Annotated in this window: 108 protein-coding genes and 4 pseudogenes (1 of these 112 cut by a window edge); 68 read left to right on the forward strand and 44 right to left on the reverse strand. The window is 65.1% G+C overall.

What is annotated here, in order from left to right; genetic code table 11:
- The 3 genes and pseudogenes from F753_RS0124710 to F753_RS30745 all read right to left on the reverse strand — a co-directional run.
- Positions 1-310, reverse strand: a pseudogene (locus tag F753_RS0124710) (hypothetical protein); the annotation flags it as partial.
- Positions 311-320: 10 nt separating this feature from the next.
- The gene (locus F753_RS30740; protein WP_023444484.1) at positions 321-830 is read right to left on the reverse strand and encodes an SMI1/KNR4 family protein; all 510 of its coding nucleotides are present in this window, start codon (positions 828-830) and stop codon (positions 321-323) included.
- Positions 827-1,858, reverse strand: coding sequence for a helix-turn-helix transcriptional regulator (locus F753_RS30745; RefSeq protein WP_023444485.1), 1,032 nt, complete (start codon positions 1,856-1,858; stop codon positions 827-829). The genes F753_RS30740 and F753_RS30745 overlap by 4 nt, the downstream gene beginning before the upstream one ends.
- Positions 1,859-2,311: 453 nt before the next feature.
- Here F753_RS30745 and F753_RS48935 point away from each other — a divergent pair.
- Positions 2,312-2,526, forward strand: a pseudogene (locus F753_RS48935) (translational GTPase TypA); the annotation flags it as partial.
- A gap of 463 nt (positions 2,527-2,989) precedes the next feature.
- On the forward strand, positions 2,990-4,627 hold the full coding sequence (locus tag F753_RS30750; protein ID WP_023444489.1) for a methyl-accepting chemotaxis protein: 1,638 nt from the start codon (positions 2,990-2,992) through the stop codon (positions 4,625-4,627).
- 73 nt (positions 4,628-4,700) lie between these two features.
- Here the strand turns inward: F753_RS30750 and F753_RS30755 are convergent, their stop codons facing one another.
- Positions 4,701-6,014 (reverse strand): 2-hydroxycarboxylate transporter family protein, encoded by a 1,314-nt coding sequence (locus F753_RS30755; protein ID WP_023444490.1) that lies wholly within the window; start codon positions 6,012-6,014, stop codon positions 4,701-4,703.
- Between the two features lie 249 nt (positions 6,015-6,263).
- On the opposite strand from F753_RS30755, the gene dcuS reads away from it, so the two are divergent.
- Both dcuS and F753_RS30765 read left to right on the forward strand, forming a co-directional pair.
- On the forward strand, positions 6,264-7,871 hold the full coding sequence (gene dcuS / locus F753_RS30760) for a DcuS/MalK family sensor histidine kinase (protein WP_041207162.1): 1,608 nt from the start codon (positions 6,264-6,266) through the stop codon (positions 7,869-7,871).
- Positions 7,868-8,593, forward strand: a complete 726-nt coding sequence (locus F753_RS30765; protein WP_031297343.1) for a response regulator — start codon at positions 7,868-7,870, stop codon at positions 8,591-8,593. The genes dcuS and F753_RS30765 overlap by 4 nt, the downstream gene beginning before the upstream one ends.
- Here F753_RS30765 and F753_RS30770 read toward each other — a convergent pair.
- The 5 genes from F753_RS30770 to F753_RS30790 form a co-directional block, all read right to left on the reverse strand.
- Positions 8,590-9,651: a serine hydrolase domain-containing protein gene (locus tag F753_RS30770; protein WP_245218623.1), complete on the reverse strand. Its 1,062-nt coding sequence runs from the start codon at positions 9,649-9,651 to the stop codon at positions 8,590-8,592. The two genes, F753_RS30765 and F753_RS30770, sit on opposite strands and share 4 nt — an antisense overlap.
- A gap of 79 nt (positions 9,652-9,730) precedes the next feature.
- A complete protein-coding gene (locus F753_RS30775) occupies positions 9,731-10,177 on the reverse strand; it encodes a DUF2147 domain-containing protein (protein WP_023444494.1) in 447 nt (148 codons plus the stop codon).
- 104 nt (positions 10,178-10,281) lie between these two features.
- Entirely contained in the window at positions 10,282-11,232 is a 951-nt protein-coding gene (locus F753_RS30780; protein WP_023444495.1) for an alpha/beta hydrolase, read from the reverse strand.
- The gene (locus F753_RS30785; RefSeq protein WP_023444496.1) at positions 11,229-11,546 is read right to left on the reverse strand and encodes a DUF2218 domain-containing protein; all 318 of its coding nucleotides are present in this window, start codon (positions 11,544-11,546) and stop codon (positions 11,229-11,231) included. The genes F753_RS30780 and F753_RS30785 overlap by 4 nt, the downstream gene beginning before the upstream one ends.
- A 54-nt stretch (positions 11,547-11,600) precedes the next feature.
- On the reverse strand, positions 11,601-13,739 hold the full coding sequence (locus tag F753_RS30790) for a TonB-dependent siderophore receptor (protein WP_023444497.1): 2,139 nt from the start codon (positions 13,737-13,739) through the stop codon (positions 11,601-11,603).
- Positions 13,740-13,911: 172 nt separating this feature from the next.
- Between F753_RS30790 and F753_RS30795 the strand changes: the two genes are divergently transcribed.
- The 6 genes and pseudogenes from F753_RS30795 to F753_RS30815 all read left to right on the forward strand — a co-directional run bounded on the left by F753_RS30795 (position 13,912) and on the right by F753_RS30815 (position 19,558).
- Entirely contained in the window at positions 13,912-14,880 is a 969-nt protein-coding gene (locus F753_RS30795; RefSeq protein ID WP_031297344.1) for a helix-turn-helix transcriptional regulator, read from the forward strand.
- A 111-nt stretch (positions 14,881-14,991) separates the two neighbouring features.
- Positions 14,992-15,315, forward strand: coding sequence for a hypothetical protein (locus tag F753_RS0124715; RefSeq protein ID WP_014821890.1), 324 nt, complete (start codon positions 14,992-14,994; stop codon positions 15,313-15,315).
- Between the two features lie 255 nt (positions 15,316-15,570).
- A pseudogene (locus tag F753_RS30800) lies at positions 15,571-16,337 on the forward strand (substrate-binding periplasmic protein).
- Positions 16,334-17,674, forward strand: coding sequence for a GGDEF domain-containing protein (locus F753_RS30805; RefSeq protein ID WP_023444501.1), 1,341 nt, complete (start codon positions 16,334-16,336; stop codon positions 17,672-17,674). The pseudogene F753_RS30800 and the gene F753_RS30805 overlap by 4 nt, the downstream one beginning before the upstream one ends.
- A gap of 15 nt (positions 17,675-17,689) precedes the next feature.
- On the forward strand, positions 17,690-18,421 hold the full coding sequence (locus tag F753_RS30810) for a substrate-binding periplasmic protein (protein WP_023444502.1): 732 nt from the start codon (positions 17,690-17,692) through the stop codon (positions 18,419-18,421).
- Positions 18,422-18,661: 240 nt separating this feature from the next.
- Complete coding sequence (locus F753_RS30815) at positions 18,662-19,558, forward strand: alpha/beta fold hydrolase (RefSeq protein WP_023444503.1); 897 nt, start codon at positions 18,662-18,664, stop codon at positions 19,556-19,558.
- A gap of 249 nt (positions 19,559-19,807) precedes the next feature.
- On the opposite strand, the gene F753_RS30820 is transcribed toward F753_RS30815, so the two are convergent.
- Entirely contained in the window at positions 19,808-20,200 is a 393-nt protein-coding gene (locus tag F753_RS30820) for a DUF4168 domain-containing protein (RefSeq protein ID WP_023444504.1), read from the reverse strand.
- Between the two features lie 150 nt (positions 20,201-20,350).
- Between F753_RS30820 and F753_RS30825 the strand changes: the two genes are divergently transcribed.
- From F753_RS30825 to F753_RS30850, 6 genes are all read left to right on the forward strand, one after another.
- The gene (locus tag F753_RS30825) at positions 20,351-21,832 is read left to right on the forward strand and encodes an ATP-binding protein (protein WP_023444505.1); all 1,482 of its coding nucleotides are present in this window, start codon (positions 20,351-20,353) and stop codon (positions 21,830-21,832) included.
- Positions 21,825-23,213 (forward strand): sigma-54-dependent transcriptional regulator, encoded by a 1,389-nt coding sequence (locus F753_RS30830; protein WP_023444506.1) that lies wholly within the window; start codon positions 21,825-21,827, stop codon positions 23,211-23,213. Before F753_RS30825 ends, F753_RS30830 begins: the two co-directional genes overlap by 8 nt.
- Positions 23,214-23,276: 63 nt before the next feature.
- The gene (locus F753_RS30835; RefSeq protein WP_023444507.1) at positions 23,277-23,735 is read left to right on the forward strand and encodes a YehS family protein; all 459 of its coding nucleotides are present in this window, start codon (positions 23,277-23,279) and stop codon (positions 23,733-23,735) included.
- Positions 23,736-23,887: 152 nt separating this feature from the next.
- Positions 23,888-25,156, forward strand: coding sequence for a PQQ-dependent sugar dehydrogenase (locus tag F753_RS30840; RefSeq protein ID WP_023444508.1), 1,269 nt, complete (start codon positions 23,888-23,890; stop codon positions 25,154-25,156).
- A gap of 54 nt (positions 25,157-25,210) precedes the next feature.
- Complete coding sequence (locus tag F753_RS30845) at positions 25,211-25,549, forward strand: c-type cytochrome (RefSeq protein WP_023444509.1); 339 nt, start codon at positions 25,211-25,213, stop codon at positions 25,547-25,549.
- 67 nt (positions 25,550-25,616) lie between these two features.
- A complete protein-coding gene (locus tag F753_RS30850; protein WP_023444510.1) occupies positions 25,617-26,291 on the forward strand; it encodes a DUF1028 domain-containing protein in 675 nt (224 codons plus the stop codon).
- Between the two features lie 16 nt (positions 26,292-26,307).
- Here F753_RS30850 and F753_RS30855 read toward each other — a convergent pair whose 3' ends face one another.
- The 3 genes from F753_RS30855 to F753_RS30865 all read right to left on the reverse strand — a co-directional run bounded on the left by F753_RS30855 (position 26,308) and on the right by F753_RS30865 (position 30,359).
- Entirely contained in the window at positions 26,308-26,787 is a 480-nt protein-coding gene (locus F753_RS30855; RefSeq protein WP_023444511.1) for a BCAM0308 family protein, read from the reverse strand.
- 127 nt (positions 26,788-26,914) lie between these two features.
- Positions 26,915-29,287 carry a putative bifunctional diguanylate cyclase/phosphodiesterase gene (locus F753_RS30860; RefSeq protein ID WP_023444512.1) on the reverse strand — a complete coding sequence of 791 codons (2,373 nt, stop codon included), beginning with the start codon at positions 29,285-29,287 and terminating at the stop codon, positions 26,915-26,917.
- Positions 29,274-30,359, reverse strand: coding sequence for an ABC transporter substrate-binding protein (locus F753_RS30865; RefSeq protein ID WP_023444513.1), 1,086 nt, complete (start codon positions 30,357-30,359; stop codon positions 29,274-29,276). The genes F753_RS30860 and F753_RS30865 overlap by 14 nt, the downstream gene beginning before the upstream one ends.
- 262 nt (positions 30,360-30,621) lie before the next feature.
- Between F753_RS30865 and F753_RS49810 the strand changes: the two genes are divergently transcribed.
- The 10 genes from F753_RS49810 to F753_RS30915 all read left to right on the forward strand — a co-directional run bounded on the left by F753_RS49810 (position 30,622) and on the right by F753_RS30915 (position 38,867).
- Positions 30,622-31,290 carry a phosphoribosyltransferase gene (locus F753_RS49810; RefSeq protein ID WP_023444514.1) on the forward strand — a complete coding sequence of 223 codons (669 nt, stop codon included), beginning with the start codon at positions 30,622-30,624 and terminating at the stop codon, positions 31,288-31,290.
- A complete protein-coding gene (locus tag F753_RS49815) occupies positions 31,287-31,940 on the forward strand; it encodes a dienelactone hydrolase family protein (RefSeq protein ID WP_023444515.1) in 654 nt (217 codons plus the stop codon). The genes F753_RS49810 and F753_RS49815 overlap by 4 nt, the downstream gene beginning before the upstream one ends.
- A gap of 159 nt (positions 31,941-32,099) precedes the next feature.
- Positions 32,100-32,591, forward strand: coding sequence for a Na+/H+ antiporter subunit E (locus F753_RS30880; RefSeq protein WP_023444516.1), 492 nt, complete (start codon positions 32,100-32,102; stop codon positions 32,589-32,591).
- Complete coding sequence (locus F753_RS30885) at positions 32,591-32,842, forward strand: monovalent cation/H+ antiporter complex subunit F (RefSeq protein WP_003302945.1); 252 nt, start codon at positions 32,591-32,593, stop codon at positions 32,840-32,842. Before F753_RS30880 ends, F753_RS30885 begins: the two co-directional genes overlap by 1 nt.
- The gene (locus F753_RS30890) at positions 32,835-33,128 is read left to right on the forward strand and encodes a cation:proton antiporter (RefSeq protein ID WP_014821872.1); all 294 of its coding nucleotides are present in this window, start codon (positions 32,835-32,837) and stop codon (positions 33,126-33,128) included. Before F753_RS30885 ends, F753_RS30890 begins: the two co-directional genes overlap by 8 nt.
- Positions 33,121-34,029 carry a hydrogenase subunit MbhD domain-containing protein gene (locus tag F753_RS30895; RefSeq protein WP_023444517.1) on the forward strand — a complete coding sequence of 303 codons (909 nt, stop codon included), beginning with the start codon at positions 33,121-33,123 and terminating at the stop codon, positions 34,027-34,029. The genes F753_RS30890 and F753_RS30895 overlap by 8 nt, the downstream gene beginning before the upstream one ends.
- Positions 34,026-34,307 carry an NADH-quinone oxidoreductase subunit K gene (locus F753_RS30900; RefSeq protein ID WP_023444518.1) on the forward strand — a complete coding sequence of 94 codons (282 nt, stop codon included), beginning with the start codon at positions 34,026-34,028 and terminating at the stop codon, positions 34,305-34,307. The genes F753_RS30895 and F753_RS30900 overlap by 4 nt, the downstream gene beginning before the upstream one ends.
- Positions 34,304-35,728, forward strand: a complete 1,425-nt coding sequence (locus F753_RS30905) for a complex I subunit 5 family protein (protein ID WP_023444519.1) — start codon at positions 34,304-34,306, stop codon at positions 35,726-35,728. Before F753_RS30900 ends, F753_RS30905 begins: the two co-directional genes overlap by 4 nt.
- Entirely contained in the window at positions 35,725-37,221 is a 1,497-nt protein-coding gene (locus F753_RS30910) for a complex I subunit 5 family protein (RefSeq protein WP_023444520.1), read from the forward strand. Before F753_RS30905 ends, F753_RS30910 begins: the two co-directional genes overlap by 4 nt.
- Entirely contained in the window at positions 37,218-38,867 is a 1,650-nt protein-coding gene (locus F753_RS30915) for a complex I subunit 5 family protein (RefSeq protein WP_023444521.1), read from the forward strand. The genes F753_RS30910 and F753_RS30915 overlap by 4 nt, the downstream gene beginning before the upstream one ends.
- A 9-nt stretch (positions 38,868-38,876) precedes the next feature.
- Here F753_RS30915 and F753_RS49925 read toward each other — a convergent pair.
- Positions 38,877-39,206: pseudogene (locus F753_RS49925) on the reverse strand (ester cyclase); the annotation flags it as partial.
- 99 nt (positions 39,207-39,305) lie between these two features.
- Here F753_RS49925 and tnpA point away from each other — a divergent pair.
- The 3 genes from tnpA to tnpC all read left to right on the forward strand — a co-directional run bounded on the left by tnpA (position 39,306) and on the right by tnpC (position 41,543).
- Positions 39,306-39,623: an IS66-like element accessory protein TnpA gene (tnpA, locus tag F753_RS49495; RefSeq protein ID WP_021702849.1), complete on the forward strand. Its 318-nt coding sequence runs from the start codon at positions 39,306-39,308 to the stop codon at positions 39,621-39,623.
- The gene (gene tnpB, locus F753_RS49930) at positions 39,620-39,955 is read left to right on the forward strand and encodes an IS66 family insertion sequence element accessory protein TnpB (protein ID WP_023444523.1); all 336 of its coding nucleotides are present in this window, start codon (positions 39,620-39,622) and stop codon (positions 39,953-39,955) included. The genes tnpA and tnpB overlap by 4 nt, the downstream gene beginning before the upstream one ends.
- 61 nt (positions 39,956-40,016) lie before the next feature.
- The gene (gene tnpC / locus F753_RS30935; protein ID WP_021702851.1) at positions 40,017-41,543 is read left to right on the forward strand and encodes an IS66 family transposase; all 1,527 of its coding nucleotides are present in this window, start codon (positions 40,017-40,019) and stop codon (positions 41,541-41,543) included.
- Positions 41,544-41,707: 164 nt separating this feature from the next.
- Here tnpC and F753_RS30940 read toward each other — a convergent pair whose 3' ends face one another.
- From F753_RS30940 to F753_RS30970, 7 genes are all read right to left on the reverse strand, one after another.
- Positions 41,708-43,105, reverse strand: a complete 1,398-nt coding sequence (locus tag F753_RS30940) for an ATP-binding protein (protein WP_023444524.1) — start codon at positions 43,103-43,105, stop codon at positions 41,708-41,710.
- A complete protein-coding gene (locus tag F753_RS30945) occupies positions 43,102-43,779 on the reverse strand; it encodes a response regulator (RefSeq protein ID WP_014821866.1) in 678 nt (225 codons plus the stop codon). Before F753_RS30945 ends, F753_RS30940 begins: the two co-directional genes overlap by 4 nt.
- A gap of 74 nt (positions 43,780-43,853) precedes the next feature.
- Positions 43,854-44,459 carry an outer membrane beta-barrel protein gene (locus tag F753_RS30950; RefSeq protein WP_014821865.1) on the reverse strand — a complete coding sequence of 202 codons (606 nt, stop codon included), beginning with the start codon at positions 44,457-44,459 and terminating at the stop codon, positions 43,854-43,856.
- A gap of 134 nt (positions 44,460-44,593) precedes the next feature.
- Positions 44,594-44,989, reverse strand: a complete 396-nt coding sequence (locus F753_RS30955) for a hypothetical protein (protein WP_014821864.1) — start codon at positions 44,987-44,989, stop codon at positions 44,594-44,596.
- Positions 44,990-45,036: 47 nt separating this feature from the next.
- Positions 45,037-45,918: a hypothetical protein gene (locus tag F753_RS30960; RefSeq protein WP_014821863.1), complete on the reverse strand. Its 882-nt coding sequence runs from the start codon at positions 45,916-45,918 to the stop codon at positions 45,037-45,039.
- Between the two features lie 15 nt (positions 45,919-45,933).
- Positions 45,934-46,419 carry a curli production assembly protein CsgB gene (locus tag F753_RS30965; RefSeq protein ID WP_023444525.1) on the reverse strand — a complete coding sequence of 162 codons (486 nt, stop codon included), beginning with the start codon at positions 46,417-46,419 and terminating at the stop codon, positions 45,934-45,936.
- A 199-nt stretch (positions 46,420-46,618) separates the two neighbouring features.
- Complete coding sequence (locus tag F753_RS30970) at positions 46,619-47,203, reverse strand: helix-turn-helix transcriptional regulator (protein WP_014821861.1); 585 nt, start codon at positions 47,201-47,203, stop codon at positions 46,619-46,621.
- A gap of 262 nt (positions 47,204-47,465) precedes the next feature.
- On the opposite strand from F753_RS30970, the gene F753_RS30975 reads away from it, so the two are divergent.
- The 4 genes from F753_RS30975 (at position 47,466) to F753_RS30990 (ending at position 51,228) form a co-directional block, all read left to right on the forward strand.
- Entirely contained in the window at positions 47,466-49,181 is a 1,716-nt protein-coding gene (locus F753_RS30975; RefSeq protein WP_023444526.1) for an OPT family oligopeptide transporter, read from the forward strand.
- A 70-nt stretch (positions 49,182-49,251) separates the two neighbouring features.
- On the forward strand, positions 49,252-50,325 hold the full coding sequence (locus F753_RS30980; RefSeq protein ID WP_023444527.1) for an AI-2E family transporter: 1,074 nt from the start codon (positions 49,252-49,254) through the stop codon (positions 50,323-50,325).
- Between the two features lie 116 nt (positions 50,326-50,441).
- Entirely contained in the window at positions 50,442-50,783 is a 342-nt protein-coding gene (locus F753_RS30985; protein ID WP_023444528.1) for a hypothetical protein, read from the forward strand.
- Positions 50,784-50,934: 151 nt separating this feature from the next.
- A complete protein-coding gene (locus F753_RS30990; RefSeq protein WP_023444529.1) occupies positions 50,935-51,228 on the forward strand; it encodes a hypothetical protein in 294 nt (97 codons plus the stop codon).
- 85 nt (positions 51,229-51,313) lie between these two features.
- Here F753_RS30990 and serA read toward each other — a convergent pair whose 3' ends face one another.
- Positions 51,314-52,543 carry a phosphoglycerate dehydrogenase gene (gene serA / locus F753_RS30995; RefSeq protein ID WP_031297347.1) on the reverse strand — a complete coding sequence of 410 codons (1,230 nt, stop codon included), beginning with the start codon at positions 52,541-52,543 and terminating at the stop codon, positions 51,314-51,316.
- Between the two features lie 199 nt (positions 52,544-52,742).
- Between serA and F753_RS31000 the strand changes: the two genes are divergently transcribed.
- From F753_RS31000 to F753_RS31015, 4 genes are all read left to right on the forward strand, one after another.
- Entirely contained in the window at positions 52,743-54,137 is a 1,395-nt protein-coding gene (locus tag F753_RS31000; protein WP_023444531.1) for an FAD-binding oxidoreductase, read from the forward strand.
- A gap of 27 nt (positions 54,138-54,164) precedes the next feature.
- Positions 54,165-54,830, forward strand: coding sequence for a fumarylacetoacetate hydrolase family protein (locus F753_RS31005; RefSeq protein WP_023444532.1), 666 nt, complete (start codon positions 54,165-54,167; stop codon positions 54,828-54,830).
- Positions 54,831-54,925: 95 nt separating this feature from the next.
- Positions 54,926-55,822 (forward strand): SdiA-regulated domain-containing protein, encoded by an 897-nt coding sequence (locus tag F753_RS31010; protein ID WP_023444533.1) that lies wholly within the window; start codon positions 54,926-54,928, stop codon positions 55,820-55,822.
- A gap of 72 nt (positions 55,823-55,894) precedes the next feature.
- Entirely contained in the window at positions 55,895-56,791 is an 897-nt protein-coding gene (locus F753_RS31015; RefSeq protein ID WP_031297348.1) for an SdiA-regulated domain-containing protein, read from the forward strand.
- Between the two features lie 35 nt (positions 56,792-56,826).
- On the opposite strand, the gene F753_RS31020 is transcribed toward F753_RS31015, so the two are convergent.
- Together F753_RS31020 and rpiA are read right to left on the reverse strand one after the other, a co-directional pair.
- Positions 56,827-57,171: a YegP family protein gene (locus F753_RS31020; protein ID WP_023444535.1), complete on the reverse strand. Its 345-nt coding sequence runs from the start codon at positions 57,169-57,171 to the stop codon at positions 56,827-56,829.
- Positions 57,172-57,270: 99 nt separating this feature from the next.
- Positions 57,271-57,942: a ribose-5-phosphate isomerase RpiA gene (gene rpiA, locus F753_RS31025; protein WP_014821851.1), complete on the reverse strand. Its 672-nt coding sequence runs from the start codon at positions 57,940-57,942 to the stop codon at positions 57,271-57,273.
- Positions 57,943-58,100: 158 nt separating this feature from the next.
- On the opposite strand from rpiA, the gene ilvA reads away from it, so the two are divergent.
- A complete protein-coding gene (ilvA, locus tag F753_RS31030; protein ID WP_023444536.1) occupies positions 58,101-59,615 on the forward strand; it encodes a threonine ammonia-lyase, biosynthetic in 1,515 nt (504 codons plus the stop codon).
- 20 nt (positions 59,616-59,635) lie between these two features.
- Positions 59,636-60,064 carry a DUF2269 family protein gene (locus tag F753_RS31035; RefSeq protein ID WP_023444537.1) on the forward strand — a complete coding sequence of 143 codons (429 nt, stop codon included), beginning with the start codon at positions 59,636-59,638 and terminating at the stop codon, positions 60,062-60,064.
- 33 nt (positions 60,065-60,097) lie between these two features.
- On the opposite strand, the gene F753_RS31040 is transcribed toward F753_RS31035, so the two are convergent.
- Positions 60,098-60,751, reverse strand: a complete 654-nt coding sequence (locus F753_RS31040; RefSeq protein ID WP_023444538.1) for a histidinol-phosphatase — start codon at positions 60,749-60,751, stop codon at positions 60,098-60,100.
- A gap of 183 nt (positions 60,752-60,934) precedes the next feature.
- Here F753_RS31040 and F753_RS31045 point away from each other — a divergent pair, with 183 nt between their 5' ends.
- Positions 60,935-61,414: an RNA pyrophosphohydrolase gene (locus F753_RS31045; protein ID WP_014821847.1), complete on the forward strand. Its 480-nt coding sequence runs from the start codon at positions 60,935-60,937 to the stop codon at positions 61,412-61,414.
- Positions 61,415-61,438: 24 nt separating this feature from the next.
- On the forward strand, positions 61,439-63,712 hold the full coding sequence (gene ptsP, locus F753_RS31050) for a phosphoenolpyruvate--protein phosphotransferase (RefSeq protein WP_014821846.1): 2,274 nt from the start codon (positions 61,439-61,441) through the stop codon (positions 63,710-63,712).
- A 19-nt stretch (positions 63,713-63,731) separates the two neighbouring features.
- Here ptsP and F753_RS31055 read toward each other — a convergent pair whose 3' ends face one another.
- On the reverse strand, positions 63,732-64,487 hold the full coding sequence (locus F753_RS31055; RefSeq protein ID WP_023444540.1) for an NRDE family protein: 756 nt from the start codon (positions 64,485-64,487) through the stop codon (positions 63,732-63,734).
- A gap of 145 nt (positions 64,488-64,632) precedes the next feature.
- Between F753_RS31055 and F753_RS31060 the strand changes: the two genes are divergently transcribed.
- From F753_RS31060 to F753_RS31075, 4 genes are all read left to right on the forward strand, one after another.
- Positions 64,633-65,415, forward strand: a complete 783-nt coding sequence (locus F753_RS31060) for a sulfite exporter TauE/SafE family protein (protein ID WP_023444541.1) — start codon at positions 64,633-64,635, stop codon at positions 65,413-65,415.
- 10 nt (positions 65,416-65,425) lie between these two features.
- Positions 65,426-66,226 carry a prolipoprotein diacylglyceryl transferase gene (gene lgt / locus F753_RS31065; protein WP_023444542.1) on the forward strand — a complete coding sequence of 267 codons (801 nt, stop codon included), beginning with the start codon at positions 65,426-65,428 and terminating at the stop codon, positions 66,224-66,226.
- Positions 66,227-66,331: 105 nt separating this feature from the next.
- Positions 66,332-67,126, forward strand: a complete 795-nt coding sequence (locus tag F753_RS31070; protein WP_014821842.1) for a thymidylate synthase — start codon at positions 66,332-66,334, stop codon at positions 67,124-67,126.
- An 87-nt stretch (positions 67,127-67,213) separates the two neighbouring features.
- Positions 67,214-67,987: a ParA family protein gene (locus F753_RS31075; RefSeq protein ID WP_014821841.1), complete on the forward strand. Its 774-nt coding sequence runs from the start codon at positions 67,214-67,216 to the stop codon at positions 67,985-67,987.
- 12 nt (positions 67,988-67,999) lie between these two features.
- Here F753_RS31075 and F753_RS31080 read toward each other — a convergent pair whose 3' ends face one another.
- The 6 genes from F753_RS31080 to F753_RS31105 form a co-directional block, all read right to left on the reverse strand.
- A complete protein-coding gene (locus F753_RS31080) occupies positions 68,000-68,986 on the reverse strand; it encodes a branched-chain amino acid ABC transporter permease (protein ID WP_023444543.1) in 987 nt (328 codons plus the stop codon).
- Positions 68,986-69,873, reverse strand: coding sequence for a branched-chain amino acid ABC transporter permease (locus F753_RS31085; protein ID WP_023444544.1), 888 nt, complete (start codon positions 69,871-69,873; stop codon positions 68,986-68,988). The genes F753_RS31080 and F753_RS31085 overlap by 1 nt, the downstream gene beginning before the upstream one ends.
- Complete coding sequence (locus F753_RS31090; RefSeq protein ID WP_023444545.1) at positions 69,873-70,577, reverse strand: ABC transporter ATP-binding protein; 705 nt, start codon at positions 70,575-70,577, stop codon at positions 69,873-69,875. The genes F753_RS31085 and F753_RS31090 overlap by 1 nt, the downstream gene beginning before the upstream one ends.
- Entirely contained in the window at positions 70,570-71,376 is an 807-nt protein-coding gene (locus tag F753_RS31095; protein WP_031297349.1) for an ABC transporter ATP-binding protein, read from the reverse strand. The genes F753_RS31090 and F753_RS31095 overlap by 8 nt, the downstream gene beginning before the upstream one ends.
- A 2-nt stretch (positions 71,377-71,378) precedes the next feature.
- Positions 71,379-72,584 carry an ABC transporter substrate-binding protein gene (locus F753_RS31100; protein WP_023444547.1) on the reverse strand — a complete coding sequence of 402 codons (1,206 nt, stop codon included), beginning with the start codon at positions 72,582-72,584 and terminating at the stop codon, positions 71,379-71,381.
- Positions 72,585-72,978: 394 nt separating this feature from the next.
- The gene (locus F753_RS31105) at positions 72,979-73,791 is read right to left on the reverse strand and encodes a universal stress protein (RefSeq protein WP_023444548.1); all 813 of its coding nucleotides are present in this window, start codon (positions 73,789-73,791) and stop codon (positions 72,979-72,981) included.
- A 179-nt stretch (positions 73,792-73,970) separates the two neighbouring features.
- Here F753_RS31105 and F753_RS31110 point away from each other — a divergent pair, with 179 nt between their 5' ends.
- Both F753_RS31110 and F753_RS31115 read left to right on the forward strand, forming a co-directional pair.
- The gene (locus tag F753_RS31110; RefSeq protein WP_023444549.1) at positions 73,971-74,879 is read left to right on the forward strand and encodes a response regulator; all 909 of its coding nucleotides are present in this window, start codon (positions 73,971-73,973) and stop codon (positions 74,877-74,879) included.
- Between the two features lie 144 nt (positions 74,880-75,023).
- Positions 75,024-75,920 carry a peptidoglycan DD-metalloendopeptidase family protein gene (locus F753_RS31115; protein WP_023444550.1) on the forward strand — a complete coding sequence of 299 codons (897 nt, stop codon included), beginning with the start codon at positions 75,024-75,026 and terminating at the stop codon, positions 75,918-75,920.
- Positions 75,921-75,972: 52 nt separating this feature from the next.
- Here the strand turns inward: F753_RS31115 and F753_RS31120 are convergent, their stop codons facing one another.
- The 7 genes from F753_RS31120 to glcC form a co-directional block, all read right to left on the reverse strand.
- Positions 75,973-76,734, reverse strand: coding sequence for an outer membrane beta-barrel protein (locus F753_RS31120; protein WP_023444551.1), 762 nt, complete (start codon positions 76,732-76,734; stop codon positions 75,973-75,975).
- 191 nt (positions 76,735-76,925) lie between these two features.
- A complete protein-coding gene (locus tag F753_RS31125) occupies positions 76,926-78,269 on the reverse strand; it encodes a hemolysin family protein (protein ID WP_023444552.1) in 1,344 nt (447 codons plus the stop codon).
- A gap of 98 nt (positions 78,270-78,367) precedes the next feature.
- Positions 78,368-79,669, reverse strand: coding sequence for a phosphate regulon sensor histidine kinase PhoR (gene phoR, locus F753_RS31130; protein WP_023444553.1), 1,302 nt, complete (start codon positions 79,667-79,669; stop codon positions 78,368-78,370).
- Between the two features lie 68 nt (positions 79,670-79,737).
- Positions 79,738-80,427, reverse strand: a complete 690-nt coding sequence (gene phoB, locus F753_RS31135; RefSeq protein ID WP_023444554.1) for a phosphate regulon transcriptional regulator PhoB — start codon at positions 80,425-80,427, stop codon at positions 79,738-79,740.
- A gap of 120 nt (positions 80,428-80,547) precedes the next feature.
- Complete coding sequence (ubiA, locus tag F753_RS31140) at positions 80,548-81,441, reverse strand: 4-hydroxybenzoate octaprenyltransferase (protein ID WP_023444555.1); 894 nt, start codon at positions 81,439-81,441, stop codon at positions 80,548-80,550.
- 43 nt (positions 81,442-81,484) lie between these two features.
- Entirely contained in the window at positions 81,485-82,024 is a 540-nt protein-coding gene (locus tag F753_RS31145; protein WP_003297912.1) for a chorismate--pyruvate lyase family protein, read from the reverse strand.
- Between the two features lie 114 nt (positions 82,025-82,138).
- Positions 82,139-82,912, reverse strand: coding sequence for a transcriptional regulator GlcC (gene glcC / locus F753_RS31150; protein WP_003297910.1), 774 nt, complete (start codon positions 82,910-82,912; stop codon positions 82,139-82,141).
- Positions 82,913-83,149: 237 nt separating this feature from the next.
- Here glcC and glcD point away from each other — a divergent pair, with 237 nt between their 5' ends.
- The 11 genes from glcD to F753_RS31205 all read left to right on the forward strand — a co-directional run bounded on the left by glcD (position 83,150) and on the right by F753_RS31205 (position 95,370).
- Positions 83,150-84,649, forward strand: a complete 1,500-nt coding sequence (glcD, locus tag F753_RS31155; protein ID WP_003297908.1) for a glycolate oxidase subunit GlcD — start codon at positions 83,150-83,152, stop codon at positions 84,647-84,649.
- On the forward strand, positions 84,649-85,710 hold the full coding sequence (gene glcE / locus F753_RS31160) for a glycolate oxidase subunit GlcE (protein ID WP_023444556.1): 1,062 nt from the start codon (positions 84,649-84,651) through the stop codon (positions 85,708-85,710). Before glcD ends, glcE begins: the two co-directional genes overlap by 1 nt.
- Positions 85,711-85,716: 6 nt before the next feature.
- A complete protein-coding gene (gene glcF / locus F753_RS31165) occupies positions 85,717-86,934 on the forward strand; it encodes a glycolate oxidase subunit GlcF (protein WP_023444557.1) in 1,218 nt (405 codons plus the stop codon).
- 73 nt (positions 86,935-87,007) lie between these two features.
- The gene (locus F753_RS31170; RefSeq protein WP_023444558.1) at positions 87,008-87,412 is read left to right on the forward strand and encodes a heme-binding protein; all 405 of its coding nucleotides are present in this window, start codon (positions 87,008-87,010) and stop codon (positions 87,410-87,412) included.
- A 20-nt stretch (positions 87,413-87,432) separates the two neighbouring features.
- The gene (locus F753_RS31175) at positions 87,433-89,613 is read left to right on the forward strand and encodes a malate synthase G (RefSeq protein ID WP_023444559.1); all 2,181 of its coding nucleotides are present in this window, start codon (positions 87,433-87,435) and stop codon (positions 89,611-89,613) included.
- A 215-nt stretch (positions 89,614-89,828) separates the two neighbouring features.
- The gene (locus F753_RS31180; RefSeq protein WP_023444560.1) at positions 89,829-91,532 is read left to right on the forward strand and encodes an L-lactate permease; all 1,704 of its coding nucleotides are present in this window, start codon (positions 89,829-89,831) and stop codon (positions 91,530-91,532) included.
- A 114-nt stretch (positions 91,533-91,646) separates the two neighbouring features.
- On the forward strand, positions 91,647-91,814 hold the full coding sequence (gene rd, locus F753_RS31185) for a rubredoxin (RefSeq protein WP_003283319.1): 168 nt from the start codon (positions 91,647-91,649) through the stop codon (positions 91,812-91,814).
- Between the two features lie 36 nt (positions 91,815-91,850).
- Entirely contained in the window at positions 91,851-93,035 is a 1,185-nt protein-coding gene (locus F753_RS31190; RefSeq protein ID WP_023444561.1) for an NAD(P)/FAD-dependent oxidoreductase, read from the forward strand.
- A 149-nt stretch (positions 93,036-93,184) separates the two neighbouring features.
- Complete coding sequence (locus tag F753_RS31195) at positions 93,185-93,457, forward strand: HU family DNA-binding protein (protein WP_003283322.1); 273 nt, start codon at positions 93,185-93,187, stop codon at positions 93,455-93,457.
- Between the two features lie 142 nt (positions 93,458-93,599).
- The gene (locus tag F753_RS31200) at positions 93,600-93,974 is read left to right on the forward strand and encodes an SCP2 sterol-binding domain-containing protein (protein WP_023444562.1); all 375 of its coding nucleotides are present in this window, start codon (positions 93,600-93,602) and stop codon (positions 93,972-93,974) included.
- Positions 93,975-94,203: 229 nt separating this feature from the next.
- A complete protein-coding gene (locus tag F753_RS31205; protein ID WP_023444563.1) occupies positions 94,204-95,370 on the forward strand; it encodes a Fic family protein in 1,167 nt (388 codons plus the stop codon).
- Positions 95,371-95,424: 54 nt separating this feature from the next.
- On the opposite strand, the gene F753_RS31210 is transcribed toward F753_RS31205, so the two are convergent.
- A complete protein-coding gene (locus tag F753_RS31210) occupies positions 95,425-96,333 on the reverse strand; it encodes a LysR family transcriptional regulator (protein WP_023444564.1) in 909 nt (302 codons plus the stop codon).
- 173 nt (positions 96,334-96,506) lie between these two features.
- Here F753_RS31210 and F753_RS31215 point away from each other — a divergent pair, with 173 nt between their 5' ends.
- Positions 96,507-97,688: an acyl-CoA dehydrogenase gene (locus F753_RS31215; RefSeq protein ID WP_023444565.1), complete on the forward strand. Its 1,182-nt coding sequence runs from the start codon at positions 96,507-96,509 to the stop codon at positions 97,686-97,688.
- Between the two features lie 131 nt (positions 97,689-97,819).
- Positions 97,820-99,043, forward strand: coding sequence for a CaiB/BaiF CoA transferase family protein (locus F753_RS31220; RefSeq protein WP_023444566.1), 1,224 nt, complete (start codon positions 97,820-97,822; stop codon positions 99,041-99,043).
- Position 99,044: 1 nt separating this feature from the next.
- Here the strand turns inward: F753_RS31220 and F753_RS31225 are convergent, their stop codons facing one another.
- Positions 99,045-100,058 carry a zinc-binding alcohol dehydrogenase family protein gene (locus tag F753_RS31225; protein ID WP_023444567.1) on the reverse strand — a complete coding sequence of 338 codons (1,014 nt, stop codon included), beginning with the start codon at positions 100,056-100,058 and terminating at the stop codon, positions 99,045-99,047.
- Positions 100,059-100,160: 102 nt separating this feature from the next.
- Between F753_RS31225 and F753_RS31230 the strand changes: the two genes are divergently transcribed.
- The 4 genes from F753_RS31230 (at position 100,161) to F753_RS31245 (ending at position 103,172) form a co-directional block, all read left to right on the forward strand.
- Entirely contained in the window at positions 100,161-101,081 is a 921-nt protein-coding gene (locus F753_RS31230) for a LysR family transcriptional regulator (protein WP_023444568.1), read from the forward strand.
- 106 nt (positions 101,082-101,187) lie between these two features.
- On the forward strand, positions 101,188-101,796 hold the full coding sequence (locus tag F753_RS31235; protein WP_031297351.1) for a LemA family protein: 609 nt from the start codon (positions 101,188-101,190) through the stop codon (positions 101,794-101,796).
- Positions 101,793-102,536 carry a TPM domain-containing protein gene (locus tag F753_RS31240; protein WP_023444569.1) on the forward strand — a complete coding sequence of 248 codons (744 nt, stop codon included), beginning with the start codon at positions 101,793-101,795 and terminating at the stop codon, positions 102,534-102,536. Before F753_RS31235 ends, F753_RS31240 begins: the two co-directional genes overlap by 4 nt.
- 18 nt (positions 102,537-102,554) lie before the next feature.
- Positions 102,555-103,172: a TPM domain-containing protein gene (locus F753_RS31245; RefSeq protein ID WP_023444570.1), complete on the forward strand. Its 618-nt coding sequence runs from the start codon at positions 102,555-102,557 to the stop codon at positions 103,170-103,172.
- A gap of 37 nt (positions 103,173-103,209) precedes the next feature.
- On the opposite strand, the gene F753_RS31250 is transcribed toward F753_RS31245, so the two are convergent.
- Positions 103,210-104,487 (reverse strand): tetratricopeptide repeat protein, encoded by a 1,278-nt coding sequence (locus tag F753_RS31250; protein WP_023444571.1) that lies wholly within the window; start codon positions 104,485-104,487, stop codon positions 103,210-103,212.
- A 111-nt stretch (positions 104,488-104,598) separates the two neighbouring features.
- Here F753_RS31250 and F753_RS31255 point away from each other — a divergent pair, with 111 nt between their 5' ends.
- Entirely contained in the window at positions 104,599-105,675 is a 1,077-nt protein-coding gene (locus F753_RS31255) for a GlxA family transcriptional regulator (RefSeq protein ID WP_023444572.1), read from the forward strand.
- A 44-nt stretch (positions 105,676-105,719) separates the two neighbouring features.
- Here F753_RS31255 and F753_RS31260 read toward each other — a convergent pair whose 3' ends face one another.
- Positions 105,720-107,693 carry an AAA family ATPase gene (locus F753_RS31260; protein ID WP_031297352.1) on the reverse strand — a complete coding sequence of 658 codons (1,974 nt, stop codon included), beginning with the start codon at positions 107,691-107,693 and terminating at the stop codon, positions 105,720-105,722.
- Between the two features lie 481 nt (positions 107,694-108,174).
- Between F753_RS31260 and F753_RS31265 the strand changes: the two genes are divergently transcribed.
- From F753_RS31265 to F753_RS31275, 3 genes are all read left to right on the forward strand, one after another.
- The gene (locus F753_RS31265) at positions 108,175-108,933 is read left to right on the forward strand and encodes a substrate-binding periplasmic protein (RefSeq protein WP_023444574.1); all 759 of its coding nucleotides are present in this window, start codon (positions 108,175-108,177) and stop codon (positions 108,931-108,933) included.
- A gap of 333 nt (positions 108,934-109,266) precedes the next feature.
- Entirely contained in the window at positions 109,267-109,728 is a 462-nt protein-coding gene (locus F753_RS31270; protein WP_023444575.1) for a FecR domain-containing protein, read from the forward strand.
- A gap of 14 nt (positions 109,729-109,742) precedes the next feature.
- Positions 109,743-110,309, forward strand: coding sequence for an OmpA family protein (locus F753_RS31275; protein WP_031297354.1), 567 nt, complete (start codon positions 109,743-109,745; stop codon positions 110,307-110,309).
- 44 nt (positions 110,310-110,353) lie between these two features.
- Here the strand turns inward: F753_RS31275 and F753_RS31280 are convergent, their stop codons facing one another.
- On the reverse strand, positions 110,354-110,689 hold the 3' portion of the coding sequence (locus F753_RS31280) for a RidA family protein (protein WP_014821809.1). The gene runs 45 nt beyond the window's last position; the window shows 336 of its 381 coding nt (coding positions 46-381); the start codon falls outside the window, past its right edge — the gene reads right to left on this strand; its stop codon occupies positions 110,354-110,356.

The following is a 110,689-nucleotide window of genomic DNA, read 5'->3' on the forward strand; positions in this document are numbered from 1 at the left end:
GGTTTTCCCCCCCTGCCGTATCGGCGTTTTCCTGCGTCTTGATCTCGTACTCCGCGCGTACCTGCTTGTCGTACTTCTTGCGCGAGTGTTCGTGGAGTTTCTTGTCGGAGTCGGTAGCGACGTAGTCGTCGTCTTCGCGCGCGAAGTTATGAAGCGTGGTGACGTTCCCGCCGTTGCGGTCGACGTCCTTGAACATGGCGGTGGACAGGCCGAACGTGCCGATGACTTGGGAAAGTACCTGCTGCTGGCAGTCGTCGAACAGCTTCTGCAGGCGCTGCTCGCGCGTCATCGTGGTGAGCGTAGGTTCCATGGGAGTTATCTCAGGCGGTCTTGCGCATGATGAAATTACCGAACCAGTCGGCGAAGGAGGGTGCGAGTAGCGTGCGCTGGGGCATGTCGTGAAGTACCTCGATCACCTGCCCGTAATGGCCCTGATCGGCCGGAGCGAGGTCCAGGCACAGATAATCGCCGCCGCCGTCGGAGGCGAAGGGCAGCCATGCCTTGTCCCACCAGGACGCTCTGATGCCGGTATCGGATTCGGGGGTACGCGCGGCGAAGTCACCACCTTCCAGCAGGGCCGTCCAGGCGGACCAGCTCAGCGTGATCTGCCGGCTCGAGAGGAATTCGTAGTCGTCGAACAGCCAGCCGGCCTGCCCACGCTGGCCATCATGGACTTTCAGGCAGGCGGTGAAGTCAGCGGGCAAGGGCTTGCCCAGCAGCTGTTCCAGAGCCGCTATGGCGGTGTCGTCAGCCGGAGGGTTGAGGTCTGCCTGGCGAGCCGGGTCATATGTGGCCAGCCAGGCTTCCAGGTGTTGCCAGAGCTCGTTCATGGTGTTGCCTTGAGGGTCGGCGCCGTCGCTTCGTAGCGACGACGCATCAGTTCCAGTTTGGAGCGGATCTGTGTTTGCCATACCGTCGGTTCGTGAACCTGGATGTTGTCGTTCAGCCCGAAGATCCACCAGAGCGTTTCCTGATCCTGCGGGACCCGAGCGCGCAGGCGCTGCCAGTCGCCCTCGGCAAGTGGTTCCAGGCTCTGGTCGGTGCTCAGCAGGGTTTCCTTGAGGAGCCAGGCGATCTGTGGTGACACGTCCGCTACCAGTTCCACATCGTCTATCAGGGGCGAGGCATTGAGGCCGTTTCGGATGTAATGGTCGACAACGAGGGGCTCGCTGCAATCGGCGGCGACCTCCAGGCATTCAGCCTGCTGAATGCGATGCATCGCGAACTGGCTAAGGTCGCCATAGCCGTCGACGGTGCCTATCAGGTAGCTGATGGAGTGACGGGAAACCAGGCCAGCGGGGTGCAGCAGCAGCTCCTTGCGCTCGGCCTTGCTCCGGCTGAGGTAGGAGACCCTGAGCCGCCGGCGCTCCAGCAGGGCGGTCGACACTTCTCGCCAGACAGCGGCATGCACCTGGGCGGGCAGCAGGGCCTTGTCGTTGGGATGGGCACGCACACGGCGCGCCCAGTGTGCGAGATCGTTCTGGCCGAGGTCTTCCAAGTAATTGCGTGCCTTGTTGAACTGCGGACCCAACAGATTGATGACCGACTGCGGCAGCAAGCTCTTCAGATGACTTTCGGCCAGGACGAGCGCGAGTGCCGTCGACGGCTCCATGTCTCTGAGGTCGAGCGGGGTGTCCTTGGTGTGACTCCAGCGATAACGGCCACTACTTTCATCACTGATCAGCGAGAAGGGGATGGAGAGTCGATTCAGGTCCCGCTGGACGGTGCGCAGATCCACCGAGAATCCACGCTCGTGCAGTTTTTCCAGCAGCGTGGGAGAGGAAACATATCTTGGGTATTCGGGAATCAGGCGCAACAAAGTGAACAACCTGAGTAGCGTATCCTCCGCTTCGGACATGGGTTACTACCTTACATATTTCCTGTAACTGCCAGATACGTGACGCCACGAATATAGCCAGCTTATCCTGCTTGATGGCTACTCGCCATGATTCGTTTCAGCCGATGGTTTCCGCATTCCGCTGGCTTCATCTGGCGGACCACTTGTCCTTCTCCTTGAGCTGACGAAATTCGTCATGAAACGCATAGGCTTTGCGGAGAACTACAACGAGACCGATCATGGCATGAATGTTTTTCATGCTGGATTCCTCTGCTGGGTTTATGGCTGGTTGCGAGCCGAGCGGGTATTGGCAAGTGACAGCTGGCGCGTAGCCGTCATCTCTGACGGCGGGAGCCGGAATCAAGCATGGCGCAGCCGCACGACAGTTCATGTCGTGTTCGCGGGTTCCGTTGTTTGTCGGGCGGGGCGATGGGCTTAACGCGTCGGCGACGTGTGGCGAATATTGCGATCATTCAGGCCCGTTTCGTGACCCAGAAGGCTTTCAAGCCCGGCTTGGTTCGATCGTCGTGGTGAACAAAATCTACCGTCTGGGCGCGCGACCTGACTGGGCCATATGCCAGATCTTCGACCTGTTCGACAACCTCGTCGCCACCGACGAGCCTCGACTTCCCGATCGTCTACGCCAGCCTCCGAACGGCATCGCCGGCATGGATCACGACAACATGGATGCTCATTGCTGACGACGAGGCTGGTTGAAGTGACGCCGAAGTCGATCCGCCTGCGCAAGAAGTACCTCAACGAGAACGACCGCAAGCGCTTCGAGCGTAGCAAGGTCTGACACCGTTGCGAGACCACAGAAAGGCGCCTTCGGGCGCCTTTTTGCTGTCTGGCGATTGCCGGGCCCGGTGCTCCGGTGTGGTGATCGGGACAGTTGTCACACTGGCCGGTGGGCGATTTCAGAAAAATTGTACAAGACCTCTGCAAGCAGTGTATTTGAGCCTGCGATATTTCACTGCGAACACTGGAGCGCTCTTATTCCGCCGCTTTCGGCCGGCAGTTCGTCGATAAAACTTGTACAAGTAATGTCATGGTGACATTATGTTGTACAAGTTTTGCCCCGCTCTGAGTATCGCTCGGAGCATCAACGACTGACTGAATGGCTGCCTCGCAGTCTGGCTAGAGGAGTGTTCGATGAACAAGCAGATGTCGGTATCCATGCGCCTGGGCCTGGGGTTTCTGGTGATCCTGGCGCTTATGGTGGCGGTTGCCGTGGTCAGTGCGCTCAAAGTCGACGTCATCGACCGCAGCATGAGCCAGATCAGCTCGCAGGCCGGCCTGAAGCAACGCTATGCGATCAACTTCCGCGGCAGCGTGCACGATCGTGCGATTGCCGTGCGGGACGCCGTCAGTGCGGCCGATCCGGCGTTCGCCCGTGAGCAGGTGGCGGAGATCGAGCGGCTGGCGCAGCTGTACACCGATTCGGCGCAGCCGATGAAGGCGATGCTTGCGCAGCCCTCCGCCGATGCCGTGGAAAAGCAGCTGATGCTGCAGATCGAGACCATCGAGGCGAAGACCAACGCGCTGACCCAGCAGGTGGTCGAACTGCGCTTCAGCGAGGGCTCGGGGCGCGCCTACGAATTCCTCCTGGAAAACGTCGCCGGGGCCTATAGCGAGTGGCTGCGGCTGATCAATGCGTTCATCGATCACCAGGAAGCGAGCATCAATCAGGACGTGACCGTGGTCCGCGAAACCGCCAGCGGCTTCCTCGCGCTCATCGTCGCGGTGACCGGTGTGGCGGTTCTGCTGGGTGTGGCCATCGCCGTGGTGATCATTCGCAAGCTGCGTTCGACCCTCGGTGCCGAGCCCGACGAGGTGGCGCGCGTGATCGGCAACCTGGCCAATGGCGATCTGGGTCAGCTGATCGTCACGCCATACCCAGACAGCGTCATGGGTGCGACGGCGAAGATGGCCAGCCGGCTGACCTCGATCATCGCCGAGGTGCGCGCGGCCGCCGATGGCGTCGGCGTCGCCTCGGGTGAATTGCGTACCTCATCGGCGAACAGCAATCAGCAGATCCAGCACCAGTCGGCCGAGGCTGAGCAGGTCGCCACGGCGATCAACCAGATGGCCACGACGGTGAACGAGGTGGCGAGCTTCGCCGCCCGTGCCGCGGCTGCGGCGAAGAGCGCCGACGAGCAGGTCGAGACCGGTACGCGGATCGTCGGCGAGACGGCCATCTCCATCCATAACCTGGCCAAGGTGCTGGAGAGCGCGACCGAAACCGTCAACCAGGTCTCGGCGCAAAGCGGCGACATCGAGAAGATCCTGCAGGTCATCACCGCTATCGCCGAGCAGACCAACCTGCTCGCGCTCAACGCCGCCATCGAGGCGGCCCGTGCCGGCGAGCATGGCCGTGGTTTCGCGGTGGTAGCCGACGAGGTGCGCTCGCTGGCCAATCGCACGCAGCTGTCGTCCAGCGAGATCAGCGAGATGATCGCCTCGCTGCAGGCCGGCGCTGGCAGGGCGGTGGAGGTAATGCAGTCGAGCAAGCTGCTGGCTCAGCAGACCGTCGAGCAGACGCTGCAGGCGGAAAATGCGCTGACCAAGATTCGTCAGGAAGTGGGCTCGATCAACGAGATGAACGCGCAGATCGCGACGGCTTCCGAGGAGCAGAGCGCGGTGGCGGAAGAGGTCAACCAGAGCGTCACGCGCATCCACGACTCGACTGTCGCCAGTTCCGCTGCATCGAATCAGGTGGCGTCCTCCAGCCAGGACCTGACCATGCTGGCCGAGGAGCTGAATCGGCGGGTCAACTACTTCCGCGGTTGACGCAGCCCGTTCGCCGAACAAAAAAAGCCCCGACCGCAAGGCCGGGGCTTTTTCATTCCAGGATCACCGTCGCTCAGGTAAAGAACAGCGGCACCACCACGCTGGAGATCAGCAGGATCAGCGCGCCGCCCAGGCGCGAGGATATCTGTGCGAAGGGCATCAGCGACATGCGACGCGCGGCGGACAATACCGCGACATCACCGGTGCCGCCCATGTTGGCCATGCACAGCCCGGCGGTGATCGCCGATTCGATCGGGTAGAAGCCCACCAGTTTGCCTACCAGGCCCGCGCCGAATGCCGCACCGGCGACCACGGCGAAAACGATCAGCACATAGGTCAGCGAGATGGCGTCGATCACCTGACCGAGGTCGGTGAAGGCCACGCCGATGCCGAACAGCAGGGCGAAGGTCCAGTTGCGCGCGACGAAGCGGAACCACTGGGAGGCGGCGTCGTTGATCGACTCGGGCACCAGATTGGTCACCTTGAGCAGCGCCACCAGCACGATCATCAGGGCGTAGGGATGCAGCGGCACGAACTCGCCGAGAATCTGCCCAGCGACGAAGAAGCTCAGCGCCGCGACCAGACCGACGCCCAGCGCCGGCAGGGTGATAGCCCCTTCCTTCTCGTTGACGTCCACGCCGGGCATCATCTGGCCGTTGCCGGTCAGCGATGGATAGCGGTTGCCGAGGCCATTGAGCAGCCCGGCGATGATGATCGCGAAGACGTTGTCCAGCGCCAGGGCCGGCACCAGGATCGAGATGTAGTAGCTGGCCGGCTGGCCGAGCAGCTGCTCGTAGATCTGGCTCATCGGTACCGCGCCGGCGCCCATGCCGCCGCCCATGATGGGCATGGCGATGACCACCACCGCATCCTGCGGCGAGAAACCCAGCAGCGCGCCCACGGCCATGGCGAACAGCGCGGCGAACAGCACCGAGCAGAGCAGCGGCAACGCGTAGCGCGAGCCGACCTTGACCAGCACCTTGGCGTCCATGCCGAGGATGCTGCCAGTGATCAGCGCGGCGATATAGAAGTCGAGAAAGCCGCCGCCCTTCATGAAGCTGGCGACGTCATCGGCCACGGCTGCCGGCAGCCAGCCGAAATAGACCATCGCCGCGGCGCCGAACAGCGCCAGGATCGCGCCGCCGCCGAGGTAGGTCTTGATGATCGGTAGTCGGTCACCGGCGAAGCCAAGCAGCTCGCCGAGCAGCATCATCACCAGCAGCGCGCCGATCATGCCGCTGGGCAGCGTGTCGGTAGCGATGGCGGCGGCCATGACGAGCAAGGCGATGGCGAACAGAGGCAACGGCAGGTTGAAGATGCGTTGGGACAGCAGGGGAATGTTCGGGCTGCCTTCAGGCACGGCAGCGCTCAGCGTGGTCCGATTCATTGTTGTACTCCTTCGAACGTGGCGGCCAGGCGGCGCACGTACGGGTGATGTTTGCGAATGCGCGGTCGGACAACCACGCCGGGGCTACCTTAAGCAGAGATGCTTCGCGGCCAATGTTTGGCGAAGTTAAAAAACCATTACGAAACTAAAAAAAGTGGAGCCGAGCTTGACCCTGGAGCACAGGGCTGGCTCGATCCGGCCCTCTAGCGCGACGCGTCGAGCGTCCGCTCATGCACTGGAGTGATGGCTGTGCGCTTGCGCCTGAATACGCTGATCTCGCTGCTGGTCGCCGTCATGGTGGTGCTGGCGCTGGCGCTCGCCCTCTGGCTGTTCAACGTGCAGCTGCAGGACACCCTCGAAGAGGGGCAGGCTTCGCGGGTGACCAACCTGGCGCAGAGCGTGGCCGCACGCGCCGACGTGCAGCGAGCGCTGGCCAGCCCGGATGTCGACTTCAGTCCCGGTAATCCGCTGCAACGGGACATCGATGGCCTGCGCCAGCGCCTGGGCGTGGACTTCATCGTGGTGATGAACCCGCGCGCCCTGCGCCTGACGCACCCGGAGCCGGCCCGCGTCGGCCAGGCCTTTCGTGGTGACGACGAAGGTCCGGCGCTGGCCGGCGAGACCTATGCCTCGCGTGCCGATGGCAGCCTGGGGCGCAGTATTCGCGGCTTTGCGCCGGTGCTGAACGACGAGGGAGCGGTGCTCGGTGCCGTCTCGGTGGGGGTCACCCTGGCTTCGCTCGGCGAACTGCTCAAGGCTCATCAGCGCGGCGTGGTGCTCGGTGTACTGGCGCTGATGCTGGTCACCGCCCTCGGTGCGCACCTGCTGGCACGCTATATCAAGCGCGTGCTGCTGGGGCTGGAACCCTACGAGATCACTTGGCTGGTGGAGGAGCGTCAGGCGATGCTGGCCTCGGTGCGCGAAGGGGTGCTGGCGGTCGACGACCAGGCGCGCATTACCCTGGTCAATCCCGCCGCCGAGCGCCTGCTGGCCAGCACGGGCCTCGGCAAACCACCGTTGGGCCAGCCGATCGCCGAGTACCTGCCCAACAGTGGCCTGCCCGAGGTGCTGGCCAGCGCAACCGAGCAGCGGGACCGTGAATTCAGCCTCAACGGTCGGGCGATCCTCGCCAATCGTGCGCCGATCCGTCATCAGGGCCGGGTGATCGGTGCCATCGCGACCTTCCGCGACAAGAGCGAAGTCAACGCGCTGGCCGAGCAGCTGACCGGTGTCAGCCGCTATGCCGAAGCGCTGCGGGCGGCGACCCACGAATTCAAGAACAAGCTGCACGTGCTGCTCGGGCTGGCACAGATGGGTGATCTGGATGCCCTGCGCGCCTATCTGCGCGACCTCGCCGATCACCAGCTGGCGCCGGCGACGTCCCTGGTCGAGGGGATCGGTGAGCCGGTGCTGGCGGGCTTTCTGCTCGGCAAGCAGAGCGAGGCCCGCGAGCGCGGCATCCTCTTTCAGGTGGATGTCGAGCACCCGGTGCCTGCCGCCGCGCCCGAGCAGATCCATGGCCTGGTGACCATCCTCGGCAACCTGCTGGAAAACGCCTTCGAAGCGGTGGCCGAAGAGGACGAGCGACGGGTCAACCTGACGCTGGACTACGACGAAGCGCTGCTCTCGCTGCACGTGCAGGACAGCGGTGGCGGAATCGAAGCCGCAGTGCGCGAGCAGATCTTCCAGCGCGGCGTATCCACCAAGGGCGAGCGACGTGGCATCGGCCTGGCCGCGGTGCAGGAGCAGGTCGAGGCCTGGGGCGGTAGCCTGGCGGTGTATTCCGAGGCCGGTCGTGGCAGCCTGTTCGAGGTTGAATTGCCCTATCGGAGCGCCGCGGGAGACGTCGAATCATGAAAGCAGTCATGCGCGTGCTGATCGTCGAGGACGACCCGATGGTCATGCGCCTGAACGTCGATTACCTGGCCCGGCTCGAGGGCGTCGAGCTGGTCGGCCAGTGCGAGAGCGTGCCGGCCGCGCTCGTATTGCTGGAGCGCGAGGCGGTGGACCTGCTGCTGCTCGACGTCTACCTGCGCAATCGCTCCGGGCTGGAGGTGCTGCGCCATCTGCGCGCGCAGGACCGCAACACCGATGCCGTGCTGATCACCGCCGCTTCGGAGATCGAGACCGTGCGCGCGGCGCAACGCCTCGGCGCGCGGGATTACCTGGTCAAGCCGTTCAGTTTCGAGCGCTTCCGCGATGCGGTCGAGGCCTGCCGCCGTGCCCGCGAGGCGCTGTCCCGCCTGCCGGATCAGCTCGGTCAGGGCGATATCGACCGCCTGTTCAGCCAAGCGCCCGCCACCGACCTGCGCCGCCCCGGCGACCTGCCCAAGGGGCTGACACCTGCATCGCTGGCGCAGGTGGCGCAGGCGATCCTGGCGCTGGACGAGGACAGCTTCACCAGCGAAACCCTGCTGCCCGCCACCGGCATGTCGCGCGTCTCGGTGCGCAAATACCTCAAGCACCTGAACGACATGCAGCTATTGGAGGAGTCCTTTCACTACGGGCAAATCGGCCGGCCCTCGTTTCGCTATCGCTGCCTGGACCGCGCCGCGTTGCTGCGGCTGGTGCAGGGCTAGGGACGCGTGCCCGCTGCAGAGGACGGCCCGTGCAGCGCGCCGATGATCTCGCCAAGCAGCCGGTGCAGCGCGTCGCGATGCCCCATGGCACCGCTGGAGGGCTGCTGGGTGTTGGAGGTCATCACCACCGTCATCTCGAGGCCCGGCACCACGTAGACCATCTGTCCGCCATAACCCCAGCCATAGCGCACCGCCTCTCCGCCCAGCTCGGTGATGAACCAGCCATAGCCGTAGCCGTGCCCGGTGTAGCGCGAGCGGGTGCGGGGTGTCCAGGACGCTTCTATCCAGTCCTGCGACAGCAATCGCTCGCCGGATGCGCTGAGCCCACCGCGGCGGTAGAGCTCGCCGAAGGCCAGCAGCGAGCGTGGCGTCATCGCCATCTCGTTGCCGCCCAGGTAGATGCCCTGCGGGTCGCGCGTCCAGGCGCTGATGGCGAAGCCGTCGAGTGGCGCCAGCCACTGTCGCGCCAGCTGCAATGTGGATTTGCCGGTGCGGCGCGTAAGGATTGCCGAGAGCAGATGGCTGGAGCCCGTCGAATAGATCATCGCCGTGCCGGGGTCGGCCTCGAACGGTCGTGCCAGTGCCGCACGAACCCAGTTGCGACTCGCCACCCAGGCGCCATAGTTGCGCCCGGAGGTCGATCCGAGCCCGGCCTGCATGCTCAGCAGATTGCCAACCGTCACCTGCTGCAGACGTGGATCGGGCTTGCTCGGCAGGTCGCTTTTCAGCAGACCGGCGATGGGTTGTTCGACGCTCTCGATGACGCCCTTGTCGATAGCGATGCCGACCAGTGCGGAAATCACCGATTTGGACGCGGATTTGATGTTGCTCGGCGTGGTCGTGCGATGCCCGCGGTAACCGCGCTCGGCAAGGATCTCGCCACGCTGGGCGATGATCAGGGTGTGCAGCTGCTCCAGGCGCTCGGCCTGCTCGAGTACGGCGGTCAGCCGGGTATCGGCGACTGCCAGGGGGCAGAGAAGAAACAGCATCGCCAGGCAGAGTGCGCGGCGAGGGCGGGGGCTCGATGGGTGCAGGAGGCGCAGGGCAAGTGAGTGCATGCAGGGTTCGACCCTGGCCTGGCGCCACCGTGCAGTCCGGGAGCCGGGCGGCGGTCCGGCTCTCGGATGCCGAGCGAGGTTACTGGCGAATCCAGGTCTGCGTACGGCCCAGCGCCTCGATGCCGATGTAGCCGCGGACCTCCAGCTTGTCGCCGCCTTCGACCAGCCTGGCCTTTGCGCGGTAGGTTTTGCCCTTGGCCGGGTCGAGGATGGTGCCGTCGCTCCAGGCCTGTTCGCCGTCCGGCTTGAGGTCCCAGAGAATGGTCATGCCGGTGATGGGCTGATCCTTGCGCTCGCCGTCGCATTCGCTGCAGACCGGGTTCGGTCCGTGATCCGATTTCAGGATTTCGGCGACCTCGCCGCTCAGCGTGCCGTCAGCGGCCTGCTGGATTTCGACGATGGACTTGGGCTTGCCGGTTTCGTCGTCGATGGTCTGCCAGCGGCCGGCAGGCGATTCGGCGGCAAAAGCCAGTGAAGAGAGCGAGAGTGGCAGGGCCAGCAGCAGGGCATTGAAAAGAGGACGCATGGTGTCTCCAGTGATGGAAAAGGCAGCGCCGACTCTAGCACCGGGCATTTGCCTGCACTTGCCCTGGCCGGCTGACCGGTCGGTTCTCGTCGCTTTCGTCATCCTCAGTCGTCCTGATCGCGGGATGGCTGGCGCCCGATCGCGGCCGCCAACGCCAGTGCCACGACCGAGCTGTGTGCGGCGTTGGTGCCGTGGTTGGCTCCCGGAAACAGCTGGAATTCGCTGTGCAGGCCGTGGCTGGACAGCCGCTGGAGACGGTCGACCAGATCCCGGGCATTGCCGACCATGCGCCGCTCGGCCATATGGCGCTGGCGCGGGTCGTCCATGGCGGCATCCGCCGCCGGCTGTTCGGCACCGCCAGCGGTGACCAGCAGGCGCGCATCGACGGGCTGGCCTGCGAGACGCCGTTCGAACGCTTCGAGCGTGCGTTCGACATAGCCCTTGTACCACCAGATCGACGGACTGGCGGCCACATAGCCCTGAAATGCCTGCGGCTTGGTGAGCAGAGTGTAGAGGGTGAACAGGCCGCCGTAGGAATGGCCGAACAGGGTCTGCCGTCGGGCGTCGACCGGGTAGCGCTGGGCGATTAGCGGTTTGAGTTCGTCCTCGATAAAGGCCAGAAAGTCATCGGCACCGCCCGATAGCGGCGGTTCGCGGCCCGGCAGGCGCTGGCGATCCTCGGCTTTGGGCGTGTAATCCTCGGCACGCGCCTTGAAGTCGTACAGGGCCTCGCCGGGGTAGCCGATGCCAACCACCAGTACCGAATCGCGAAGATTAGGGTCGGGCCGATCCTCCAGCGCCTGGGCCTGGATCGCCAGCCCCGGAAACAGGGCGTTGCCATCCAGCACATAGAGCACCGGATAGCCATCCGGCGGGGGCGCGTGTCGCGGCGCAGAGACGAAGATGCGGTAGTCCTTGCCAGTGCGTTGCGAATGCAGGTCACGCTGGCTGCTGTGCGGTAGCTGAACTGGCTGCCAGCCGGCTTCTTCCCCGGCGTGTGCCTGTACGGCGGCAAGTCCCAGACTGGCGAGCACGGCGAGCAGGGCGCCTTTCATGGCTCGACCTGCCTGCGGCTTGGCGGTAGCGGCCCGTCCAGCCAGTTCACCTTCAGTGCTTCCTCGCCGGAAAAGCGGTGGAGGTGGTCGTCGATGACGAAGCGCAGGCGCTTTTCCGCCTCGCCGGCCTCGGCCTGGCAGTCGATCAGCAGTCGCTCGTCATCGGCGAGCATCCGGCACTGGCCGAAGGCGAATTCGACCTGTGCCTGACGTTCATCCAGCTGGACTTCGGCCTTGTGCGCGAAGTGTTTGCACAGCCGCATCATGTTGCGTGACGCGCGGGGTGTCGCCACCTGGGCGTGAAACTGGGGCATGGTGATCTCCGGAAGTCAGCCGCCGACGCCTACGGGCGCAGGCGGCCAGGTGGATCAGAACTCGTAGCGGGCGCCCACCGTGAAACTGCGCGACGGGCCGTAGAAGTTGAAGGTGCCGACGCTGCCAACCCGCGAAACGTATTTGCGGTCGAGCAGGTTGTTCACGTCGAATGTGCCGGTCAGCTTGTCGGTGATCGGGTAGGACAGCTTGGCATCCACCACTGCATATCCCGGTGCGCTGAGGCGCGGGCTGCCGGCGCGTTCGATGTAGTAGTCGCTCATCGCGGTCACGCCACCACCGATCCCCAGGCCGCGCAGGGCACCGCCGGGCAGGGTGTACTTGGTCCACAGCGAGGCCTGGTGCTGGGGCATCAGCGCGAAGAGCGCGTTGTCGTCACCGGCCAGGTTCTCGGTTTTCATGTAGGTGTAGCCGGCCAGCACTTCCCAGTCGGAGGTCAGGTTGCCGCTGATTTCCAGTTCGCCACCTCGGATGCGGGTCTTGCCGGTGGCCTCGTAGACGCCGCTGATCGGCGCGCCGCTGTCATCGATGGCGCCGGCCGCGCGGTTCTCGTCGGTGAGCTGGAAGGCGGTGATGCGCGCGTTCAGGTCGCCGCCGAAATAGCTGCCCTTGATGCCGACCTCGTACTGCTCGCCTTCGCGCGGGTCGATGATGCGGCCGTCGGCACCGGCCTCGCTCTGCGGCTTGAAGACCTGCGAGTAGCTGGCGTAGAGGGAGTGCTGGTCATCCAGATCGAACACCAGGCCGCCGTAGGGCGTGACATAGCCGGACTCGCGCACATCCTGCGTGGCGCTGCTGTTCTCGCCTTCGAAGCTGCTGACCCGCGCACCACCGATCAGCGCCAGGCGCTGGATCGGGCGGAAGGTCAGCTTGGCGTAGAGGCCGGCTTCGCGCTCGTCGGTTTCGGTCGGTGTGCCGAAGGTGACGTTCGGCTTGCTGGTGTCGCCCGGCTGGTAGCTGGCGACGTCGATGGCGCCGAGATTGCCGCGGGCGTCCGCGTACTCGGTCTCGTAGCGTTTGAAATCGCTGCCGATGACGAACTCGCTGACCTGCCCGAGCAGCTCGAACGGCTGGCTGTAGTTGGCATCGACGGCGAGGGTGTCCTGCTCCAGATCGCGGGCGGTGTAGGCCAGGCTGGTCGCGCCACTGTTGACGTTGCGCGCGGTGAAGGCATAGAGGTAATCGGTCGCGCGCCTGGAGCCGCGCACCGCCACGCGACCGTAGCCGCCATTGTCGAAGCGATGGGTCAGCTCGGCGACGACGTCGGTGCCGCGGCTGTCGAAATCCCCCCAGTCGGCGCCCAGGTAGGTCGAGCGGCTGAAGTCTTCCAGGCTGCCGTCGATGGCGGCCGGATAGCCGTTGTGCGGGAGGATGTCCTTGGTCTGGTGGATCAGCCCGAAAGACATGACGGTGGCGTCGGACAGGTCGATGTCCAGTGCGCCATAGAAGCTCTCGCTGGTGTTGGCGTTGTAGTCGACCTCGCCGTTGGTTTCGGCGCGGGAGATGACCGTACGGCCGCGCACGCGCCCCTGCTCGTCGAGCGGGCCGGACAGGTCGGCTTCCAGGTAATTGGTGTCCCAGCTGCCGTAGCGTCCGGTCAGGCTGCCCTGGAACTCGCGAGTCGGGCGCTTGCGCACCATGTTGACGATGCCGCCCATCTCGCTGGTGCTGTTGAACAGCCCGGACGGCCCGCGCATGACCTCGACCCGATCGAACGGCGACAGCGACGGCAGCGTACCGTTGATGCTTGCCATCGGCGCGGGCAGGCCATCGATGTTGAATTCGTCGTACTCGTAGCCGCGCGCATAGATCGACGAGCGCCCGCTGTCGTTGCTCAGGGTGCGCAGGCCGGTTGAGTACTTGGCCAGGTCATCCAGGTTCACGAACTGGCGGTCGCGGATGTAATCGCTGGTGTACACGCTGATCGACTGCGGAATGTCGCGCAGTTCGGCCGGCGTCTTGGTGCCGACGGTGGCGGCCGGCACGGTGTAGCCGCCGCTTTGCTCCGAAGACGGCATGTCGTACAGGCGGTTGCCTTCGACGGTGATGCTCTCCAGCTGCACCGGTTCGGCCTGAGCGGCGACACTCTGCGCCAGGGCGCTCAACGGAAACGGGGCGAGCAGGCCGGCGAGCAGCAATGGTCTGAGGCTTGAGGTGCGGAGAATTCTGTCCATGGGCGGCTCCTGTCGCAGCGGCGGCGACGTGTTGGCAAACGTTCGCGCTACTTAATGATAATGATTTGCATCAAAAGATGTCGGCGCGTAGTCTGCCACCCAGCCGCTTCGCGAACCTTTGCGGGGCCGAACATTTGCTTTGCAATCCCGTCAGTTCGAGGCGCAGCGCCGCATGAATCAAGCCGATCACATCATTCGTGGCGATGAGTTGCCGGCCATGAGCAGGCCGGGGCTGCGCCTGCCCAACGAGGATGACGACCGCCTGCTCTACGGCCGGGTGAAGTGGGCGCAGCTGCGGGATGGCCTGTCGCTGCACTGGTCCGATTGCGAAGAGCTGCAGGATTTCGTCACCGAAAACGTGGTTGGTCCGCGGGTATCGTTCGTGCTCTTTCTGCAGGGCCAGAGCCGGGTCAGCTATGGCGATCTGTCGCTGACGCTCGGTCAGTCGGCGTCGCAGCGAGCCCCCGAGGGCGTGGCGGTTTCGATGAACGAGCCCGTGCTGTTCCGCCGCCAGGCGCGCCGCGGCAGTCATATCCGCAAGCTGGTGGTGAGCCTGACGCCGGACTGGTTCGAAGGGCGCGGGGAGGGTGTCGGCTCGAGCGATGGCGCGATCCGCCGCTTCATGGATAGCCACCTGACGCCGCGCATCTGGAAGCCATCGGCGCGGCTGCTGACCCTGGCCGAGCAGATGCTCAACCCGCCCGGCTACGACACGCTGCTTCAGGGCCTGTACCTGGAAAGCCGCGCACTGGACATCGCCTGCGAAGCACTGATCAGCCTGGGTGATGGCTCGGCGTCGGCGGAACAGAGCCTGCGCCCGCAGGAGTACCGCCGTCTGCAACGCCTCCTCGCGCTCCTCGACAGCGGTGAGGCCGACGACTGGACGCTGGAGCACATCGCCCGGGACGTGGGTGTCAATGCCACCACGCTGCAGCGGCAGTTTCGCCTGTTCAAGGGCATGACCGTGTTCGAGTACCAGCGTGCCCGCCGGCTGCAACTGGCGCGGGAGGCATTGGAGCGTGAAGGTGCCAGCGTCAACGAGGCCGCCTGGCGCGCCGGCTACAACAGTCCGGCCAACTTCGCCACGGCGTTCAAACGCCAGTTCGGCATCAGCCCGCGGCAGGTGCGGGCGCGGCTTTGAATGCTCGGAAGGTGTGCCGTAAGACTTTTGCCCGCGGCCACATCTCGCGGCTGCTTGTTAAGCCGCCACCGCCGCGCCATGCTCGCCACCGGTATTCAAAGGAGCGATTCGATGAAACAGGGATTGTTGGCTACGGTGCTGCTGGCTGTGTTGGCGACACAGGCGCAGGCCGGTTTCCAGAAAGACAGGGAGGCGTTCGACAGGCGCCAGGCCGAGCTCGACCAGCGTTGCGAGTCGGCCCGGGAGGCGAAGCTGGCGCCGCTGCGCGAAGCGGCGTTTCAGGACTGCATGAGAACGACCCGCAACAGTCGCGCCGAGACCGAATGTCGGCGCAAGACCGCCGGTGAAAACGGCAACCGGGCCGGCGGTGCGCCTCGCTTCTATGACTTGCCTGCCTGCGTAGAGGCGTTCGAGCACAAGCGACAGCGGCCCTGAGCGGGAACCGCGGGCGTGACGCGTAACGCGTGATATAGCCCGGCTGACGGTTGAACAAGCTGGCCCGGCGATCTACGCCATGTGAGCGGCGCCTCCTCCCCCACATTCCCGCCCCCACCGGGCTCGCCATACGTCGGAGAGCTGTGGACGGGCACGCCCATCTGCTCAAGTGTGATGGGCTGGCGCCGAGAAAGGGGGTATCTGATTGATTCTAGTGGCCTGCCCCCGATGCCGGCATCCCTCCGAGGACACTGCATGCGTTCGTCCTGGCTCCGCGATCTGAGCGTCGCCCTTGTCCTGCTAGTGTCCGGGGTCTGTAGCGCGCTCACCTATGCCCATGCAATCACCGCGGTCACCGAAGAGCTGCCGCCCTACAACATGACCGTCGATGGCGAGCTGACCGGCATGGGCACCGAGGTGGTGAAGGCGGTGCTGGAGGAGGCCAGCGAGGACGTGCGCATCCGTTCCATGCCCTGGGCCCGTGCCTATGACATCGCCTTGAACAACGAGAACGTGCTGATCTATTCCATCGCTCGCACGCCGCAGCGCGAACCGTTGTTCAAGTGGGTCGGGGTGATCGCGCCGACCCGCTGGTTCCTGTTCTCGCTGCCCGGCACCAAGTTCGATCTGAAAACCCTGGACGATGCCCGGCAATACCAGATCGCCACGGTCAAGGCGATGTCGGCGAGCAGTACCTGATCGACAAGGGCTTCGCCGTCGGCCGCAACCTGCAGTCGAGCAACAAGTACGAGCACAACTACCAGAAGCTCAAGGCGGGGCGGGTGGATCTGTGGATATCCAACGAGCTCAACGCCCATTACCTGGTGCGCCAGGCCAGTGGTGATCCGAACGAGGCGGCGGTGCCGCAGCTGAGCCTGGACGACCTTGGCGGTGCGGATGGCCTGTGCATGGCGTTCAGTCGCGACACGCCGGATGAAGTCGTTGAGCGCTTCCGCCAGGCGCTGGCTCGCGTGCGGGCCGATGGGCGCTACGACGCGATTGTCGCGAAATGGCTGAAATGAACGACGACTCAACCACCACGATCAGCGAGCCGGTGCCGCGGCCGGTGGGTTCGCTCGGCCGCCGGCTGGTGCTGGCCACACTCGGTTTCTGCCTGCTGTTCACCCTCGCCACCGTCGGGCTGCGGACCTGGACCGCCTGGCAGAACAACCTGGCGGAGATGAACGCCGAGTTGGCGCTGATCGATCAGGTGTTCCGCAGCACCCTGTCCAAGGCGATCTGGGAAATGGACAGTGATTCCCTGCATTCGCAGCTCGACAGCGTGGTGCAGGCCGCGCCCATCGGCCGCGTCGAGCTGCGGATCATCCGCGCCGGCCGCGAGCCGGAACTGGTTCAGCGGCAACGCGGTGAGCAGCCGGCCAAGCACCGCGCGCCGCGCCTGCAGCATCAGTTGAGCTACGAACCCTACGCCGGCGCCAGTGAGACGGTGGGCGAGCTGGTGCTCGAAGGCAATGAAGAACTGCTCTGGGAGCGCATGCTTGCTGAGGTCTACGACATCGTCATCACCCAGGTCATCCAGTCGCTGTTGCTGGCCGGGCTGATCATGTGGATGTTCAACCGCACGGTCACCCTGCATGTGCGGCGCATTGCCCGTCACCTGACGCGGCTGACGCCGGACAATCTCGATCGCAGCCTGCGCCTTGATCGTTCACCGAAGCGGCACGACGAGCTGAGCCTGCTGGAAGGCGGCGTCAACAGCCTGCAGGCGAAGCTCTCGGCCTATCTCGAGCGCCAGCACCAGGATGAACTGGCCCTGGCCGCGCACCGGGACCGCCTTGCCGAGCTGGTCGAGGAGCGCACGGCCGAACTGCGCGCCGCCAATGTGCAACTGGAAGAGCTGTCGCGCAGCGATCCGCTTACCGGACTGGCCAACCGGCGCCAGTTCGACGAGATCAAGGAAGTCGAATTCCGCCGTGCCCTGCGTCAGGACCAGCCGTTGGCGGTGCTGATGTGCGACGTGGATTTCTTCAAGCGCTACAACGACCACTACGGTCACGCCCAGGGCGACCAGTGCCTGCGAATGGTCGCCGACACGTTGCAGTCCGTATTCGCCCGCGCCGGCGAGGTGGTCGCGCGGCTTGGCGGCGAGGAATTCGTCGTGCTGCTGCCCAGCGTCGATGCCGAGGCCGCGCGGCGGGCGGCGGTGCGCCTGCAGCAACGCCTGGCCGAGCGCGAGTTGCCCCACGAGGCTTCCGCCGTTTCACCCTACGTGACCTTCAGCATCGGCCTGGCCGTGCTCGATCCGGACACCATGGACCAATTCGACCAACTGCTGCACCGCGCGGACGAGGCCCTCTACCGGGCCAAGACCCACGGGCGCAACGGCATTTCCGCCTGATCGCATGAGGACTGCATGATGCATCCGTTTGCCTGGACCGCTTTCTTCCTTGCGTTGCTCGGCACCACCACGGCCTACGCCGGTCCGCTGCGCGTGGTGACCGAAGACACCGCCTACAGCTACCTGGAGAACGGCAAGGTAGCCGGCACGGCGAGCCGGGTCGTCGAGGCCACCCTGCAGCGCGCCGGCCTCAACGACTACCAGGTCAGTCTCTACCCGTGGGCGCGGGCGTATGACATGGCCCTGCGCGAGCCCGGCGTACTGATCTACCTAATCGCACGCACCTCCGAACGCGAAGCGCTGTTCCGCTGGGTCGGCGAGATCATGCGCATCGACTACCACTTCTACAAACTCAGCGGGCGGGGCGATATCCGGGTGCCGGACCTGGAGGCGGCCAAGGCCTACCGGATCGGCGTCATGCGCGACGACGTCCGGCACCAGTACCTGCAGGCCAACGGCTTCAGCAAGATCGTGGTGAGTGCGCACAACAGCGACAACTTCAAGCGCCTGGTCAACGGCCAGGTCGACCTGGTGCCGATGCCCGAGCACGACATGCTCGCACTGTGCGCCGAGGCCGGCGTCGACCCGGCCACGGTCGAGAAGGTCTTCAGCCCGCACACCTCGACGCAGCTCTACATGGCCTACAGCCGCCAGACCGACGACGACACCGTGCTGCGCACCCAGGCCGCCTTCGAGCACCTGCAGGCCGAAGGCGAGGTGGCGCGGATCATGGCGGGGCAGCCGTGAACTGACCTGATGACGCGGTCTGGCGGTAACCGTTCCAGGCGGCCGAGAGGGGCTCGGCGAACCTTGGTTCCGTCGCAGTAACGGTGTTTTCCGCGTATGCAGAACCATTGATTCGCCCCCCTTTTCCTCCCAGCAGCGCCCAGCTGACTCGCGGGGCCACCAAGCTGGCCGGCACAGCAAGTCGTCATTCCACGCCACCCCGCTAGACTGGCTTCGTCTCCATGAAAACAAGAAGAACGAATGAGTAGCACCGACGGCATACCTCTGGATACCTGGCGCGCCAGCGCTCGCGAGTTCGATTTTCGCGGCAAGCGCATCCGCTACTGGACGGCCGGCGAAGGTGAGCCGCTGCTGCTGATCCATGGATTTCCCACTGCCAGCTGGGACTGGCACAAGGTCTGGCAGCCACTTGCGGTGCGCTATCGGCTGATTGCCTGCGACATGCTCGGCTTCGGCTATTCGGCCAAGCCGCGCGGGCACGCTTACAGCCTGATCGAGCAGGCCGATCTGCAGCAGGCACTACTGGCGGAGCTGGGTATCGACGGCGCGATTCATGTGCTGGCGCATGACTATGGCGACAGCGTCGCTCAGGAGCTGCTGGCGCGGCATTGCGAAGGGCGCATCGCGCTGACCAGCTGCGTGTTCCTTAATGGCGGGCTGTTCCCGGAAACCCATCATCCGGTACGGGTGCAGAAACTGCTGCTCGGGCCGTTCGGCTTCCTGCTGGGCAGGCTGTTCTCGCGGCGTACGCTCGGGGCGACCTTCGGCAGGGTGTTCGGTGCGCAGACGCAGCCGAGCGACACCGAGCTGGACGATTACTGGCGGCTGATCGCGGAGAGCGACGGACCGGCGGTGATGCACCGGCTGATCCGCTACATGCCCGAGCGGGTCAGACAACGCGAGCGCTGGGTCACGGCCATGCAGCGCTGCAATGTTCCGTTGCGGGTGGTCGACGGTGCGGCCGATCCCATCTCTGGTGCACACATGGTGGCGCGCTACCGCGAGCTGATGCCGACGCCCGACACCGTGCTGCTGGAGGGCATCGGTCACTACCCACAGGTCGAGGCGCCGCAGCGGGTGCTCGAACACTACTTCGACTTTCGTGCGCGCCTTGCCTCTGTAGACCGCGGCTGTTGAGCCGGCGGCACGCTAGCCTGTTCGGTGGTGCATCCGCGTGGGAGTGGCTCCAAGGGCTATAGGCCTTGCTGAATGAGGACCTGGGGAGGTCGCCCGGCCGGTTATTCCCGTCAGATACCGTTTGAATCCAGCAACTTCAGGGTTCCGGCATCCAGACGCAAGAAGCCCCGCTGGCATCAGCCAAACGGGGCTTTCTCGTTACCCTGCGCGAGCTGCCTCAGGCAGCGCCGCGCGGTGTCGGTGATGTAATCACTGCTGCATCATCGCGATCACACGGTTACGCAGTTCCGGGTCGGTCTGCACGGCTTCGTTGATGGCGTTATATTCGTCGATGCTGATGTCCTTTTCCTCGATCACGCCGAGCATTTTCTCGTTGGCCTGCTGCTGAAGCTCACGGGCCTTGTCGGCGTCTTCGGTCTTTTGCAGCTTGCCGGTGAATTCCTCGCGGATCTCCATGATCTCGCCAAGTGATTCGGCGAAGTTCTCCAGTTTCTTTTCACTGAACTGCTGCGCCTGTGCGCCGGCGGCTGGCTGGGCGGTGGGTGCCGGGTTGGCTGATTGCGCCGATGCAAGGGGGGCGGCCAGGCCGAGGAACAGCGAGAAGATTCCGGCGAAGGCGAGACGAGCGTTGTGCTGGGTCATGTTCATTCCTGCTTCGGTTAAAGACGTATTCGTCATTGCAGCAGCTGTGCCAGTTTTGGGCCGGTGTGTCTAATTGCTTGTTATTAAAATGGTTTTGCTTTTCGTCGGGGCAGGGTGGACCGGCAAATAGGGCGTCTGTAGTGTGCCCATATGACACATGTATCAATCTGGCAGCGACCCTCCAGCCTGCGCGGCGCACTCCTGCTCAAGGTTGTCGTGCCGCTGATGGCGATCATGTTCGGCTTCAGTTCGGTGGTGCTGTGGACGGTCGAGCGCAACAGCGAGCGACGCTTGCAGGCGGAGGTCGAGCTGGTGGCGCGGGCGGTACGTCTGCCGCTCAGTGCCAGCCTGGAGAAGAATCATGAGCGCACCCTGCAGCAGGTTCTCGAATCGGTGCTCGGCGTCGGCCGCGTCTATGGCGCCTATGTCTACGATCGCGACGGCAAGCTCGCGGCCTATGCCGGCGCGGTGGAGCCGGATCAGGACGAGTCGGCGATTCAGCAGCTCACCGCGGGCGGCGAGCTGACCGGCACCTATCAGCGCATCAATGGCCGCCCGGTTTATTCCTATTTCGTCCCGCTGGAGGAAAGTGGCGGGCAGATCAACGGCCTGTTGCAGGTAACGCGGCGCTGGGGCGATTTCGAGCAGGACATTCGCCGTCTACGCCTGATTGCGGCCGGGATGGGCGGCTTGCTGGCCGGGGTGGCGCTGGTGGTGATCCTGCTCGGCCATCGCTCAGCAGTGGGCAAGCATCTGCAACAGTTGGCGCGAAGCATGGCGCGGGTCGCGGCCGGTGAGCGCGAGCATCGTGCACCGCATAGCGGACCGCAGGAGATCGTCGTGCTGTCCGGCGCGTTGAATCAGATGCTCGACAGCATTTCCGCCGCCGAACGGCAGGTGGCCGAGCAGCAGGCCCGCGAAGAGCAGCTGCAGGCACGCCTGCGCCAGAGTCAGCAACTGGCGGCGGTCGGTCGGTTGGCGGCCGGGGTGGCGCACGAGCTGGGCAGCCCGCTCAGCGTGATCGATGGCAAGGCGCAGCGCGTGTTGCGCGACGACGAGCTGGGCGAAAGCCACCGCCGCGCGCTGTTGCAGATCCGCCAGCAGGTGGCGCGACTCAGTGCCATCGTCCGTCAGCTGCTGGATTTCGGTCGTGCCGCCGGTTCGCCCCCGCGCAAGGTTCCCGCCGAGGTGCTGGCGCATTCGGCAGCCGCGGCGGTGGCCGATGAGCTGGCCGCGCTGCAGGTTCGCCTGGAGCTGCAGGCGCCGGGGCAGACGCTTTGTTGCCGTGTCGACCCGCCGCGTTTCGAGCAGGCGCTGACCAATCTGCTACGCAATGCCGCCCAGGCCAGCCCTGGCGGATTGGTGCGCCTGCGCTGGTGGCGCGATGCTGCCGAACTGCTGTTGCAGGTCGAGGACGATGGCCCGGGCATTGCCGAGTCGAACCGCGCGGCGCTGTTCGAGCCGTTCTTCACCACCAAGCCGGTGGGTGAAGGCTGCGGGCTGGGACTGGCAGTGGCCCATGGCGTGGTCAGCGAGTGTGGCGGACGTATCGAACTGGTCGACGGCGGCCTGCCGGGCGCGGCCTTCCGTATCGCATTGCCATTGATCGACGAGGAGGTCGAGCATGACTGAAGTGACGCAGGAGCGAGTGCTGCTGGTCGAGGACGACGACAGCCTGCGCCAGCTGCTGGTCGAGGAGCTGGAAGACCGCGGCCTGCAGGTGCGTGCGCTGGCCAGTGCGGAGGAGGCGGTCGGCTCGCTGGAAAGCTGGGAGCCGGCGCTGGTGGTCAGCGATTTGCGCCTGCCCGGTGCCGATGGCATGGCGCTGTTGCGACGGGTCAGGACGATGCAGGCGGCGCCGGCATTCCTGGTGATCACCGCGTTCGCCAGCATTCAGCAGGCGGTAGCGGCGCTCAAGGAAGGCGCCGACGAGTTCCTTACCAAGCCGCTGGACCTCGAGCACTTCGGCCTGGCGGTGGCCCGCGCGCTGGAGACGCGACGCCTGCGCGACGAGGTGCGGCGCTTCCAGCAGCTGCTCAGCGACGACCGCTTCCACGGCATGCTCGGCCGTAGCCGGGTGATGCGCGGCTTGTTCGACCAGATCCGCCAGCTTGCCCGCGCCGAGGGGCCGGTGCTGGTGATCGGCGAGAGCGGCACCGGCAAGGAGCTGGTTGCCCGCGCCGTGCATGCGGAAAGCGAACGTGCCAGAGGGCCATTCCTTGCGATCAACTGCGCCGGGCTGCCGGCCGAATTGCTGGAAAGCGAATTCTTCGGCCATGTCTCTGGCGCCTTCACCGGCGCCAACCGCGCGCACAAGGGACTTTTCCAGCAGGCCGACGGCGGCACGCTGTTTCTCGACGAGATCGGCGAGATGCCGCTGCCGCTGCAGGCCAAGCTCCTGCGCGTGCTGCAGGAGGGCACGATCCGCCCGGTGGGTGCCGAGCGCGAGCTGAGCGTTGATGTGCGCATCATCGCGGCGAGCAACCGCCCGCTGGAAACCGAGGCCGGCCGTGAGGCCTTCCGCGAGGACCTGTTCTTCCGTCTGGAGACCTTCATCCTGCAGGTGCCGCCGCTGCGGGATCGCGAGGAGGACCTCGAACTGCTGGCTGCCGGCTTCGTCGCCCACTTTGCCGCGCGCAGCGGGCGGCCGGTGCGCGGCATCGCGCCGGCGGCACTGGCGCAGCTGCGACGCTATCCGTTCCCGGGCAACGTGCGCGAACTGCAGAACGCCATCGAGCGTGCGGTGACCTTCTGCCACGGGCGCAGCATCGAGCTGGAACACCTGCCCAGCCGCATCGCCGACTATCGTGATGACAAGGCGCGCAGTGCCGGCGCCGAACTGCTCACTCAGCTCAGCGATGGCCCGCTGCTACCAACTCTGGAGGAGCTGGAGCTGCGTTATATCGAGCATGTGCTAAAGCTGGTGGACGGCAACAAGCGCCGCGCCGCGGCCCTGCTCGGCATCGGTCGGCGCACGTTGTACCGTCGCCTCGGCGAGCGTGAAGACGGTTGATCGGACTCGCCGCAGGGCGCCCGAAAGCGCACACTGCCGGCCTTTTCTCAGTGAGGAGCGAACATGCTCAATAACGACGTCCTGCGCAGCCTGCGCTACACCCTCAAGGCCAGTGATGCACAGATGGCTGAAATTGCCGCCCTGGGTGGCTGCACGGTTGACGAGGCCGAGGTTCGCGCCTGGCTCAGCCGCGAGGACGAGGACGGCTATCAGGAATGCCCCGACGAGGCGATGGCGCGTTTTCTCGACGGGCTGATCTACTTCAAGCGCGGCAAGGACGAAAGCCGTCCGGCACCGCCGCTGGAGCTGCCGGTCAGCAACAACCAGACCCTGAAAAAGCTGCGGGTGGCCTTCGAACTGCGCGACGAAGACCTGCAGGCGATCCTGCATGCCGCCGACCTGCAGCTGTCGAAATCCGAACTCGGCGCACTGTTCCGCAAGCCCGGCCACAGCAACTACCGCGCCTGCGGCGATCAGCTGCTGCGCAATTTCCTCAAGGGCCTTTCGCTGCGCCAGGGTTGATCCACACCGCACGGCACCTCAAGTGGTAAATGGCCAGGCGGCCGCTACGCTGAAGCAGGCAGCTAGCCGCATGCCCGGTGCGCAGCTCGTCGCCGGGAACGCCATAACAACAAGATGACCGCCCCACGCGGCGGTGCCCTGAGGTGCGTGCCATGAAGATTCCCTGCCTGACCCTGAGCGCCTTGCTCGCGATGAGCTGTGCCGCTGCGATTGCGGCACCGACCAGTGATGAAGCACTGGAGCGCATGCGCTCGATGAAGACCACCGGCCAGTCGCTTGACATGAAGACCATCCCCCAGGATGGACCCACCGCCGACGCCATCCGCGACAACCTCAAGCGCATCAAGCTGCCGGAGGGTTTTCGCATTGATCTCTACGCCATAGTTCCGGATGCCCGTCATATGGCGGTTGGGCCTTCCAGCGGGGTCGTGTTCGTCGGCACCCGCAAGACCGATCTGTGGACGGTCACCGACCGCACCAAGAACCGCACGGCCGATGAAGTGAAGCGCTTCGCTCCGGCGATTTCCTTCACCCAGCCCGGCCCCTGCTTCAGCCCGGACGGCTTCCTCTTCGTCGCCGAGCACAACCGCGTGCTGGTGTTCCCGGCCGCTGAATTCTTCTATGAGGGGCCGGACGTGGCGGCGGACATCGTGGTCCCGACCGGCGAGCTGATCCCCAAGGACGAGGAGAGCTACAACCACGGCGCGCGGGTCTGTGCCGTGGGCCCGGACAACAAGCTCACCATCTCCCTCGGCCAGCCGCACAACGTGCCACCCAAGGACAAGCTCGACCTGTACGCCAAGCACGGCATCGGCGGCATCGTGCGCATGGAGCGCGACGGCAGCAAGCGCGAGGTCTATGCCACCGGTGTGCGCAACTCCGTGGGCATCACCTATAACCCGACCAGCACGGAGCTGTGGTTTACCGACAACCAGGTCGACGGCATGGGCGACGATACGCCGCCGGGCGAAATCAACCATGCGCCAAGGGCAGGCATGCGCTTCGGCATGCCCTGGTATGGCGGTGGTCAGGTGCGCACCAACGAATATGCCGACGAGACCCCGCCGGATGGCCTGACCCCGCCGGTGGTGGAAACTACCGCCCACGCCGCCGACATGGGCCTCATGTTCTATACCGGCAAGCAGTTTCCCGAGCAGTACCGCGGCGGGCTGTTCAGCGCCCAGCGCGGCAGCTGGAACCGCACCGTGCCGGCTGGTGCGCGGGTGATGTTCACGCCGTTCGAGGCCGATGGCAGCGGTCCGTCCGGCGATACGGTGCCCTTCGCCGAAGGCTGGCTGGATGAGGAAACCGGCGAGTACTACGGCCGCATCGTCGATGTCGCGCAGCTCAAGGACGGCTCGCTGCTGGTCAGCGACGACACCGCCGGGGCCATCTACCGCATCTCCTACCAGGGCAACTGAGCCGCTGCGCCGGGCTGCCGTTCGCGGTAGCCGGCGCCATTCGAGGATTTCTGCATGTCGATGGATCTCAAGCGGTGGCTGTCCCTGGTGCTGGCATTGCTGGTGGGCAGCGCCTGCCTTCCGGCGCTGGCGGCCGATCTGACCGCTGCCAAGGCCAAGGCCAAGATGTGCGCCGCGTGCCACGGCATCGATGGCATCGCCACGGTCGCCGATGCACCGAACCTGGCCGGCAACGGCGAGCTGTACCTGGCGCGCCAGCTGCAGGCCTTCCGCTCCGGTGAGCGCAAGCATCCGCAGATGAGCGTCATCGCCTCCGGACTGAGCGACGAGGATATCGCCGCGGTCACGGCCTGGTATTCGGCGATCAAGGTCAGTGTCGAATTGCCGGAGTGAGCCGCCCGCTCTGAACATTTGCCGCTCGGCCCGGGCCTAAGCCCTGACGAATCCAGAGAGCACACCCATGACCTTTTCCATCATCGCCCGCTGCCCGCGCACCGGTCAGTTCGGCGTGGCCGCGGCCACGGCGATGCCCGCGGTGGGCAAGTTGTTGACCCACGCGGCGGCCCATGTCGGGGCGGTGGCGACCCAGGCACAGATCAATCCGTACCTCGGTATTGATGGCCTGCGCTTCCTGCGCCAGTTCAGCCCGGCGGCGGAGGTGCTGGAGCGGCTGCAGCGCACCGACCCCTGTATGGAGCTGCGCCAGTGCGCGGTGATCGACAGCAAGGGCCGCACGGCCTGCTGGACCGGGGAGAAGTGCCTGCCCTGGGCCGGCTCGATCGCCGGCGAGCAGTTCTGTGTGCAGGGTAACCGGCTCAAGGGGCGCGAGGTGCTGGAGGCCGCCTGCGAAGCCTATGAGCGCAGCGCACACCTGCCGCTGGTGGAGCGTTTGATGGAGGCGATCGCCGCCGGCGATGCCCAGGGCGGCGATCGCCATGGCGAGTCATCGGCAACGGTGTATGTGGTCGATAACGAGGAATACCCGCTGTGGGATATCCGTGTCGACCATCATCCCGACCCGTTCGCCGAGCTGCGCCGGCTGCACGATGTGTTCGTGCGCGACGTGGTGCCGGAAATCCTCGCCATGTCGACGCGCGCCAATCCTGCCGGGGCAGCCGGCGAGGAGACCATCTGAACTGCGGTCTGCTGGCTCAGTCGCGCTGCCAGAGCACGTCGACGTAATACTCTTCACCGTCGTAGTGGATCTTCAGATCGCCGTCGTAGGCGGCCTCCAGCGCGTGGCCAATGCGCCGCGCCAGGTGCAGGCCGGTGGTTGTCACGCGCAACCCGTCGGGCTCGTCGCTGATGGCCATCAGGCGCTCGAGCGGGTGCTCGGCCTTTTCCTTTTCCTCGGTGTTGCGGATCAGCCCGCTGAGCTCGTCGGCGTGCGCTTTGACGAAGGCGCCGCGCAGCCTGATGGTGCCGGCCGATACGTCTTCGGCGATGCGCTGGCAGGCCGGGCAGATCGCTTCCTCTGCGTTGCTCGCATCGATCAGGCCGTGCCAGCTCCAGCGTCCGGCCTGGTAGGCGGCGCCGCATTGTGGGCAGAGGGTGTCGCTGCGCTGATGCCAGGCCTTGAGGTAGGGGTCATGGTGTTCGGGTTGCAGAAGCTTGTCGCGCGTTTTGTCCATGGCGAAGGCCTCAATGATTGGGAGGGTGCCTTTGCAGCGTAGATCAGGCTGCAGGGCTCTTCCGCCTGCTGGCACGCGACGATTGCCGGTTGCGATGATCGGTCGCGCAAGTGCACACGCGGCGCGCTCAAAAGGGTTGCGCTTCGACGCGCTGCGTCAGCTGTTCCAGACGCAGCGCGCCCTGGGCGCGGTTGCGTACCGCCATCCAGTCCTCCAGTGCCGCCAGCGAGCGCGGCGGCGAGATCAGGTAGCCCTGGAACAGGTCGCAGCCGGCCTGCAGCAGTGCCGACTGCTTTTCCATGTTGTCGACGCCCTCGGCATTCACGCGCTTGCCCTGGGCGTGGCAGAAGGCGATGAGGGCGCTCAGGCTCTGCTGCATCTCCGGGCGGGTCAGCCGGGTGATAATCGCCATGTCCAGCTTGATGGTGTCGGCGGGGTACTCGAGCAGCTGCTGGATCGAGGTATAGCCGACGCCGAAATCGTCGATGGCCACGCGAAAGCCTGCGCGGCGAATCGCCTGGACCACTTCCATGGTGTTCTTGCACAGCTCGGCGGCGTAGGTTTCGGTCAGCTCGATCTCGATCCTGCCCGGCTCGACGCCGTGATGGGCGGCGCGCTCGACCAGATAGCGGCAGATGCGGTCGTCGTTGAGCTGCGCGGAGGACACGTTGATCGCCAGCAGCACGCCTTCGCCGAACAGCTGCACCAGCTTCGGGTACTCCGCCAGGGCATGATCGATGACCCAGCTGTCGATCTTCCGGAACAGCCCGGCGCGTTCGGCGATGGGGATGAACTCGCCGGGCGAAACCGTCCCGAGGATTGGTGAATGCCAGCGCAGCAGCACTTCGCAACTGACCACTGCGCCTTCGCGATCCAGCGCCGGCATGTAGACCAGCCGCAGCTGGTCGTCGCCGTCGAGCTCGCGCAGCTGGTCTTCGATCAGGCGGATTCGCTCGTTGCGTCGCTCCAGCTCGCCGCTGAAGGCCACCGCGGTGTTCTTGCCCTCGGCCTTGGCCTGGTACATGGCGGTGTCGGCGCGGGTGAGCAGCTGGGTGATCGAGTCCGCATCTTCCGGGTAGCAGGCGGTGCCGATGCTGACGCTGACCGGATACAGGCGATCCTCCAGACGAAACCCGCCGCGGCAGAGGCCGAGCAGCGCGTCGCACAATTGCTGGAGGCCGCCGTCGCCGGTTTCGCTCAGCAGCAGGATGGCGAACTCGTCGCCGGACAGGCGCGCCAGGGCCGTTTCCGTCTGCGGGTAGTCGGTGCGATGACGTTCGAGCACGCCGCGGGCACGCTGGGCGAAGATTCGCAGCAGAGCGTCGCCGGCATCGTGGCCGTGCTGGTCGTTGACCTGCTTGAAGTTGTCCAGATCGAGAAACAGCAGCGCCAGCCGCTTGTGCTTGCGCATGCACTGCTCGTACATGGCATTGGCCAGCACGCCGAAGTGCGCCCGGTTGCTGACCTGGGTCAGGCTGTCCTCCCAGGATATTTCGCGGATGCGTTGCAGCGCCTCGGTGTTGCGGTCGTGCAGGGTCTTCATGTTCACCGTCAGCCGGCCGATCTCGCCGCCATCGGTCGGCTCGTCGAGCGCGTCGCGCTTGCACAGCAGCAGGTCGGTGAGCTGGTCGTCCAGCTGGCTGATGGGGCCGGTAATGGAACGGCGGATCAGCCACAGCAGCAGGCCGATGGAGATCAGGCAAATAAGCGCGCCGCCGGCGATGAAGGCGAGCCCCAGGGTCTGCAGGCGCTCGGCGGTGTAGTGCGACGCCGGTGTCAGCCGAGCATGCAGCGAACGCGACAGCGAAACCCCGGCGGACAACCCGGCGACCGCCGGCAACGGCTCGTCGGAGATTTCGACAGGCGCACCGTATTCGCTTTCCAGGCTGCGCTTGAGCTTGAGGAAGCGCTCCGGGCGCACCGCCAGCTGAATGGCGAAGGCCTCGGCGCGCTGGCTTGGCAGTGGCCGGCTGCTGGAGGCCGGCAGGATGAAGTCGGTGTTCATCAGCAGCGGGTCGTCATTGGCCTGCTCGACGTAGAGGGTGTTGCCGGATGCCGAAGACCGTCTGGCTTCGCTGACGATACGCTGCTGGCTCGCATTCATCGAGGCGAATGGCGACAGGCTGCTTTCGAAGTAGTAGGCCGGCCTGCCATCGGGCTGCACGACGGCGAGGGAAACGAAGGTCAGCTCGGTATTGGATAGCGAGCGGATGCTCTGCTGGATGCGCAGCCCGAGGGTGTCGTTGCGAAAGTCGGTGTCCGACTCGCGCAGGAACAGCAGCAGCGCCTCGCTATCCATGATCGAGTAGAGCACGCTGCGATTGAACGCCTCATAGTCCAGGTAGGCGGAGGTCAGCGCCGAGAGCTGCTGCTCCAGGCGCGCCTGCTCCAGCCCCAGCAGCGAGGCGCGCTGGGTCAGGTAGGCGGTGGTCGAGGCAACCAGCTGGATGATCAGAATGACCGGAAAGATCACCAGCAGCGTGCGTTTACCTAGCGTCATGGGCGTTGATCAGTGCACTGATGATGCGCCGCCGCGTCTGCGTGCCCTCCAGCGGTCGCGTCTCGTAGACCTGGCTTCTCTCCAGTACCGCTTCCGCCGGGTAGATGGTCGAATCCGCGCGGATATCCGCCGGCAGCAGTGCCCGCGCCGCAGCGTTCGGTGTGGCGACGCCCAGATCGGCGGCATTCAGGGCGGCGATTTCCGGCTGCTGGAGGAAGTCGAGGAAGCGCCGCGCCAGCGCCTTCTTCGCGGTGCCGGTCGGTATCGACAGGCAATCGACCCAGAGCAGCGTGCCCTCTTCGGGCACTACGTAGCGCCAGGGCTCGCCGTCGACCCCTTCGACTTCGTTGAGCACCTGCTGGTCGCCGCTGTAGGCCAGGGCCATGTCGGCCTGGTCGAGGTAGCGCTGGCTGCGCAGTGAAGTGATCACGTACTCGTAGGTCAGCACGGCGCTGGACTGGGCCATGAGCAGATCGAAGGCGGCCTTGAGTTCGTCGTTGTTCGAGGTGTTGATCGAATGGTTCTGCAGGATCAGCGGACTGGCGAGGATGTCCTCGTGGTCCTCCATCATGATGATGTGTGGCTCGTCGGCGCGAGCCGGTTGCAGCAGGTCCTTCCAGGATCGTGGCGCGCTTTCCAGGCGGTCGCTGCGATAGGCGATGCCGAGCGTGCCCCACAGGTAGGGCACGCCGTAGCGCCCGCAGCTGTTGCGCCAGCGTTGCGGGACATGACGCAGCGTCGGCAGCTGCTTGTCGTCGATCGGGTCCAGCAGGCCGCGGGCGCCAAAGCGCGAGGCGCTGATCAGCTCCGTCAGGGCGATATCGATCTGATGCTCGGGCTTGGCGAGGACTTCGTCGCGCTTGTCGCCGCTATCGAAGTAGATCTGCCTGATCTCGACCCCGGTTTCGGCTTGCCAGCGTTCGATCACCGCTTCGCTGAGGTATTCCTCCCAGGTTAGCAGCGTCAGGTGTTCGGCCGCGTGCACGGGAGTTGAGGGAAACAGCAGGCTGACCGTCATCAGCAGGGTGCTGCGCATACGCCATGGCGCCGGTTTGTTGTTCTTCTCGGTCATTGATCATCCATCCCAGGCATTTGGCCGCCGTGGCAGTGGCAGCGCATTCGACGGGTCTACCCAAGTTATCGGCAACCGATGATGGCACTTTAATGGCGTCATAGAGTCGGCGGCAATGAATTTGTAACCTTGTCCGCGTCCGTTCCGATCGGTGGCCCTCGAAGCCGGTCAGCCAGACGGGTTGTTCGTCGCAGATGGCGTACCGGCACTCGATTCTTGAGCCAGACTCCAATACAGCCCGTGCCAAACCGAGGAGCCTGCCATGACCTTCAAGATCCCCTTCTACGATCGAGTCCAGGCAGGTGAGGCGCTGGCCGAGCGCCTGGTGCAGGATGCCGACTGGCGCGACGCCCTGGTCCTGGCGCTACCGCGCGGCGGTGTGCCGGTGGCATTCGAGGTGGCACAGCGGCTGGGCCTCGAGCTTGACATTCTGGTTGTGCGCAAACTCGGCACGCCGGGCAATCGCGAACTGGCCATGGGCGCCATCGCCAGCGGCGGCGTGCGTGTGATGAACGACGATATCGTGCAGTACATCCACGTCTCCAGGGCCGAGATCGCCGGCACCATCGCCCAGGAAACCCATGAGTTGCAGCGGCGCGAGCAGGCCTATCGCGGTGAACGACCGCCGCCGCTCATCGCCGGGCGTGCCGTGATCCTGGTGGACGACGGGCTGGCGACCGGCGCGACCATGCGCGCCGCGGTGCAGGCGGTGCGCCACCTGGGCGCGACGTGCATCACCGTTGCGGTGCCGGTGGCGGCTGCGCAGAGCATCGCGCAGCTGGAAAAACTGGCGGATCGCGTCGTTTGCCTGCATGTACCCCATGACCTGTATGCCATCGGTCGCTGGTACGAGCATTTCGAGCAGACCCCCGACCGCCAGGTGGTGGAGCTGCTACAGCGCGCGTGGACCCAGGGAGGGCAGGCGGCATGACCGCGCTTGCGGCGACACCCATGCGCTTCACGCTCGGCAAGGCACGCCTGCATGGCGAGCTGTGCCTGCCGCCCGCGGCCACCGGCCTGGTGGTGTTCGTCCACGGCAGCGGCAGCAGCCGGCACAGCCCGCGCAACCGCAGCGTGGCGCATTGCTTCAACGAAATGGGACTGGCGACCCTGCTCTTCGATCTGCTCACCAAGCACGAGCAGCCCATCGACGAGATCACCCGGCAGCTGCGCTTCGACATCCCGCTGCTCAGCCAGCGCCTCAGCGGCGTGGTCGACCAGCTGAGCAGCGATGCGCGCTTGCACGATCTGCGCATCGGCCTGTTCGGCAGCAGCACCGGCGCCGCCGCGGCGCTGACCACCGCCGCCTCGCGGCCGGCGGACATCGCCGCGGTGGTTTCCCGTGGCGGCCGGGTCGACCTGGCGGATCTATCGCTGGCGCGGGTCAAGGCGGCTTCGCTGTTCCTCGTCGGCAGCGGCGACCTCGAGGTGCTGGAACTCAACCGTGCCGCTGCTGCCCGTCTGCAGTGCGTGCATCAGCTGGTGGTGGTACCGGGGGCGACGCACCTGTTCGAGGAGCACGGCACGCTGGAGGAGGTGGCGCGGCTGGCCGGCGACTGGTTCCTGAGACACCTGTGCTGATCCTGCCGCGGGCCGCAGCTGGGAGAAACAGGCGGTGCAGCGCCGCTGGCCAGGCCGAACGGCAATCTGCTGATACAAGGCTCTTCGCGGTGTTTGGTGGACAGCGGCGAACTCTTGGCCTCGACTTGTAACAAAGATCGGAATGCCAAGGAGGTTGTGATGACACAGGCCGCATGGCGTCGCGGGGCCACCGACGCACTCTTCTGGTCACTGCTCTATACCGCACTCTGGGCGCTGTTCGCTGCCGGACAGGGCTGGGTGCTGGGTGTGCCGACGATCACCCTGGCCGTCGCGCTGAGCCTCTGGCTCGGCCTGCGCCCGATGGCCATGCGCCTGGCGGCGCTGCCGGCGTTTCTCGGCTTCTTTCTCAAGCACATGCTGCTCGGTGGCTGGGATGTGGCGCGGCGTGCGCTGCAGCCAGGCTGTCCGCTGCAGCCGGCGTGGCATCCCTATCCGCTCACCATCCAGTCGCCGCGGGTGCGCCTGTTGCTCTCGGCGATGGTCGGGCTGTTGCCCGGGACCCTGGCGTCGCGAGTCGATGCCGACGAGATGCGTGTGCACGTGCTGGATGAGCGCCTGCCCTGGCAAGCCACCGTGGCCGGACTGGAACTGCGCCTGGAGCGGCTGCTGGGCGCGGAGGGGCGGCCTTGATGGCAGTGTTCTGCGCACTTCTGCTGCTGACCCTGATCATCGGCCTGTGGCGCGTACTGCTCGGTCCGCGACGGGTCGACCGGCTGCTTGCCGTGCAGCTGTTCGGCACCACCGGCACGGCGCTGCTGCTGGTGCTGGCGCAGTGGCAGGGCGCGCCGGCACTGCGCGATGCGGCGCTGGTGCTGGCGCTGCTGGCGGCGATGATCAGCGCCGCGCTGGTACAGCTGCTGCGACGTAGCCGCCATGAGTGAACTGCTCGACTTCTTCAGCTGGCTGCTGCTGGCCGGTGGGCTGGGGTTCTTCGCCGCCGGGAGCATCGGTCTGCTGCGCTTTCCCGATACCCTGAGTCGCCTGCACGCGCTGACCAAGGCCGACACCCTCGGCCTCGGCCTGGTGGTCGCCGGCCTTTCGCTGCGCGCCGGCGGGGTGCTGGAAGTCGCGCAGATGCTGCTGATCTGGCTGCTGGTGCTGGCCTCCGGCGCCACCGCCTGTCAGCTGCTGGCACGTCAATCCGACGAGGAGGACGGCGATGACTGACTGGCTGCTGGATGCGGTCCTCGGCCTGTTGCTGCTCGGTCTGGCCGGTGGCGCGCTGCATGTGCGCCAGCTGTATGCCGGCGTGTTGCTGTTCATTGCTTTCGGGCTAGTGCTGGCGCTGGTCTGGGCGCGGCTGGGCGCGGCCGACCTGGCGCTGGCCGAGGCCGCCATCGGCGCCGGGCTGACCGGTGTGCTGCTGTTCGCCGCGCTGGCGCGTCAGCCACGGGCCGGCAGCGAGCCGCAGCTGTCGCGCCGCCGGCGTCTGGCCGCGGTGGCGGTGGTGCTGCCGCTCCTGTTGATGGTGTTGCCGCAGCTAGCGCCGCTGGCCGAACTGCAACCGAGCGTGCCGACGCAGATCGATGCCGCGCTGGCGCAGAGCGGCGTCGAGCATCCGGTCACGGCGGTGCTGCTCAATTTCCGCGCCTGGGACACCTTGCTCGAGCTGGCCGTCCTGCTCCTGGCCCTGCTCGGTGCACGGCAGCTCGGATCGCTGCAGCCGCAGCTGAGCGAGCCCTGGCCTATGCTGCGCGCCTGGGGCCGAACACTCGCGCCGCTGCTGGTGCTGGCCGGCGGCTATGTGCTCTGGCGTGGTGCCGCCTCGCCCGGCGGTGCCTTCCAGGCCGGCGCGCTGCTGGCCTCCGGCATCGTCCTGCTGCGTCTGGCTGGTGCGTTGCCGGCGTTGCGCTGGGGCTTCTGGCCGCTGCGTCTGCTGGTGCTGGTCGGCCTGCTGCTTTTCGTCGCGGTGGCGGCAGCCTGCGCCTGGTTTGGCGATGGCTGGCTGCAGTACCCGACCGGCTGGGCCAAGCCGCTGATCGTCGTCATCGAGGCCGCGGCGACGCTGTCCATCGCCGCGAGCCTGAGCCTGCTGGTGATCGGCGACGACCCGGAGCCGCAGTCATGAGCGTCACGCTGTTCTGGATCGCCGTCGGCTTCGCCCTCTGGCTGCTCGGCCTGCACGGGTTGCTCACATTGCGCCATGCGCTGCGACGGATCATCGCCATCAACCTGATGGGCAGCGGCGTGTTTCTGGTGATGATCGCCCTGGCGGCGCGTCACGACCCGAGCGATCCGCTGCTGGTGGCGCTGGTGGTTACCGGGCTGGTGGTGGCGGTGAGTGCGACCGCGCTGGCGTTGCGCCTGAGCAGTGCGCTGGCCGCGTCGAAGGAGCACGAGCGATGAACGCCGCCCTGGTCAGCCTGCTGCTGCCCCTGGCCGGCGCCTTGCTGCTGATCCTGCTGCGCCCGGCACGCAGCGGCCGCTGGGTGATCGCGCTGAGCCTGGGCGCGCTCCTGGCGGCGATCATGGCGCTGCAGGTGGTGCTCGATCATGGCGAGCGCAGCCTGCTGGTCGGTGGCTGGGAGGCGGGGCTGGCGATCCGTTTCCGCCTGACCCCACTGGCCGCGCTGCTGCTGGTGTTCACGTCCGGGCTGCACCTGCTGGTGGCGCTGTACGCGGCGCGCATCGCCCATGCCGCCGGGAATCAGGATTACTGGCCATTGTCCTGCCTGCTGCACGCGGCACTGGCCGCGCTGTGGCTGTCGGCGGACCTGTTCAACCTCTACGTGACGCTGGAGTTGCTCAGCCTGGCCGCGGTGGCGCTGGTGTCGCTGGCCGGGCGCAAGGCCTGGAAGCCGGCGCTGAACTACCTGCTGCTGTCGCTGGCCGGCTCGCTGGCCTACCTGCTCGGTGTGGCGCTGATCTACGGGCGCTACGGCGTGCTCGACCTGGCCGTGCTGGCGCAACTGACTGAGGCTGATGGCGTTACCCATCTGGCGCTGCTGCTGATGACTCTCGGGCTGATGCTCAAGGCCGCGCTGTGGCCGCTGCACCTGTGGTTGCCGCCGGCCCACGCTGCGGCACCGACTGCGGTCAGCGCGCTGCTCTCGGCGCTGGTGGTCAAGGGGCCGCTGTACATCCTCTGGCTGATCTGGAGCGAGATTGCCCCGGCTGAATTCGGCCGCGACGCCGGCCTGCTGTTCGGCGCCGCCGGTGTGCTGGCGCTGGTCGGCGGCGGCTGGTCGGCGCTGCGCGCGCCGCGACTGAAGACGCTGGTGGCCTACTCGACGGTCGCCCAGCTGGGCTACGCGCTGCTGGCGCTGGGGCTGTTGCTGCATCTGGACGAACCGCGCCTGCATGCGGCCCTGTGGCTGTTCGTGCTGGCCCACGGGTTGGCCAAGGTCTCGATGTTCCTCGCGGCCGGCGAATTGCAGAGCATTCTCGGCAGCAAACGGGTGAGCGGCATGAAAGGCGCGAGTCAGAACGTGCCGATCGCCCTGGCGGCGTTCGCCGTGGCCGGCGGCAGCCTGATCGGTTTGCCGCCCAGTGGCGGTTTCCTGGCCAAGTGGCTGTTGTTGCAGCCGCTGTTCGAACGGCCGCAGCACTGGCCCTGGGCCTTGGGCGCATTGCTCGGCACGCTGATGTCGGCGGCCTACGTGTTTCGCGTCGTCGCCCATGGATTCGACCGTGCCCGGCCGAATCCACCGAGCATTCATGCCGACCGTCTGGCGCAGTGGCTGGCGTTGCTGCCGGCGCTGCTGGTCTGGGGGCTCGCGCTTATCAGCGAGCCGCTGCTGCTCTGGCTGGGAGGGCTCGGGCGATGAGCTGGCATGCGTTTCTGCCACTGGGCATCGTGCTCAGCTCGCTGCTGCCGGGCCTGGTGATCTTCGGCCTGCGCGAGGACCGGCAGCGCCTGCGCGTGACCCTCAACCTGCTCGGCGTGACGCTCAAGCTGGTGCTGGTCGGCAGCATGCTCTATGGCGTCAGCCAGGGCAGCGAGTACCGTTTCAGCGTGCCGCTGTTGCCGGGCGTGCCGTTGGTACTGCAAGCCGATGCGCTGGCCCTGCTGTTCGTCGCGCTGTCGTCGCTGCTGTGGGCGGTGACGACGATCTATGCCATCGGCTATCTGGAAAACTCGCCGCTGCGCTCGCGCTTCTTCGGCTACTTCAGCCTCTGCGTAAGCGCCACGGTGGGCCTGGCGCTGGCCGGCAATCTGGTCAGCTTCCTGCTGTTCTATGAACTGCTGACCCTCGCCACCTTCCCGCTGGTGGTGCATCGCGGCACGCCGGAGTCGCTGGCCGCGGGGCGTGTCTATCTGGCCTACACCGTCGGTGGCGGGTCGCTGGTGCTGATGGGCGTGGCCTTGCTGCACAGCCTGGCCGGTACGCCGGATTTCCAGGCCGCCGGCTACCTGCTGGACGCGGTCGGCGAGCATGATGTCGGGCTGCGCGTAGCCTTCGCCCTGCTGATTCTCGGCCTCGGCGTGAAGGCCGCGCTGATTCCGCTGCACGGCTGGCTGCCGCAGGCGATGGTCGCCCCGGCGCCGGTCAGTGCCTTGCTGCACGCGGTGGCGGTGGTCAAGGCCGGGGCCTTCGGCATCGTGCGGGTGGTCTACGACGTCTTCGGCGCCGAGGCGCTGACGCAACTGGATCTCACCACGCCGCTGCTCTGGCTGGCGGCGGCGACCATTCTCTATGGCTCGCTGCGCGCCCTGCAGCAGCAGGAGCTGAAGAAACGCCTGGCCTACTCGACCATCAGCCAGGTGTCCTACGTGACCCTCGGCGTCGCGCTGCTCGGGCCGATCGCGGCGGTCGGCGGCCTGGTGCATCTGGTCCATCAGGGGCTGATGAAGGTCACGCTGTTCTATTGCGCGGGCAATTTCGCCGAGACGCTGGGCATTCACCGTATCCGCGAGATGGACGGCGTCGGCCGGCGCATGCCCTGGACCATGACCGCGTTCTCCATCGGCGCACTGGGCATGATCGGCATTCCGCCGATTGCCGGCTTCATCAGCAAATGGACGCTCGGCCTCGGCGCGCTGGAGGTCGGTCAGGACTGGGTGCTGCTGGTGTTGCTCGGTTCGGCGCTGCTGAACGCCGCCTACTTCCTGCCGCTGCTGTGGCGGGGCTGGTTCGCCGAGCCGGCGGACTGGCACCAGAACCGCTGGGCCGATGAGCGTTTCGAAACCCACTGGATGCTGTTGCTGCCGCCGCTGCTCACGGCGCTGCTGTCGCTGCTGGTCGGCCTGCTGGCGGCCACCGCGCTCAGCCCGCTGGGCTGGAGCCAGTTGATCGTCGAGCGGGAGTTCGCCATATGAACGCCTGGCTCTGGTTGCTGGTGCCTTTCGCACCGTTGCTCGGCGGCGTTCTGCTGTTGTGGCTGCGCGACCGCAGCTTGCCGTGGCTGTGGATGGCCTGTGCGCCGGCGCTGCTGGCGGCGCTGCAAACGCCGCCAGCGTTGGAGTTGCCGTGGCTCTGGGAGGGCGTGCGCTGGGGTGCCAGCGATATGCTGACCCGCACCTGGCTGGGCTTTACTGCCGTGCTCTGGAGTTGTGCGGCGATCTTTGCCAACAGCAGCCTGGCCACCGATCGGAAGCGGCTGCGCTTCTGGGCGTTCTGGCAACTGGCGCTGGCCGGCAACCTGCTGCTGATCATCGCCACCGACGCATTGAGCTTCTACCTTGGCTTCAGCGCCATGAGCCTCGCGGCCTACGGGTTGATCGTGCAGCGCGGTGGACCGGGACCGCGGCGGGCCGGACGGCTCTATCTGCAACTGGCGATCTGCGGCGAGATGCTGCTGCTCGCCGGGCTGCTGCTGCGCAGCCACAGCACCGAACAGGCCTTCGACTTCGCCACCTGGCAGGCGCAGCCGATCGACCACCTGACCCTGGCCCTGCTGGTGCTCGGGCTCGGCCTGAAGGCCGGTTTCTGGCCGCTGCACGTCTGGCTGCCGCTGGCCCATCCGCAGGCACCGGCGCCAGCCAGCGCGGTACTTTCCGGGGCGATGCTCAAGGCCGGCATTCTCGGGATCTGGCGCTGCCTGCCGGAGAGCGATCCGACGCTGGCGGCCTGGAGCACGCCGCTGCTGATCGCCGGCCTGTTCGGCGCGCTCTATGCGGCTGCGCTGGGGCTGTGCGCGGCCAAGTCCAAGGCGGTGCTGGCCTGGTCCTCGGTGAGCCAGATGGGCTGGATGCTGATGATCCTGGCACTGGCCTGGAGCCCGGAGGCGCCGTCTGCGGCGCTGCTGACGGTGCTGGTGCTGTTCGGCGTGCATCACGGGCTGGCCAAGGGCGCGCTGTTCCTTGCCGCCGGGATGGTCCACGAAGGGCGGCTGTCGCGTCCGGGCTGGGTGCTGCTGATGCTGCCGGCGCTGGCGATCATGGGCGCGCCGTTCACCAGCGGCGCGGCAGTGAAGTACCTGCTGAAGGAGGCCTGGCATGAAAGCGCCTTCGTCGCCTGGTTGCCCTGGCTGACCCTGGCCAGCTTCGCCACCGCGTTGCTGCTCTGGCGCGCGCTCTGGCTGATGTGGCGCGATCAGCCGCACGCCAGCACACGCGCGCCACTCGGCCAGTGGTTGCCGTGGGCGCTGCTCAGCATGGCGTCGCTATTTGTGCCCTGGTTCTGGCCGACCATGCGCGAAGCGCTGCTGGCTGGGGTGTATCCCGCGGGCCTGTGGTCGGCACTCTGGCCGCTGCTGGCAGCTCTGGGTCTGACGCTGCTGGCGCTGCGCCGTGGCTGGAGGGTGCCGTCGCGGCTGGCGCAGTTGCCCAATCCGGCAATTTGGGCGTCGCTGTACCTCACCCGCCTGCTGCGCCAGCCGCCACTGCCCGTACCCGGGGTGCAGCTTGAGCGGAACCGCTGGCGGGCGCGCGAACGGCGCTGGAATCGGCAGTGGGAACGCGGCGTCCTGACCCTAAGCGCCTGGCTGCTGGTGGCGCTGTTGTGGCTGGGCTGGCTGTGGTGAGCGATGGGATCAGGGCAGGGCTTTCTCTGCGTAGGGCCGGGTATCCAGGCCCAGCTGGGCGCGGAAGCTCTCCATGTCGAACATCGTGCAGATCTCCTGCACCTGCTGCGTCGGGGTGATGCTCCAGAAGGCCATGGCGGAAATGCTGAGCACCTTGTCGCTGGGCGGATAGCCGAACGCCGGCTGCTCGATGGTGCCGATCAGCGTGCTCCAGGTGACCACCCGGTTGCCTTCGGCGATGCATTCCTCGACCACCACTTCCAGTTCCGGCATGGCGTGGCGGATCTGCCGGACCATGTCGAGAAACTCGGCGCTGGCGAGCGGCCGGCCGATGAAGGGTAAGCGTCCGGCCAAGTCACCTTCCGAACCCCAGCATTAAGGGCGATGGTGTCCGCGTATTTTTAAGCGGACGCGATAGCCCTTATCGCCGGTATTGCCATGCGCCAACGAAGCTCTTACCCCCAACCGTTCAAGGCCCAGGTTGTTCAGGAGTGCCTGCAACCCGGTGCGACCGTCTCCAGCGTGGCCATCCGCCACGGTATCAACGCCAACGTCATTCGCAAGTGGCTACCGCTTTATCGAGATCAACTGCCTGCGGCGTTGCCGGCGTTCGTTCCATTGAGGGCTACGCCGAAACGGTCGGCTGAAGCATCGGTGATTATCGAGCTAGCGCTTGGCGAGCAATCGATCACGGTGAAATGGCCGGCCTCCGATCCTGATGGATGCGCCCGCTTTGTCCGTGGGCTCGCCCCGTGATTCGCATCGATACCATCTGGCTCGCCCCCGAGCCGATGGACATGCGGGCTGGCACTGAAACCGCGTTGGCTCGCGTGGTGGCGGTGTTCGGTGCGGCGAAGCCGCACTGCGCCTATCTCTTCGCCAACCGCCGCGCCAACCGGATGAAAGTCCTGGTGCACGACGGTGTCGGTATCTGGCTGGCCGCGCGGCGCTTGAACCAGGGCAAGTTCCACTGGCCTGGCATCCGGCACGGCTCGGAAGTCGAACTCGACGCCGAGCAACTTCAGGCGTTGGTACTGGGGCTGCCCTGGCAGCGGGTCGGTGCCGGCGGCACGATCACAGTGTTGTAGCATCGGCCATTAGTCCATCGGGGTATCTGCGCTGACCGCCTGCTCTGGCACAATCAGCGGCATGACTTCCTCGCCCAATCTCGCCCAATTGACGCCTGAGCAGCTGCGTGCACTGGCCGCGCAGTTGCTCACGCAGGTCGACGCGATGGGCAAAAAGATCCACCGCGATCAAACCATTATCGAACAGCTCACCCACGAAATTGCCTGGTTCAAACGGCACAAGTTTGCCAAGCGCAGCGAGCAGCTGAGCCCTGACCAGGGCAGCCTGCTGGATGACCTGCTCGACACTGACATCGCCGCCATCGAGGCGGAGTTGAAAGCCGTCAATCCCCCGGTTGCGCCAGCCGAGCCCCGCCAACAACCCAAGCGTACAGCGCTGCCCGCGCAATTTCCGCGCACCGTGATCCATCACGAGCCGCAGAACACTCAGTGCGCCTGCGGCTGCCAGCTGCAACGCATCGGCGAAGACGTCAGCGAAAAGCTGGATTACACACCGGGTGTGTTCACGGTCGAGCAGCATGTGCGTGGCAAATGGGCCTGTCGCCAGTGCGAAACGCTGATCCAGGCACCCGTGCCGGCCCAGGTGATCGACAAGGGTATCCCCACCGCCGGCCTCTTGGCTCACGTGATGGTGGCCAAATTCGCCGACCACCTGCCGCTGTACCGGCAAGAGAAAATCTTTGGCCGGGCTGGCCTGGCCATCGCGCGCTCGACACTGGCGCAGTGGGTCGGGCAAACCGGTGTGCAGCTTCAGCCGCTGGTCGATGCGCTGCGCGAAACCGTGTTGACCCAGCGCGTGATCCACGCCGATGAAACCCCGGTGCAAATGCTCGCCCCAGGCGAGAAGAAAACCCATCGGGCTTACGTCTGGGCCTACAGCACCACCCCCTTTGCTGATCTCAGGGCGGTGGTGTACGACTTCAGCCCCAGTCGTGCGGGCGAACATGCGCGCACTTTTCTGGGTCAGTGGAATGGCAAGCTGGTCTGCGACGACTTCGCCGGCTACAAGGCCAGCTTCGAGCAGGGCATCACCGAAATCGGCTGCATGGCTCACGCCCGCCGCAAGTTCTTCGATCTTCACGCGGCGAACAAAAGCCAGTTGGCCGAACAGGCACTGCACTCAATAGCCGGCCTGTACGAAATCGAGCGGCAAGCGCGCGACCTGAGCGATGAGGAGCGCTGGCGAATGCGGCAGGAAAAAACGGCTCCCATCCTCGCCACGCTGCATGCCTGGATGCTCGCCCAGCGCGACCTCGTGCCCGAGGGCTCGGCCATCGCCAAAGCCCTGGATTACAGCCTCAAACGTTGGGCTGCACTGACTCGCTACGTCGAGGATGGTGCCGTGCCCATCGACAACAATTGGGTCGAGAACCAGATCCGGCCATGGGCGCTGGGTCGCTCAAACTGGTTGTTCGCCGGATCACTGCGCAGCGGTAAACGGGCAGCAGCGATCATGAGTCTGATCCAGTCGGCGCGGATGAATGGGCATGATCCGTATGCCTATCTCAAGGACGTGCTGACACGACTGCCAACGCAGCGGGCGAGTGAGATCGAGCAACTGCTGCCGCATCAGTGGGTACCCACCTGAGTCACGCAAGGTGACTTGAGCGGACGCTTACGATGAAGGAGCTCTTGTAGAGAAAATCCTTGCTGTGCAGGTGCTCGGCCAGCGCCAGGCGCCCTCCAATGGGCTGCAGATAGCTCGGCAGCGAACTCTAGCAGCGGCCAGGGCCGTGCGGGAGTGCCGTTCGGTCAGTCGGCCTGCAGCCGGATGCGGAAAGCCGCGCCACCGAGCGCCGACTCGCCGAGACTGAGCTCGCCACCGTAGCTGTCGAGAATGTCCTTGACCACCGCTAGGCCAATGCCCTGGCCGGGGTGCTGGCCGTCGAGGCGCTCGCCGCGGCGGATGATGCGCTCGCGCTGGCCGACCGGCACACCCGGGCCGTCGTCCTCGACGCCGAGCAGCAGATCGCCTTCGTGATGGCTGGCGCTGATGCGCACCTGCTGCAGGCACAGGCGGTAGGCGTTCTCCAGCAGATTGCCGAGCAGCTCCATCAGCGCGCCCTGTTCCATCGGCACCAGGCAGGGCTCGACGAGCTGCATCTCGATCTGCACGTGTTTGTCGCGGTAGACCTTGTCCAGCGTGCTGCAGAGGCTGATCAGCAATGGCTTCAGTTCGACCCGGTGTCGCACCAGGCCGCTCTTGCCGAGGCTGGCGCGCTGCAGCTGGTAGCCGATCTGCTGGCTCATGCGTTCGATCTGCGCCTGCATCACCTGCGCCTGCTCGCGGCTCTGCGTCTGCGCGGCGAGGGTTTCGCCGACGCCCTGCAGCACGCTGAGCGGCGTCTTCAGGCTGTGCGCCAGATCGCCCAGGGAGTTGCGGTACTGCTCGCGCTGGCGCCGCTCGCTGTCCAGCAGGCGGTTGAGCGAGCGGGTCAGGCGCAGCAGCTCCCGGGGGTGGTCGTCGCTCAGGTGCTGGCGCTGGCCTCCTTCGACCTGATCGAGCTCGGCGCTGACGCGTTTCAGCGTGCGAAAGCCCCAGGTCAGGCCGAGCCATAGCAGGATCAGCAACACCAGCAGGCCGCTGCCGAGCCACAGGTAGAGCTGCCGGCGAAACTCGTCGAACAGGCTCAGGTATTCGCTGGTGGGCTGCATGGTGACGAAACTGAAGGCGTTGTCGCGGCTGCCGGCCAACTGCAGTTCGACGTCGTAGACGAAGTACTCAAGTCCCGCCGCATCGCGGGTGCGCAGAAATTCGCTGGTGCGGCCCTCGTAACGCGGGCGGTAGTCGATGCGCTCGTCGGCGGCCGAGCGTGAATGCCAGACCAGGTCGCCGCGGCGGTCGTAGATGAAACCGAGCAACTGCGCGTCGGGCAGGTTGAATTCTTCGTCCGGCATCCGCTCGGGCATCAGCAACCGGCCGTCTTCGACATGGGCGGCAGTGATCAGGGTGCTGGCATCGGCGGCCAGGCGTTGCTCGATGACGCGTTCGAAGGTCAGGCTGAAGGCGCCCTGCAGCGCCGGCAGCAGGGCCAGCATGAACAGCGCGGCGAGGCCTGTGGCGCCGAGCATCAGCCGCAGGCGCAGCGACATGGCACCTCTCAGTGGGTGGCGCACGCGCGCTTGCAGGCGGCGCCAGCGTCGATTCATCGGCAGCGCTCGGTGAAGAGGTAGCCTAGGCCGCGCACGGTTTCGATGGGCTTCATCGCGCACTGCGCCTCCAGCTTGCGCCGCAGCCGGCCGACCAGCACTTCGATCACGTTCGGATCGCGCTCCTCGTCACCGCTGTAGAGCTGCTCCATCAGGCGCTCCTTGGCCACCACCTGCTGCTGATGACGCATCAGGTATTCGAGGATGCGGTATTCGTAGGCGGTCAGCGCCAACGGCGCGCCATTGGCCGTGGCCTGCTTTCGATTGAGGTCGAGCAGCAGCGGGCCGGCTTCGATGGTGGCCTGGGTGAAGCCGCTGGAACGGCGCAGCAGAGCGTTCAACCGGGCTTCCAGTTCCTCGAACTGGAACGGCTTGACCACGTAGTCGTCGGCGCCTGCGGCCAGGCCTTCGACCTTGTCCTGCCAGTTGCCGCGCGCGGTAAGGATGAGAATGGGGAAGCTCTTGCCGCGGCTGCGCAGCTGGCGGATCAGGTCCAGCCCGCTGATGCCCGGCAGGCCGAGATCGATGACGGCCAGGTCATGGTTGAATTCGTGGGTCTGAAACAGCGCTTCCTCGGCGTTGGGCACGGCGTCGACGACATGCCCGCTTTCGCCGAGTCGGGTCTGCAAGTGGTGGCGCAGCAGCGCCTCGTCTTCCACCACCAGCACTTTCATTGGCTTGCTCCCCGTGCAAAAACGGCCAGGTTCTCGCCCTGGCCGTCGTTCAACGTTCTGTCAGCGTAACGCCATCAGAAGTGATAGTTCAGACCCAGATAGGCCTGCTTGCTGCTGTGCAGGTCGATCGAGCCGAGCTTGCCGACGCCGCGCTCGGATACTTCGGTACCGGCGTTGCTGCGCAGGTAGCGGTAGCCCGCTTCCACCGAAGTGTTGTCGCCGAGCTTCTGCAGGATACCGGCCTGCAGGCCGACCAGGTAACCGATGTCGCTGTCACGGCTGTAGCCCCTGGACTCGTTCTCCAGCTTGGTCAGGCCGGCGCTGGCGCCGCCGAACAGGCGGGTGGTGTCACCCAGTGGGAGAAACAGGTCGTAGCTGCCGAGAAGGTTCTGCTGACGCAGCTTGAAGGTGCTGCCGTAATCGTCCGAGACGTTCTCGTAGGTCATGTAGTAACGACCCTCGTCGGTCATCTGGCCGGCGCGAACACCCCAGGTGCCGCTGTTCCTGATGGTGTCATCGAAACGGTTCTCGCCACCCATGCTCTGCTTCAGGGCGCTGGAACGATCGGTATTGACGGTGGTTTTGCCCCAGGTGAGACCGGCGAAGTTCTCCGCGGCGTGGGCGCCGAAGCTGAGGATGCCGAGGGACGTGGCCAGGGCCAGGGTGCTGAGTTTTTTCATCGGTGACTCCTTTTCAGGCAGCGGGATACTGACGGCCCCTAGCCTGAACGGGTGTCACTGAACCCTGCCTGAACCCCAGCTGAACCTGCGCTGAACGAGCGCCACCTGGTGCGCCGTCGGTCCGCTTTCGGCCTTCACGCGATCTGTTCCGGCTCGCTTTCGTCGTCCACATCGGCGTCGTCGTCCGGGTAGCTGCGCAGGATCGGCGGCTGCTCGGCATCGTCGATCCACCACTGCAGCTCGGCCTCGACACGGGTGTCGTCAGCGATGCCGAGGCGGTTGTTCAGCGGGCATTGCTGCGTCGGGGTGGCGATCAGCGTGCCGCTCTGCGCGGTCTGGGCATTGCCGGCCCTGCCACTGGAGCGCACCTTCAGACGAAAGCGGACCTGCTGCCCGCTGCCCTTGAAGCACAGGGCGAGCGAAAGCCGGCTTTGCTCGGCCGGTTGCAGCTCGAAACTGACGGCTACCGGTGCATCGGCAGGGGCGGGGGTGGCTGCGAGCAGCCAGGTGGTGAGGGTCATGGTCAGCATCCGTTCTGTTTCCGTTGAAGCCCGTCCGTGGCTGGAGGGTGGTTGCGCTACTGCTGGACGATGGTGGCGCTGTTGCCGGTGCCGCTCTGGTGGATCGTCGCGACGCCGGGCAGGCGGGTGAAGTCATTGGCCGGCAGGCTCTGGCGGATCATCGCCTCGTTGGCGCTGCCCAGTTGGGTGATGGTGGCCTGATGACCGTAGTTGCCCTGTTCGATGCTCGCCAGGTTGTCGTTGCCGTTCTGGATCACCGTGGCCTGGTTGGACATGAAGCTCTGGGCGATGTCGACGCTGTTACCGCTGCCGGTCGACGAGCCACTGATGCGGCCGCCGAAGCCGTTCTGGTCGACCGTCAGCCGGTTGCTGTCGCCGCTCTGGGTGAAGTCGAGTTCGTTGTGGTAGTCGTTCTGCTGAATCTCGGCGATGTTGTAGGTGCCGGCCTGGGCGATGTTCATGCGATTGCCGTCGCCCTGGTAGATGTCGGCCAGGTTGCCCAGACCGTCCTGGGACACGTTCATCCGCGACCCTTCGAAGTAGCCCTGCTGGTCGAAGGTCAGCACGTTGTCGTCGCCGCGCTGCTCGATCTGTGCCGTGACGAAGGCGGTCTGGCTGCCGGTGATCTGGTTGCCGTTGCCGATGCTGCTGGCATCGACCGTGCTGGTACGTCCGGTCTGTTCGATGGTGGCGACATTGGCGTTACCGATCTGCTGCAGGTTGGCGACCTTGAAGTAGGCCTCGCCGATCTGCGTGATGCTGGCGGTGTTGAGGTTGCCGATCTGGCTGACATCCATGGTGCTGGACTCGACCAGGCCGGTCTGTTGCAGCTCGGCGACATTGTCCGTGCCGACCTGCTCCAGTTCGATGCTGTTCTGCGCCATGGCCTGAGTGGCGGCGAGGGTGAGCAGGGTGGCAATTGCCGTAGGCTTGAACATGAACTCTCCTGATCGCTAGCGACCCTGCACGATATTGATCTGCTGGCCGACGCCGTATTGCGTCACCGCGCTGCGCAGGCCCTGGCCGGTCTGCTCGATGCGCGCATCGTTATAGGCGCCGTACTGGCTAATGCTGGCCTGGTTGTCGCTGCCGGTCTGGCGGATTTCGGCGTAGTTGCCCTGGCCGACCTGCTCGATGACCGCCATCAGGTTATCGCCGTGCTGCAGAATGAAGGCTTCCTGGTCGCCGCCCTGCTGCAGCATCTGCGCGCTCAACGCCTGGCCGTTCTGAGTCAGCTCGGCGAGATTGCCCTGGCCCAGCTGCTGGATGTAGGCGGCCTTGGCGTCGGTCAGCTGAACCGCAAGCTGGGAGGTGGTGCTGGTGCCGAGGGGCGATAGATCGCCGTTGTCCATCAGGTCGGCGGCCATCAGCGGCGCGCAGGCCAAGCAGGCAACCAGGGCAGACAGTGATGTGGCGCGGGGCAGGGCGTAACGGGCCATTGGCATGTACCGGATGACAGTGGTCGCGATTCTTGAACGCGGCGGACGCCCTTGAACATCCATCGGATGATGTAAAAGGCGTAGCACGAGCAATTCGCTCGGGATTAATGCCTGGCACGGGCGTGACGCTTTCGCACCGTGCCAGAGCGTCTCAGTGACCTGCCGTTCCGCTAGGCCGCCCGTCGCTGCGGGACGCTACTCAAGCGCTACAGGACTTGTCCCAGTCGAGATGACTGCGCAGCAGGTACGCCGCCTCGGCCCGATTGGAGGCGCCGATCTTGCGCAACAGATTGTGGATATGACTCTTGATCGTGTGCGGGCTGAGGCACAGCTGCTCGGCGATTTCCGCATTCGACAGCCCCTTGCCGGCGAGGCTCAGGATCTCGCGCTCGCGCAGCGTCAAACTGGACTTGGTTTCAGCGAGCTGGCGCATGCGCCGCCACTGGCCCAGCAGCCTCTCGGTGAGGACCCTTGGCAGCCAGTCGCCACCCTTGAGCAGCACGCGGATGCCCTCGAGCAGGTGCTCGCGGGTGGCGTGGCTGTAGAACACTCCGCGAATCACCGGGTGTCTTTCGACCAGCTGCTCGGCCTGCTCGGGGACGATATTCACCAGCGCCACCGGTATGTGCTCGTCGAGCTGGTCGATCAGGCTGGATATCTGTTCGGCTTCGCTATGGCCGGCGTCGACCAGAAACAGGTCGGCTCCGCGATTGTCCGGTGATTGCAGTCCGGTCAGCGCAACTTCGACTTGCGCCTGTTCGCCTAGAAAGTGGCGAAAGAACAACCCAAGCAGTTCATTGCCGGTTAACAGCGTGACAGTTGGGGAGGATGTGTCCCGTGTAAGCTCCGCGTCCATGTTCGGTACCTAGTCAGTCGGGCGTGATTGATTAAAAAGTTACTAAACGACCAGCACCTTGCAGCGAAGTTCAGCCGAGAGATGGCGAACGGGCATTATCCAGCCAGCACGTGCACAACTCCGCCAGGGCGAACGCGAGGTATCGAAAAGGGCGCGCGTTTTTGCACCGGGCGGCTGCTAAGGTAGGGGAATGATCGCGACCACCTCTGCCGTTTCGTCTCGTGAACTGACCCTGCGTGCCTTGCTCACCGGTCTGCTGCTGGGTGCGCTGCTGGCACCGTCGAATGTCTACTCGGGCCTCAAGATCGGCTGGTCGTTCAATATGTCGATCATCGCGCTGCTGATCGGCTTCGCGTTCTGGCAGAGCATTGCCGTCGCGTTCGGCCGCCCGCGCTGGTCGCTGCTGGAAAGCAACATCAACCAGACCACCGCCTCGTCCTGCGCCTCGATCATCTCCGGCGGGCTGGTGGCACCGATTCCCGCCTATACCCTGCTCACCGGTCAGCAGCTGGACAGCCTGCCGCTGATGGCCTGGGTGTTCTCGGTGAGCTTTCTCGGGGTCTGGGTGGCCTGGTACCTGCGACCCTCGCTGATCGTCGAGTCGGGGCTGCGCTTTCCCGAGGGCATGGCGACCCTGGCGACGTTGCAGCAGATCTACAGTCATGGCGCCGAGGCCGGGCGCCGGCTCTGGGTACTGGGCGGTGCCGCCGTGCTGGCCGCGGGGAGCAAACTGGTCGATACCTTTTTCTGGACGCTGCCGCGCTGGGCACCTTCGGCGCAGCTGGAACGCCTGACGTTCAGCTTCGAACCCTCGCTGCTGTTGCTCGGCTTCGGCGGCATCATCGGGTTGCGCGTCGGCCTGTCGCTGCTGCTCGGCGCCGTACTGGCCTGGGGCCTGATCGCGCCCTGGCTGCTGGCCGAGGGACTGGTGCGCTTGCCGGCCGCAGCCCAGGGGCCGCAGTTCGCCGCGCTGATCGAATGGCTGTTGTGGCCGGGCGTGAGCCTGATGGTCTGCGCGACGCTGACCTCGCTGGGCCTGCGCCTGCTGCGCTCACGCTCGCCAACGACACTCCGGCGGCCGGCGCTGCGGCGCCCGCACGGCTGGCCAGCGGCCGGTTTTGCGCTGTCGGTAGGACTGGTGCTGGGGCTGCAGGTCAGCCTGTTCGGCATCGACCCCTGGCTGGCAGCGCTGTCGATTCCGCTGGCGTTGCTGCTGGCGATGGTTGCCGCGCGGGTGGTCGGCGCGACCGGGATTCCGCCGATCGGCGCCATCGGCCAGCTGTCGCAGCTGAGCTTCGGCGTGTTCGCCCCGGGCCAGGTGCCGGTCAATCTGATGAGCGCCAACACCGCCGGTGGCGCGGCGGGGCAGTGCACCGATCTGCTCAACGACTTCAAGGTCGGGCATGCCATCGGCGCTGCGCCGGGGCGTCAGGCGCTGGCGCAGTGCTTCGGCATTCTGCTCGGCAGCGTGGTCGGCGTACTGGCCTATCAGCTGCTGATTCCCGATCCACAGAGCATGCTGATCACACCCGAATGGCCGGCTCCGGCGGTTGCCACCTGGAAAGCAGTGGCCGAAGCCTTGACCGGCGGCCTGGGCGCGCTCGCTGCCGACATTCGCTGGGCGATGCTCGCTGGTGCGCTCTGCGGGGTGCTGCTCGGGACGCTGGAAGGGCTGCTGCCCGAACGCCGGCTGCGCTGGTTGCCGAGCTCCGCGGCGCTCGGCCTGGCATTCATCATTCCGGCGTCGATTTCGCTGATGATGACCTTAGGTGCCGTGCTCGCCTGGGCCTTCGCGTCACGCTGGCGCAGCCTCGGCGAGCGCTTCGTGATCGTCGCCGCGGCCGGCTTGGTGGCCGGCGAGAGCATGGCTGGCGTCGGCGCCTCGCTCTGGCAGCTGCTGCGCTGATTGGCGGCAACAGCTGAATTAATGCGCGGCGCGGTCTGTCCTACCTCTTGTACTCATCAGGGGGAGCGCCATGTCCACGACGACACCGCAGAACGATGCCAAGACGGTCGCCAATCGCACGATTGTGCAGGCCGCGGTGCTGGCCGTCGTGGTGCTGATGAGCATCGTCGCCTGGTTGGCGTTCGATTTCATCCTGCTGCTGTTCGCCTCGATTCTCTTCGGTGTGCTGATCCATGGCGTGAGCCGCTGGCTCTGCAGCAAGACGGCGCTGTCCTACAAGCTGTCCATGGCGGTGTTCTTCGTGCTCTTGCTGCTCGGTCTGGGCGGCGGCGGCTGGCTGGTCGCGCCGAGTATCGCCGAGCAGGCCGATGCGCTCTCCGATTCGCTACCCGAGGCCGTCGAGCGCCTGCGTGAGCGCGCCGAGCAGCTGCCCTGGGCGAATGAACTGCTGCAGCAGCGCGAACGCCTGGAGGACTCGCTGCCCGACGGCTCTAGCGCGTTCAGCGTGGTCACCAAGGTGATGGGCTCGATCGTCGGTGCGCTGAGCAGCTTCGCCATTGCCTTCGCCATCGGCATCTGCCTCGCCATCAATCCGCAGATATACGTGCGCGGGCTGCTGAAGCTGATTCCGCTGGGCTATCGGCCGCGCGCAGCGGAGGTGCTCGACGAAAGCGGCTCGACATTGCGGGCCTGGCTGCTGGCCAAGCTGCTGGAAATGCTGCTGATCGGCGTGCTGACCACGCTCGGTCTGTGGTTGCTGGGCATCGAGCTGGCGCTGGTGCTCGGCCTGATCGCCGGGTTGCTGTCGTTCATTCCCAACATCGGTCCGGTGCTGGCGGTGATACCGGCGCTCCTGCTGGCATCGCTGGAGGGCGGGCGCACGGTGCTCTACGTCGCCGCGCTCTATCTGTTCATCCAGGCCTTGGAAAGTTATGTGTTCACGCCGTGGATGCAGCAGCGCATCGTCTCGGTTCCGCCGGCGCTGACCATCGCCGTGCAACTTCTGTTCGGCCTGCTGGCCGGTACCCTGGGTCTGCTGCTGGCGACGCCACTGGCAGCTGTCGGCATGGTGCTGGTGCGCATGCTCTACGTTGAGGATCTGCTCGGCGATCGGCCGCAGGCGACCGACGGTCCGAGCGACTAGCCGCTCTGGCAGGGCGCTCCACAGGGCTGTCACGTTTTGTAAAGGCTGACGACGAAACCCCTGGCGCGTCCCGCTGCCGGATTACATGAACCCCCTGAAATATGCAGGAGTCAATCATGAACATGCACAAGATTGCGGCATTCACCCTGGCGGGACTGCTTTCCAGCGCGGCATTCGCGGCCAACACCGGCACTGGTACCGATGCCGGCGCCGATACCGGCCACCGCGACTCGATGGGGCACAGCACCGAGCAGCCCGGGACCATGGGCGGTACTGGCGCTGACTCCGGAATGGATTCGACCTCCGATACCGGCAAGATGCCGGACGAGACCGAGCGCCCGGCGACCACACACGGTAGCGATCACGGCACCGGCGTCGATGCTGGCGGCGATGGTGCGGCTGGTAAGCAGGGTACGACCGGTACAGGCGGCGAGGGCGGCGAACGCGGCGCCTACTGATCCATGGCTTGCATCTGAACGGCCCGGCAGGCTCAGCTTGCCGGGCCGTTCTGCGTTCAGCCTGACCGCTCGGCCGTTGCCGGCAGCCGTGCGGAAACCTTGTCGGCGCCGGCGTGCCGAACCTGCAAGAGCAATGATCGGGAGGTGCACAATGACCATGTTGCGCTTGAGCATTCTGCTGGTGTCACTGCTGGGCGCGGCGAGCGCCCTGGCCGAGAATACCGGGCCGACCAATCCGGAAAAGGCCCGTCAGCATCCGCTGGACAGCCGCGAGCCGCGGCCGCAGTCGGACCGGCAGTCGGACGAGATGGAACAGATCGAAGCACCGAGGCTGCAGCCGCGCCAGGCGCCGATCGAGACCGACGTGCCGCCAACGCCCGAGCCGCTTGACGAGCAGCCGGGGACGGATGTCGATGCCGCGGGTAATCGGGTGCTGCGCAGCTAGTGGAGAACGCCGGCGTTCGTCGCTGCGCATGAACGAAAAAGGGAGGCCGAAGCCTCCCTTTGTTCAATGCTGCCGGGTCAATCCATCAGAACAGCACGCGGCTGCGGATGGTGCCGTTGACGTGCTGCAGCTTTTCCAACGCCAGGTCGGAGTATTCCTTGTCCACGTCGATGACGACATAGCCGACCTTCTCGTTGGTCTGCAGGAACTGGCCGCAGATGTTGATGCCGTTGTCGGCGAAGACCTTGTTGATCTCGCTCATCACGCCCGGAATGTTCTGGTGGATGTGCAGCAGACGGTGCTTGCCCGGGTGCGACGGCAGCGCCACTTCCGGGAAGTTGACCGAAGACACCGAGGTGCCGTTGTCGCTGTACTTGACCAGCTTCTCGGCCACTTCCAGGCCGATGTTGGCCTGCGCTTCGGCCGTCGAACCACCGATGTGCGGGGTCAGGATCACGCGGTCCAGGCCACGCAGCGGGCTTTCGAATTCCTCGTCGTTGGACTTCGGCTCGACCGGGAATACGTCGATGGCGGCGCCGATCAGGTGCTCGTCCTTGATCGCGGCGGCCAGGTGATCCAGCTCGACTACGGTGCCGCGGGCGGCGTTGATCAGGATGGCGCCTTTCTTCATGGCGCGGATTTCCTTCTCGCCGATCATCCACTGGGTGGACGGCAGCTCCGGAACGTGCAGCGAGACGATGTCGCACATGTCCAGCAGCTCGTACAGCGAGCCGATCTGGGTGGCATTGCCCAGCGGCAGCTTGGTCACCACGTCATAGAAGAAGACCTGCATGCCCAGCGCTTCGGCCAGTACCGACAGCTGCGTGCCGATGGAGCCGTAGCCGATGATGCCGAGCTTCTTGCCGCGGATCTCGAAGGAGTTGGCTGCCGACTTGATCCAGCCGCCGCGATGGCAGGAAGCGTTCTTCTCGGGGATGCCGCGCAGCAGCAGGATGGCTTCGGCCAGCACCAGTTCGGCCACGGAACGGGTGTTGGAATAGGGCGCGTTGAACACCGCGATGCCGCGCTCGCGGGCGGCGTTGAGGTCGACCTGGTTGGTGCCGATGCAGAAGCAGCCGACGGCGATCAGCTTCTTGGCGCAGTCGAAGACTTCTTCGGTGAGCTGGGTACGCGAGCGGATGCCGATGAAATGGGCGTCGGCGATCTTTTCCTTCAGCTCATCGCCGGACAGCGCGGTCTTGAGGTACTCGATGTTGGTGTAGCCGGCCGCCTTCAGGGTATCGACAGCGTTCTGGTGCACGCCTTCGAGAAGAAGGAACTTGATCTTGCTCTTGTCGAGAGAGGTCTGGCTCATCTGCATTAAAACCTTAAGGCCGAAGGATAGGACTGAAGTGTCCAGCGAAGGCTGGCCGACCCGGCAATGCCGGTGCCGGGAGTCTGCCGAGGCACGTTTCAAAGGGGTGCGTATGCTAGCATACGAGCCCCTCGAAACACCCCCACCCCTGTGCTGAAGCGTGCTCAGGGTGACCATGAATCGTATGAGAGTTCCCGTGATGACCGACCCCGCCCTGATCGATGAGCTGAAAACCCTGGTCGAGCCCGGCAAAGTGCTGACCGACGCCGATTCGCTGAATGCCTACGGCAAGGACTGGACCAAGCATTTCGCTCCGGCGCCCTCGGCCATCGTCTTTCCCAAGAGCATCGAGCAGGTGCAGGCCATCGTGCGCTGGGCCAACGGCCACAAGGTCGCGCTGGTGCCGTCGGGCGGTCGCACCGGGCTCTCCGCCGCCGCCGTGGCGGCCAATGGCGAGGTGGTGGTGTCTTTCGACTACATGAACCAGATTCTCGAATTCAACGAGATGGATCGCACCGCCGTCTGCCAGCCCGGCGTGGTCACCGCGCAGCTGCAGCAGTTCGCCGAGGACAAGGGGCTGTATTACCCGGTGGACTTCGCCTCCGCCGGCTCCAGCCAGATTGGCGGCAACATTGGCACCAACGCCGGTGGCATCAAGGTGATCCGCTACGGCATGACCCGCAACTGGGTCGCCGGCATGAAGGTGGTAACCGGCAAGGGCGACCTGCTGGAGCTGAACAAGGACCTGATCAAGAACGCCACCGGCTACGACCTGCGCCAGCTGTTCATCGGCGCCGAGGGCACCCTGGGCTTCGTCGTCGAGGCGACCATGCGCCTGGAGCGTCAACCGACCAACCTCACCGCGCTGGTGCTGGGCACCCCGGATTTCGACTCGATCATGCCGGTGCTGCACGCCTTCCAGGACAAGCTGGATCTGACCGCCTTCGAGTTCTTCTCCGACAAGGCGCTGGCCAAGGTGCTGGCGCGTGGCGACGTGCCGGCCCCGTTCGAAACCGACTGCCCGTTCTACGCGCTGCTGGAATTCGAGGCCACCACCGACGAGCGCGCCGACCAGGCACTGGCGACCTTCGAGCATTGCGTCGAGCAGGGCTGGGTGCTCGACGGCGTGATGAGCCAGAGCGAGCAGCAGCTGCAGAACCTGTGGAAGCTGCGCGAGTACATCTCCGAGACCATCAGTCACTGGACACCGTACAAGAACGACATCTCGGTCACCGTCGGCAAGGTGCCGGCCTTCCTCAAGGAAATCGATGCGATCGTCGGCGAACACTACCCGGATTTCGAGATCGTCTGGTTCGGCCATATCGGTGACGGCAACCTGCATCTGAACATCCTCAAGCCCGATGCCATGGACAAGGACGAGTTCTTCGGCAAGTGTGCGACGGTGAACAAGTGGGTATTCGAGACCGTGCAGAAGTACAACGGCTCGATCTCCGCCGAACACGGCGTCGGCATGACCAAGCGTGACTACCTCGAATACAGCCGCTCGCCGGCGGAAATCGAATACATGAAAGCGGTCAAGGCGGTGTTCGATCCGAACGGCATCATGAACCCCGGCAAGATCTTCGCGGCCTGAGTCGCCCACCGACCCAAGGAGTCATCGATGAGCTACCAGCACCACTACACCGACGGCACGCCGATCCACTACCCGCTGGGCAAGGTGGTCTGCATCGGCCGCAACTACGCCGAGCACGCCAAGGAACTGAACAACCCGGTGCCCACCGAGCCGCTGCTGTTCATCAAGGCCGGCAGCTGCACCGTGCCGCTGGACGATGGCTTCAGCATCCCCAGCGATCGCGGCGCCGTGCACTACGAGGCGGAAATCGCCGTGCTGATCGGCAAGCCGCTGTCGCGCAAGCCGAACGAGGAAGAGGTGCGCGATGCCATTTCCGGCTTCGCCCCGGCGCTGGATCTGACCCTGCGCGACGTGCAGGCCAGGCTCAAGGAAAAGGGCCATCCGTGGGAAATCGCCAAGAGCTTCGACGGCGCCTGCGTGCTGGCGCCGTTCGTGCCGGGCGACGCGGTGGAGGATCTGGGCGACATCGGCATCCGCCTGACCATCAATGGCGAAGTCCGCCAGGACGGCAACAGCAGCCAGATGCTCAATGCCATCCTGCCGCTGCTGCAGCACATTGCCGGGCATTTCAGCCTGCAGCCGGGCGACGTGGTACTGACCGGCACGCCGGCCGGTGTCGGCCCGCTCAACCAGGGCGATGAGCTGGTGCTGGAGCTGGTCGGCCTGTCCCGCTTCGAGAGCCGCGTGCTCTGATCCATCGACGCGGCGGGATTCACCCGCCGCGTTTGCCGCTTCTTTGCGAACCGTTCTCGTGTTGTAATCCAGCACCCTCCGCTGGAACGCTTTCCATGCCCGTTCGTTATTCCCGTTGGCGCCTGCTCGTGGCTGGCGTCCTGTTGCTGCTGTTCGTCGCGCTGCTCGTCGCAGGCCGCCTGCTGCACTGGGATGACCAGCTGCGGCTATACTGGGGCGAACGTTCGGTCACTGCCGAACAGCGTGCTGCCGGCATCTGGCTGCCGGACTACGAATTGGCGCTGGAGACGACGCTGGCCGGGCTGGAAGACGAGGAAACCTCGGGGCTGACCTGGAATCCGCTGAGCGGCACGCTGTTCACGGTCACCGGTGAGCAGCTGGTCGAGTTCAGCCCTGCTGGCGTGGTGCTACGCCGGATCGCGCTGAATGGCTTCGCCGACCCGGAAGCGGTGGAAGCGCTGAGTGATGGCCGTCTGGCAATCGTCGACGAGCGTCGCCGGCTGGTGGCGGTGTTCCATCTGCAGCCGGACGTGGAAACCCTGGAGCTGGACGACTTGGCCAGCTACGACCTTGGCTTCGCCGATGCCGGCAACAAGGGCTTCGAGGGACTGGCCTGGAACCCGCGTACGCAGCGCCTGCTGCTGGCCAAGGAACGTGACCCGCAGGGCTTGTTCGAGCTGCCATTTCCGGGTGAGGACGGCGCGCCCGGCGCACTGCAGGCACTGTCCAGCCAACCGCTGCTGGTACGCGACATTTCCTCTGTCGCCATCGACCCGCGCAGCGGCCATACGCTGATGCTTTCCGACGAGTCGCGGCTGCTGGTGGAGCTGGACCTGCAGGGCAAGCCGCGCAGCTTCATCAGCCTGTTCGGCGGACTCAATGGGTTGGTACACGGGATCGAGCAGGCCGAAGGTGTGGCGATGGATGGCGAAGGCAACATCTACGTGGTCGGCGAGCCCAACCGCTTCTACGTATTCAGCCGCAGGCGCTGAACGGCCGCATTAAGCTTGGTGTAAGCCTCACTGAAGACAATCGCTGCCCCAATCCAGGTGAAAGTGGGCCTTATGCGTGCGTTGAAAAGGATCTTGGCGGGGTTGCTGACCGTGGCCCTGCTGCTGGTGCTTGCCGCCGGCGTTCATTACCGGTTGTTCGAGCGTGGCTGGTTCCATCTCAACCAGTGGCATCGCGGCGAACCGGCGGAGGACGCCTCATTGTGGCTGCCGGATTACCAGGCGACGATCCAGTGCAAGGTGGTCCGTGGCATTGAGGACGATCTCTCGGCGCTGACTTTCGACCCGGATCGCAACAGTCTGATCGCCGTCACCAATGGCAGTCCACACCTGCTCGAACTCGGCCTGGAGGGCGATCTGCTGCGCGCGATCCCGCTCGTTGGCTTCGGCGACCCGGAGGCTGTCGAGTACATCTCTGCCGGCGTGTATGTGATCAGCGACGAGCGCCGGCAGCGCCTGTTTCGGGTCGAGGTCGATGAGCAGACGACCATTATCGATGCCGCGCACGCGTCGCAGCTCTCTCTGGGCATCGACCGTAACGGCAACAAGGGCTTCGAGGGCCTGGCCTACGATAAGGTCGGCGAGCGGCTGTTCGTCGCCAAGGAGCGCAACCCGGTCAGAATCTACGAGATCGCCGGCTTTCCCTATGTCGCCGAAGCACCTGCCGTGCATATCAACCAGCACCAGGCGCGGCTTTTCGTGCGCGACCTGTCCAGCCTGCAGTTCGATGAGCGGAGCGGGCATCTGCTGGCGCTGTCGGATGAGTCGCGGCTTGTGGTCGAACTGGATGGCAGCGGGCAGCCGCTCAGCAGCCTGGCGCTGGATGCCGGCAAGCATGGGCTGGAACAGGATGTGCCGCAGGCGGAAGGCATTGCGATGGGGCCGGACGGCACGCTGTATGTCGTCAGCGAGCCGAACCTGTTCTACGTCTTCAGCAAACAGGCCAGGTGATCGGTTACCGCCTCGATCACCGGCTTTGAAGGCGGTCAGGCGGTCGACGCGCTTTCGTCCTGCAGGGCGGCATTCGGTGCGTAGCGTAGTACCGAGTCGCAACCCTGCTCGGCACTGTGCAGGCTGGCGTACATCTGACTCTGGCCGATGACCTGCCCGTTGGTTGCCTTGAGCACGAAAAAGTACTTGCCGTTGCTCGACTCCTTGACCTCGAACGCACCTTCGCGCACCGCGTTCTTGCGCACCGAATCGATGCCGTTGAGCGCCGAGGCATGGGCCTTGTACTGCTCGCTGGACAGGATGACCTGACCGTTGCCGGCCAGAAGATTGAAATGGAACTGGCCGCTGCTGGATTTCTTCAACTGGAATTTGCCGGACATGGCGACACCTCCTGTGATGAGCTGCGGCGGACTCGTCGCAGCGCACCTAAAGCGTAGTCGCCAGTTCGGCGTCGCGCCGTTGCGCTTCGCCGCGGCGGATCAGCGCTTAAGTGTCTGCACGCCGTCCTTGGTGCCGAGCAGTAGCAAATCCGCCGGGCGCATGGCGAACAGGCCGTTGCAGACCACGCCGACGATGTCGTTGATCTTGCCTTCCAGTTCCGGCGCGAAGCCGATCATCAGGTTGTGCACGTCGAGGATGACGTTGCCGTTGTCGGTGACCACGCCGTCGCGGTAGACCGGGTCGCCGCCGAGCTTGACCAGCTCGCGGGCAACATGACTGCGCGCCATCGGGATGACTTCCACCGGCAGCGGGAAGGCGCCCAGCTGCTCGACCAGCTTGCTGCCGTCGGCGATGCAGATGAAGGTCTTGGCTACCGCGGCGACGATCTTCTCGCGGGTCAGGGCGGCGCCACCGCCCTTGATCAGCTCCAAGTGCTTGTTCGCCTCATCGGCGCCGTCGACATAGAACTCCAGTTCGCTCACCGAGTTCAGGTCGTAGACCGGGATGCCGTGCTGCTTCAGGCGCTCGGCGGTGGCTTCGGAGCTGGCCACGGCGCCGTCGAAGAAGCCCTTGTGCTTGGCCAGCAGGTCGATGAAGAAGTTGGCGGTGGAGCCAGTGCCGACGCCAATGATGCTGCGATCGCTGAGGTGCGGGACGATATGGTCGACGGCGGCCTGGGCGACGGCCTGCTTGAGCTGATCCTGGGTCATGGCGGGAATCCGGGCGGGAAAGACGAAGGCTCGGATTATAGCCCTCTGCCGGCGGCGGGTCTTGTCATGCCGAAGCCGTGGTGGATTGCCGGTGGTCGCCGAGGGCGTGCGGGGGGTAGACTCCTCGTTCCCTCGCAATGCCTGCCAAGACAGCCAGAATGCTCGAACATTACGTCAAGAAGATCCTCACTTCCCGCGTCTACGACGTCGCCATCGAAACCCCGCTGCAGCCAGCCCGCCAGCTTTCCGAGCGAATCGGCAACCAGATTCTGCTCAAGCGCGAGGATCTGCAGCCGGTGTTCTCCTTCAAGGTCCGCGGCGCCTACAACAAGCTGGCGCAGCTGTCCGCCGAGGAGCTGGCGCGTGGCGTGGTCACGGCATCGGCTGGCAATCACGCCCAGGGCGTTGCGCTGGCGGCCAAGCAGCTGGGGATCAAGGCCACCATCGTCATGCCGCGAACCACGCCGGAGCTGAAGGTCCAGGGTGTACGCGCCCGCGGTGGCAAGGTGGTGCTGCATGGCGATGCCTTCCCCGAGGCGCTGGCCTACTCGCTGAAGCTGGTGGAAGAGAAGGGCTACGTCTATATCCACCCCTATGACGATCCCGATGTGATCGCCGGGCAGGGTACCGTGGCGATGGAGATCCTCCGTCAGCATCAGGGGCCGATCGACGCGATCTTCGTTCCGGTGGGCGGCGGCGGCCTGGTGGCGGGCATCGCCGCCTACGTGAAATATCTCTATCCAGAGACCAAGGTGATCGGTGTCGAGCCGGACGACTCCAATTGTCTGCAGGCCGCAATGGCCGCCGGCGAGCGCGTGGTGCTGGAGCAGGTCGGGCTGTTCGCCGACGGCGTGGCGGTGGCGCAGATCGGTCAGCACACCTTCGAGCTCTGCAAGGATCATGTCGACGAAGTGATCACCGTCAGTACCGACGAGATCTGCGCGGCGATCAAGGATATCTACGACGATACCCGCTCGATCACCGAGCCGGCAGGTGCGCTGGCGGTGGCCGGGATCAAGAAATACGTCGAGCGCGAAGGCATCAGCGGCCAGGTGCTGGTGGGCATCGACTCCGGCGCCAACGTCAATTTCGACCGCCTGCGCCACGTCGCCGAGCGCGCCGAGCTGGGCGAGAAGCGCGAGGCGATCATCGCCGTCACCATCCCCGAGCAGCCGGGCAGCTTCAAGGCCTTCTGCGAGGCGATCGGCAAACGCCAGATCACCGAGTTCAACTACCGTTTCCACACCGACCGCGAGGCGCACATCTTCGTCGGCGTGCAGACGCACCCGGAGAACGACCCGCGTGCGGCGCTCGTGCAGGGGCTGCGCGACAAGGGCTTTCCGGTGCTCGACCTCACGGATAACGAGCTCGCCAAGCTGCACACGCGGCACATGGTCGGTGGCCACGCCGCCGGCGTCAGCAACGAGATGGTGCTGCGCTTCGAGTTTCCCGAGCGGCCGGGTGCGCTGTTCAACTTTCTCAACAAGCTCGGCGGGCGCTGGAACATCTCGATGTTTCACTACCGTAACCACGGCGCGGCTGATGGCCGAGTGGTGGCGGGGCTGCAGGTGCCCGCCGATGAGCGCCATCTGCTGCCGGCTGCGCTGGACAAGATCGGCTATCGCTATTGGGATGAGAGCGAGAACCCGGCCTACAAGCTGTTTCTCGGCTAAGCGAACCTAAAGGAAGGCAAATGGACCACTACCTCACCCTCAGAATCATTCATGGCGCGACGGCGGTGCTGTTGTTGCTGGGTGTCATCGTGCATCTACTGATGCTGTGGAAGGCCGGCCGCGGTGGCGATCAGGCCGTGCTACAACGCAAGCTGCAGCGCACCCGCCGACTGTCCTTGCCGCTGCTGGCCGTGATCGGCCTGTCGCTGCCGGTGACCGGCTGGTGGCTGACGCATTTGGCCGGGTGGCCGCTGGGCCAGTTCTGGCTGCTGGCCAGCTCCGTGCTGTTCCTCGTGCTGATCCCGCTGGTCCTGCTGCTGGCCGGGCGTCTTGCCGCCTGGCAGGCGCCGGGCAACGCCACTGCGGCGCGTAACGCCGGCATCTATGCTGTGCTGGTGCTGGTCGTGCTGATTGCCATCACCGCCCTGATGGGCGCCAAGCCGGTCTGATTCGACCGGCTCGGGCATGAGTGCTGCGCTGGCTCAGCGCAGCGAGATGATCTGCCAGCCACGTTCGGTGGCGAAGTCGCGCAGCAGCGGGTCCGGGTCCACCGCCACTGGGTGAGGGACGCGCTGCAGCAGCGGCAGGTCGTTGCGTGAGTCGCTGTAGAAATAGGCGTCTTCGAGAGTCTGCTCGGTTTCCGCCAGCCAGCGCTCGATGCGCTGGACCTTGCCTTCCTGGAAGCAGGGGATGTCGGTCAGACGGCCGGTGTAGCGCCCGTCACGCATCTCGCATTCGGTCGCCAGCAGGGTATCGACGCCCAGGCGTGCAGCGATCGGCCCGGTGATGAAGCGATTGGTGGCGGTGATGATCACTACCTTGTCGCCCGCCTCCAGATGCTGGCGTAGCAGGGCCTCGCCCTTGCTCAGCACGATGGGCTCGATGAAATCCTGCATGAATTCGTCGTGCCACTGCTGCAGCTGCGCCATCTCGCTGCGGCCGAGCAGTTCCTGGCAGAAATTCTGATAGGCGTGCACGTCGAGATTGCCGGCCAGGTAATCCTGATAGAAGGCGTCGTTGCGCGCCTTGTACTGGGTCGGATCGACGATGCCGCGCTGGCAGAGGTATTCGCCCCAGGCGTGGTCGCTGTCACCGGCCAGCAGGGTGTTGTCGAGATCGAATAGAGCCAGGCGCACGGATGTTTTCCTCGATGATGGTCAGGGCAGCCCCAAGCATACCGGTTGCAGCGTCTTGCGCGCAGCCTCGAGCGGCCCCTCACCGAGCGCGTGGGTACGTGCCGAACGGCGGCTTGCCGTGCTTTCGGCTTATCGCGGTTTTGTGGAACAATGCCGCGACATGCGTCTGCGAGGTTGTATGCCGTGATCGACTCCGATGGTTTTCGCCCGAACGTCGGCATCATCCTGACCAACGATGTCGGTCAGGTGCTGTGGGCCAGGCGGATCAATCAGGATGCCTGGCAGTTCCCGCAAGGCGGAATCAACGCCCGTGAAACGCCGGAAGAAGCCCTGTTTCGCGAACTCAACGAAGAAGTCGGCCTGGAAGAGCAGGATGTGAATATCCTCGCCTGCACCCGTGGCTGGTTGCGCTATCGTCTGCCGCAACGCCTGGTGCGTACCCATAGCCAGCCGCTGTGCATCGGACAGAAACAGAAGTGGTTCCTGCTGCGCCTGACCAGTGCCGAAGAGCGTGTACGCATGGACCTGACCGGCAAACCGGAGTTCGACGGCTGGCGCTGGGTCAGCTACTGGTACCCGCTGGGACAGGTGGTCACCTTCAAGCGCGAGGTCTATCGTCGCGCACTTAAAGAACTCGCACCGCGTTTACCGGTGCGGGACTGAGATTCGGGGAGAAAGCCTCTGAGCATGCTCGGCACGCTGCGCAAGATTGTCCAGGAAGTGAATGCCGCCAAGGACCTCAAGGCGGCGTTGGGCATCATCGTGCTGAGAGTCAGGGAGGCCATGGGTAGCCAGGTCTGCTCGGTCTATCTGCTCGATCCGGAAACCGAACGCTTCGTCCTGATGGCCACCGAAGGCCTCAACAAGCGCGCCATCGGCAAGGTCAGCATGGCGCCCAACGAAGGCCTGGTCGGCCTGGTCGGCACCCGCGAAGAGCCGCTCAACCTCGAACACGCCTCCGAACACCCACGCTATCGCTACTTCGCCGAAACCGGCGAGGAACGCTATGCCTCCTTTCTCGGTGCGCCGATCATCCACCACCGTCGGGTGATGGGTGTACTGGTCATCCAGCAGAAGGAACGCCGCCAGTTCGACGAAGGTGAAGAAGCGTTCCTCGTCACCATGAGCGCGCAGCTTGCCGGTGTTATCGCCCATGCCGAGGCGACCGGTTCGATCCGCGGGCTTGGCCGGCAAGGCAAGGGCATCCAGGAAACCCGCTTCATCGGCATTCCGGGCGCGCCGGGCGCCGGCGTCGGAACCGCCGTGGTGGTGCTGCCGCCGGCCGATCTGGATGTGGTGCCGGACAAGAACATCGACAACATCGATGCCGAGCTGACGCTCTTCGAAGCTGCGCTGGAGGCCGTGCGCGCCGACATGCGCACTCTCTCGGAAAAGCTCGCCACGCAGATGCGCAAGGAAGAGCGCGCGCTGTTCGATGTGTACCTGATGATGCTCGACGACTCCGCCCTGGGCGGCGAAGTGACCAAGGTCATCCGTACCGGCCAGTGGGCGCAGGGCGCGCTGCGCCAGGTGGTCAGCGAGCACGTGCGGCGCTTCGAGATGATGGACGACGCCTACCTGCGCGAGCGCGCATCGGACGTCAAGGACATCGGCCGGCGCCTGCTTTCCTACCTGCAGGAGGCGCGTCAGCAGACGCTGACCTATCCCGACAAGACCATCCTGGTCAGTGAGGAGCTCTCGCCGGCGATGCTCGGCGAGGTGCCAGAGGGCAAGCTGGTGGGCATGGTTTCGGTGCTCGGCTCGAGCAACTCCCACGTCGCCATTCTCGCCCGTGCCATGGGCATTCCGACGGTCATGGGCGCGGTCGACCTGCCGTACTCCAAGGTCGACGGCATCGAACTGATCATCGACGGCTATCGCGGCGAGATCATCACCAACCCGGGCAAGGTCCTGCGCGAGCAGTATGAAGTGCTGGCCGAGCAGGAGCGCCAGCTCTCCGCCGGGCTCGACGTGCTGCGCGAGCTGCCGTGCGAGACCACCGACGGTCATCGCATTCCGCTGTGGGTGAATACCGGCCTGCTCGCCGATGTGGTGCGCGCGCAGGAGCGCGGCGCCGAGGGCGTCGGCCTATATCGCACCGAAGTGCCGTTCATGATCAAGGAGCGCTTCCCAAGCGAGAAGGAGCAGATGGCGATCTACCGCGAGCAGCTGGAAGCCTTCCATCCGCTGCCGGTAACCATGCGCAGCCTCGACATCGGCGGCGACAAGTGCCTGCCGTACTTCCCGATCAAGGAAGAAAACCCGTTCCTCGGCTGGCGCGGTATCCGCGTCACCCTCGACCACCCCGAGATCTTCCTGCTGCAGACCCGCGCCATGCTCAAGGCCAGTGCCGGGCTGAACAACCTGCGCATCCTCTTGCCGATGATTTCCGGCATCCGCGAACTGGAAGAGGCGCTGCATCTGATTCACCGTGCCTGGTGCGAGGTGCGCGACGAGGGGCTGGACGTGATCATGCCGCCGGTCGGCGTCATGATCGAAGTGCCGGCGGCGGTCTACCTGACGCGCGAGCTGGCGCGCATGGTGGACTTCATCTCGGTCGGCTCGAACGACCTCACGCAGTACCTGCTGGCGGTGGATCGCAACAATCCGCGGGTCGCCGATCTCTACGACTATCTGCATCCGGCCGTGCTCGAGGCGCTGCAGCGCGTGGTCAAGGAAGCCCATGGCGAGGGCAAGCCGGTGAGCATCTGCGGCGAGATGGCGGGCGACCCGGCGGCGGCCATGCTGCTGCTGGCGATGGGCTTCGACAGCCTGTCGATGAACGCTACCAACCTGCCCAAGGTGAAATGGCTGCTGCGTCAGATCAGCATGGATACGGCTCAGCAGCTGCTGGCGCGGGTCATGCTGCTGGACAGCCCGCAGGTCATTCACAGCACGGTCCAGCTGACCTTGCGCAACCTCGGCCTGAGCAAGCTGATCAACCCGTCCGCCGCCGTCTGAGCAATCCGCCGCTCGCCAATCAGCTCGTTGGCGGGTGGCGGTAGCGCACCTCGCCCACTGGGCCGTCCGGGCCAAAACTACGCTCCAGGATGTCGAGCGCTCCGTCGGCATGACGGATCAGCGCTGTGCTGGCGCGCGTGCCGTACTCCGGACTGGCGATGAAGATGCTCGACAGCCGCCTTTCCCATTCCAGCGGCACGCCGGTCTGCGGCAGTTCATGCTCGGCCGCTGGGCTTGGGTCCGCCAGCAGGGCGAGCAGGTTCTCAGGAGTCGCCGGGTCGAGGTTGGTCGCCAGTGCTGCGCGGGCTTTTCTCAGCTTGGGCCAGGGCGTGTCGAGGCCGGCGTTGGACAGACCGTAGATGCCGGGCTGCAACTCCGTCGCCTCACCGCGGTGTGAGTTCAGGTGCCAGAGTGCCTGCCGATCGCCGACCAGCAGGTTGAAGCCGGCGTAGTCGGCGCGGCGGCCGGTCAGCTCGGCGAGGTAGTCAGCCGGCGGCAAGTTTCCGCGCAGGTACTGTTCCGGCAGCTCGCCGCGCGAACGTGGGCCGATCACCTGGCCGGGTGCGCGAATGTTGGTCAGTGCGGCGAAGCGTCCGCCGGTGGTGACGCCCATCCAGGTGCCGCCTGCCTGCAGGTCGCGACCGCCGACGATCCAGGGTGCATCCTCCCAGTGCCCCAGCGGCAGGCTCGGGCGGGCGTGGAACTCGTCGCGGTTGGCAGCTACCACCAGCGGTTGGGTGTGGCCGGGGCGCCAGGCGAAAACGATCAGGCACATGGGAAAGCCAAACTATGTCCGGACCGGCAAGAGTACAGGCGTAGCCGGCGCATGAGCCACTGCCGGGTTTTAGCGGTCAACGTCGGCGCGCGGGGCGGGCGCATTTTCCGCTAACATGCCGCTTTGTTTCGCCGGGACGGGGCGCATGGAGTTTCTGCTGTATCTGCTGCTGGGCAGCTTCGCTGGTGTGCTGGCCGGGCTGTTCGGCGTGGGCGGCGGACTGATCATCGTGCCGGTGCTGGTATTCAGTTTCAGCGCCCAGGGATTTTCTCAGGAAATCCTCACCCATCTGGCCGTCGGTACGTCCCTGGCTACCATCGTCTTCACCTCGGTCAATTCCATTCTCACCCATCACCGCAAGGGTGCGGTGCGCTGGCCGATGGTGCTGTGGATGACCTTTGGCATCCTCCTTGGCGCCGCCCTGGGCAGCCTGACTGCCGCGGCGATCCAGGGGCCGATGCTGCAGAAGATCATCGGTGTGTTCGCCCTGGCGATGGCGGTGCAGATGGGGTTCGACCTGCGGCCCAAGGCCACCGGCCAGGCACCGGGACGGCCCGAGCTGTCGCTGGTGGGCGTGGTGATCGGCTGGGCGTCGGCGATTTTCGGCATTGGCGGCGGGTCGCTGTCGGTACCCTACCTGACCTGGCGCAGCGTGCCGATGCAGCAGGCGGTGGCAACTTCCGCGGCGTGCGGCCTGCCGATCGCGATCGCCGGGGCGCTGAGTTTCATGGTGGTCGGCTGGCACGAAACGCAACTGCCCGACTGGAGTCTGGGCTTCGTCTATCTGCCGGCCATGCTCGGCATCGCGGCAACCAGCATGTTTTTCGCCAGACTGGGTGCGAAACTGGCGCATCGTCTGTCGGCCAAGGTTCTGAAACGGCTGTTCGCTCTACTGCTGCTGAGCGTCGGCATCAATTTTCTGGTTTGAGGAGTAACGGATGCTGCCCTATCCGCAGATCGATCCGGTGGCGATATCCATCGGCCCCTTGCAGATTCACTGGTACGGCCTGATGTACCTGATCGGCATCGGCGGCGCCTGGTGGCTGGCTTCGCTGCGGGTGCAGCGCTTCGCGCCCGAATGGCCGAAGGACAAACTCTCCGATCTGGTGTTCTGGGTGGCCATGGGCGTTATCGTCGGTGGCCGTCTGGGTTATGTGCTGTTCTACGATCTGGCTGCCTACATCAATGACCCAAGCCTGATTTTGCAGGTCTGGAAGGGCGGCATGTCCTTCCACGGAGGACTGATCGGCGTACTGCTGTGCAGCTGGATCTTCGCTCGGCGCAACGGCAAGAGCTTCTTCGAGCTGATGGACTTCATCGCGCCGTTCGTGCCGATCGGCCTGGGCGCCGGGCGTATCGGCAACTTCATCAATGCCGAGCTGTGGGGCAAGGCCACCGATGTGCCCTGGGCGATGGTCTTCCCGACCGATCCGCAGCAACTGGCGCGGCACCCGTCGCAGCTCTATCAGTTCGCCCTGGAGGGCGTCGCGCTGTTCCTGATCCTCTGGCTCTACTCGCGCAAGCCGCGGCCGACCATGGCGGTGTCCGGACTGTTCGCGGTGTGCTACGGCATCTTCCGCTTCATCGTCGAGTTCGTCCGTGTGCCGGATGCACAGCTGGGCTACCTGGCGTTCGGCTGGCTGACCATGGGCCAGCTGCTCTGCGTGCCAATGGTGCTGCTCGGTGCCGGGATGATCGCCTGGGCCTATCGCCGCGACGCCGGCCGGGCTCCGGCCTGATTCCGTTGCCCTGCCTGTCGCCATGAGGGCGACAAGCGGGGCGCAGGCCTTTTACTATTCGCGCAGCCTTTTCACCGCGCTTCGGCGCCTGCTTCGAGTCAATCGATGAAACAGTACCTCGACCTGATGCGCCACGTGCGCGAACACGGCACCTTCAAGACCGATCGTACCGGCACCGGCACCTACAGCGTGTTTGGCCATCAGATGCGCTTCGACCTGGCCGAAGGCTTTCCGCTGGTCACCACCAAGAAGTGCCACCTCAAATCCATCATCCATGAGCTGCTGTGGTTCCTTCAGGGCGACACCAACATCAAGTACCTGAAGGAAAACGGCGTGCGCATCTGGGACGAGTGGGCCGACGAGAACGGCGAGCTGGGCCCTGTCTACGGCTACCAGTGGCGTAGCTGGCCGGCGCCGAACGGTGAATCCATCGACCAGATCGCCAACCTGCTGGCGATGATCAAGAAGAACCCGGATTCGCGCCGCCTGATTGTTTCGGCCTGGAACCCGGCGCTGGTCGAGCAGATGGCGTTGCCGCCATGCCACGCGCTGTTCCAGTTCTACGTCGCCGACGGCAAGCTCAGCTGCCAGCTGTACCAGCGCTCGGCGGATATCTTCCTCGGCGTGCCGTTCAACATCGCCAGCTATGCGCTGCTGACGCTGATGGTGGCGCAGGTCTGCGACCTGCAACCGGGCGAGTTCATCTGGAGCGGCGGCGACTGCCATCTGTACGCCAATCACCTGGAGCAGGCCGACCTGCAGCTGACCCGCGAGCCGCTGCCGCTGCCGACCATGAAGCTCAATCCGGACGTGAAGGACCTGTTCGCCTTCCGCTTCGAGGACTTCGAACTGGTTGGCTACGAAGCGCATCCGCACATCAAGGCACCCGTTGCCGTCTGACTTTGGTCGGTTTTGCCGTCGTGGATAACCCGGCTGTCATGTTTGCCGTATAGACTCGACCGCTCAGGGACTGTCGGGAGGCGAATCATGCGTAGGGTCGTGTTCAATCAGAAGGGCGGTGTCGGCAAGTCGAGCATCGCCTGCAACCTGGCAGCGGTAAGTGCATCGCAGGGCTACCGCACGCTGCTGGTGGATCTGGACGCCCAGGCCAACTCCACGCATTACCTGACCGGGCTGACCGGCGATGACATTCCCACCGGCATCGCCGATTTCTTCAAGCAGATTCTCGCCGGCGGTACCGCTGGCAAGAAGGCGCGCCCGCCCATTCTAGAAACGGCCTTCGACAATCTGCATTTGATCAGCGCGACGGCAGAGCTGGCCGACCTGCAGCCCAAGCTGGAGGCCAAGCACAAGATCAACAAGCTGCGAAAATTGCTCGATGGTCTTGCCGAGGACTATGACCGGATTTACCTCGACACCCCGCCGGCGCTGAATTTTTATACGGTCTCTGCACTTATCGCAGCTGATCGCTGCCTGATCCCCTTCGACTGCGACAGCTTTTCCCGCCAGGCGTTGTACAGCCTGCTCGACGAGATCGAGGAGATGAAGGAAGACCACAACGAGACGCTCGAGGTCGAGGGCATCGTGGTCAATCAGTTCCAGCCGCGTGCCGCGCTGCCGCAGCAAATGATCGATGAACTGCTGAGCGAGGGTCTTCCGGTGCTACCGGTCTACCTGATGAGTTCGGTGAAGATGCGCGAGTCGCACCAGGCCTGCACGCCGCTGGTTTACCTGGACCCGCGGCACAAGCTGAGCCAGCAGTTCGTCGAACTGCATGAGCTGATCGAAGCGAACGGCTGAGCCGGTTCGGCTTCAGTCCTCGGCACGCCGCTCCAGCTTCTTGCCCAGCCGCGAGGCATAGAGTTCGCCGATCATCCCGCGGCGGAACACCAGCACGCAGACCATGAAGATGATGCCGGTGACCAGCGTCACCGGTAGCTCCGATGTGGCGAAGTAGTTGCCCAGGCTGGTCACCAGCGCGGCGCCGAAGATCGGCCCGACCAGCGTGCCAATACCGCCGAGCAGGGTCATCAGCACCACCTCGCCGGACATCTGCCAGCTGACGTCGGTCAGCGTGGCGAACTGGAACACCAGTGCCTTCAGTCCGCCAGCCAGTCCGGCCAAGGCGGCGGACATGACGAACGCGCCGAGCTTGTAGCGCGACACCGAATAGCCCAGGGAAATGGCGCGGTTCTCGTTCTCGCGGATCGAGCGCAGGATCATGCCGTACGGCGAGTTGATCACGCGCCAGATCAGCAGCATCCCGGCGAGGAATACCGACAGCACGAAGAAGTACATATACAGGGGTTCCTGCAGGTCGATGAAGCCGAGCAGGTGCCCACGTGGAATGTTCTGAATGCCATCCTCACCATGGGTGAAGGGCGCCTGCAGGCAGAAGAAAAAGAACATCTGCGACAGCGCCAGGGTGATCATCGTCGAGTAGATGCCCTGCCGGCGGATCGCCAGAAAGCCGATGATCAGCCCGAGAAACGCCGCGCCGGCAACGCCGACGAGAATGCCCAGCTCGGGCGGCAGCCCCCATTCCTTGACCGCGTGGGCGGTGAAATACGCCGCGCCGCCGAAGAACGCCGCGTGGCCGAAGGAGAGGATGCCGGTGTAGCCGAGCAGCAGATTGAAGGCGCAGGCGAAGAGGGCGAAGCACAGCACCTTCATCAGGAAGATCGGGTAGAAGTAGAAGGGCGCCAGTGCGAGGGCGACCACGCCGATCAGGATCAGCACGGTCTCCAGGCGCAGCAGCGGGCGTTTGGCGGTGGCGCTCATGGATACTGGCGTGGTCATCAGGCGTCCCTCCCCATCAGGCCGGCCGGGCGCACCAGCAGCACGATCGCCATGATCACGAAGATCACGATGTTGGAAGCCTCCGGATAGAACACCTTGGTCAGCCCCTCGAGAATGCCCAGCAGATAGCCGGTGATGATCGCGCCGAGAATCGAGCCCATGCCGCCGACCACGACCACGGCGAACACCACGATGATCAGGTTCGAGCCCATCAGCGGACTGACTTGATAGATCGGCGCGGCGAGCATGCCGGCCAGCCCGGCCAGTGCCGCGCCCATGCCATAGGTGAAGGTCAGCAGCAGCGGCACGTTGATGCCGAAGGTGCGCACCAGCGTCGGGTTCTCGGTGGCGGCACGCAGGTAGGCGCCGAGTTTGGTCTTCTCGATCAGCAGCCAGCTGGCGATGCAGATCACCAGCGAGGCCAGCACGACCCAGGCGCGGTACTTGGGCAGGAACATGAAGCCCAGGTTGTAGCCGCCGGCCAGTGCTTTCGGCACGGCATAGGGCTGCCCGGACGAGCCGTAGAAGTAGCGGAAGGCGCCTTCCAGGGCGAGCGCCAGGCCGAAGGTGAAGAGCAGGCTGTAGAGGTGGTCGAGGTTGTACAGCCGCGAGAGTGCGAGGCGCTCGATCACCGCACTGCACAGGCCGACGATGATCGGCGCGAGGATCAGCGCCGGCCAGTAGCCGATGCCGAGGGTCGCCAGCAGCAGGTAGCCGGCGAAGGCGCCGATCATGTACTGCGCGCCGTGGGCGAAGTTGATGATCTTCAGCATGCCGAAGATGATCGCCAGGCCCAGGCTGAGCATGGCGTAGAACGAGCCGTTGATCAGACCGATCAGCAATTGCCCGAGGAAGGCCTGGATCGGCACATCGAAAATCGTCGTCATCAGACCCCCAGGGCTTCGTTGAGCATGGACATGCGGCCGGGCAGATCGGCGACGTCGAACGAGTCGATGACCTTGCCGTGATCGACCACGTAGAAGCGGTCGGCCACTTTGCTGGCGAAGCGGAAGTTCTGCTCCACCAGCAGGATGGTCATGCCGCGCTGCTTGAGCGTCTGCAACACTTCGCCGATGCGCTGGATGATCACCGGTGCCAGGCCTTCGGTGGGTTCGTCGAGCAGCAGCAGCTTGGCACCCGTGCGCAGGATGCGTGCCATGGCGAGCATCTGCTGTTCACCACCGGAGAGCTTGGTGCCGGGGCTCTTGCGGCGTTCCTCGAGGTTGGGAAACAGCTGGTAGATCTCCGCCAGGGTCATGCCGCCCTTGGCGATCACCGGCGGCAGGGTGAGGTTTTCCTCCACTGTCAGGGTGGAAAAGATGCCGCGCTCCTCCGGCACATAGCCGATGCCGTGGCGGGCGGTGCGGTGCAGCGGTACGCGCAGCATGTCCTTGCCGTCGAAGCGGATGCTGCCACTACGCTTGCGGATAATGCCGACGATCGAGCGCAGCGCGGTGGTCTTGCCGACGCCGTTGCGTCCGAGCAGGGTCACCGTCTCGCCCTGGTGCACGTCGAGGTCGATGCCGTGCAGGGCATGGCTTTCGCCATACCAGGCGTTGAGGTCGCGCACGCTGAGCAAGGGTTCAGTCATCGTCGGTCCCCATGTAGGCCACGCGCACGCGCTCGTCCTGGCTGACCGTGCGGTAGTCGCCGGAAGTAAGGATTTCGCCGCGCTGCAGCACGGTCACCTGATGGCAGAGGTCAGCGACCACCTTAAGGTTGTGCTCGACCATCAGCACCGCGCGCTGGGTGGCCACCTCGCGGATGATCTCGGCCACCACGTGCACGTCTTCGTGGCCCATGCCGGCCATGGGTTCGTCCAGCAGCAGTACCTTGGGCTCCAGCGCCAGGGTGGTGGCGATCTCCAGTACGCGTTTGCGACCGTAGGAGAGATCAGCCGCCAGCTCGTTGCGCTTGTCGGCCAGGCCGACCGACTCGATCAGCTGCATGGCGCGCTCGTTGAGGCGGTTGAGCGAGCGCATCGGCAGCCAGAACTGCGTGGCCAGCCCGCCCGGCCGCTGCAGGGCAACGCGCACGTTGTCCAGCACGCTAAGGTGCGGGAATACCGCCGAGATCTGGAACGAGCGAACCAGCCCCATGCGCGCCACCTTGGCCGGGTCGGTGCGGGTGATGTCCTGGTCGAGCAGGCGGATGGTTCCGCTGGTGGGCTGCAGGAACTTGGTCAGCAGGTTGAACACTGTGGTCTTGCCGGCGCCATTGGGGCCGATCAGGGCGTGCACCTGTGCATGGCGCACGTCCAGGTCGACGTTGTTGACGGCGACGAAGCCGCCGAACTCCTTGCGTAGACCTCGCGCCGAGAGCATGACCGGCGCGTCCGTGGCTGTGCCGGCGGTCGGTCCGCCGGCGTTTAGGCTTTGCGCTGCAGCCATGCTCACTGCCCGACCAGTTCACAGCCGCTATCGGCCGGCTTGATGTAGGCCTCGTCGCCCGGCACCGTGGCCAGCACCTTGTAGTAGTCCCAGGCGCGCTTGCTTTCCTCAGGCTTTTTCACTTCCATCAGGTAGACGTCGCTGATCAGTCGGCCATTGGCGCCTACCTTGGCGTTGCGCGCGAAAACGTCGTCCACCGGCATCTCGTGCATCGCCTTGGCGACCGGCTCGGTGGCGTCGGTGCCGGCCTTCTCGATCGCCTTGAGGTACTGCATGACGCCGGAGTAGGTGCCGGCGTGGACCATGTTCGGCATACGGCCGGTGCGCTTGAAGAAGCGTTCGCCGAACTCGCGGGATTTGTCGTCGCGGTCCCAGTAGAAACTTTCGGTCAGGGTCAGGCCCTGGGCGGCGTCGAGGCCCAGGCCGTGCACTTCGGCGAGGGTAAAGAGCAGCGCGGCGAGGCGCTGGCCGCCGGCGACGATGCCGAACTCGGCGGCCTGCTTGATGCTGTTGGCGGTGTCCAGGCCAGCGTTGGCCAGGCCGATGACCTTGGCGCCGGAGGATTGCGCCTGCAAGAGGAACGACGAGTAATCGGTGCTCGCCAGCGGATGGCGTACCGCGCCCTTGATTTCGCCGCCCTTGGATTTGACGAACTTGCCAGTCTGCTCTTCCAGCGAGTAGCCGAAGGCGTAGTCGGCGGTGAGGAAATACCAGCTGTCGCCACCCTGGGAAACCAGTGCGCCGCCAGTGCCGACCGCCAGCGCATGGGTGTCATAGGCCCAGTGGAAGCCATAGGGTGAGCACTGCTTGCCGGTCAGCTCCGTGGTGGCGGCGCCGGTCACCAGGTTAATCTTCTTCTTGCTCTTGGAAATGCCCTGTACCGCCAGCGCCACCGAGGACGTGGTCAGCTCCATGATCGAGTCGACCTGCTCGCGGTCGTACCACTGCCGCGAGATGTTGGAGGCGATGTCCGGCTTGTTCTGGTGATCGGCGGTGACGATCTCGATGGGCGCGTCGAGTACCTTGCCGCCAAAGTCCTCTGCAGCCATCTTCGCTGCCTCGAACGACCACTTGCCGCCGAAATCGGCATACACGCCGGACTGCTCGTTGAGGATGCCGATCTTCACCTTGCCGTCGGAAATCTCGGCCGAGGCGGGTACGGCGACCACTGCCGTCAGGGTTGCCGCTGCGATTGCTGAAAGCTTCATGCGTATCTCCTTGCACGGTTTGCTCGGCATACGGGTTCGCCCCATGCGAAGCGGTCCGTATGGGCGGGTTAGGGGAAAGCTGGGCAGACGGTCAGGCGCGCAATGCCGTGGATCGCCGGCGGGCTGAATGCAGCGGCCAGGCATTGATGCACGCACGGCGAACGCACTCGTGCGCGGGGCATCACGTCGTCGTGGAAAGTCGCAGAGATGGGAGCTGGAAAGCGGGACCAGAAACGAGTCGAAGCGAGGCTCATGGGCGTCTTCTTCTTATTGTTGTTCTGGCTCTAAACGTAGCAGGGGTTTGCAAGGACGCAACCTGATGGTGGCGTGCCGATCAGTGATGCTGTGCCTGCATGCACCCGAGCCGTCGGGCGCAGGCGGGCAGAGATGCGCTTCAGCGCGCGATCAGGATGTCGCAGGGCGGGTTGTCGATAAACTGCCGGGCGAGGCTGCCAAGCAGAGCGCTGCTCAGTTCACCGCGGCTGTGACTGCCAAGGGCCAGCAGCTGCGGTTGCAGGTCGCGTAGCGCCTCGTCCATGCAATTGTTGCGCTCGCCCTGATGCAGGCTGTAGCTCAGCAGCGCGCCGGTATCCGGCAGCTGCGGCTGGATATCTTCGATCAGCTGGTCGAACAGCTCCTGCTGCAGTGACAGACCTTCGTAATCGGGGCCGTGTACTTCGGCCATCTCGTCGATGTGCAGAGCGTGCAGCTCGGCACCTTCGCCCAGCAACTCCCAGGCGCAGTGCATGGCGCGCGTGGCGCAGCGGGAGAAATCCAGCGCAGCCACGGCGCGATGATACGGGGCCTCTGCCGGGGTGATAGCCAGCAACAGCGGCGCCCGGCTTTCCAGCATGACGCGCTCCAGCGTGGTGCCGGCGAATCCCTGGCTCGACCCCTTGTGATGGCGGCCCAGCACCAGCAGATCGGCCTCCAGCCCCTCGGCCTGGGTGAGGATCTCCTCCACCGGCTGCCCGCGGCGAATCCAGGGTTCGAGCTGACCCAGCCCGTTCTCCTGCAGGCGTTGCTGCAGGAGTGCGCGTGCCTGCTGTTCGTCGCTCCCGGCGTCGCGCTCGTCGAGTACGTAAAGCAGGCTGATGCGAGCACCGGTCTGGCGCGCCAGGCCGGCGGCACGTTGCAGCGCGAGATCGGCGTCCGGGCTGAGATCGTGGGCGACAAGAATGTGCTGAACCCGATTGTGCTGAAGCATGGGCGGCCTCGCGAAGCTGGCGAAAGGCGCAAGTATGCCGTGGCCGCGGGGGCATGTCCCGCCCGTGACCCGCGTCGCTGGGTTGATCGGGCGCAACAACTTCACGGGCAATGGCCACTCGTGCTTTTGTCGATCCGATCCTGCGGCTATGCTTGCCGGCATTCGAGCAGGAGTTAAGGATGAGCAAGGTCAGTGTGCTGGTGGTGGATGACGCGCCCTTTATCAGGGATCTGGTGAAGAAGGCGCTCCGTAGTCACTTTCCCGGCATTCGCATCGAGGATGCGGTCAACGGGCGCAAGGCCCAGCAAATACTCAGCCGTGAGCGCTTCGACCTGATCCTCTGTGATTGGGAAATGCCGGAGATGTCAGGTCTGGAGCTGCTGACCTGGTGCCGCACGCAGGATGCGCTGAAGACCACGCCGTTCATCATGGTCACCAGCCGTGGCGACAAGGAGAACGTGGTACAGGCCATTCAGGCCGGCGTTTCGGATTTCATCGGCAAGCCGTTTTCCAACGAACAGCTCACCAGCAAGGTACGCAAGGCCCTCGGCCGCGCCGGCAAGCTGGATGCCCTGGCCGCCAGCGCGCCGACGCGAACTCTGGCGACCGGCATGGCCAACGACTCGCTGGCCGCGCTGACGGGCGGCAAGGCCGAGGTGGTACGACCCGCCGCTCCGGCCGCCGACGCCAAGGCCTCGCCGCTGATTCAGCCCAGTGCAGCGCCTGCCAGCGCACCAGCCGGTGCCGCGTCTGGTCGCGGGCAGGGCCAGTTGCGCCTGGCCAACGGCAGTGTCGCCTGCGTGATCAAGGCGCTGAGCCTCAAGGAAGCGCTGCTGGTGGTCAAACGCGGCGAGCAGTTGCCGCAGGTGCTGGAAAGCGCCGTGCTCGATCTCGAGCAGGGCGAGGGCGGTGAGGTCGCCCGTCTCAATGGCTACCTGCATGCCGTCGCCGCGTTCGAACCCAAGCCCGACAGCGAGTGGCTGCAGCTGTCGTTCCGCTTCGTTGATCGCGATCCGCAGAAGATGGACTACCTGTCGCGCCTGATCGCCCGTGGTACCGCGCAGCGGCACTTCGTTCCAGGCGCCTGATTCGACCCGGCCAGGTGACCGTTCGGCGCCTGGCCACGCAGACAAACTGACGAGCATCACACCCCGACGGTCGGTGGCTCGCACAGGTTCTTCGGCACTGCTAGTCTTCCCGCTCCAACACTATAACCACTAGAAACTGCCGTTATGCTGGGGCGCATTCTTCTGTTGCTCGGGCTGCCGCTGCTGGCTACGCCGGCGCTGGCCCTGACCATCTACAAATACACCGACGCCAATGGGGTCGTGACCTACAGCGACCAGGCTGCGCCTGGCGCGCAGGTTTTCGTCTTCAGTGACCGCATGGTGGAAAAGCTCGACACCCAGGTCAAACTGGAAACCCGCAAGCACGCGGCGGGCGAGACGCTGCTGGTGCGTAACGACCTGTTCGCGCCGGTCGATATCGAGCTGAAGCTGGAAAACGTCGTCAATGCCGTCGGCGCACCGGCCAAGCCGATTCGTTGGGTATTGCCGCCGCGCAGTCAGATTCGGCTGGCCACGCTGGCCCCGCGCGATGCCAGCAAGCCACTCAAATACACGCCCAAGCTTCGCCATGCCTTAGGCGATCCGCGCCTGCTGCCCAAACCTTACAAGTATCCGCTGCCATGGCGCGGCGGTCCGTTCCGCCTGACCCAGGGCGCCAACGGCCAGTACAGCCATTTCACGCCGAAGGGCCGCTATGCGGTCGACATCGCCATGCCCGAAGGCACGCCCATCGTCTCCGCGCGCGGCGGCATGGTGGTGAAGATCGAGAACGAGCAGAGCGGGCGGGGCAACAATCCGGCCGGCAACTTCGTGCGCATCATGCATGACGACGGCACCATGGGCGTCTACCTGCACCTGATGAAAGGGTCGGTAGCGGTGCGCGAGGGACAGCGCGTCGAGAGTGGTACGCGTATCGCGCGTTCCGGCAATACCGGCAACAGCACCGGGCCGCACCTGCACTTCGTGGTGCAGCGCAACGTCGGCCTGGCGATCGAGTCGATTCCCTTCGACTTCTCGCAGCCGGTCAACAGCCTGCCGAATTTCGCCGTGGGGGGTGAGTAGCCGCGCTGGCCGCTCACCGGTCCGTTTATGACAGGTCGGCAATTTCAGCAACTCAGAATGCCAGGCCGACCTTCAAACCGACCTGTTCCTGCTTGAGCTTGCTGTTTTCGGCAAACTCGCTGTCACTGTCGATCTCGTAGCGGGTCTGGGTGTAGTACAGGCTGGTGCTGATTGGCATGTTGTTGATGCCCTTGTTCCACAGCACGCTCAGCTCACCGTAGGGGTTGACCTTGTCCTTGAGGTCGACGGTGTCGCTTTCGCCGCCAACCTTCAGCTTGCTGTCCGCTTCAATGGAATAGCGGGCGCCCACTTCAAGGCGCACGGTGTAGTCGGGCGTCAGGTAGTTGTAGCCGATACCTGCCTTGGCGAATGGCGAGCGGGTGGTCAGCTTGACGTCTTCCTCGAATATGCCGACGCGCACGTCATCCTGCTCGATGCGTCCCCAGTCGTAGCCGCCGCCGACAATCAGGTCGACATAGTTGTTGGTACTCAGGGCTGCGCGCAGGCCCAGGTCGAGATCGGCGCGAGCGGACAGATATTCCACATCGTCTTTTTCACGGTACTGACCTTCGATTCCGGCCTGGTAGATGAAGCCTTCCTGTCCGGTCATCTTGTTGCCGAAGTTGTAGTACAGCCCGCCCTGGTTGAGGTGCTCCTTGTCGCTTTCGTCGTTCACGGTCAGCTTGTACTGATTGTGCGAGCCAATGACGCCGAACGTGGAGATTGGGCCGGTGGCCGATTGAGCGAAAGCCTGAGAGGTGGCTGCCAGGCACAGGGCCAAGGCGGTTGTGGTAGTCAAACCATTGATGCGCATGCGGGAAGCTCCATCGTCATTCGATAAGAAATCGGTGGCGGCTCAAGCGAGCCGCTTATGGCGTGGACTGGCGCTGTCTGAAAATAATTCTGCGTATCACGATGGGCGGTCGTTAATACTTGTAAATCAAGGATTAGCGAGCGGTATGTAAATAAAAAGGTAACTATGGTTGGCCAGCAATGGCGGGCGTTCTATCCCGGAAAACGAAGAACCTTGGCCAAGACGATCTTCGGTCCGCGCATCTTCTTGATGACTATCTGCAGGCCATCGACCTGAAGCACTTCGTCTTCATCGGGGACACGTTTCAGCGTCTCGTAAACCAGACCGGCAAGGGTTTCAGCCTCGACGTGATCGAGATCGATCTCCAGCAGGCGCTCCAGCTTGAACAGCGGGGTGTCGCCGCGGACCAGCAGCTTGCCGGGCTGGTAGGCAAGCACGCCGCGTTCGGTCTTGCGATGTTCGTCCTGGATGTCGCCAACCAGCACTTCGAGCACGTCTTCCATGGTCAGGAAGCCAATCACCTTGTGGTCGCCTTCCTCGACCAGTACGAAATGCGCCCCTCCCTGACGAAACTGCTCGAGCAGGCTGGCCAGCGGCATGTGCTTGGACACCCGTTCCAGTGGGCGCAGCAGCTCGTTCAGGCAGAAGTGCTCGGGCAGGTGATCATCGGCGGCCAGCGCCAGCAGCAGATCCTTGATGTGCAGCAAGCCGACGTACTCGCCCTGCTGGTTGTCGTAGACAGGGTAGCGGCTGTACTTGTGGCGGCGAATGACCTCGAGGACCTCGCTCAGCGGCGCATCGTGCTCGAGTTGCAGCAGGTCCTCGCGGGAGTTGGCCCAGTCAACGACTTCCAGCTCGCTCATTTCCACCGCCGAGGCCAGCACCTGGATCTGCTGGTTGCCGGGGTCGCGGGCGCGGTTGGAATGCAGGATCAGCTTGAGCTCGTCGCGGCTGTAGTGATGATCGTGGTGCGCCCCCGGCTCGCCCTGGCCGGCAATGCGCAGAATGGCGTTGGCACTGGCATTGAGCAGGTAGATGGCCGGGTACATCAGCCAGTAGAACAGGTACAGCGGAACGGCCGTCCACAGCGATAGCAGCTCCGGCTTGCGGATCGCCCAGGACTTCGGTGCCAGCTCACCAACCACGATATGCAGGTAGGAAATGATGAAGAAGGCAGTGAAGAAAGCGATGCCGTGCACCAGCGCCTGGGACTGGATGCCGATGCTGGCCAGCAGCGGTTCGAGCAGGTGCGCGAACGCCGGCTCGCCGACCCAGCCGAGGCCGAGCGAAGCGAGGGTGATGCCTAGCTGGCAGGCCGAAAGGTAGGCGTCGAGCTGAGCGTGAACGGTGCGCAGAATGTGCCCGCGCCAGCCGTGCCGGCTGGCAATCGCTTCCACCTTGGTGGAGCGCAGCTTGACCATGGCGAACTCGGCGGCAACGAAGAAGCCGTTGAGCAGCACGAGGAACAGGGCAAAGAGAATCAGACCGAAATCGGCGAAATAGGACGAGGCGGCGTAACTGGGGGAGGGGTCCATGAAGGGGTCGGGTAGCCAATGATCGCGACAGGATGGCGGCGGCGGGCCGGCTTTTCAAGCGATGAGCCGGGATTTTTCCGGCTCGCGCTGGCAGCGGGTCAGCGTTCGGACACCTGGCTGTTCTGGAAGTGGCAGGAGAAGCGGCTGCCTTGGCCAGGTGTACTGCTGATATCCAGGCGGCCCTGGTGGCGCAGCAGCACGTGCTTGACGATGGCCAGCCCCAGTCCCGTGCCGCCGGTGCTGCTGGCACGGCTGGAGTCGACGCGGTAGAAACGCTCGGTCAGGCGTGGCAAATGCTTCTGCTCGATACCGATACCGCTGTCCTCGACACTGAGGTGCGCACCGACCTCGTCGGCCCACCAGCGCACATGCACACTGCCGCCATCGGGTGTGTACTTCACCGCATTGAACACCAGGTTGGAGAAGGCGCTGCGCAGCTCCGTCTCGCTGCCCTTGAGCAGCAGCGCCGGGTCGGCATCGAGGCTGATCAGGTGGCCGCGGCTGCCAGATAGTGCGCGGGCATCGCTGATGATCGATTGCAGCAGCAGGCCCACCGCCACCGGCTGGTTGTCGGTCGGGCGACTGCTGGTTTCCAGACGAGCCAGCAGGAGTAGGTCGTTGAGCAGGTGCTGCATGCGCCCGGCCTGCTGATTCATCTGCTGCAGCGCCCGGAGCCAGCGCGGGTTCACCGCATCGGCGTTTTCCAGCAGTGTCTCCAGATAGCCGGCGATGACGGTGAGCGGCGTGCGCAACTCGTGGGATACGTTGGCGACGAAGTCTTTGCGCATCTGCTCCAGCTGGTGCAGGCGGGTGACGTCGCGGACCAGCAGCAGGTGCTCGCGGTTGCCGTAGCGGGTGATGTTGAACTGCAGGCGAATGCGGTCGTCGACGGGCGAGGCCAGCTCAAGCGGCTGGTCGTAGTTGCCGCCGTCGAAGTACTCCTTGAACGCCGGATGACGCACCAGGTTGCCGATCGGATGACCGGCGTCCTGCGGCTTCTTGAGCCCCAGTAGGCGGTTGGCGGCGGGGTTCCACCATTCCAGGTTGCCGTCGCTGTCGAGCATGATCACCGCATCCTTGAGTGCCGCGGTAGAGCCCTGGGCGCGATCGATGATGCCTTGCAGTTCGCCGCGCAGGCGCAGGTCGCGGCGCTGCATCTGGTAGAGATTGTCGAACACATCGCCCCAGATCCCGGCCGAGTCCGGTGGCGGCTCATCGGGGTCGGCACGGTGCAGCCAGCGCTGCAGGCGTAGCAGCTGGCGCAGGGTCCAGATGAGATAGCCGCTCAGGCCAAGGACCAGCGCCCAGGCATATTCGCCGGTCAGCAGTCCCAGCAGCAGGCAGCCGCCCAGCAGAAGCAGCAGGCGACGCACGAGGGCTCCTTGCCAGTCCTGATTCAACCGATGCACTCCAGAGAGGTGGCGATGATGGGATGGATGACGCCGGGACTCATGCGCACCCGGCGCGCTCAGCTTTTGCTGGAGAAACGATAACCGGTGCCGCGTACCGTCTGCACCAGGTTCTCGTAGGCCTCACCGAGCGCCTTGCGCAGCCGACGGATATGCACATCGACAGTGCGCTCCTCGACATAGACATTGCCGCCCCAGACCTGATCGAGCAGCTGGCTGCGGGTGTAGGCGCGCTCCTGGTGGGTCATGAAGAATTGCAGCAGACGGTATTCGGTGGGGCCCATCTCGGCCGGTTTGCCGTCGATGGTGACGCGGTGGCTGATCGGGTCGAGCAGCAGGCCACCGATCTCGATCGGCGACTCGCTGTCCACCGGCGTCGCACGGCGCAGCACGGCCTTCAGGCGCGCTACCAGCTCGCGCGGTGAGAAGGGTTTGGTGATGTAGTCGTCGGCGCCGACTTCCAGACCCTGAATCTTGTTGTCCTCTTCACCCTTGGCGGTAAGCATGATGATTGGCGTGTCGGCGGTCAGCTCGTCACGCTTGAGGCGGCGGGCCAGTTCGATGCCGGAGGTGCCGGGCAGCATCCAGTCAAGCAGGATCAGATCCGGCTTGCGGTCGATGATCAGCGCGTGGGCCTGCTGGGTGTTCTCTGCTTCGAGACAGTCATAGCCGGCCATTTCCAGGGCGACGACGATCATCTCCCGGATCGGCGCCTCGTCATCGACGATCAGTATGCTCTTGCCGTTCATGGTCAAGCCTCGGGTCTGTTCTTGTCGTCCGGCATTAGATAACGGAATTATTGCAGCCATGTGACAGGCAGACGGCAACAGGCTGCCGTGCTCCGGCGCTCTAGCCCGGCGCGCCTGGGCTTAAGCCTTGGTAGCGTAGTCCAGCACGATGCCCGCCAAGATCGCCAGTCCTGCCCAGTGGTTGTGCAGGAACGCCTTGAAGCAGATCTGCGGTTTGCGCGATTGGGTTTTCCAGAACTCCCAGGCGAAGCAGCCGGCGGCGACCACCAGCCCGAGGTGGAACCACTGGCCTAGCTCGAAGCGCACGCCGGCAAGGAGCAGGCAGAACAGCGCCAGGCCCTGCAGGGTGACGATGATGACGCGGTCCGCTTCGCCGAAGAGGATGGCGGTGGACTTGATGCCAATCTTCAGGTCGTCCTCGCGGTCGGCCATGGCGTAGTAGGTGTCGTAGGCCACCGTCCACAGCAGATTGGCAATGAACAACAGCCAGGCCTCGGGCGGCAGGCTGCCGGTCTCCGCGGTGAAGGCCATCGGCATGCCCCAGGAGAAGGCCGCGCCGAGCACCACCTGCGGATAGAAGGTGTAGCGTTTCATGAACGGGTAGCAGGCGGCCAGCGCCAGGGCGCCGAAGGACAGGTAGACGGTGGTCGCGTTGGTCAGCAGCACCAGGCCGAAGCTCAGGCCCACCAGCACGGCGAACAGCGTCCAGGCCTCGCGCGAGCTGATCTTGCCGGTGGCCATGGGGCGCGCCTGGGTGCGTTGCACGTGGCCATCGAAGTTGCGGTCGGCGAAGTCGTTGACCACGCAGCCGGCGGCGCGCATGAGGATCACGCCGGTGACGAAGATGAACAGGTTCTTCGCGTTGGGCACGCCTTCGGCAGCGATCCACAGCGCCCACAGCGTCGGCCATAACAGCAGATAGGTGCCGATGGGCCGGTCCAGGCGCATCAGCTGGATGAAGTCCCAGGCGCGCGGGTGCAGGCGATTGCACGATTGCAGCAGTTTCAGATACATCAACGGCTCTCCTTGGCGGAAGGGGGCATGCAGAGCGGCGCGCTCAGGGCGTGACGGCGGCGGCCTGCCACAGCTCGGGGAGGAACACCTCGGCGACCAGCACGCCGAGCCGATTCTGGCGGAAGCACGAGCGCCGCGCCCAGAGGCCGTCGACACGGCACGCATCCGGTAGCCAGCGCGCGGGGTAATGACAGGCCTCGAGCGTGCCGCGGGCAAAGGGCGGATCGCTGAACAACAGCTCACCCAGGGAACGATTGCCCAGGCGCTGCAGGTCGAGGCCGGAGTCCTCCAGCTGCGCTCGCGCGGCGACGCTGCGGGCGAACACCCAGGGCTGGCCTTGACCGCACAGATAGACCTCACGCACCCAGCCCTCGCTGTCGGCCGGAACGCCAAGCGCGGCGCACTCGTCGGCGCGCAGGGGCTGCCAGGCTTCGTGTAGCGGCGTCACGCTGAAGGCGCCATCGGCCAGCTCGGTCAGGCGGCGGGTGAGCGAGCCCTTGTCGACGTAGAGCCAGTCGTGCAGGGCGGGATCGAGGGGGGAGGGGAGGCGGTCGGCACTTAGCCAGTCATGAATTTCGGACACGGTGCGTCAGAGCTAGCGGAAAAGAGCGGCGAGTCTAGCATGCGACTTGGGCGCGGCACGGGTGCGGGCTGTCCGGCCAGGCTGTAGCCGCGCTCGGTAAACGCTACATACGCCTCAGGTCCAGCCTTCAAGACGCATGGTGGCGCGCACCAGGCGCTGCTCCTCCTGCTCGATCTCCTTGAGGTTGTCGCGAATGCCGTGGATATGGTCGCGTGCCGCACGCTGGGCCTGTTCCGGCAGACGCTCGATCACCGCGTGATAGAGACGCGAGTGCTGGCGGTCGATCTGGCGCTTCTGTGCCGGTCGGTGGTAGAGGTTGTTCACCGAGGCGAAAACCGTGCTGAGCATCAGGTCGGTCAGCGACTGCAGCGTGTGCACCAGCACCGGGTTGTGCGAGGCCTCGCAGATCGCCAGATGAAACGCGTGGTCGAGGCGGGCGTGCTCGCGGGGGTCGGCGCCCTCTTCGCTGGCGTGGGCGGCGAGCATTTCCTCGTAGCGGCGGCGTAGCAGCACGAAATCCGCGTCGGTGCCGCGCAAGGCCGCCAGCCGCGCCGATTCGCTTTCCAGCAGCGCACGCACTTCCAGCAGGTCATAGAGCGTGCGCGGTTGCGAGTTGAACAGGTGCATCAGTGGGCTGGCGTCATGGTTGCCGGACAGTTCGGCAACGAAGGAGCCACGGCCCTGGGACGTCTCGATGATGCCGCGTCCACGCAATACGCGCAGGCCCTCGCGCAACGCCGAGCGGGAAATGCCCAGCTTCTCGCACAGGCGGCGTTCCGATGGCAGCGCCTGGCCGACCTTCAATACGCCGTCGACGATCAAACGTTCGATACGCTCGGCGACGACATCGGCGACTTGACGACGGTCATTGTGGTTTTCGTTCTGCATGTCCTTCGTTCTCCCACTGGTAGGACCAGTTTGGCGGGAGTTTACCCTGAATGCCTGAATACCAGTAACAGCACCGTCTGGAGGACTATTCGGTAGTGCCTTTCATCGGGCGACTACAAAAAACTGGTAGGACCAGTTGTCTAGGTCATGGACTGGGGGCCATCTTCGACGTTAAAGATGCGTCATTCCACCGCAGTCGTTCGCGCTGGCTGCAACCCACGAGAACCGGAACCTGCCATGAACATTCTCTACGACGAACGCGTCGATGGTGCGTTGCCCAAGGTCGACAAGGCCGCCCTGCTGGCCGAGCTGCAGGCGCAGTTGCCCGATCTGGACATCCTCCACCGCAGCGAGGACCTCAAGCCCTACGAGTGCGACGGGCTTTCCGCCTACCGCACCACGCCGCTGCTGGTGGTGCTGCCCGAGCGCATTGAGCAGGTCGAGACGCTGCTCAAGCTCTGCCATCAGCGCGGCGTGCCGGTGGTTGCCCGTGGCGCCGGTACCGGCCTGTCTGGCGGCGCGCTGCCACTGGAGCAGGGCATCCTGCTGGTCATGGCGCGTTTCAACAAGATTCTCGAAGTCGACCCGGCTGGGCGCTTCGCCCGGGTCCAGCCCGGCGTGCGCAACCTGGCGATCTCCCAGGCCGCGGCCCCCTATGAGCTGTACTACGCGCCGGACCCCTCATCGCAGATCGCCTGCTCCATCGGCGGCAACGTCGCCGAGAATGCCGGCGGTGTGCATTGCCTGAAGTACGGCCTGACCGTGCACAACCTGCTCAAGGTGGACATCCTCACCGTCGAGGGCGAGCGCATGACCCTCGGTTCCGATGCACTGGATTCGCCGGGCTTCGACCTGCTGGCGCTGTTCACCGGCTCCGAAGGCATGCTCGGCATCGTCACCGAGGTGACGGTCAAGCTGCTGCCCAAGCCGCAGGTGGCCAAGGTGCTGCTCGCCGCCTTCGACTCGGTGGAGAAGGCCGGTCGTGCGGTGGGCGACATCATCGCCGCCGGCATCATCCCCGGTGGCCTGGAAATGATGGACAACCTGTCGATCCGCGCTGCCGAGGACTTCATCCACGCCGGTTATCCGGTGGATGCCGAGGCCATCCTGCTCTGCGAACTGGATGGCGTCGAAGCTGACGTGCATGACGACTGCGCCCGCGTCAGCGAAGTGCTCAAGCTGGCCGGTGCCACCGAAGTGCGCCTGGCCAAGGACGAAGCCGAGCGCGTGCGTTTCTGGGCCGGACGCAAGAACGCCTTCCCGGCGGTCGGGCGCATCTCGCCGGACTACTACTGCATGGACGGCACCATCCCGCGGCGCGAATTGCCGGGCGTGCTCAAGGGCATTTCCGATCTGTCCGAGCAGTTCGGCCTGCGCGTGGCCAACGTGTTCCACGCCGGCGACGGCAACATGCACCCGCTGATCCTCTTCGATGCCAACCAGCCCGGTGAGCTGGAGCGCGCCGAGGAACTGGGCGGCAAGATCCTCGAACTCTGCGTCGAGGTCGGCGGCAGCATCACCGGCGAGCACGGTGTCGGCCGCGAGAAAATCAACCAGATGTGCGCGCAGTTCAACAGCGACGAGCTGACCCTGTTCCACGCGGTGAAGGCGGCGTTCGACCCGAGCGGGCTGCTCAACCCCGGCAAGAACATCCCGACCCTGCATCGCTGCGCCGAATTCGGCCGCATGCACATCCACAACGGTCAGCTGCCTTTCCCCGAACTGGAGCGTTTCTGATGTCCGTAATCGCCAACGACGCCAGCGCGCTGTTGCTGGACCAGGTCAACCAGGCGCTCGCCGCCAAGACCCCGCTGCGCATTCAGGGTGGCGCGACCAAGGCGTTCCTCGGTCGCGCGGTCGAGGGCCAGCTGCTCGACGTGCGCGAGCACCGCGGCATCGTCAGCTACGACCCCACCGAACTGGTGGTGAGCGTGCGTGCCGGCACACCGCTGGCCGAACTCGAGGCCACCCTGGACGAGGCCGGGCAGATGCTGCCCTGCGAGCCGCCGCACTTCGGCGAAGGCGCCACCGTCGGCGGCATGATCGCCGCCGGGCTGTCCGGCCCGCGGCGCCCGTGGAGCGGTTCGGTGCGCGACTTCGTGCTCGGCTCGCGCATCATCACCGGCCAGGGCAAGCACCTGCGCTTCGGCGGCGAGGTGATGAAGAACGTCGCCGGCTACGACCTGTCGCGCCTGATGGCCGGCAGCTTCGGCTGCCTCGGCGTGCTCACCGAAGTCTCGCTCAAGGTACTGCCCAAGCCGCGCCAGTGCACCAGCCTGCGCCTGGAGATCGACCTCGAGCGCGCGCTGCTCAAGCTTGCCGAATGGGGCCAGCAGCCGATTCCGATCAGCGCCGCCAGCCACGACGGCCAGGCGCTGCACCTGCGCCTGGAAGGCGGCGAAGGCTCTGTTGGTGCGGCCCGCGAGCGCATCGGTGGCGAGGATCTCGACCCCGGCTACTGGAACGATCTGCGCGAGCAGCGCCTGGCGTTCTTTGCCGACCCGCGCCCGCTGTGGCGCCTGTCGCTGCCGAACAACACGCCGGCGCTGGAGCTGCCGGGCGATCAGCTGGTGGACTGGGCCGGCGCCCAGCGCTGGCTGAAGTCCGATGCCGACGCGGTGACCATCCGCGGCATCGCCATTGAGGTCGGCGGCCACGCCACCTGCTTCAGCGAAGGCGCCACGACCAATCCGTTCCAGCCGCTGTCGGCGCCGCTGCTGCGCTATCACCGCCAGCTCAAGGCCGCGCTGGACCCGCAGGGGATCTTCAACCCCGGCCGCATGTATTCCGAGGTCTGACGACGTATGCAAACCAATCTGAGCGAAGCGGCGAAAAAGCTGCCGCGCGCCGAAGAAGCCGAAAGCATCCTGCGCTCCTGCGTGCATTGCGGTTTCTGCAATGCCACCTGCCCGACCTACCAGCTGCTCGGCGACGAGCTGGACGGCCCGCGCGGGCGCATCTACCTGATGAAGCAGATGTTCGAAGGCGGCGAGGTGACCGAAAGCACCCAGCTGCACCTGGATCGCTGCCTGACCTGCCGCAACTGCGAGACCACCTGTCCGTCCGGCGTGAAGTACCACAACCTGCTGGACATCGGCCGCGATTTCATCGAGCAGCAGGTGCAGCGCCCGCTGGGCGAGCGAGTCGTGCGCGGGGGCCTGCGCACGGTGATCCCGCGTCCGGGCCTGTTCAAGGCGCTGCTGGGCGCCGGCAATGCGCTGAAGCCGCTAATGCCGGCCTCGCTCAAGGATCACCTGCCGCGCGAAATCCGCCCGGCCAAGCCGCGCCCGCAGGTCATGCACAGCCGTCGCGTGCTGATGCTCGAAGGCTGCGTGCAGCCGAGCCTGTCGCCGAGCACCAACGCCGCTGCCGCGCGGGTGCTCGACCGCCTGGGCATCAGCGTCAGTCCGGCGCGCGAAGCCGGCTGCTGCGGCGCGGTGGATTACCACCTCAATGCCCAGGAGGCCGGCCTGGATCGGGCACGGCGCAACATCGACGCCTGGTGGCCGGCCATCGAGGCCGGTGCCGAAGCCATCGTGCAGACCGCCAGCGGCTGCGGTGCCTTCGTCAAGGAATACGGTCATCTGCTCAAGGATGACCCGGCCTACGCCGCCAAGGCCGCGCGGGTCAGCGAGTTGGCCAAGGACCTGGTCGAGGTGCTGCGCAGCGCCGAGCTGGAAAAACTGGACGTGCGCGCCGACAAGCGCATGGCCTTTCATTGCCCGTGCACCCTGCAGCACGCACAGAAGCTCGGCGGCGCGGTCGAAGACGTGCTCACCCGTCTGGGCTATCAGCTCACCGCGGTGCCGGATGCGCACCTGTGCTGCGGCTCGGCCGGCAGCTATTCGATCACCCAGCCGGAGATTTCCCACCAGCTGCGCGACAACAAGCTCAACGCACTGGAGAGCGGCAAGCCGGAAGTGATCGTCACCGCCAACATCGGCTGCCAGACCCACCTCGATGGCGCCGGCCGCACGCCGGTCAAGCACTGGATCGAAGTGGTCGAGGAATCGATGCAGTAGCAATGCCTCATGGTTCGGTCGCCCAGTCAGGGCGGCCAGCGAACAACCGAAATACGAAGACAGGAGAATCGAGATGAAAAGCAAAGCCGTACTGAGCCAGACCGAAGTCGCCACCATCCTCGCCGCCGCCCGTGCCGAAGCGCAGGCCAACGGCTGGGCCGTGACCATCGTCGTCGCCGATGACGGCGGCCATCCGCTGGCGCTGGAGCGTCTGGACGGCTGTGCGCCGATCGCCTCCTACATCGCCACCGAGAAGGCCCGCAGCTCGGCGCTCGGCCGTCGCGAAACCAAGGGCTATGAAGACATGGTCAACGGTGGCCGCAGCGCCTTCCTCTCCGCGCCGGTGGTCTGCTCGCTGGAAGGCGGCGTGCCGGTGGTGGTCGACGGCCAGGTGATCGGCGCGGTCGGTGTGTCCGGCGTGACCGCCACGCAGGACGCCCAGATCGCCAAGGCCGGCGTCGCCGCTCTGGCCAACTGAACAGACAAGGAGAACGACAGATGACCGAGCGTGTAACCCTGGGCCGCCTGCAAGTCGCGGCCAATCTGCAGCGTTTCATCGAAGACGACGTCCTGCCGGGCACCGGTATCGAAGCTGCCACCTTCTGGCAGGGCCTGGACGCCCTGGTCCATGACCTGGCGCCGAAGAACCGTGAGCTTCTTGCCGAGCGCGACCGCATGCAGGTCGAGCTGGACAGCTGGCACAAGGCCAACTCAGGCCCGATCAAGGACATGGCGGCCTACCGCGCGTTCCTCGAATCCATCGGCTACCTGCTGCCGGTGCCGGGCGAGGTGAAGATCGAAACCGCCAACGTCGACAGCGAGATCGCCACCCAGGCCGGCCCGCAGCTGGTGGTGCCGATCATGAACGCGCGCTATGCGCTGAACGCCGCGAACGCCCGTTGGGGCTCGCTGTACGACGCGCTCTACGGCACCGACGCCATCTCCGAAGAGGGCGGCGCGCAGAAGGGCCCGGGCTACAACGAAGTCCGTGGCACCAAGGTCATCGCCTACGCGCGCAACTTCCTCGATCAGGCCGCGCCGCTGGCCGAAGGCAGCCACGCCGACGCTACCGCCTACCGCGTGCAGGACGGCCAGCTGAAGGTCACCCTGGAGAACGGCAGCGTCACCGGGCTCCAACAGCCGGAGAAGTTCGTCGGCTTCCAGGGTGAAGCGGTCGAGCCGAAGGCCGTGCTGCTGAAAAACAATGGCCTGCATGTCGAGATCCAGTTCGATCCGAACAGCCCGATCGGCCAGACCGATGCTGCCGGCGTGAAGGACCTGCTGGTCGAATCCGCCGTTTCCACCATCCTCGACTGCGAAGACTCGGTCGCCGCGGTGGATGCCGACGACAAGGTGCTGGCCTACCGCAACTGGCTGGGCATCGTGCAGGGCACCCTCAGCGAGGAAGTTGCCAAGGGCAGCTCGAGCTTCGTCCGCCGCCTGAACCCGGACCGCGAGTACAGCGCGCCCAACGGTGGTGAGCTGAAATTGCACGGTCGCTCGCTGCTCTTCATCCGCAACGTCGGTCACCTGATGACCAACCCGGCGATCCTGCTGGAAGACGGCCGCGAGATTCCCGAAGGCATCATGGACGGCGTGTTCACCAGCCTGATCGCCAAGCATGACCTCAAGCGCAAGGGCAACTCGCGCACCGGCAGCGTCTACATCGTCAAGCCGAAGATGCACGGGCCGAAGGAAGTCGCCTTCGCCGACGAGCTGTTCGGTCGCGTCGAGGACCTGATCGGTGTGCCTCGCTATACCCTGAAAATGGGCATCATGGACGAGGAGCGCCGTACCAGCGCCAACCTCAAGGCCTGCATCGCGGCCGCCAAGCACCGCGTGGCCTTCATCAATACCGGCTTCCTCGACCGTACCGGCGACGAGATGCACACCTGCATGGAAGCCGGCCCTGTGCTGCGTAAGGGCGACATGAAGTCCACTCCGTGGATCCAGTCCTACGAGCGCAACAACGTGCTGGTCGGCCTGGCCTGCGGCCTGCGCGGCAAGGCGCAGATCGGCAAGGGCATGTGGGCCATGCCGGACCTGATGGCGGCCATGCTCGAGCAGAAGATCGGCCATCCGAAATCCGGTGCCAACACCGCCTGGGTGCCGTCGCCGACCGGCGCCACCCTGCATGCGCTGCACTATCACCAGGTGAACGTGCAGACCGTGCAGAGCGAGCTGGAAAAGGTCGATCTGGCCGCCGAGCGCGATCAACTGCTCAACGACCTGCTGACCATCCCGGTGGTCGCCGAGGACAAGTGGAGCGCCGAGGAGAAGCAGCAGGAGCTGGACAACAACTGCCAGGGCATCCTCGGCTACGTGGTGCGCTGGGTCGAGCAGGGCGTCGGCTGCTCCAAGGTGCCGGACATCCACAACGTCGGCCTGATGGAAGATCGCGCCACCCTGCGTATCTCCAGCCAGCACGTGGCCAATTGGCTGCACCATGGCGTGGTGACTCGCGAGCAGGTGCAGGAAACCCTGGAACGTATGGCCAAGGTGGTCGACCAGCAGAATGCCGGCGATCCGCTCTATCGCGCCATGTCCGCCGACTACACTCAGTCGGCGGCCTTCCAGGCGGCCTGTGATCTGGTGTTCAAGGGACGCGAGCAGCCGGCCGGCTACACCGAGCCTCTGCTGCACGCCTGGCGCCAGCGTTACAAGGCCAGCCAGGCCTGACCGGCTAGGAGGCCGCGTGCTGCCAGAGGCTTGGCGCATGCGGTGCTGGGCAACAGCCCCAGACGCCCCACGGCGTCCGGGGCTTTCGAGCATTGGCGTCGAGGTTACGGCCTCGGCGCCGCGAGACGCACCGCGTGGGGGCGTTTCATGCGAAGCACCGGGCACGCCCGGACACATTAGAAGCGGTTCACAACAAAAACACAGGGACCCAACAAATGAGTCAAACACTACTGTCCATCTTGGCCTTCGTGCCGCTGGTGCTGGCGGGTGTGCTGCTGATCGGCTTTCGCTGGCCGGCCAAGTACGCCATGCCGCTGGTATTCGTCCTCACTGCGCTGATCGGTCTGCTGGCCTGGGACATGACCCTCAACCGGGTCATCGCCTCGACCTTGCAGGGCCTGATCCTTACCGCGGCGATCCTCTGGATCATCTTCGGTGCGATTCTGCTGCTCAACACGTTGAAACACTCCGGGGGAATCAGTTCGATTCGGCGCGGCTTCTCCAACGTCAGCCCTGACCGTCGGGTCCAGGTGCTGATCGTCGCCTGGCTGTTCGGCTGCTTCATCGAGGGGGCCTCGGGCTTCGGTACCCCGGCCGCGGTGGCGGCGCCGCTGATGGTCGCGCTGGGCTTCCCGGCGCTGGCGGCAGTGGTCATGGGGATGATGGTGCAGTCCACGCCGGTGTCCTTCGGCGCGGTGGGCACGCCGATTCTGGTCGGCGTCGGTGCGGGGCTGGACAAGACCGGTATCAGCGAGCAGCTGGCAGCGGTGGGCAGTAACTGGGAGGTGTTCTTCCACCTGATCTTCTCGCGCGTCGCCATCATCCATGCGCTGTGCGGGATTCTCATGCCGCTGATCATGATCAGCATCATGACCCGCTACTTCGGTCGCAACAAATCCTGGACCGAAGGTCTGGCGATTGCGCCGTTCGCGGTGTTCACCGGTCTGGCCTTCGTCATTCCGTATGCCGCGGCGGGTGTGTTCCTCGGTCCGGAATTCCCGTCGATGATCGGTGCGCTGGTCGGTCTGGCCATCGTCGTGCCGGCGGCCAAGGCCGGTTTCCTGCTGCCCAAGGACAGCTGGGATTTCGCCCCGGCGAGCGAGTGGCCATCCGAGTGGATGGGCAAGATCGAGATGAAGATCGAGGACGTCGCCGGCAAGACGCCGATTTCGGTGCCGATGGCCTGGGCGCCGTATCTGATCCTCGCAGCACTGCTGGTGGCGTCGCGGGTATTCCCGGACTTCAAGGCGCTGCTGATGTCGTTCACCTTCGGCTGGAAGGACATCCTTGGTGAGACCGGTGTGTCCGGTACGCTGGAGCCGCTGTATCTGCCGGGTGGCATTCTCTGCATCGTGGTGCTGATCACCTTCTTCCTGCATCGGATGAAGGCCGGCGAGCTGGGCGCGGCGATTTCCGAGTCGAGCAAGACCCTGCTTGGCGCGGGCTTCGTGCTGATCTTCACCATTCCGATGGTGCGGATCCTGATCAACTCCGGCGTCAATGGCTCCGATCTGGTGTCCATGCCGGTGGCCATGGCGCAGCTGGTGGCCAACAGCGTCGGCTCGGTCTATCCATTCTTCGCTCCGGCAGTCGGTGCGCTGGGCGCCTTCATCGCCGGTTCCAACACCGTGTCCAACCTGATGCTGTCGCAGTTCCAGTTCAACACCGCTGGCCTGCTCGGCCTGTCCGGTGCACTGATGGTGGCGCTGCAGTCGGTGGGTGCGGCGGCGGGCAACATGATCGCCATTCACAACGTGGTGGCGGCCTCGGCGACCGTCGGCCTGCTCGGTCGCGAAGGGATCACCCTGCGCAAGACCATGCTGCCGACCCTGTACTACCTCATCCTGGCCGGCACCATCGGCCTGATCGGGTTCTACCTGATGGGCATCAGCGATCCGCTGGCAGGTACCGCAGGCTAAGCCTGGCGGTATCGCGACGGGCGGCCCAGGCCGCCCGTTTTCATTTGTGGGATTGGTGCGGCGCGCTGTTCTGGTATAGCGTGCGTCGCAGTCGAAAGAGCATCGAGGTTACCCATGAAGAAATGGCAATGTGTGGTGTGCGGCTACATCTATGACGAAGCGCTGGGCGTGCCGGAAGAAGGCATCGCGCCCGGGACGGCCTGGGAAGACGTGCCGGAAGACTGGGTTTGCCCGGACTGCGGTGTCGGCAAGATGGACTTCGAAATGATCGCCATCGGCTGAAAACCGTATCGCCAACCACCCATACGAGGACATGACGTGAGCGCACCTGTAGTCATCATCGGTACCGGCCTGGCCGGCTACAATCTGGCCCGTGAAATCCGCAAGCTGGACACGCAGACGCCGCTGTTGCTGATTACCGCCGATGACGGGCGCTCCTATTCCAAACCGCTGCTGTCCACCGGTTTCGCCGCCAACAAGAACGCCGAGAGCCTGGGCATGGCCACCGCCGGTGCCATGGCCGAGCAGCTGAACGCCGAGATTCGCATCCATACCCGCGTCACCCGCCTCGATCCGGCGAATCGGCGCGTGTGGATCGGCAATGAGCCGGTCTCATATCGCGATCTGATACTGGCCTGGGGCGCGCAGACGATCCAGGTGCCGGTCGCAGGCGATGCCGCCGACGCGGTATTCCCGATCAACGACCTGCACGATTACGGGCGCTTCCGCGCCGCCGTCGCCGGCAAGCGCCGCGTGCTGATCCTCGGTGTCGGGCTGATCGGCTGCGAGTTCGCCAACGACCTGCTGCTGGGCGGCCACGAGGTCGATCTGGTCGCGCCGAGCGAGCAGGTCATGCCCGGCCTGCTACCGCTGCAGGCGGCCCAGGCGGTAAGGCGTGGCCTGGAGGGCATCGGCGCGCGCTTCCACCTGGGCGCAACGTTGCAGCGCCTCGAACGCAGTGACGACGGCCTGCAGGCGCAGCTTTCCGATGGCAATCGGCTGGCCTGCGATCTGGTGGTCAGCGCCGTTGGCCTGCGCCCGCGCACCGAGCTGGCTGCCGAGGCGGGGCTTGAGGTCAAGCGCGGCATCGTCGTTGATCGCCTGCTGCAGACCTCGGCGGCCCACGTCTACGCCCTCGGCGATTGCGCGGAAGTGGAGGGGTTGAACCTGCTCTACGTGATGCCGCTGATGGCCGGTGCGCGGGCCCTGGCTAAAACGCTGTTTGGCAATCCTACCTTTGTCAGTTATGGCCCCATGCCGGTCACCGTAAAGACCCCGGCATGCCCGGTGGTGGTCTCACTGCCCGCTGCCGGTAGCGCAGGCGAGTGGACCGTCGAGGCCCAGGGGAATGATGTGAAAGCGCTCTATCTCGGTGCCTCCGGGCAGCTGCTCGGCTACGCCTTGACCGGCGCGGCGGTGCAGGAGCGGCTGGGGCTGAACAAGCAGCTGCCGCCGGTGCTGGCGGAACTACCGCAAATGCTGTCGCTAAAGTCCCCCGGCTGAGCTGGCGAGCCGCCTACAGGGACTGGCGCAGGTGCTAGCGCCGTGCCATTCTCCATGGGTCTGCCCCAGCCTAGAGCTGTTGCAGCGCCTTTAGCGCTGTTCTTGTGAACAGTACGGACACAACAACAAAAACGTCTCAGAGGCTCCCAATGCGTAAACCGGAACTCGCCGCAGCCATTGCCGAGAAGGCCGATCTGTCCAAGGACCAGGCCAATCGCGTACTCAACGCCGTGCTGGATGAAATCACCAACGCGCTGAACCGCAAGGACAGCGTGACCCTGGTTGGTTTCGGCACCTTCGTTCAGCGCCACCGTGGTGCCCGCACCGGGAAAAACCCGCAGACCGGGCAACCGGTAACCATCAAGGCCAGCAATACCGTCGCGTTCAAACCGGGCAAGATGCTCAAAGACGCCGTCAACTGACGCTGCGCCGACCCGGAGCCGATCGGCTCCGGGTAAACCTGACCAGCCGGTCCGCCCCAGACCCGTTCGTACCCGTCCTTCCCCCCGCCGATCAAGCCACTACAATGCGGCCTTCCTCTCGTACCGGTCGGGACTACACGTCATGAAATTCCGCTTTCTGCTTTGGATGCTGGGCCGCCTGATGGCCAAGGCCAGCCGCACCAATCCCGAGTTCCAGCAGCAGCTGGGCGACAAGGACCTGAGCTTCCAGCTGCACACTCTGGACGGCAAGGTCGCCCGGCATTTCGTGGTGAAGAACCAGCGCGTCACCAGCAAGCGCGGTCCTGCGAGCGAGCCGGCTTTCTCCCTGGGGTTCAAAAATGCCGCCTATGGCTTCGCTACCATGACGGCGAAGAACAAGCAGCTGGCGTTCATGCAGGGAATTCAGAACAAGGACATCCAGATCCAGGGGAATCCGGCTCTGGTGATGTGGTTTCAGGGATTGATGAAGTATCTGAAGCCTCGTAAGAAGAAGTGACCCTGCCGCGTCACCTTCTCATGTCCGGCCAAGAACCGTAGGTGGAAAACCGCGTAGGGCGTCCATGCCTGAGCGGATCAGCTTTGACTTGGTCGTCACTCAGATTTAAGTTCGCTGAATGCATGAGTTGACTTGTGGTGTGGATTGAATCCTGACATTGGCTAGTATTTTTACGGGTTTGCGTGGCATTGTGTCGACTTAATTGTTGAGCGAGTTGGAGATTTTCAACATGCCGAATTTCACTCATCACGACTTGGCTCTCCTCAATCCAGCCTTCGATTCACCACTTGTCGATGTCTTGAATGAGCTGGAGCACCTACGACGCTACAGGCTGGCGGGGACGACTCCAGCAAGCCTTTTCTTCCAGCTCAAGAACGTTTTCCATATCCTGGAAAGCCTCGGATCTGCCCGCATTGAAGGCAACCACACAACCCTCGCTGATTATGTGGAAAGCAAGATGGAGGGAGATGACACGGCTACCGACCAACTGCGCGAAATCTCCAACATCGAGAGAGCCATGAGCTTCATCGAGCAGCATTTCAAGGAAGGAGACGACGTCAGCCTACATCTCGTTCGAGAATTGCACGCCATTACTGTAGGGGGGCTCGACAGAGAGGGAGACCGGACTCCCGGTCAGCTCAGGACGACCCAGGTTCGCATTGCGCAATCGGAGCACCTCCCGCCGGACGCCGTGCAAGTTGGTGGGTACATGGATGAGTTGGTGGCGTTCATCAATGCGCACGATCCGCAGAAGTACCACCTTATGAAAGTGGCGCTCGCGCACCACCGATTCGGATGGATTCACCCGTTCACCAATGGCAATGGGCGGGTGGTTCGTTTGTTGACGTACCTGATGCTCATCAAGTATGGATTCGATGTCTCCGCCGGCGGTCGACTGCTGAACCCCACTGCAGTGTTCTGCAATGATCGTGAGCGTTACTACGAGATGCTGGGCGAGGCTGATCGCGGTACACAGCAAGGCCTGGAACGGTGGTGTATCTACGTACTCCAAGGCATCCTCACAGAGCTGAGCAAGGTCGATCGGCTGTGCGACTATGGCTACCTTAAAGCCAGAATCCTGCAGCCGGCACTCGCCTTCTCTCGCGAGAGAGAACACATCACCGGCCAGGAGCACTCAATTCTTCGTCGACTTCTGGACACTGACAGCGGCGTGGCGAAGTCTGGAGACCTAGCGGATGCGATGCCGGACCTGAACGGGCCGCAGCGGACCTATCAAATCAAGAAACTGGTGGACAGACGAATGCTGGTCCCGATCCAGCCCAACTCCCGTCAGTACACACTGGGCTTCACGAACAACTACCTGCTTCGGGGCGTCATTCGTACGTTGACGGCCGAAGGCTTTATTCCTGAGCCTGTCGTAGCGGCACGGCCATAAGTGGCTGCCTATTAAGGTTAGCTGCCTGGTTCTCTTGGGGCGGCGATGAGTTCGTTAGGAGCTTGCCCACTCCCGCCAATCCCTCGCTTCCTCCTTCAACCAATCCCGAAATGCCACCAATCCTGCCGACTCCACCTTGCGCTCCGGAATCATCAGGTAGTACGCCCGCGTCTCGCTGCGATAGGCGTGCGGATGCGCCAGCACCAGCCGTCCCTCGGCCAGTTCCCGCTGGATCAGGAACGGCGGGATCAGCGCCACCCCCATGCCATGCTCGGCCGCCTGCGCCAGCATGGAGAACAGCTCCAGCCGCGGACCGGTCATGTCGCGGGCGACTTTCAACCCCAACGAATCGAACCACTGGCGCCAGGCATAGGGTCGGGTGGTCTGCTGCAGCAGCGGCATTTCGGCCAGGGCCTGAGTCGTGAACGGCTGACCGTCGCACAGCAGGGCCGAACTGCAGACTGGCTGCAGGTCCTCGGGCATCAGGTAGTGCGCCTCGGTACCGGACCAGTCGGCATCGCCGAAGTAGATGGCAGCATCGAACTCGGTATCGGCAAAGAGAAAGGGCCGGGTGCGGTTGGTCAGGTTCACCGTGATCTCCGGGTGCAGCGCCTGGAAATGCCTGAGGCGCGGCACCAGCCATTGGGTGCCGAAGGTCGGCACCACGGCCAGCTCAAGGCTCATCGCGCCCTGCTGGCCCATCACCGACAGCGTGTCGCGTTCCACCGCGTCCAGCTGCGCGGCGATGCGGCGGGCGTAGGACTGGCCGGCGGCGGTCAGCTTTACGCCGCGTCGCGAACGGCGGAACAGCGCCAGGCCGAGGAATTCCTCCAGCCCACCGATCTGTCGGCAGATTGCGCTCTGGGTCAGCGCCAGCTCGTCGGCCGCGCGGGTGAAGCTCTCGTGACGGGCGGCGGCCTCGAAGGCGATCAGCGCGGCGGTGCTGGGAATCTTGCGACGCATTATGCAAAGACCTCATGGGATAAGCCTGCTAATGGACGCAGAGCTTATCTCGGAGTGAGGGAAACGCACAGTTCGGTGCGAAATCCTCGTTTGCGACGCGCCATCGCGGCGCCTAGGATCAGCTCATCCCGCCCGCGTCACCGCGGCGCCGAAGACAACAAGAGGAGCCCCGAATGGCCGGCAAAGCAAGCTTCAACTGGATCGACCCGCTGCTGCTCGATCAGCAGCTGACCGAAGAAGAGCGCATGGTGCGCGACAGCGCCGCGCAATTCGCCGCGGACAAGCTGGCGCCGCGGGTGCTGGAAGCTTTCCGCCATGAACAGACCGATCCGGAGATCTTCCGCGAGATGGGCGAAACCGGCCTGCTCGGCGCGACCATTCCCGAAGCTTATGGCGGCAGCGGCCTGAACTACGTGTGCTACGGCCTGATCGCCCGCGAGGTCGAGCGCATCGATTCGGGCTACCGCTCGATGATGAGTGTGCAGTCCTCGCTGGTTATGGTGCCGATCTTCGAGTTCGGCAACGAGACGACCAGACAGAAGTACCTGCCCAAGCTCGCCAGTGGCGAATACATCGGCTGCTTCGGCCTGACCGAACCGAACCATGGCTCAGACCCGGGCAGCATGGTCACCCGGGCGAAGAAGGTCGACGGCGGCTATCGCCTGTCCGGCAGCAAGATGTGGATCACCAACAGCCCGATCGCCGATGTTTTCGTGGTCTGGGCCAAGGATGACGCCGGCGAAATCCGCGGCTTCGTGCTGGAGAAGGGCTGGGAAGGGCTGTCCGCCCCGACGATCCACGGCAAGGTTGGCCTGCGCGCCTCGATTACCGGCGAGATCGTCATGGACAACGTGTTCTGCCCGGAAGAGAACGCCTTCCCCGATGTGCGCGGGCTGAAGGGGCCGTTCACCTGCCTGAACAGTGCTCGCTACGGCATCAGCTGGGGCGCACTCGGCGCCGCCGAGTTCTGCTGGCACACCGCGCGCCAGTACGTGCTCGACCGCCAGCAGTTCGGCCGGCCGCTGGCCGCCAACCAGCTGATCCAGAAGAAGCTGGCCGACATGCAGACCGAGATCACCCTGGGGCTGCAGGGCTGCCTGCGCCTCGGCCGGATGAAAGACGATGGCAGCGCCGCGGTGGAAATCACCTCGATCATGAAGCGCAACAGCTGCGGCAAGGCGCTGGACGTGGCGCGCATGGCGCGCGACATGATGGGCGGCAACGGCATCAGCGACGAGTTCGGCGTGGCCCGGCACCTGGTCAACCTGGAGGTGGTGAACACCTACGAGGGCACCCACGATGTGCACGCGCTGATCCTCGGTCGCGCGCAGACCGGCATTCAGGCGTTCTTCTGAAACTGCTCCCCTCTCCCTCTGGGAGAGGGGCTGGGGGTGAGGGTGCTTGGCACTGCTAATGGTTCCCTCACCCAGGCCCTCTCCTACCGGGCGAGGGTGCTTTCACCTTCCAATAGCCTGTGAGGTTTTCCATGCCCGGCGCCCTGTCCCATATCCGCGTGCTCGACCTGTCCCGCGTGCTCGCCGGACCCTGGTGCGGGCAGATTCTCGGTGATCTCGGCGCCGAGGTGATCAAGGTCGAGCGCCCCGGCACTGGCGACGACACCCGTCACTGGGGCCCGCCCTATCTCCAGGATCAGCACGGCGAGAACACCTCGGAGGCGGCTTATTACCTGACCGCCAACCGCAACAAGCAGTCGCTGACCGTCGACTTCACCCGGCCCGAGGGTCAGCGCATCATCCGCGAGCTGGTGACGCAGTGCGATGTGCTGCTGGAAAACTTCAAGGTCGGCGGGCTCGCCGCCTACGGGCTGGATTATGAAAGCCTGAAGGCGATCAATCCGCGGCTGGTCTATTGCTCGATCACCGGTTTTGGCCAGGACGGGCCTTACGCCACACGTGCTGGCTACGACTTCATGATCCAGGGCCTAGGCGGGCTGATGAGCCTGACCGGCCGCAGCGATGCGGAGGAGGGCGCCGGGCCGGTGAAGGTCGGCGTGGCGCTGACCGATATCCTCACCGGCCTGTACGCCACCGTTGGCGTGCTCGCTGCGCTGGCACATCGCGAACGCAGCGGCGAGGGCCAGCATATCGACACGGCGCTACTCGACGTGCAGGTCGCCTGCCTCGGCAACCAGGCGCTCAACTACCTCACCACCGGCGTGGCGCCTAGGCGCATGGGCAATGCCCATCCGAACATCGTGCCCTATCAGGATTTCCCCACCGCCGATGGCGATATCATCCTCACCGTCGGCAATGACGGTCAGTTCCGCAAGTTCTGCGAGGTCGCCGGGCGGCCGGAGTGGGCGGACGATCCGCGCTTCGCCAGCAATCGCGCGCGGGTCGCCCATCGCGCCGAACTGATTCCGCTGATTCGTCAGGTCACGGTGTTCCGCACTACGGCCGAATGGGTCAGTGCGCTGGAGCAGGCCGGCGTGCCTTGCGGGCCGATCAACGACCTGGCCCAGGTGTTCAGCGACCCGCAGGTGCAGCACCGCGGGCTGAACGTCGAGATGCCGCACCCGCTGGCCGGCCACGTGCCGCAGGTGGCCAGCCCGCTGCGGCTGTCCGCTTCACCCGTGGATTACCGCATGCCGCCGCCACTGCTCGGCGAACACAGCGAGGCGCTGTTGCAGCGCCTGCTGGGCATGAATGACGAGCAGATTGCTGGCCTGCGCGCGGCCGGCGTCATCTAGCTCAGAAACCTTCCAGCACGATCTTGCCCTTGGCCTTGCCGCTTTCCAGCAGGGCATGGGCACGGCGCAGGTTGGCCGCGTTGATGGTGCCGAAGTGCTCGCCGAGGGTGGTGCGCAGCACGCCCTGATCGACCAGCTGGCTGACGCGCTGCAGCAGGTGGTGCTGCTCGACCATGTCCGGCGTCTCGAACAGTGAGCGGGTGAACATCAGTTCCCAGTGCAGGGACAGGCTCTTGCGCTTGAGCTTCATCACGTCCAGCGGTTGGGCCGGATCGTCGATCAGTGCCAGGCGGCCCTGCGGCGTCAGCGCCTCGACCAGCTGATCGAAGTGCTGATCGGTCTGGGTCAGGCTGGCGACATGGCTGACGCTGGCGAAACCGGCGCGCTGCAGCTCGGCGTACAACGGCTGACTATGGTCGATGACATGGTGCGCGCCGAGTTCACGCGCCCAGGCCTGGGTTTCCGGACGTGAGGCGGTGGCGATCACGCTGACCTCGGTGAGCTGACGGGCCAGCTGCAGCATGATCGAACCGACGCCGCCGGCGGCTCCGACGATCAGCAGCTGCTGCCCGGCGCCATGGCCCTCCACCAGTTGCAGGCGTTCGAACAGCAGCTCCCAGGCGGTGATGGCGGTCAGCGGCAGCGCGGCGGCCTCGGCGAAGCTCAGGCTCTGCGGCTTTCGTCCGACGATGCGCTCGTCCACCAGATGGCGTTCACTGTTGCCGCCCGCGCGGGCGATGGAGCCGGCGTAGAACACCTCGTCGCCGACCTTGAACAGGCTGACTTCGCTGCCCACCCCGACCACCACGCCGGCGACGTCCCAGCCCAGCACCTTCGGCTGACCGGCCTCGGGCTGGGTGTTGCGGCGTACCTTGGTGTCTACCGGGTTGACCGAGATGGCGCGCACCTCCACCAGCAGGTCTCGCGGGCCGGGCAGCGGCTCTGGTAGCTCCACGTCCTGCAGGGCACGGGGATCGTCGATGGCGAGGGATTCGAAATAGGCGACCGCTTTCATGCTGATGCTCCATTGGGTTCGGTTGAGTGCGGGCATGGTCGTTTATTTGACTCGGCGGAAAAACGGGGCGATAAGCGAGGCTCTTTCAACAGGATTTTGAAAATGCTGCGTATCGACGACCTGCAGCTGTTCGTCCGTACCGCCGACAGCGGCAGCCTTTCCGCGGCCGCGCGCGGGCTCGACGTGTCGCCCGCAGTGGCCAGTGCGGCCTTGAAGCGCCTGGAAGCGAGCCTGAGTGTGCGGCTGTTCGTGCGCTCCACCCGCAGCCTGCGTCTGACCGCCGAGGGCGAGGCTTATCTGCTACATGCCCGGGCGGCACTGGCCAGCCTGGACGAGGGGGCACAGGCGCTCGCTGGTGGTCGCGAGGCGATCAGTGGTGTGCTGCAGCTGTCGGCGCCGTCCGACTTCGGGCGCAACGTGCTGCTGCCGTGGCTCGACGAATTCCAGGCGAGTCATCCGCAGTTGCAGGTGCGCCTGCTGCTGGGCGACGGGCTGACCGATCTGTTCCGTCAGCCGGTGGACATCGTCCTGCGCTATGGCGCGCCGGAGGATTCCAGCCTCGTCGCGCTGCCGGTCGCTGGCGAGAACCGCCGGGTGCTGTGCGCTTCGCCTGCCTACCTGCAACGGCACGGCGCGCCACGACGGCTGGACGAGCTGGCGGCGCACAACTGCCTGCGCTTCATGCTCGCCGGGCGCGTGCATGACCGCTGGTGCTTTCAGGAAGGACGACGGGCGGTCACCGTGCAGGTCAGGGGTGACCGGGTCAGTGACGATGCCGACGTGGTGCGTCGCTGGGCGCTGGCCGGCAGCGGGCTGGCCTACAAGTCCTGGCTGGACATTGCCGACGACGTGGCCGCGGGCCGTCTACAGGTGCTGTTGCCGGACTGTCTTGGCGAGGCGGCGCCACTCAGCCTGCTCTGCGCCCATCGCGCGCAGTTGAGCAAGCCGGTGCGGCTGCTGCATGGACATCTGCAGACACGTTGCAAGGCGCTGTTGGCGCGCGCCCCCTGGCATCTCATTTAGACCCGTTATCCGTGCTTGAGCTGTGAGCTTTTTGTTCGCGCCTGAACTCTTATGGCGTTTGGCTATTCTTATCTGAGTACTGGTTAACAGAATGGACAAGCGCATCATGCATACGCAGCGTTTTCGCTACACCTGGCAACTGACGGTTGTCGTCCTCCTGTCCTGGCTTCTGGCCGGCTGCGGGGTCAATAACATCCCAACCTATGACGAGCAGGTGAAGGCCGCCTGGTCGCAGGTGGAGAACCAGTACCAGCGCCGTGCCGACCTGATTCCCAACCTGGTCGAGACGGTCAAGGGGTTCGCCCGTCAGGAGCAGGAAACCCTCACCGCGGTGGTGGAAGCGCGGGCCAAGGCCACGTCGATTCAGGTCGATGCCAGCACCCTGGATGATCCGCAGAAGCTGCAGCAGTTCCAGCAGGCGCAGAACCAGCTGACCGGCGCCCTGAGCCGGCTGATGGCGGTATCCGAGCGCTATCCGGATCTGAAATCCAATCAGAACTTCCTTGCCCTGCAATCGCAGCTCGAAGGCACCGAGAACCGCATCGCGGTGGCACGTCGCGACTTCATCGCCGCGGTCGAGCGCTACAACACCGAGATTCGAACCTTCCCCGGTCGTATCTGGCACACCCTGATGTACAGCGACATGCCGATTCGCGAGAACTTCGAGGCTACCGCCGAGAATGCCGAGCAAGCGCCACAAGTGCAGTTTCAATGACCTCCAGGTTTCCGCTACTGCTGATCCTGCTGCTCTGGGCCGGTAGCCTCGCCGCCCAGGAAGCCGAGGTCCCGGAGCTGACCGGGCGCGTGGTCGATCGTGCCGAGCTGCTCGACACCCAGGCCGAGGCGCGGCTGACCAGCATGCTGGCCGGCCACGAGCAGGCGACCGGTGAGCAGGTTGTCGTTGTCACGGTGCCGGACCTGGGCGGGCGCAGCATCGAGGAATTCGGTCTGGAGCTTGGCCGTACCTGGGGCATCGGCCAGAAGGGCGAGGACAACGGTGCGCTGCTGATCGTCGCGCGCGATGATCGCAAGATTCGCATCGAGGTCGGCTACGGTCTGGAAGGCCGGCTCACCGACGCGCAGTCCTCGGTCATCATCAACCGGATCATCGCGCCGGCATTCCAGCGCGGCGACTTCACGGCCGGCATCACCGAAGGTGCGGAGGCGATCGTCACCGTGCTTGGCGGCGACCCGCTGCCGGCCGAGCTGCGCCCGGTGATGCCGATGGTGCAGGAGCAACCCGGCGGCCTCGGGATTCTCGGTTTCTTCCTCATGCTGGTAGCAATCTTCGTCATCGGCGGCGGGCGCGGTGGCGGCGGTGGCGGTCGTCGTGCCTTGCTGCTGGGCGCGTTGCTTGGCGGTATGGGGCGGGGCGGCGGCGGTGGTTTCGGCGGCGGTGGCTTCGGTGGGGGCGGCGGCGGTTTCGGCGGCGGTGGCGCTTCCGGCGGCTGGTAAATCAATGATGGATAGACGATGACCTTACTGAGCGAAAGCGAACTGCAACAGGTAGCCGAGGCGATCGAGCGCGTCGAGCGCAGCACCGATGCCGAGCTGGTCACGGTGCTGGCCGCGCAGGCCGACGACTACCACTACATCCCGCTGCTATGGGCCGGCCTGATCGCGCTGCTGCTACCCGGAGCGCTGCTGTTCTTCAGTGGCTGGCTTGACGCATGGCAGCTGCTGTTGGTGCAGTGGGCGACCTTTATCGTGCTCGCGGTGCTGTTCCGCATGCCGGCGCTGACCAGCCATCTAATCCCGCGTTCGGTGCGCAACTGGCGCGCCTGCAACCTGGCGCGGCGTCAGTTCATCGAACTCAATCTGCATCACACCGAAGGCGACACCGGCGTGTTGATCTTCGTCTCCGAAGCAGAGCGCTACGTGGAGATTCTGGTCGACCGCGGCATCTCCAGCCGTATCGACAATGCCGCATGGGAGTCTGTCGTCGCCTGCTTCACCGATCGGGTAAAGCAGGGCCAGGTGCTCGAAGGCTTTCTTGGCTGCATCGAGGCCAGTGGAGCGCTGTTGGCGCAGCATGTGCCGAAGACCCACGAACGCAACGAACTGCCGAACCGGCTGGTGGTGTTGCCTTAACTTTCCAGCAGCGATGGCGCCCGTGGGCGCCATCCTTTCACTGCATGCGCCGTTGTTCGGCAAGTAGCTGTCGCTCGCGCTGCAGGGCGCGCGCAAGGCGCTGCTGACCGTCGCGCTCGGCCGCGGCGATCAGTGTCTGGTCGACCAGGTCGCGTTGTGCATGACTGCCGCCGAAACGCTGCGCCTGATTGCGGATCGAGCGCAGCCGCTCCACACACCGCGTGTTGTCGCCTTCGACGAAGGCGACTACTGCCTCGACGCCTGGGGCGCCGATCTGGGTGGTGAAGCGCGCATTGTCATCGTCCCGCGCGCAGGCCCGTTGCTGGGCTGCGCGCAGCAGGCCCAGCAGGTCGCCGCGGCCGGCGCAGGCGAAGGCCATGGCGGCGTGAAAGTCGTTGAACGCATAGTTGCCGTCCGCCGCCATCGCGGCCCAGCGCTCGGCCACGCCAGTCCAGCGGTCGCCGACATCCACGCCACGCAGTTGCAGCCGCCAGAGCAGTGCGCTGGCGTCGATCAGCTCCAGCGCCAGGGGGCTCTGATGGCCATTCACCGGGCCGTCGAACAGGTCCAGGGCCGCGCCGCAATCGTCGAGCTCGATGTGGTGCAACGCCAGGTGCCACCAATTGTGCACCGCCAGCATACTGTCCTGCTGCCAGCCCGGATTGCCGCGCATCCAGGCGATGCCTTCCTCGCGCCGTCCCTGCATTTCCAGAACGTGGGCGACCGCGTGCTGTGCCCAGGCGTCGGCGGGTTGCAGGGCGATTGCTTCACGGCCATAGCGCTCGGCGAGCCGATAGTCGCCGCATTCTTCCAGCCCGAACGCGTACAGGCCGAGCAACGCATGATAGCCAGGCAGCTCCAGTGACCAGTCCGGCAGCACACGGGCAATGCGGTCGCGCAGCATGCGCGCATCGCCGGTGAAAAAGTCGATCTGCTGTCCGGCCTGCAGCGCCAGCATGTCGTGGGGGTAGTCGATGCTGAGGTCCTCCAGCACGCGTCCGGCGGCGTGCCAGCGGCCATCCAGCAGTTGCCGCAGCGCCTGCAGGTGGCGGGCCTCGCGGTCATTGTGCGGCAGCTCCAGGGCGTGCTCGTACGAGGCGCGGGCCACCGGCAGGGCGGCCGCCTCGGTGCCGAGCAGGTAGAGCCAGGCGTGCAGGACATGGCCCATGACCAGTTCCGGCGAGGCCTGCAGTGTGGCTTCGGTGGTTGTCAGCGATTCGGCGTGCAGGCAGCGGAACTGCGCGAGCGCCTGATCGAGCAGGGCCTGCGCCTCGCTATTGCAGCCGGTCAGTTGGTACCCGTGTGCGTCTTTCATTGTTCTATGCTCCATGAGTCCGGTTCGTTGGCATCGGCCAACGTGCCCATACTCGGGGTTTGGCTTACGTTGGACCCCAGTCATCCTGGAAACAAACCGGCTATATCCGCCATGGCCCGCTCAGAGATCGCCGAACGTCCGCCGCTGACCGTCGCCCTGCTGGCGACGCCGGACAGTACGGCCTCGACGCTGTTCGGCCTCTACGATCTGCTGCTGGGTGCCCGTCGCGACTGGCAGCAACTGCTGCACCGCGCCGACGTGGCGTCGCCTTTCCTGCCGCTGATCGTCAGCCGCGACGGATGCTCGCTGCGGGTCTACAACGATATCCCGGTCCACCCTCATGCCAGTCTGGACGACGCACCGCCGACCGACGTGGTGATCGTCAGCAACCTGGCGGTCAGCCCCTGGGAGCCGCTCGATGATCGCTACGCGCCCGAGGCGCAATGGCTGTGCGAGCGCTACGCGGCCGGCGCGACGTTGGCGGCGGCTTGCTCCGGGGCGATGCTGCTGGCGCGTACCGGGCTCTTGGCCGGCTGCGAAGGGACTTCGCACTGGGGCTACTGCGATTGCCTGCGCCGCGAGTACCCGGACGTGCACTGGCATCCGGACAAGGCATTGGTCAGCACCGGCGTCGGCCAGCGCCTGGTGATGTCTGGCAGTGGCAGCAGCTGGCATGCACTGGGGCTGTTTCTCATCGCCCGTTTCGTCGGTGCGCGGGAGGCGATGGAGGTGGCGCGGATGAACCTGTTCGATTGGGATGCGACCAGCCCACTGGCCTACGCCGCGATGATGCGCACCGGGCAGCTGGCCGATCCGGTGATCGCGCGTTGTCAGGAGTGGGCGGCGCAGCACTACGAGGAGGAGGCGCCGGTGAGCGCCATGGTGCGCATCAGCGGCCTGCCGGAACGGACTTTCCAGCGCCGCTTCGCCCTGGCCACCGGACTGACGCCGCTGGATTACATCCATACCCTGCGCCTGGAAGAGGCCAAGCAGCTGCTGGAAAGTGGTGAGTTGTCGGTGGAGGCGATTGCCTGGGAGGTCGGCTATCAGGACGCCGGCTTCTTCGGCCGGCTGTTTCGGCGCAAGGTCGGCCTCACGCCGGCGCAATACCGGCGACGTTTCGGCGTGTTGTCGCGGCGCCTGGACGGCATCGCCACGCTGCAGCAGGCGGCGCCGGCCGTGCACTGATCCCAGCGGATGTGCCGTCCTCCGGGATCGTTACGCCCTCCGGCTCAGAGCCGGGTCGGGCCGTCGTCTTCCGGCTCGCTCGATACCACCGGCGATAGTTCGAAGCTGTCGGTGCTGTCCATGGCGCTGGCCGCGACGCGGTCGATGCTGTTCAGCGCATGGCCGATGATCGAGCTGACACTGGCTTCGTGATGGTGCACGGGCAACCGTTCGATAGCCGCCAGCACCTCTTCCCCAGGCACGGTTTCCACCGCGAGCAGGCGCTCGGTGATGTGGTCGAGCGCTGGTTTCAACTGCTGCAACAGGGCCAGGCACTCCTGATTAAGCTGCTGCAGCAGCTCATCGGCCGCTTCCAGCGCTTCGCGCGGATCGCTGTCCAGATGCGCGTCGCGCACGGCCTGCAGGCTCAACAGCGAGCCGCGCGGGCCCATGCCGAGGGCGCCGACCATGGAAAGGGCGATCTTCGAGGCTTCCTGCAGATCCTGCCCGGCGCCGGACGACACCTCGTGGAAATACAGCTGCTCGGCGCCGCGCCCGGCCAGCAGCATCTGGATGCGATTGCGCAGTTCGGAATACATGTGCAGGCGCTTGTCTTCCACCGGCGTTACCAGCGTCACGCCCAATGCCTGACCGCGCGGCAGGATGGTGACCTTCTCAACGCGGCCCACCTTCAGTGCCGCCGCTACCAGCGCGTGGCCAGCCTCGTGCACGGCAATGCGCTTGCGATCGGTCGGCGACATGGGTGTCACGCCGGAGGGCTGCTCGCCGATGCGGCAGGTTTCCACCGCGTCGACGAAATGCGCCATATCGACCTGTCTGGCGCCCGCGCGGGCCGCCAGCAATGCTGCGTGGTTGACGATATAGGCGATCGCGGCCGGCGTCAGGCCGACGGTATTGCGCGCCAGCTGCGGGAAGTCCAGATCGGTCGCCGCGCTGATCTTGCCGGCGTAGAGGCGGAACAGCGCTTCGCGGTCATCGAGGCCGGGCAGGCCGACGGCGATCGAGCGGTCGAAGCGGCCTTCGCGCACCAGCGCCGGGTCGAGCGAGTTGGGGAAGTTGGTGGCGCCCAACACCAGCACGCCGGCGGCGCCATCGAAGCCGTCCATCTCGGCGAGGAACTGGTTGATGATGCGGTTGCTCTCGGCATCGCTGGAACGTGTCTGCTCGGCGCGCTTGCCGATGCCGTCGATTTCGTCGATAAAAATGATGCACGGCGCCTGCTTGCGGGCGGTGCGGAACAGCGCCTTGACCTTTTGGATGCCAACGCCGAAATACATCGAGGAGAAGTCGCTGCCGGTGACCTGGATGAAGCTCGCATTCGACTCACTCGCCAGCGCCTTGGCCAGCTGGGTCTTGCCGGTGCCGGGCTCGCCGGTCAGCAGCACGCCCTTTGGCGGGCGGGCGCCGAGGCGGGCATAGGCGGCCGGATCGCGCAGGTAGGCGGTGACGTCGCTGAGCGCCTGCTTGGCCTCGGCGGCGCCGATGACATCAGCGAAGGTCACGCCGCTGCCCTTGCGTTGGACTTCAAAGCTACGGGTCTTCATGGCGAAGAACACCGCCGCGCCAATCAGCAGCAGGGCGATCGGTGAGTAGGGCAGAAGGATCTTGTAAAACGGCTTTTCCGCGTCGGTCTGGAACATCGCCAAAGGGAACAGCTCGCCGCTGCTCTGCGCGTACTGCTCGAGCAGCAGTCTCGCGACGCGTCCGGACTGGTCCGGCACCCAGTAGCGCAGGCCCTCGTGCAGGCTGACGTAGACCGCATCCTTACCCAATGCGGCGCTGGCAATGCTGGCGCCACGCAGATCGTTCATCAGCACCGAGAGATCGCGCCGATTGGCCTGCCAAGGTTCGGTGGAGTCCTGCAAGGCTTCGAGCATGCTGGCCGCCGCGCCAGTGGCCGGCGTCGATGGTGCGCTGGGGCGCAACTGCCAATAGGCGACGCTGGCGGTGATCAGCAGGAGCAGGAAAATGGAGAGCACAGGGCCGCGGCGACCTTGTAGCAGACGGGGTATTTTCATTTCACATCCAATCGGGAAGGCCCGACGTTTCGACAAACCACCGCCAGGAGGCGGACCACAGTTGTTCGCGGGAAACCCCGCGGCGCCATTTGCATGGCGCGCCACAGTTCGGATGTGTTGGATGCGATTTATATGCCCGACTGTGTCTCGGGTCGGCAGACTCCGATAGCCGGCGAGAATACGGCAAGAGCCACCACGGGGGCGGCTACGCGACGAACGGGCAGTAGGTTTTCGACGAATGACCGGCTGCGCGGGGAACGAAAGTATGCGTCGGATGACGTGCCGCGACGCCCGGCGGGACTGGCGGAGCACGGCATCTCACGTAAGTGATCCGGCGCAGAGATTGTCCCGCAAGGCGCTGTTAGGGTTCATCGCCGCGCGGTCGCTTGTCCCGAACCGGGCGCAATAAGAACCTGCCGACAGCCGCCCGGAACCGATGCCGGTGCGGAAAAACAACGTCCGATCGACCCGAGACTTCCACATGCCGACCAACAAGAAGTATCTTCGCTGCGCTTTTCTGGGCGCGCTGATTACCCTCCTGCCAATCGCCTCGGCCAGCGCCGACGGGGAAACCATCAATCTGCTCACGCAGAATTTCCCGCCGTTCAGCATGGCCGACGATGGCAAGAATTTCGCCAAGGAGGGTGCGATCAGCGGCATTGATGCCGAGGTGGTGGCCGCTCTGTTCAAGCGCGCGGGCGTGCCCTATGCGATGACGCTGCGTTTCCCGTGGAGCCGCCTGCAGCAGCTGGCCGAGAAGACCCCGGGCTTCGCTGTGTTCTCCCTCAGCCGTACCCCCGAGCGCGAGCCCAAGTACAAGTGGGTCGGTCCGCTCAGCGAGATCCAGATCGTGCTGCTCAAGACTCCGGAGAGCCAGATTCAGGTCTCCAGCCTGGATGCTGCCAAGCAGTATCGAATCGGCTCGAAGGATGGCAGCGTGGGCAGTCAGTACCTGATCAACCGTGGCGTCGAGGTGCAGAGTTCGCTGATAGACACACCGGCCAAGCTGAAGGCCGGCCAGTTCGATCTGTGGGCGACCACCAACCCCTCCGGCGAATACGAGGCGAAGCAGGCCGGCGTCGGCCCGCTGGCCGTGGCGCTGACCCTGAGCCGTGTCGACCTCTATCTGGCGCTGAACAAGGAAACGCCGGATGCAGTCGTCGAGAAACTGCAGCGCACCTTCGACCAGATGAAACAGGAAGGGCTGCTGCAACAGGCGACGCAGCGTTACGTGAACTGAAGGCGTTTCACGCTACCGGGGGACGGGCGATCGACCTCTTCGGTGCAATCGGATCGCATCACTACCAGGTATGATGAGGCGTGCCGGTGAGGCATCTGGCTAACGCAGGCTGCCGCCGTGGGGCCTGCCCACACTGCCTCTTAGATTTCGTCTGGCGGATTCTGATAAACGCCTGTTGGCCGAGCTCATCGACCTTGGGGTAGTCGCGTGGCACCGGTCCGATCAACAAGTCGCCGGAAAATGAAGCGGCAGGGGATTTTTTGCCGGTTTGGACTGCCTTAGTCCAGTGGAGCGGTATCGCTCCAACCGCACTCCTGGCGATTCGAGAATTCGATGACTTGCTTCAATAACTACATGCTGCGTGCCTTCTGCATGGCCGCCGCCGTCTGGATTGCGCCTACCAACGCCGAGAACCTACCCGAACCGGTAGGCCATGTGGCGCGGGTGGAAGGCGCTGCGTACATCAGCAGCCGCGGCTATACCAACGCCGCCAAGGTCGGCCAGGCAATCGTGCCGGGTGTGGCTTTGAGCACCGGCGCCGAAGGTGCGCTGGGGGTGATCCTAGGCGACGGCAGTGTTTTGGCGTTCGGCCCGCACAGCGAGCTGACCCTCGACGACTATCGCTTCGCCCCGGCATTGGATGAGCTGCGCCTGCGCGCGACGCTCAATCGCGGCACGCTCAACCTGATTGCGGGCGACATGGCCCGCCTCGATCCACAGGCCATCGCTGTCGACACGCCGGACGGCCGCATCGGTGTGCGCGGTGGCCAGGTGTTGATGAAGGTGAGCCCGTGAAGCCGATTACGCTGATGCAAACGATGGTGCTGCTGGCGATGACGGCAGTGGCGGGCTGCGCGCAGCATTCCTACGTGATGCTGGCGGACGACAGTGGTGGGCGCGGTGGTGTGATGCTTGGAGAGGAAGGGGAGCGTCGGCTGGACGCGTCTGGCCAGGGCATGGCAATTGCCGGTACCGGTCAGGCCTATGTCGTACCGGACATGCGCCGCAAGGCGGATTTCGACAAGGCGCTGGCTGCCCAGCCGGCATTGCCCGAGCGTTTTAGCCTTCATATCGCGCCATCCGGCGCGTTGGACAGCACGGCTGAACAACTGCTGGACAGCGTTCTGCTGGCAGCCCAGCGTCGGGACTACCCGGTGGTAACAGTCACCGGCCATACCGATACGCTGGGTCATCGTGCGGCCAACGAGCAGGTCGGTTTGCGTCGCGCCCAGGCGGTCGCCGAGCTGTTGCGGACCAAGGGGCTGGAAGCGATGGAGTTGCGGGTGGAGTCCCACGGCGAGCGCAATCTGCTGATAGCGACGCCGGATGCCACGGCCGAGCCGCGCAATCGGCGAGTCGAAATTCTGGTGCGTTGAGGTCGATGACGCGGCGACTGGCGCCGCGCCGACAGACGATCCGATCAGTCGATGACCAGAACGGCGTCCATTTCAACCTGCGCACCCTTGGGCAGCGCGGAGACACCGATGGCGGCACGCGCCGGGTACGGCTGCTGGCAGTAGCGGCTCATCACCTCATTGACGGTGGCGAAGTTGCCGAGGTCGGTGAGGAAGATGTTGAGCTTGACGATGTCCTTCAGCGAGCCGCCAGCCGCTTCTGCCACCGCCTTGAGGTTCTCGAAAACCTGCACCGCCTGCGCTTCGAAACCTTCCACCAGCTCCATGCTCTTGGGGTCCAGCGGGATTTGCCCGGACAGGTAGACGGTGTTGCCGGCCTTGATGGCCTGGGAGTAGGTGCC

This window comes from Stutzerimonas chloritidismutans AW-1, from assembly GCF_000495915.1.
Taxonomy (GTDB): domain Bacteria; phylum Pseudomonadota; class Gammaproteobacteria; order Pseudomonadales; family Pseudomonadaceae; genus Stutzerimonas; species Stutzerimonas chloritidismutans.

What these genes read in the sequence shown, in the direction of transcription:
- F753_RS30740 (WP_023444484.1), bottom strand. Translation starts at nt 830, where the DNA reads ATGAACGAGCTCTGGCAACACCTGGAAGCCTGGCTGGCCACATATGAC.
- F753_RS30745 (WP_023444485.1), bottom strand. Translation starts at nt 1,858, where the DNA reads ATGTCCGAAGCGGAGGATACGCTACTCAGGTTGTTCACTTTGTTGCGC.
- F753_RS30750 (WP_023444489.1), top strand. Translation starts at nt 2,990, where the DNA reads ATGAACAAGCAGATGTCGGTATCCATGCGCCTGGGCCTGGGGTTTCTG.
- F753_RS30755 (WP_023444490.1), bottom strand. Translation starts at nt 6,014, where the DNA reads ATGAATCGGACCACGCTGAGCGCTGCCGTGCCTGAAGGCAGCCCGAAC.
- F753_RS30765 (WP_031297343.1), top strand. Translation starts at nt 7,868, where the DNA reads ATGAAAGCAGTCATGCGCGTGCTGATCGTCGAGGACGACCCGATGGTC.
- F753_RS30770 (WP_245218623.1), bottom strand. Translation starts at nt 9,651, where the DNA reads ATGCACTCACTTGCCCTGCGCCTCCTGCACCCATCGAGCCCCCGCCCT.
- F753_RS30775 (WP_023444494.1), bottom strand. Translation starts at nt 10,177, where the DNA reads ATGCGTCCTCTTTTCAATGCCCTGCTGCTGGCCCTGCCACTCTCGCTC.
- F753_RS30780 (WP_023444495.1), bottom strand. Translation starts at nt 11,232, where the DNA reads ATGAAAGGCGCCCTGCTCGCCGTGCTCGCCAGTCTGGGACTTGCCGCC.
- F753_RS30785 (WP_023444496.1), bottom strand. Translation starts at nt 11,546, where the DNA reads ATGCCCCAGTTTCACGCCCAGGTGGCGACACCCCGCGCGTCACGCAAC.
- F753_RS30790 (WP_023444497.1), bottom strand. Translation starts at nt 13,739, where the DNA reads ATGGACAGAATTCTCCGCACCTCAAGCCTCAGACCATTGCTGCTCGCC.
- F753_RS30795 (WP_031297344.1), top strand. Translation starts at nt 13,912, where the DNA reads ATGAATCAAGCCGATCACATCATTCGTGGCGATGAGTTGCCGGCCATG.
- F753_RS0124715 (WP_014821890.1), top strand. Translation starts at nt 14,992, where the DNA reads ATGAAACAGGGATTGTTGGCTACGGTGCTGCTGGCTGTGTTGGCGACA.
- F753_RS30805 (WP_023444501.1), top strand. Translation starts at nt 16,334, where the DNA reads ATGAACGACGACTCAACCACCACGATCAGCGAGCCGGTGCCGCGGCCG.
- F753_RS30810 (WP_023444502.1), top strand. Translation starts at nt 17,690, where the DNA reads ATGATGCATCCGTTTGCCTGGACCGCTTTCTTCCTTGCGTTGCTCGGC.
- F753_RS30815 (WP_023444503.1), top strand. Translation starts at nt 18,662, where the DNA reads ATGAGTAGCACCGACGGCATACCTCTGGATACCTGGCGCGCCAGCGCT.
- F753_RS30820 (WP_023444504.1), bottom strand. Translation starts at nt 20,200, where the DNA reads ATGACCCAGCACAACGCTCGTCTCGCCTTCGCCGGAATCTTCTCGCTG.
- F753_RS30825 (WP_023444505.1), top strand. Translation starts at nt 20,351, where the DNA reads ATGACACATGTATCAATCTGGCAGCGACCCTCCAGCCTGCGCGGCGCA.
- F753_RS30830 (WP_023444506.1), top strand. Translation starts at nt 21,825, where the DNA reads ATGACTGAAGTGACGCAGGAGCGAGTGCTGCTGGTCGAGGACGACGAC.
- F753_RS30835 (WP_023444507.1), top strand. Translation starts at nt 23,277, where the DNA reads ATGCTCAATAACGACGTCCTGCGCAGCCTGCGCTACACCCTCAAGGCC.
- F753_RS30840 (WP_023444508.1), top strand. Translation starts at nt 23,888, where the DNA reads ATGAAGATTCCCTGCCTGACCCTGAGCGCCTTGCTCGCGATGAGCTGT.
- F753_RS30845 (WP_023444509.1), top strand. Translation starts at nt 25,211, where the DNA reads ATGTCGATGGATCTCAAGCGGTGGCTGTCCCTGGTGCTGGCATTGCTG.
- F753_RS30850 (WP_023444510.1), top strand. Translation starts at nt 25,617, where the DNA reads ATGACCTTTTCCATCATCGCCCGCTGCCCGCGCACCGGTCAGTTCGGC.
- F753_RS30855 (WP_023444511.1), bottom strand. Translation starts at nt 26,787, where the DNA reads ATGGACAAAACGCGCGACAAGCTTCTGCAACCCGAACACCATGACCCC.
- F753_RS30860 (WP_023444512.1), bottom strand. Translation starts at nt 29,287, where the DNA reads ATGACGCTAGGTAAACGCACGCTGCTGGTGATCTTTCCGGTCATTCTG.
- F753_RS30865 (WP_023444513.1), bottom strand. Translation starts at nt 30,359, where the DNA reads ATGACCGAGAAGAACAACAAACCGGCGCCATGGCGTATGCGCAGCACC.
- F753_RS49810 (WP_023444514.1), top strand. Translation starts at nt 30,622, where the DNA reads ATGACCTTCAAGATCCCCTTCTACGATCGAGTCCAGGCAGGTGAGGCG.
- F753_RS49815 (WP_023444515.1), top strand. Translation starts at nt 31,287, where the DNA reads ATGACCGCGCTTGCGGCGACACCCATGCGCTTCACGCTCGGCAAGGCA.
- F753_RS30880 (WP_023444516.1), top strand. Translation starts at nt 32,100, where the DNA reads ATGACACAGGCCGCATGGCGTCGCGGGGCCACCGACGCACTCTTCTGG.
- F753_RS30885 (WP_003302945.1), top strand. Translation starts at nt 32,591, where the DNA reads ATGGCAGTGTTCTGCGCACTTCTGCTGCTGACCCTGATCATCGGCCTG.
- F753_RS30890 (WP_014821872.1), top strand. Translation starts at nt 32,835, where the DNA reads ATGAGTGAACTGCTCGACTTCTTCAGCTGGCTGCTGCTGGCCGGTGGG.
- F753_RS30895 (WP_023444517.1), top strand. Translation starts at nt 33,121, where the DNA reads ATGACTGACTGGCTGCTGGATGCGGTCCTCGGCCTGTTGCTGCTCGGT.
- F753_RS30900 (WP_023444518.1), top strand. Translation starts at nt 34,026, where the DNA reads ATGAGCGTCACGCTGTTCTGGATCGCCGTCGGCTTCGCCCTCTGGCTG.
- F753_RS30905 (WP_023444519.1), top strand. Translation starts at nt 34,304, where the DNA reads ATGAACGCCGCCCTGGTCAGCCTGCTGCTGCCCCTGGCCGGCGCCTTG.
- F753_RS30910 (WP_023444520.1), top strand. Translation starts at nt 35,725, where the DNA reads ATGAGCTGGCATGCGTTTCTGCCACTGGGCATCGTGCTCAGCTCGCTG.
- F753_RS30915 (WP_023444521.1), top strand. Translation starts at nt 37,218, where the DNA reads ATGAACGCCTGGCTCTGGTTGCTGGTGCCTTTCGCACCGTTGCTCGGC.
- tnpA (WP_021702849.1), top strand. Translation starts at nt 39,306, where the DNA reads ATGCGCCAACGAAGCTCTTACCCCCAACCGTTCAAGGCCCAGGTTGTT.
- tnpC (WP_021702851.1), top strand. Translation starts at nt 40,017, where the DNA reads ATGACTTCCTCGCCCAATCTCGCCCAATTGACGCCTGAGCAGCTGCGT.
- F753_RS30940 (WP_023444524.1), bottom strand. Translation starts at nt 43,105, where the DNA reads ATGAATCGACGCTGGCGCCGCCTGCAAGCGCGCGTGCGCCACCCACTG.
- F753_RS30945 (WP_014821866.1), bottom strand. Translation starts at nt 43,779, where the DNA reads ATGAAAGTGCTGGTGGTGGAAGACGAGGCGCTGCTGCGCCACCACTTG.
- F753_RS30950 (WP_014821865.1), bottom strand. Translation starts at nt 44,459, where the DNA reads ATGAAAAAACTCAGCACCCTGGCCCTGGCCACGTCCCTCGGCATCCTC.
- F753_RS30955 (WP_014821864.1), bottom strand. Translation starts at nt 44,989, where the DNA reads ATGCTGACCATGACCCTCACCACCTGGCTGCTCGCAGCCACCCCCGCC.
- F753_RS30960 (WP_014821863.1), bottom strand. Translation starts at nt 45,918, where the DNA reads ATGTTCAAGCCTACGGCAATTGCCACCCTGCTCACCCTCGCCGCCACT.
- F753_RS30965 (WP_023444525.1), bottom strand. Translation starts at nt 46,419, where the DNA reads ATGGCCCGTTACGCCCTGCCCCGCGCCACATCACTGTCTGCCCTGGTT.
- F753_RS30975 (WP_023444526.1), top strand. Translation starts at nt 47,466, where the DNA reads ATGATCGCGACCACCTCTGCCGTTTCGTCTCGTGAACTGACCCTGCGT.
- F753_RS30980 (WP_023444527.1), top strand. Translation starts at nt 49,252, where the DNA reads ATGTCCACGACGACACCGCAGAACGATGCCAAGACGGTCGCCAATCGC.
- F753_RS30985 (WP_023444528.1), top strand. Translation starts at nt 50,442, where the DNA reads ATGAACATGCACAAGATTGCGGCATTCACCCTGGCGGGACTGCTTTCC.
- F753_RS30990 (WP_023444529.1), top strand. Translation starts at nt 50,935, where the DNA reads ATGACCATGTTGCGCTTGAGCATTCTGCTGGTGTCACTGCTGGGCGCG.
- serA (WP_031297347.1), bottom strand. Translation starts at nt 52,543, where the DNA reads ATGAGCCAGACCTCTCTCGACAAGAGCAAGATCAAGTTCCTTCTTCTC.
- F753_RS31000 (WP_023444531.1), top strand. Translation starts at nt 52,743, where the DNA reads ATGACCGACCCCGCCCTGATCGATGAGCTGAAAACCCTGGTCGAGCCC.
- F753_RS31005 (WP_023444532.1), top strand. Translation starts at nt 54,165, where the DNA reads ATGAGCTACCAGCACCACTACACCGACGGCACGCCGATCCACTACCCG.
- F753_RS31010 (WP_023444533.1), top strand. Translation starts at nt 54,926, where the DNA reads ATGCCCGTTCGTTATTCCCGTTGGCGCCTGCTCGTGGCTGGCGTCCTG.
- F753_RS31015 (WP_031297348.1), top strand. Translation starts at nt 55,895, where the DNA reads ATGCGTGCGTTGAAAAGGATCTTGGCGGGGTTGCTGACCGTGGCCCTG.
- F753_RS31020 (WP_023444535.1), bottom strand. Translation starts at nt 57,171, where the DNA reads ATGTCCGGCAAATTCCAGTTGAAGAAATCCAGCAGCGGCCAGTTCCAT.
- rpiA (WP_014821851.1), bottom strand. Translation starts at nt 57,942, where the DNA reads ATGACCCAGGATCAGCTCAAGCAGGCCGTCGCCCAGGCCGCCGTCGAC.
- ilvA (WP_023444536.1), top strand. Translation starts at nt 58,101, where the DNA reads ATGCTCGAACATTACGTCAAGAAGATCCTCACTTCCCGCGTCTACGAC.
- F753_RS31035 (WP_023444537.1), top strand. Translation starts at nt 59,636, where the DNA reads ATGGACCACTACCTCACCCTCAGAATCATTCATGGCGCGACGGCGGTG.
- ptsP (WP_014821846.1), top strand. Translation starts at nt 61,439, where the DNA reads ATGCTCGGCACGCTGCGCAAGATTGTCCAGGAAGTGAATGCCGCCAAG.
- F753_RS31055 (WP_023444540.1), bottom strand. Translation starts at nt 64,487, where the DNA reads ATGTGCCTGATCGTTTTCGCCTGGCGCCCCGGCCACACCCAACCGCTG.
- F753_RS31060 (WP_023444541.1), top strand. Translation starts at nt 64,633, where the DNA reads ATGGAGTTTCTGCTGTATCTGCTGCTGGGCAGCTTCGCTGGTGTGCTG.
- lgt (WP_023444542.1), top strand. Translation starts at nt 65,426, where the DNA reads ATGCTGCCCTATCCGCAGATCGATCCGGTGGCGATATCCATCGGCCCC.
- F753_RS31070 (WP_014821842.1), top strand. Translation starts at nt 66,332, where the DNA reads ATGAAACAGTACCTCGACCTGATGCGCCACGTGCGCGAACACGGCACC.
- F753_RS31075 (WP_014821841.1), top strand. Translation starts at nt 67,214, where the DNA reads ATGCGTAGGGTCGTGTTCAATCAGAAGGGCGGTGTCGGCAAGTCGAGC.
- F753_RS31080 (WP_023444543.1), bottom strand. Translation starts at nt 68,986, where the DNA reads ATGACCACGCCAGTATCCATGAGCGCCACCGCCAAACGCCCGCTGCTG.
- F753_RS31085 (WP_023444544.1), bottom strand. Translation starts at nt 69,873, where the DNA reads ATGACGACGATTTTCGATGTGCCGATCCAGGCCTTCCTCGGGCAATTG.
- F753_RS31090 (WP_023444545.1), bottom strand. Translation starts at nt 70,577, where the DNA reads ATGACTGAACCCTTGCTCAGCGTGCGCGACCTCAACGCCTGGTATGGC.
- F753_RS31095 (WP_031297349.1), bottom strand. Translation starts at nt 71,376, where the DNA reads ATGGCTGCAGCGCAAAGCCTAAACGCCGGCGGACCGACCGCCGGCACA.
- F753_RS31100 (WP_023444547.1), bottom strand. Translation starts at nt 72,584, where the DNA reads ATGAAGCTTTCAGCAATCGCAGCGGCAACCCTGACGGCAGTGGTCGCC.
- F753_RS31105 (WP_023444548.1), bottom strand. Translation starts at nt 73,791, where the DNA reads ATGCTTCAGCACAATCGGGTTCAGCACATTCTTGTCGCCCACGATCTC.
- F753_RS31110 (WP_023444549.1), top strand. Translation starts at nt 73,971, where the DNA reads ATGAGCAAGGTCAGTGTGCTGGTGGTGGATGACGCGCCCTTTATCAGG.
- F753_RS31115 (WP_023444550.1), top strand. Translation starts at nt 75,024, where the DNA reads ATGCTGGGGCGCATTCTTCTGTTGCTCGGGCTGCCGCTGCTGGCTACG.
- F753_RS31120 (WP_023444551.1), bottom strand. Translation starts at nt 76,734, where the DNA reads ATGCGCATCAATGGTTTGACTACCACAACCGCCTTGGCCCTGTGCCTG.
- F753_RS31125 (WP_023444552.1), bottom strand. Translation starts at nt 78,269, where the DNA reads ATGGACCCCTCCCCCAGTTACGCCGCCTCGTCCTATTTCGCCGATTTC.
- phoB (WP_023444554.1), bottom strand. Translation starts at nt 80,427, where the DNA reads ATGAACGGCAAGAGCATACTGATCGTCGATGACGAGGCGCCGATCCGG.
- ubiA (WP_023444555.1), bottom strand. Translation starts at nt 81,441, where the DNA reads ATGTATCTGAAACTGCTGCAATCGTGCAATCGCCTGCACCCGCGCGCC.
- glcC (WP_003297910.1), bottom strand. Translation starts at nt 82,912, where the DNA reads ATGCAGAACGAAAACCACAATGACCGTCGTCAAGTCGCCGATGTCGTC.
- glcD (WP_003297908.1), top strand. Translation starts at nt 83,150, where the DNA reads ATGAACATTCTCTACGACGAACGCGTCGATGGTGCGTTGCCCAAGGTC.
- glcE (WP_023444556.1), top strand. Translation starts at nt 84,649, where the DNA reads ATGTCCGTAATCGCCAACGACGCCAGCGCGCTGTTGCTGGACCAGGTC.
- glcF (WP_023444557.1), top strand. Translation starts at nt 85,717, where the DNA reads ATGCAAACCAATCTGAGCGAAGCGGCGAAAAAGCTGCCGCGCGCCGAA.
- F753_RS31170 (WP_023444558.1), top strand. Translation starts at nt 87,008, where the DNA reads ATGAAAAGCAAAGCCGTACTGAGCCAGACCGAAGTCGCCACCATCCTC.
- F753_RS31175 (WP_023444559.1), top strand. Translation starts at nt 87,433, where the DNA reads ATGACCGAGCGTGTAACCCTGGGCCGCCTGCAAGTCGCGGCCAATCTG.
- F753_RS31180 (WP_023444560.1), top strand. Translation starts at nt 89,829, where the DNA reads ATGAGTCAAACACTACTGTCCATCTTGGCCTTCGTGCCGCTGGTGCTG.
- rd (WP_003283319.1), top strand. Translation starts at nt 91,647, where the DNA reads ATGAAGAAATGGCAATGTGTGGTGTGCGGCTACATCTATGACGAAGCG.
- F753_RS31195 (WP_003283322.1), top strand. Translation starts at nt 93,185, where the DNA reads ATGCGTAAACCGGAACTCGCCGCAGCCATTGCCGAGAAGGCCGATCTG.
- F753_RS31200 (WP_023444562.1), top strand. Translation starts at nt 93,600, where the DNA reads ATGAAATTCCGCTTTCTGCTTTGGATGCTGGGCCGCCTGATGGCCAAG.
- F753_RS31205 (WP_023444563.1), top strand. Translation starts at nt 94,204, where the DNA reads ATGCCGAATTTCACTCATCACGACTTGGCTCTCCTCAATCCAGCCTTC.
- F753_RS31210 (WP_023444564.1), bottom strand. Translation starts at nt 96,333, where the DNA reads ATGCGTCGCAAGATTCCCAGCACCGCCGCGCTGATCGCCTTCGAGGCC.
- F753_RS31215 (WP_023444565.1), top strand. Translation starts at nt 96,507, where the DNA reads ATGGCCGGCAAAGCAAGCTTCAACTGGATCGACCCGCTGCTGCTCGAT.
- F753_RS31220 (WP_023444566.1), top strand. Translation starts at nt 97,820, where the DNA reads ATGCCCGGCGCCCTGTCCCATATCCGCGTGCTCGACCTGTCCCGCGTG.
- F753_RS31225 (WP_023444567.1), bottom strand. Translation starts at nt 100,058, where the DNA reads ATGAAAGCGGTCGCCTATTTCGAATCCCTCGCCATCGACGATCCCCGT.
- F753_RS31230 (WP_023444568.1), top strand. Translation starts at nt 100,161, where the DNA reads ATGCTGCGTATCGACGACCTGCAGCTGTTCGTCCGTACCGCCGACAGC.
- F753_RS31235 (WP_031297351.1), top strand. Translation starts at nt 101,188, where the DNA reads ATGCATACGCAGCGTTTTCGCTACACCTGGCAACTGACGGTTGTCGTC.
- F753_RS31240 (WP_023444569.1), top strand. Translation starts at nt 101,793, where the DNA reads ATGACCTCCAGGTTTCCGCTACTGCTGATCCTGCTGCTCTGGGCCGGT.
- F753_RS31245 (WP_023444570.1), top strand. Translation starts at nt 102,555, where the DNA reads ATGACCTTACTGAGCGAAAGCGAACTGCAACAGGTAGCCGAGGCGATC.
- F753_RS31250 (WP_023444571.1), bottom strand. Translation starts at nt 104,487, where the DNA reads ATGAAAGACGCACACGGGTACCAACTGACCGGCTGCAATAGCGAGGCG.
- F753_RS31255 (WP_023444572.1), top strand. Translation starts at nt 104,599, where the DNA reads ATGGCCCGCTCAGAGATCGCCGAACGTCCGCCGCTGACCGTCGCCCTG.
- F753_RS31260 (WP_031297352.1), bottom strand. Translation starts at nt 107,693, where the DNA reads ATGAAAATACCCCGTCTGCTACAAGGTCGCCGCGGCCCTGTGCTCTCC.
- F753_RS31265 (WP_023444574.1), top strand. Translation starts at nt 108,175, where the DNA reads ATGCCGACCAACAAGAAGTATCTTCGCTGCGCTTTTCTGGGCGCGCTG.
- F753_RS31270 (WP_023444575.1), top strand. Translation starts at nt 109,267, where the DNA reads ATGACTTGCTTCAATAACTACATGCTGCGTGCCTTCTGCATGGCCGCC.
- F753_RS31275 (WP_031297354.1), top strand. Translation starts at nt 109,743, where the DNA reads ATGCAAACGATGGTGCTGCTGGCGATGACGGCAGTGGCGGGCTGCGCG.